103 protein-coding genes, 7 tRNA genes and 1 pseudogene (1 of these 111 running past the window's edge) are annotated in these 115,343 nt (G+C 56.4%); 76 read left to right on the top strand and 35 right to left on the bottom strand.

Going from position 1 to position 115,343, the window contains the following annotated elements; all coding sequences use genetic code 11:
* From kdpD to potE, 5 genes are all read left to right on the top strand, one after another.
* Window positions 1–1,483 carry the 3' portion of a two-component system sensor histidine kinase KdpD gene (gene kdpD, locus ROR01S_RS17815; protein WP_064359738.1) on the top strand. Its footprint begins 1,205 nt before the window's first position, so 1,483 of the gene's 2,688 nt are visible here — the last part of the coding sequence; its start codon lies beyond the left edge, outside the window; the stop codon is at window positions 1,481–1,483.
* A gap of 116 nt (window positions 1,484–1,599) precedes the next feature.
* On the top strand, window positions 1,600–2,277 hold the full coding sequence (gene kdpE, locus ROR01S_RS17810) for a two-component system response regulator KdpE (protein ID WP_004859617.1): 678 nt from the start codon (window positions 1,600–1,602) through the stop codon (window positions 2,275–2,277).
* Between the two features lie 277 nt (window positions 2,278–2,554).
* Window positions 2,555–2,659 carry a leader peptide SpeFL gene (gene speFL / locus ROR01S_RS27120; protein ID WP_113991227.1) on the top strand — a complete coding sequence of 35 codons (105 nt, stop codon included), beginning with the start codon at window positions 2,555–2,557 and terminating at the stop codon, window positions 2,657–2,659.
* Window positions 2,660–2,911: 252 nt separating this feature from the next.
* Complete coding sequence (gene speF, locus ROR01S_RS17805) at window positions 2,912–5,110, top strand: ornithine decarboxylase SpeF (RefSeq protein WP_064359737.1); 2,199 nt, start codon at window positions 2,912–2,914, stop codon at window positions 5,108–5,110.
* Window positions 5,107–6,426 carry a putrescine-ornithine antiporter gene (gene potE, locus ROR01S_RS17800; RefSeq protein ID WP_064359736.1) on the top strand — a complete coding sequence of 440 codons (1,320 nt, stop codon included), beginning with the start codon at window positions 5,107–5,109 and terminating at the stop codon, window positions 6,424–6,426. The genes speF and potE overlap by 4 nt, the downstream gene beginning before the upstream one ends.
* Before the next feature lie 115 nt (window positions 6,427–6,541).
* Here potE and pgm read toward each other — a convergent pair whose 3' ends face one another.
* On the bottom strand, window positions 6,542–8,182 hold the full coding sequence (pgm, locus tag ROR01S_RS17795; RefSeq protein WP_004859615.1) for a phosphoglucomutase (alpha-D-glucose-1,6-bisphosphate-dependent): 1,641 nt from the start codon (window positions 8,180–8,182) through the stop codon (window positions 6,542–6,544).
* A gap of 32 nt (window positions 8,183–8,214) precedes the next feature.
* Window positions 8,215–8,763 (bottom strand): replication initiation negative regulator SeqA, encoded by a 549-nt coding sequence (gene seqA / locus ROR01S_RS17790; protein ID WP_015584879.1) that lies wholly within the window; start codon window positions 8,761–8,763, stop codon window positions 8,215–8,217.
* 183 nt (window positions 8,764–8,946) lie between these two features.
* Here seqA and ybfF point away from each other — a divergent pair, with 183 nt between their 5' ends.
* The 4 genes from ybfF (at window position 8,947) to fur (ending at window position 11,572) form a co-directional block, all read left to right on the top strand.
* Window positions 8,947–9,720, top strand: coding sequence for an esterase (ybfF, locus tag ROR01S_RS17785; protein WP_004859610.1), 774 nt, complete (start codon window positions 8,947–8,949; stop codon window positions 9,718–9,720).
* Window positions 9,721–9,853: 133 nt separating this feature from the next.
* Window positions 9,854–10,147, top strand: coding sequence for a LexA regulated protein (gene ybfE, locus ROR01S_RS17780; protein ID WP_004859608.1), 294 nt, complete (start codon window positions 9,854–9,856; stop codon window positions 10,145–10,147).
* Window positions 10,148–10,296: 149 nt separating this feature from the next.
* A complete protein-coding gene (gene fldA / locus ROR01S_RS17775) occupies window positions 10,297–10,827 on the top strand; it encodes a flavodoxin FldA (protein WP_004859605.1) in 531 nt (176 codons plus the stop codon).
* A gap of 292 nt (window positions 10,828–11,119) precedes the next feature.
* A complete protein-coding gene (fur, locus tag ROR01S_RS17770; RefSeq protein ID WP_015584881.1) occupies window positions 11,120–11,572 on the top strand; it encodes a ferric iron uptake transcriptional regulator in 453 nt (150 codons plus the stop codon).
* A gap of 62 nt (window positions 11,573–11,634) precedes the next feature.
* Here fur and ROR01S_RS27115 read toward each other — a convergent pair whose 3' ends face one another.
* The 5 genes from ROR01S_RS27115 to nagE all read right to left on the bottom strand — a co-directional run bounded on the left by ROR01S_RS27115 (window position 11,635) and on the right by nagE (window position 18,011).
* Window positions 11,635–11,805 carry a hypothetical protein gene (locus tag ROR01S_RS27115; protein ID WP_174539225.1) on the bottom strand — a complete coding sequence of 57 codons (171 nt, stop codon included), beginning with the start codon at window positions 11,803–11,805 and terminating at the stop codon, window positions 11,635–11,637.
* Window positions 11,806–11,904: 99 nt separating this feature from the next.
* Complete coding sequence (locus tag ROR01S_RS17765) at window positions 11,905–12,237, bottom strand: ChiQ/YbfN family lipoprotein (protein ID WP_015584883.1); 333 nt, start codon at window positions 12,235–12,237, stop codon at window positions 11,905–11,907.
* Between the two features lie 47 nt (window positions 12,238–12,284).
* Entirely contained in the window at window positions 12,285–13,688 is a 1,404-nt protein-coding gene (gene chiP, locus ROR01S_RS17760; RefSeq protein WP_004859598.1) for a chitoporin ChiP, read from the bottom strand.
* A gap of 455 nt (window positions 13,689–14,143) precedes the next feature.
* The gene (gene glnS, locus ROR01S_RS17755; RefSeq protein WP_015584884.1) at window positions 14,144–15,811 is read right to left on the bottom strand and encodes a glutamine--tRNA ligase; all 1,668 of its coding nucleotides are present in this window, start codon (window positions 15,809–15,811) and stop codon (window positions 14,144–14,146) included.
* 178 nt (window positions 15,812–15,989) lie between these two features.
* On the bottom strand, window positions 15,990–18,011 hold the full coding sequence (nagE, locus tag ROR01S_RS17750; protein ID WP_015584885.1) for an N-acetylglucosamine-specific PTS transporter subunit IIBC: 2,022 nt from the start codon (window positions 18,009–18,011) through the stop codon (window positions 15,990–15,992).
* A gap of 313 nt (window positions 18,012–18,324) precedes the next feature.
* On the opposite strand from nagE, the gene nagB reads away from it, so the two are divergent.
* The 12 genes from nagB (at window position 18,325) to ROR01S_RS17685 (ending at window position 27,251) form a co-directional block, all read left to right on the top strand.
* Window positions 18,325–19,125 (top strand): glucosamine-6-phosphate deaminase, encoded by an 801-nt coding sequence (nagB, locus tag ROR01S_RS17745; RefSeq protein WP_004859594.1) that lies wholly within the window; start codon window positions 18,325–18,327, stop codon window positions 19,123–19,125.
* A 127-nt stretch (window positions 19,126–19,252) separates the two neighbouring features.
* Window positions 19,253–20,401 carry an N-acetylglucosamine-6-phosphate deacetylase gene (nagA, locus tag ROR01S_RS17740; RefSeq protein WP_064359735.1) on the top strand — a complete coding sequence of 383 codons (1,149 nt, stop codon included), beginning with the start codon at window positions 19,253–19,255 and terminating at the stop codon, window positions 20,399–20,401.
* A gap of 7 nt (window positions 20,402–20,408) precedes the next feature.
* On the top strand, window positions 20,409–21,629 hold the full coding sequence (gene nagC, locus ROR01S_RS17735) for a DNA-binding transcriptional regulator NagC (protein WP_032716894.1): 1,221 nt from the start codon (window positions 20,409–20,411) through the stop codon (window positions 21,627–21,629).
* A 1,904-nt stretch (window positions 21,630–23,533) separates the two neighbouring features.
* Window positions 23,534–24,286: an HAD-IIA family hydrolase gene (locus ROR01S_RS17725; protein WP_015584887.1), complete on the top strand. Its 753-nt coding sequence runs from the start codon at window positions 23,534–23,536 to the stop codon at window positions 24,284–24,286.
* Between the two features lie 279 nt (window positions 24,287–24,565).
* Window positions 24,566–26,230, top strand: a complete 1,665-nt coding sequence (gene asnB, locus ROR01S_RS17720; protein ID WP_004859583.1) for an asparagine synthase B — start codon at window positions 24,566–24,568, stop codon at window positions 26,228–26,230.
* Between the two features lie 226 nt (window positions 26,231–26,456).
* Window positions 26,457–26,533 (top strand) — tRNA-Met (locus ROR01S_RS17715).
* Between the two features lie 9 nt (window positions 26,534–26,542).
* A tRNA-Leu gene (locus ROR01S_RS17710) sits at window positions 26,543–26,627 on the top strand.
* A 109-nt stretch (window positions 26,628–26,736) separates the two neighbouring features.
* A tRNA-Gln gene (locus ROR01S_RS17705) sits at window positions 26,737–26,811 on the top strand.
* A gap of 36 nt (window positions 26,812–26,847) precedes the next feature.
* Window positions 26,848–26,922: transfer RNA gene (locus ROR01S_RS17700), tRNA-Gln, on the top strand.
* 20 nt (window positions 26,923–26,942) lie between these two features.
* A tRNA-Met gene (locus ROR01S_RS17695) sits at window positions 26,943–27,019 on the top strand.
* Between the two features lie 46 nt (window positions 27,020–27,065).
* A tRNA-Gln gene (locus ROR01S_RS17690) sits at window positions 27,066–27,140 on the top strand.
* A 36-nt stretch (window positions 27,141–27,176) separates the two neighbouring features.
* A tRNA-Gln gene (locus ROR01S_RS17685) sits at window positions 27,177–27,251 on the top strand.
* Between the two features lie 151 nt (window positions 27,252–27,402).
* On the opposite strand, the gene ubiF is transcribed toward ROR01S_RS17685, so the two are convergent.
* Window positions 27,403–28,578 carry a 3-demethoxyubiquinol 3-hydroxylase gene (gene ubiF, locus ROR01S_RS17680; protein WP_064359733.1) on the bottom strand — a complete coding sequence of 392 codons (1,176 nt, stop codon included), beginning with the start codon at window positions 28,576–28,578 and terminating at the stop codon, window positions 27,403–27,405.
* A gap of 208 nt (window positions 28,579–28,786) precedes the next feature.
* Here ubiF and miaB point away from each other — a divergent pair, with 208 nt between their 5' ends.
* The 9 genes from miaB to ROR01S_RS17635 all read left to right on the top strand — a co-directional run bounded on the left by miaB (window position 28,787) and on the right by ROR01S_RS17635 (window position 38,045).
* On the top strand, window positions 28,787–30,211 hold the full coding sequence (gene miaB / locus ROR01S_RS17675) for a tRNA (N6-isopentenyl adenosine(37)-C2)-methylthiotransferase MiaB (RefSeq protein ID WP_004859577.1): 1,425 nt from the start codon (window positions 28,787–28,789) through the stop codon (window positions 30,209–30,211).
* A gap of 152 nt (window positions 30,212–30,363) precedes the next feature.
* Complete coding sequence (locus tag ROR01S_RS17670) at window positions 30,364–31,410, top strand: PhoH family protein (protein ID WP_004859576.1); 1,047 nt, start codon at window positions 30,364–30,366, stop codon at window positions 31,408–31,410.
* The gene (ybeY, locus tag ROR01S_RS17665) at window positions 31,407–31,874 is read left to right on the top strand and encodes an rRNA maturation RNase YbeY (RefSeq protein WP_004859574.1); all 468 of its coding nucleotides are present in this window, start codon (window positions 31,407–31,409) and stop codon (window positions 31,872–31,874) included. The genes ROR01S_RS17670 and ybeY overlap by 4 nt, the downstream gene beginning before the upstream one ends.
* 101 nt (window positions 31,875–31,975) lie before the next feature.
* Window positions 31,976–32,854 carry a CNNM family magnesium/cobalt transport protein CorC gene (gene corC, locus ROR01S_RS17660; protein ID WP_004859572.1) on the top strand — a complete coding sequence of 293 codons (879 nt, stop codon included), beginning with the start codon at window positions 31,976–31,978 and terminating at the stop codon, window positions 32,852–32,854.
* Between the two features lie 22 nt (window positions 32,855–32,876).
* Entirely contained in the window at window positions 32,877–34,415 is a 1,539-nt protein-coding gene (lnt, locus tag ROR01S_RS17655) for an apolipoprotein N-acyltransferase (RefSeq protein ID WP_032716890.1), read from the top strand.
* Between the two features lie 415 nt (window positions 34,416–34,830).
* Window positions 34,831–35,739 (top strand): amino acid ABC transporter substrate-binding protein, encoded by a 909-nt coding sequence (locus ROR01S_RS17650; protein ID WP_015584889.1) that lies wholly within the window; start codon window positions 34,831–34,833, stop codon window positions 35,737–35,739.
* A 163-nt stretch (window positions 35,740–35,902) separates the two neighbouring features.
* Complete coding sequence (locus ROR01S_RS17645) at window positions 35,903–36,643, top strand: amino acid ABC transporter permease (protein WP_004859566.1); 741 nt, start codon at window positions 35,903–35,905, stop codon at window positions 36,641–36,643.
* 2 nt (window positions 36,644–36,645) lie between these two features.
* Window positions 36,646–37,320, top strand: a complete 675-nt coding sequence (gene gltK, locus ROR01S_RS17640) for a glutamate/aspartate ABC transporter permease GltK (RefSeq protein WP_004859564.1) — start codon at window positions 36,646–36,648, stop codon at window positions 37,318–37,320.
* Window positions 37,320–38,045 (top strand): amino acid ABC transporter ATP-binding protein, encoded by a 726-nt coding sequence (locus ROR01S_RS17635; RefSeq protein WP_004859562.1) that lies wholly within the window; start codon window positions 37,320–37,322, stop codon window positions 38,043–38,045. Before gltK ends, ROR01S_RS17635 begins: the two co-directional genes overlap by 1 nt.
* A gap of 69 nt (window positions 38,046–38,114) precedes the next feature.
* Here ROR01S_RS17635 and ROR01S_RS17630 read toward each other — a convergent pair whose 3' ends face one another.
* Entirely contained in the window at window positions 38,115–38,597 is a 483-nt protein-coding gene (locus tag ROR01S_RS17630) for a zinc ribbon-containing protein (RefSeq protein WP_064359763.1), read from the bottom strand.
* A 224-nt stretch (window positions 38,598–38,821) separates the two neighbouring features.
* Between ROR01S_RS17630 and leuS the strand changes: the two genes are divergently transcribed.
* The 15 genes from leuS to lipA all read left to right on the top strand — a co-directional run bounded on the left by leuS (window position 38,822) and on the right by lipA (window position 54,297).
* Window positions 38,822–41,404 (top strand): leucine--tRNA ligase, encoded by a 2,583-nt coding sequence (leuS, locus tag ROR01S_RS17625; protein ID WP_004859558.1) that lies wholly within the window; start codon window positions 38,822–38,824, stop codon window positions 41,402–41,404.
* Between the two features lie 14 nt (window positions 41,405–41,418).
* The gene (gene lptE / locus ROR01S_RS17620; RefSeq protein ID WP_004859556.1) at window positions 41,419–42,000 is read left to right on the top strand and encodes an LPS assembly lipoprotein LptE; all 582 of its coding nucleotides are present in this window, start codon (window positions 41,419–41,421) and stop codon (window positions 41,998–42,000) included.
* On the top strand, window positions 42,000–43,031 hold the full coding sequence (holA, locus tag ROR01S_RS17615; RefSeq protein ID WP_004859554.1) for a DNA polymerase III subunit delta: 1,032 nt from the start codon (window positions 42,000–42,002) through the stop codon (window positions 43,029–43,031). Before lptE ends, holA begins: the two co-directional genes overlap by 1 nt.
* Window positions 43,024–43,674: a nicotinate-nucleotide adenylyltransferase gene (nadD, locus tag ROR01S_RS17610; protein ID WP_004859552.1), complete on the top strand. Its 651-nt coding sequence runs from the start codon at window positions 43,024–43,026 to the stop codon at window positions 43,672–43,674. The genes holA and nadD overlap by 8 nt, the downstream gene beginning before the upstream one ends.
* Window positions 43,675–43,776: 102 nt before the next feature.
* On the top strand, window positions 43,777–44,406 hold the full coding sequence (locus ROR01S_RS17605) for an adenosylcobalamin/alpha-ribazole phosphatase (RefSeq protein ID WP_015584894.1): 630 nt from the start codon (window positions 43,777–43,779) through the stop codon (window positions 44,404–44,406).
* Window positions 44,407–44,627: 221 nt separating this feature from the next.
* Window positions 44,628–44,945 carry a ribosome silencing factor gene (gene rsfS / locus ROR01S_RS17600; RefSeq protein ID WP_004859547.1) on the top strand — a complete coding sequence of 106 codons (318 nt, stop codon included), beginning with the start codon at window positions 44,628–44,630 and terminating at the stop codon, window positions 44,943–44,945.
* Between the two features lie 3 nt (window positions 44,946–44,948).
* Window positions 44,949–45,416, top strand: coding sequence for a 23S rRNA (pseudouridine(1915)-N(3))-methyltransferase RlmH (gene rlmH, locus ROR01S_RS17595; protein WP_015584895.1), 468 nt, complete (start codon window positions 44,949–44,951; stop codon window positions 45,414–45,416).
* A gap of 27 nt (window positions 45,417–45,443) precedes the next feature.
* Window positions 45,444–47,345 (top strand): peptidoglycan DD-transpeptidase MrdA, encoded by a 1,902-nt coding sequence (gene mrdA, locus ROR01S_RS17590; RefSeq protein WP_004859539.1) that lies wholly within the window; start codon window positions 45,444–45,446, stop codon window positions 47,343–47,345.
* Window positions 47,345–48,457: a peptidoglycan glycosyltransferase MrdB gene (gene mrdB / locus ROR01S_RS17585; protein ID WP_004859537.1), complete on the top strand. Its 1,113-nt coding sequence runs from the start codon at window positions 47,345–47,347 to the stop codon at window positions 48,455–48,457. The genes mrdA and mrdB overlap by 1 nt, the downstream gene beginning before the upstream one ends.
* 10 nt (window positions 48,458–48,467) lie before the next feature.
* Window positions 48,468–49,586 (top strand): endolytic peptidoglycan transglycosylase RlpA, encoded by a 1,119-nt coding sequence (gene rlpA, locus ROR01S_RS17580; protein WP_004859534.1) that lies wholly within the window; start codon window positions 48,468–48,470, stop codon window positions 49,584–49,586.
* Between the two features lie 143 nt (window positions 49,587–49,729).
* Window positions 49,730–50,929 carry a D-alanyl-D-alanine carboxypeptidase DacA gene (gene dacA / locus ROR01S_RS17575; protein WP_015584896.1) on the top strand — a complete coding sequence of 400 codons (1,200 nt, stop codon included), beginning with the start codon at window positions 49,730–49,732 and terminating at the stop codon, window positions 50,927–50,929.
* Window positions 50,930–51,043: 114 nt separating this feature from the next.
* On the top strand, window positions 51,044–51,307 hold the full coding sequence (ybeD, locus tag ROR01S_RS17570) for a DUF493 family protein YbeD (protein ID WP_004859527.1): 264 nt from the start codon (window positions 51,044–51,046) through the stop codon (window positions 51,305–51,307).
* Between the two features lie 98 nt (window positions 51,308–51,405).
* Window positions 51,406–52,050: a lipoyl(octanoyl) transferase LipB gene (gene lipB / locus ROR01S_RS17565; protein WP_015584897.1), complete on the top strand. Its 645-nt coding sequence runs from the start codon at window positions 51,406–51,408 to the stop codon at window positions 52,048–52,050.
* A gap of 142 nt (window positions 52,051–52,192) precedes the next feature.
* Window positions 52,193–53,152 carry a YbeF family transcriptional regulator gene (locus ROR01S_RS17560; protein ID WP_064359732.1) on the top strand — a complete coding sequence of 320 codons (960 nt, stop codon included), beginning with the start codon at window positions 52,193–52,195 and terminating at the stop codon, window positions 53,150–53,152.
* A gap of 179 nt (window positions 53,153–53,331) precedes the next feature.
* Window positions 53,332–54,297 carry a lipoyl synthase gene (lipA, locus tag ROR01S_RS17555; protein WP_004859521.1) on the top strand — a complete coding sequence of 322 codons (966 nt, stop codon included), beginning with the start codon at window positions 53,332–53,334 and terminating at the stop codon, window positions 54,295–54,297.
* Between the two features lie 227 nt (window positions 54,298–54,524).
* Here the strand turns inward: lipA and tatE are convergent, their stop codons facing one another.
* On the bottom strand, window positions 54,525–54,731 hold the full coding sequence (gene tatE / locus ROR01S_RS17550) for a twin-arginine translocase subunit TatE (RefSeq protein WP_004859519.1): 207 nt from the start codon (window positions 54,729–54,731) through the stop codon (window positions 54,525–54,527).
* 127 nt (window positions 54,732–54,858) lie between these two features.
* A complete protein-coding gene (locus tag ROR01S_RS17545) occupies window positions 54,859–55,647 on the bottom strand; it encodes a deaminated glutathione amidase (RefSeq protein WP_064359731.1) in 789 nt (262 codons plus the stop codon).
* Between the two features lie 90 nt (window positions 55,648–55,737).
* Here ROR01S_RS17545 and crcB point away from each other — a divergent pair, with 90 nt between their 5' ends.
* On the top strand, window positions 55,738–56,121 hold the full coding sequence (gene crcB, locus ROR01S_RS17540; protein ID WP_004859513.1) for a fluoride efflux transporter CrcB: 384 nt from the start codon (window positions 55,738–55,740) through the stop codon (window positions 56,119–56,121).
* A gap of 57 nt (window positions 56,122–56,178) precedes the next feature.
* Here crcB and cspE read toward each other — a convergent pair whose 3' ends face one another.
* On the bottom strand, window positions 56,179–56,388 hold the full coding sequence (cspE, locus tag ROR01S_RS17535; RefSeq protein WP_004859511.1) for a transcription antiterminator/RNA stability regulator CspE: 210 nt from the start codon (window positions 56,386–56,388) through the stop codon (window positions 56,179–56,181).
* 195 nt (window positions 56,389–56,583) lie between these two features.
* A complete protein-coding gene (gene pagP / locus ROR01S_RS17530) occupies window positions 56,584–57,159 on the bottom strand; it encodes a lipid IV(A) palmitoyltransferase PagP (protein ID WP_032716882.1) in 576 nt (191 codons plus the stop codon).
* A 291-nt stretch (window positions 57,160–57,450) separates the two neighbouring features.
* On the opposite strand from pagP, the gene dcuC reads away from it, so the two are divergent.
* Together dcuC and rna are read left to right on the top strand one after the other, a co-directional pair.
* Complete coding sequence (gene dcuC / locus ROR01S_RS17525) at window positions 57,451–58,821, top strand: anaerobic C4-dicarboxylate transporter DcuC (RefSeq protein ID WP_004859503.1); 1,371 nt, start codon at window positions 57,451–57,453, stop codon at window positions 58,819–58,821.
* Between the two features lie 85 nt (window positions 58,822–58,906).
* Window positions 58,907–59,704, top strand: a complete 798-nt coding sequence (gene rna / locus ROR01S_RS17520; RefSeq protein ID WP_015584900.1) for a ribonuclease I — start codon at window positions 58,907–58,909, stop codon at window positions 59,702–59,704.
* Window positions 59,705–59,732: 28 nt separating this feature from the next.
* Here rna and ROR01S_RS17515 read toward each other — a convergent pair whose 3' ends face one another.
* Window positions 59,733–60,563, bottom strand: a complete 831-nt coding sequence (locus ROR01S_RS17515) for an alpha/beta fold hydrolase (protein ID WP_004859498.1) — start codon at window positions 60,561–60,563, stop codon at window positions 59,733–59,735.
* A 240-nt stretch (window positions 60,564–60,803) separates the two neighbouring features.
* Between ROR01S_RS17515 and rnk the strand changes: the two genes are divergently transcribed.
* Window positions 60,804–61,214: a nucleoside diphosphate kinase regulator gene (gene rnk / locus ROR01S_RS17510; RefSeq protein ID WP_004859496.1), complete on the top strand. Its 411-nt coding sequence runs from the start codon at window positions 60,804–60,806 to the stop codon at window positions 61,212–61,214.
* A gap of 198 nt (window positions 61,215–61,412) precedes the next feature.
* Window positions 61,413–61,841 carry a universal stress protein UspG gene (uspG, locus tag ROR01S_RS17505; RefSeq protein WP_004859493.1) on the top strand — a complete coding sequence of 143 codons (429 nt, stop codon included), beginning with the start codon at window positions 61,413–61,415 and terminating at the stop codon, window positions 61,839–61,841.
* A 68-nt stretch (window positions 61,842–61,909) separates the two neighbouring features.
* On the opposite strand, the gene ahpF is transcribed toward uspG, so the two are convergent.
* On the bottom strand, window positions 61,910–63,475 hold the full coding sequence (gene ahpF, locus ROR01S_RS17500) for an alkyl hydroperoxide reductase subunit F (protein ID WP_032716880.1): 1,566 nt from the start codon (window positions 63,473–63,475) through the stop codon (window positions 61,910–61,912).
* Window positions 63,476–63,714: 239 nt separating this feature from the next.
* Entirely contained in the window at window positions 63,715–64,278 is a 564-nt protein-coding gene (gene ahpC, locus ROR01S_RS17495; protein ID WP_004859485.1) for an alkyl hydroperoxide reductase subunit C, read from the bottom strand.
* Between the two features lie 408 nt (window positions 64,279–64,686).
* On the opposite strand from ahpC, the gene dsbG reads away from it, so the two are divergent.
* The 4 genes from dsbG (at window position 64,687) to ROR01S_RS17475 (ending at window position 68,497) form a co-directional block, all read left to right on the top strand.
* Window positions 64,687–65,433, top strand: a complete 747-nt coding sequence (dsbG, locus tag ROR01S_RS17490) for a thiol:disulfide interchange protein DsbG (protein ID WP_004859480.1) — start codon at window positions 64,687–64,689, stop codon at window positions 65,431–65,433.
* 190 nt (window positions 65,434–65,623) lie between these two features.
* A complete protein-coding gene (gene citR, locus ROR01S_RS17485) occupies window positions 65,624–66,550 on the top strand; it encodes a DNA-binding transcriptional repressor CitR (protein WP_004859477.1) in 927 nt (308 codons plus the stop codon).
* Window positions 66,551–66,662: 112 nt separating this feature from the next.
* Window positions 66,663–67,886, top strand: a complete 1,224-nt coding sequence (locus ROR01S_RS17480; RefSeq protein ID WP_004859472.1) for a phosphoadenosine phosphosulfate reductase — start codon at window positions 66,663–66,665, stop codon at window positions 67,884–67,886.
* The gene (locus ROR01S_RS17475) at window positions 67,871–68,497 is read left to right on the top strand and encodes an IbrB-like domain-containing protein (protein WP_044023555.1); all 627 of its coding nucleotides are present in this window, start codon (window positions 67,871–67,873) and stop codon (window positions 68,495–68,497) included. Before ROR01S_RS17480 ends, ROR01S_RS17475 begins: the two co-directional genes overlap by 16 nt.
* On the opposite strand, the gene ROR01S_RS17470 is transcribed toward ROR01S_RS17475, so the two are convergent.
* Window positions 68,498–69,643 carry a pyridoxal phosphate-dependent aminotransferase gene (locus ROR01S_RS17470; RefSeq protein ID WP_160873236.1) on the bottom strand — a complete coding sequence of 382 codons (1,146 nt, stop codon included), beginning with the start codon at window positions 69,641–69,643 and terminating at the stop codon, window positions 68,498–68,500.
* Window positions 69,644–69,811: 168 nt separating this feature from the next.
* On the opposite strand from ROR01S_RS17470, the gene mtnC reads away from it, so the two are divergent.
* Window positions 69,812–70,501, top strand: a complete 690-nt coding sequence (gene mtnC, locus ROR01S_RS17465) for an acireductone synthase (protein WP_004859463.1) — start codon at window positions 69,812–69,814, stop codon at window positions 70,499–70,501.
* A complete protein-coding gene (locus ROR01S_RS17460; protein ID WP_015584906.1) occupies window positions 70,498–71,040 on the top strand; it encodes a 1,2-dihydroxy-3-keto-5-methylthiopentene dioxygenase in 543 nt (180 codons plus the stop codon). The genes mtnC and ROR01S_RS17460 overlap by 4 nt, the downstream gene beginning before the upstream one ends.
* 109 nt (window positions 71,041–71,149) lie before the next feature.
* On the opposite strand, the gene ROR01S_RS17455 is transcribed toward ROR01S_RS17460, so the two are convergent.
* Window positions 71,150–73,459, bottom strand: coding sequence for a molybdopterin-dependent oxidoreductase (locus ROR01S_RS17455; protein WP_064359730.1), 2,310 nt, complete (start codon window positions 73,457–73,459; stop codon window positions 71,150–71,152).
* 416 nt (window positions 73,460–73,875) lie between these two features.
* Between ROR01S_RS17455 and ROR01S_RS17450 the strand changes: the two genes are divergently transcribed.
* The 5 genes and pseudogenes from ROR01S_RS17450 (at window position 73,876) to ROR01S_RS17430 (ending at window position 79,342) form a co-directional block, all read left to right on the top strand.
* Window positions 73,876–74,856 carry a sugar ABC transporter substrate-binding protein gene (locus ROR01S_RS17450; RefSeq protein WP_004859454.1) on the top strand — a complete coding sequence of 327 codons (981 nt, stop codon included), beginning with the start codon at window positions 73,876–73,878 and terminating at the stop codon, window positions 74,854–74,856.
* 44 nt (window positions 74,857–74,900) lie between these two features.
* A pseudogene (locus ROR01S_RS17445) lies at window positions 74,901–76,405 on the top strand (sugar ABC transporter ATP-binding protein).
* A complete protein-coding gene (locus ROR01S_RS17440; protein WP_004859449.1) occupies window positions 76,402–77,388 on the top strand; it encodes an ABC transporter permease in 987 nt (328 codons plus the stop codon). The pseudogene ROR01S_RS17445 and the gene ROR01S_RS17440 overlap by 4 nt, the downstream one beginning before the upstream one ends.
* Window positions 77,388–78,386 carry an ABC transporter permease gene (locus tag ROR01S_RS17435; RefSeq protein ID WP_004859447.1) on the top strand — a complete coding sequence of 333 codons (999 nt, stop codon included), beginning with the start codon at window positions 77,388–77,390 and terminating at the stop codon, window positions 78,384–78,386. Before ROR01S_RS17440 ends, ROR01S_RS17435 begins: the two co-directional genes overlap by 1 nt.
* A gap of 11 nt (window positions 78,387–78,397) precedes the next feature.
* A complete protein-coding gene (locus tag ROR01S_RS17430) occupies window positions 78,398–79,342 on the top strand; it encodes a carbohydrate kinase family protein (protein ID WP_064359729.1) in 945 nt (314 codons plus the stop codon).
* A gap of 15 nt (window positions 79,343–79,357) precedes the next feature.
* On the opposite strand, the gene ROR01S_RS17425 is transcribed toward ROR01S_RS17430, so the two are convergent.
* From ROR01S_RS17425 to ROR01S_RS17415, 3 genes are read right to left on the bottom strand one after another with little or no spacing between them, the layout of a single operon-like run.
* On the bottom strand, window positions 79,358–80,386 hold the full coding sequence (locus ROR01S_RS17425; RefSeq protein WP_064359728.1) for a 2-hydroxyacid dehydrogenase: 1,029 nt from the start codon (window positions 80,384–80,386) through the stop codon (window positions 79,358–79,360).
* The gene (locus tag ROR01S_RS17420; protein ID WP_064357268.1) at window positions 80,383–81,879 is read right to left on the bottom strand and encodes an FGGY-family carbohydrate kinase; all 1,497 of its coding nucleotides are present in this window, start codon (window positions 81,877–81,879) and stop codon (window positions 80,383–80,385) included. The genes ROR01S_RS17425 and ROR01S_RS17420 overlap by 4 nt, the downstream gene beginning before the upstream one ends.
* A gap of 25 nt (window positions 81,880–81,904) precedes the next feature.
* Window positions 81,905–82,516, bottom strand: coding sequence for a methylthioribulose 1-phosphate dehydratase (locus ROR01S_RS17415; RefSeq protein WP_004859435.1), 612 nt, complete (start codon window positions 82,514–82,516; stop codon window positions 81,905–81,907).
* Window positions 82,517–82,730: 214 nt separating this feature from the next.
* Here ROR01S_RS17415 and ROR01S_RS27110 point away from each other — a divergent pair, with 214 nt between their 5' ends.
* From ROR01S_RS27110 to ROR01S_RS17380, 8 genes are all read left to right on the top strand, one after another.
* On the top strand, window positions 82,731–83,012 hold the full coding sequence (locus ROR01S_RS27110) for a hypothetical protein (RefSeq protein WP_123629085.1): 282 nt from the start codon (window positions 82,731–82,733) through the stop codon (window positions 83,010–83,012).
* A gap of 286 nt (window positions 83,013–83,298) precedes the next feature.
* A complete protein-coding gene (codB, locus tag ROR01S_RS17410) occupies window positions 83,299–84,567 on the top strand; it encodes a cytosine permease (protein ID WP_004859431.1) in 1,269 nt (422 codons plus the stop codon).
* On the top strand, window positions 84,564–85,799 hold the full coding sequence (locus tag ROR01S_RS17405) for a PucR family transcriptional regulator (RefSeq protein ID WP_015584912.1): 1,236 nt from the start codon (window positions 84,564–84,566) through the stop codon (window positions 85,797–85,799). The genes codB and ROR01S_RS17405 overlap by 4 nt, the downstream gene beginning before the upstream one ends.
* Window positions 85,796–87,034: a cytosine deaminase gene (codA, locus tag ROR01S_RS17400; protein WP_064359727.1), complete on the top strand. Its 1,239-nt coding sequence runs from the start codon at window positions 85,796–85,798 to the stop codon at window positions 87,032–87,034. The genes ROR01S_RS17405 and codA overlap by 4 nt, the downstream gene beginning before the upstream one ends.
* A gap of 144 nt (window positions 87,035–87,178) precedes the next feature.
* Window positions 87,179–88,168, top strand: coding sequence for a LacI family DNA-binding transcriptional regulator (locus ROR01S_RS17395; protein WP_064359726.1), 990 nt, complete (start codon window positions 87,179–87,181; stop codon window positions 88,166–88,168).
* A gap of 121 nt (window positions 88,169–88,289) precedes the next feature.
* Window positions 88,290–89,099 carry an inositol monophosphatase family protein gene (locus ROR01S_RS17390; protein WP_004859418.1) on the top strand — a complete coding sequence of 270 codons (810 nt, stop codon included), beginning with the start codon at window positions 88,290–88,292 and terminating at the stop codon, window positions 89,097–89,099.
* Window positions 89,100–89,435: 336 nt separating this feature from the next.
* Window positions 89,436–90,797, top strand: coding sequence for an MFS transporter (locus ROR01S_RS17385; protein ID WP_015584915.1), 1,362 nt, complete (start codon window positions 89,436–89,438; stop codon window positions 90,795–90,797).
* Between the two features lie 25 nt (window positions 90,798–90,822).
* Window positions 90,823–92,091: a histidine-type phosphatase gene (locus ROR01S_RS17380; protein ID WP_015584916.1), complete on the top strand. Its 1,269-nt coding sequence runs from the start codon at window positions 90,823–90,825 to the stop codon at window positions 92,089–92,091.
* Between the two features lie 177 nt (window positions 92,092–92,268).
* Here the strand turns inward: ROR01S_RS17380 and mtnA are convergent, their stop codons facing one another.
* Window positions 92,269–93,297 (bottom strand): S-methyl-5-thioribose-1-phosphate isomerase, encoded by a 1,029-nt coding sequence (gene mtnA / locus ROR01S_RS17375; RefSeq protein ID WP_015584917.1) that lies wholly within the window; start codon window positions 93,295–93,297, stop codon window positions 92,269–92,271.
* A gap of 103 nt (window positions 93,298–93,400) precedes the next feature.
* On the opposite strand from mtnA, the gene mtnK reads away from it, so the two are divergent.
* Window positions 93,401–94,600, top strand: a complete 1,200-nt coding sequence (gene mtnK / locus ROR01S_RS17370) for an S-methyl-5-thioribose kinase (protein ID WP_004859402.1) — start codon at window positions 93,401–93,403, stop codon at window positions 94,598–94,600.
* A 146-nt stretch (window positions 94,601–94,746) separates the two neighbouring features.
* On the opposite strand, the gene ROR01S_RS17365 is transcribed toward mtnK, so the two are convergent.
* The 4 genes from ROR01S_RS17365 to ROR01S_RS17350 form a co-directional block, all read right to left on the bottom strand.
* On the bottom strand, window positions 94,747–95,952 hold the full coding sequence (locus ROR01S_RS17365) for an LVIVD repeat-containing protein (protein WP_044349695.1): 1,206 nt from the start codon (window positions 95,950–95,952) through the stop codon (window positions 94,747–94,749).
* Between the two features lie 125 nt (window positions 95,953–96,077).
* Entirely contained in the window at window positions 96,078–97,142 is a 1,065-nt protein-coding gene (locus tag ROR01S_RS17360; protein WP_004859396.1) for a sugar ABC transporter substrate-binding protein, read from the bottom strand.
* 20 nt (window positions 97,143–97,162) lie between these two features.
* Window positions 97,163–98,161 carry an ABC transporter permease gene (locus ROR01S_RS17355; RefSeq protein WP_004859391.1) on the bottom strand — a complete coding sequence of 333 codons (999 nt, stop codon included), beginning with the start codon at window positions 98,159–98,161 and terminating at the stop codon, window positions 97,163–97,165.
* On the bottom strand, window positions 98,158–99,660 hold the full coding sequence (locus ROR01S_RS17350) for a sugar ABC transporter ATP-binding protein (RefSeq protein ID WP_004859389.1): 1,503 nt from the start codon (window positions 99,658–99,660) through the stop codon (window positions 98,158–98,160). Before ROR01S_RS17350 ends, ROR01S_RS17355 begins: the two co-directional genes overlap by 4 nt.
* 161 nt (window positions 99,661–99,821) lie before the next feature.
* On the opposite strand from ROR01S_RS17350, the gene ROR01S_RS17345 reads away from it, so the two are divergent.
* Window positions 99,822–100,919, top strand: a complete 1,098-nt coding sequence (locus ROR01S_RS17345) for an oxidoreductase (protein WP_064359725.1) — start codon at window positions 99,822–99,824, stop codon at window positions 100,917–100,919.
* Between the two features lie 60 nt (window positions 100,920–100,979).
* Window positions 100,980–101,723, top strand: a complete 744-nt coding sequence (locus ROR01S_RS17340; RefSeq protein ID WP_004859381.1) for an SDR family NAD(P)-dependent oxidoreductase — start codon at window positions 100,980–100,982, stop codon at window positions 101,721–101,723.
* Between the two features lie 159 nt (window positions 101,724–101,882).
* Here the strand turns inward: ROR01S_RS17340 and ROR01S_RS17335 are convergent, their stop codons facing one another.
* The 7 genes from ROR01S_RS17335 to entC all read right to left on the bottom strand — a co-directional run bounded on the left by ROR01S_RS17335 (window position 101,883) and on the right by entC (window position 109,509).
* On the bottom strand, window positions 101,883–102,080 hold the full coding sequence (locus tag ROR01S_RS17335) for a YbdD/YjiX family protein (protein ID WP_004859378.1): 198 nt from the start codon (window positions 102,078–102,080) through the stop codon (window positions 101,883–101,885).
* Window positions 102,081–102,128: 48 nt separating this feature from the next.
* On the bottom strand, window positions 102,129–104,234 hold the full coding sequence (gene cstA / locus ROR01S_RS17330; RefSeq protein ID WP_004859376.1) for a pyruvate/proton symporter CstA: 2,106 nt from the start codon (window positions 104,232–104,234) through the stop codon (window positions 102,129–102,131).
* Between the two features lie 448 nt (window positions 104,235–104,682).
* The gene (gene entH, locus ROR01S_RS17320; protein ID WP_004859373.1) at window positions 104,683–105,096 is read right to left on the bottom strand and encodes a proofreading thioesterase EntH; all 414 of its coding nucleotides are present in this window, start codon (window positions 105,094–105,096) and stop codon (window positions 104,683–104,685) included.
* Window positions 105,097–105,852, bottom strand: a complete 756-nt coding sequence (gene entA, locus ROR01S_RS17315) for a 2,3-dihydro-2,3-dihydroxybenzoate dehydrogenase EntA (protein ID WP_004859369.1) — start codon at window positions 105,850–105,852, stop codon at window positions 105,097–105,099. It abuts the gene before it with no gap.
* Entirely contained in the window at window positions 105,852–106,703 is an 852-nt protein-coding gene (locus ROR01S_RS17310) for an isochorismatase (RefSeq protein ID WP_004859366.1), read from the bottom strand. Before ROR01S_RS17310 ends, entA begins: the two co-directional genes overlap by 1 nt.
* Window positions 106,704–106,716: 13 nt before the next feature.
* Window positions 106,717–108,324: a (2,3-dihydroxybenzoyl)adenylate synthase EntE gene (entE, locus tag ROR01S_RS17305; protein WP_004859363.1), complete on the bottom strand. Its 1,608-nt coding sequence runs from the start codon at window positions 108,322–108,324 to the stop codon at window positions 106,717–106,719.
* Between the two features lie 9 nt (window positions 108,325–108,333).
* On the bottom strand, window positions 108,334–109,509 hold the full coding sequence (entC, locus tag ROR01S_RS17300; RefSeq protein WP_015584922.1) for an isochorismate synthase EntC: 1,176 nt from the start codon (window positions 109,507–109,509) through the stop codon (window positions 108,334–108,336).
* 187 nt (window positions 109,510–109,696) lie between these two features.
* Between entC and fepB the strand changes: the two genes are divergently transcribed.
* A complete protein-coding gene (gene fepB, locus ROR01S_RS17295) occupies window positions 109,697–110,656 on the top strand; it encodes a Fe2+-enterobactin ABC transporter substrate-binding protein (protein ID WP_004859357.1) in 960 nt (319 codons plus the stop codon).
* 49 nt (window positions 110,657–110,705) lie between these two features.
* Here fepB and entS read toward each other — a convergent pair whose 3' ends face one another.
* Window positions 110,706–111,947 carry an enterobactin transporter EntS gene (gene entS, locus ROR01S_RS17290; protein ID WP_004859354.1) on the bottom strand — a complete coding sequence of 414 codons (1,242 nt, stop codon included), beginning with the start codon at window positions 111,945–111,947 and terminating at the stop codon, window positions 110,706–110,708.
* A 237-nt stretch (window positions 111,948–112,184) separates the two neighbouring features.
* Here entS and fepD point away from each other — a divergent pair, with 237 nt between their 5' ends.
* Genes fepD through fepC form a run of 3 tightly spaced genes read left to right on the top strand, consistent with a single transcriptional unit; the run spans window position 112,185 to window position 114,972 of the window.
* Window positions 112,185–113,192 carry a Fe(3+)-siderophore ABC transporter permease gene (fepD, locus tag ROR01S_RS17285; protein WP_064359724.1) on the top strand — a complete coding sequence of 336 codons (1,008 nt, stop codon included), beginning with the start codon at window positions 112,185–112,187 and terminating at the stop codon, window positions 113,190–113,192.
* Window positions 113,189–114,181 (top strand): iron-enterobactin ABC transporter permease, encoded by a 993-nt coding sequence (gene fepG, locus ROR01S_RS17280; protein ID WP_015584925.1) that lies wholly within the window; start codon window positions 113,189–113,191, stop codon window positions 114,179–114,181. The genes fepD and fepG overlap by 4 nt, the downstream gene beginning before the upstream one ends.
* Complete coding sequence (gene fepC / locus ROR01S_RS17275) at window positions 114,178–114,972, top strand: iron-enterobactin ABC transporter ATP-binding protein (RefSeq protein ID WP_064359723.1); 795 nt, start codon at window positions 114,178–114,180, stop codon at window positions 114,970–114,972. Before fepG ends, fepC begins: the two co-directional genes overlap by 4 nt.
* 95 nt (window positions 114,973–115,067) lie before the next feature.
* Here the strand turns inward: fepC and ROR01S_RS17270 are convergent, their stop codons facing one another.
* A complete protein-coding gene (locus ROR01S_RS17270) occupies window positions 115,068–115,283 on the bottom strand; it encodes a hypothetical protein (protein WP_015584927.1) in 216 nt (71 codons plus the stop codon).
* Between the last annotated feature and the right edge of the window lie 60 nt (window positions 115,284–115,343).

Genomic DNA, 115,343 nt, shown 5'->3' with positions numbered 1-115,343 from the left:
CTTCGTGGCGCTGGCGCTCTGCGCGATCATTACGCTGGTGGCGATGCAGTGGCTGGTGGCCTTTGAAGCGGCCAACCTGGTCATGCTCTATCTGCTTGGCGTGGTGATTATTGCGCTGCTATACGGCCGCTGGCCGTCGGTGCTGGCGACGGTTATCAACGTGGTCAGCTTCGACCTGTTCTTTGTGTCGCCGCGCGGTACGCTGGCGGTTTCCGACGTACAATACCTGCTGACCTTTGGCGTCATGCTGACCGTCGGTCTGCTGATCGGGAATCTTACTGCCGGCGTCCGCTATCAGGCCCGCGTGGCGCGTTATCGTGAGCAGCGCACCCGCCATCTGTATGAGATGTCAAAAGCGCTGGCGGTCGGACGCAGCGAGGATGACATTGCCGCGACCAGCGAGCGCTTTATCGCCTCCACCTTCCAGGCCCGCGGGCAGCTGCTGCTCCCCGACAGTAGCGGCAAACTGCACCCGCTCACCCACCAGCCGGGGCTGACCTCATGGGACGATGCCATCGCCCGCTGGAGCTTCGATAAGGGCCAGCCCGCCGGCGCCGGCACCGATACGCTGCCCGGCGTTCCCTATCAAATCTTACCGCTGAAAAGCGCCGCCCGGACCTGGGGACTGCTGGTGGTGGAACCCGAAAACCTGCGTCAGCTGATGATTCCTGAACAGCAGCGCCTGCTGGAAACCTTTACGCTACTGGTCGCCAGCGCGCTGGAACGGCTGACCCTCACCGCCAGCGAAGAGCAGGCCCGATTTAACAGTGAGCGGGAAAGCCTGCGCAACTCGCTGCTGGCGGCACTCTCCCATGATTTGCGTACGCCGTTGACCGTTCTCTTCGGACAGGCGGAAATTCTGACGCTCGACCTCGCCAGCGAAGGCTCGAAACATGCTCCGCAGGCAAATGAGATTCGTCAACACGTGCTGAATACGACCCGGCTGGTCAATAATCTGCTGGATATGGCGCGCATTCAGTCCGGCGGATTTAACTTACATAAAGAGTGGCTGACGCTCGAAGAGGTGATCGGCAGCGCCCTGCGGATGCTGGAACCGGGGCTCGGCGGGCAGCATATTCAGCTGGCGCTACCCGATCCGCTGCTGCTGGTTCACGTCGACGGCCCGCTGTTTGAACGAGTGCTGATTAATCTGCTGGAGAATGCGCTGAAATATGCCGGCTCGAAAGCGCAGATCGGCATTGCGGCGCAGGCTGATGAGCAGCAGCTGCGCTTAGATGTGTGGGATAATGGCCCCGGGATCCCAACGGGCCAGGAACAGGCTATCTTTGATAAGTTCGCCCGCGGACATAAAGAGTCGGCGATCCCTGGCGTCGGGCTGGGTCTGGCCATCTGTCGGGCGATCGTTGAAGTACACGGCGGTACGATCGGCGCCTATACGCGGCCAGAGGGCGGTGCCTGCTTCCGTGTTACACTCCCCAGGGAAACGGCCCCGGGGCTGGATGAATGGAGCGGAGCGGCGTAACGCTGCCCCGGCCAGATGCCCGCTGTGCGCCTGCCCGGGCTACCGGTCTTGCGCGCGAGTAGCCCGGGAGGCGTTTCTGAAGGAGAGGGTCCTATCTGTCTGAACGGGAAGAACGGGTGATAAACGTACTGATTATTGAAGATGAACATGCAATCCGTCGCTTTCTGCGCACCGCGCTGGAAGCCGACGGTATGCGCGTATTTGAAGCCGATACCCTGCAGCGGGGTCTTATTGAAGCTGCAACCCGCAAACCTGATTTAGTCATCCTCGATCTTGGGCTACCCGACGGCGACGGTAATGAATTTATTCGCGACGTGCGCCAGTGGAGTCAGATGCCAATTATCGTGCTGTCGGCTCGCACCGAGGAGCACGATAAAATTGCCGCGCTTGACGCCGGCGCCGATGACTATCTTAGTAAGCCCTTTGGCATTGGCGAACTGCAGGCGAGATTGAGAGTTGCGATGCGCCGACATGCCGGCGCGCAAGCCGACGAGCCGCTGGTGCGCTTCGCCGATATTGAAGTCGATATTCCCGCCCGCCGCATCGTCCGCGGTGACGAAGAGCTCCACCTGACGCCGATTGAATTCCGTCTGCTGGCGGTGCTGTTAAATAATCCCGGCAAGGTCCTCACCCAGCGCCAGCTGCTCAATCAGGTGTGGGGGCCAAATGCGGTGGAACACAGCCATTATTTACGCATTTATATGGGGCATCTGCGGCAAAAGCTGGAAGTTGACCCGGCGCGCCCGCAGCATTTACTGACCGAAACGGGGATCGGCTATCGGTTTATGCCGTGAATTGTTATTCTCTTATTTTGAATTTATTTTTAATTCCCTTACATCACTAACTTTATGGCCAGAAAATATATTTTCTGGCCATTTTGTCATTTCAATCATGAAAACAAACATTGTATTAACATAATCCAAACAACAAAGAGAATAATCACATAAAAGCAACAAAAATAAGCAAAAAATATCGCCATTGATCTATTTAATTGATCAACTTCACGGAAACTACCAGTTTTATGAATAAAATGACGTTACTTTCAACAAACAACTGAAAGGAACGCTAAAAATGGAAAATAATAACCGAACCATGCCACACATAAGGCGAACAACACATATTATGATGTTCTCCCACCGTAACAGTTTCGACTTTCATTTCTTTAATGCCCGATAGTCCTTCGACTACGGGCACTTCCGCATACAGGTCTTCCTGACCCCTGCATTACAGGCAACTGCCTGTATTCCTTGGTGCTCGCCTGACTAAACCCTGAGTTTACCGTAACCGGACTGGTTAGGGTTTAGCCTGTTCATCCAAAAAAACAATTTACAGATTCCTTTATCAGTAAATATGTTTTTTTCCCGGAGATATCAATTTCTCATTTGAGAAGTTGAGGGCCTGTTATTACCAAAAAAAAGGTAAATGTAAATGTCAGAATTAAAAATAGCCGTAAGCAACACGTGCCAGAATTACTTCTCCACTCAACGAAAAATAATTAACATTGATGAAACTACATTTATTGACATTGCCGCCGCAGTGATTTCCATCAATGATATTGAAGAAGGAAAACTCGATAAAATTGAAGCAACGGGATACGGAATTCCTGTCTTTGTCGCAGTGCATGACGAAGAACGAGTACCTTCAGACTATCTATCGCGAATTTCGGGGGTCTTCGAATACGGATCCGAGCGGTGTGCATTCTATGGCCGCCAGTTGGAAACCGCCGCTAGTCACTATGAAACCCAACTGCGGCCGCCTTTCTTTCGTGCGCTGGTCGACTACGTTAATCAGGGTAACAGCGCTTTTGATTGCCCTGGGCACCAGGGCGGCGATTTTTTCCGTCGTCATCCGGCTGGCAATCAATTTGTTGAATACTTTGGCGAAACGCTTTTCCGTTCCGATCTGTGCAACGCCGATGTTGCCATGGGCGATCTGCTTATCCATGAAGGCGCACCCTGTATCGCGCAACAACATGCAGCAAAAGTGTTTAATGCAGACAAAACCTATTTTGTCCTCAACGGCACATCATCATCCAATAAAGTCGTACTTAATGCCCTGTTAACGCCAGGCGATCTGGTGCTGTTTGATCGTAATAATCATAAGTCCAACCATCACGGTGCGTTACTTCAGGCAGGCGCGACACCTGTATATCTAGAAACCGCTCGCAATCCGTACGGCTTTATTGGTGGAATAGACGCCCATTGCTTTGAGGAAAGCTATCTGCGCGAACGGATTAGCGAAGTGGCGCCACAGCGTGCCAGAGACGCACGTCCTTTCCGCCTGGCGGTGATTCAACTCGGTACTTATGACGGTACCATTTACAACGCCCGCCAGGTGGTGGATACGATTGGACACCTGTGCGATTACATCCTGTTTGACTCCGCATGGGTCGGCTATGAGCAATTCATCCCAATGATGGCCGATTGCTCTCCATTGCTACTAGATCTGAATGAAAACGATCCGGGTATCTTAGTAACTCAGTCGGTACACAAGCAGCAGGCCGGCTTCTCCCAGACATCTCAAATCCATAAAAAAGACCGCCATATTAAAGGTCAGCCTCGCTATGTTCCGCATAAGCGTATGAACAACGCGTTTATGATGCATGCTTCCACCAGTCCGTTCTACCCACTATTCGCGGCGCTGGATGTTAACGCCAAAATGCATGACGGCTTGAGCGGGCGCAATATGTGGATGGATTGCGTGATGAACGGTATTGATGCGCGTAAGTTGATCCTTGAGAACTGCCATCACATTCGCCCGTTTGTACCAGACAGCGTCGATGGTCAGCCATGGGAATCGTACGCAACCAGCCAAATCGCCAACGATCTGCGCTTTTTCCATTTTGTCCCCGGCGAAAGCTGGCATGCATTCGACGGCTATGCCGAAAATCAGTATTTCGTTGACCCGTGTAAACTTCTGCTCACTACACCGGGTATCAAGGCCCGTACCGGCGAATATGATACCTTCGGGGTCCCCGCGACCATCCTCGCCAACTTCTTGCGCGAAAACGGTGTTGTCCCAGAAAAATGCGACCTTAACTCCATTTTGTTCCTGCTCACCCCAGCAGAAGATATGGCGAAATTACAGCAACTGGTCGCACTGCTGGCTCGTTTCGAAAAACTACTGGATTGCGACGCTCCTCTGGCAGAGGTTCTACCGTCAGTGTACAAACAGCATGAAGCACGTTATGCCGGATACACCCTACGTCAGCTATGCCAGGAAATGCACGATCTCTACACCCGCCACAATGTTAAACAGCTGCAGAAAGAGATGTTCCGTCAATCGCATTTCCCTCGTATCAGTATGAATCCTCAAGAGGCAAACTACGCCTATTTACGAGGTGAGGTTGAGCTGGTTAGCCTGGCGAATGCTGAAGGACGCATCGCAGCAGAAGGGGCTCTTCCTTACCCACCGGGAGTACTTTGCGTAGTACCAGGTGAGATCTGGGGTGGCTCCGTACTGCATTATTTCAGCGCACTGGAAGAAGGAATCAATCTGTTACCAGGCTTTGCACCTGAATTACAAGGCGTCTATATCGAAGAACACGATGGACGCAAGCAGGTGTGGTGCTACGTCATTAAACTGCGCGAGCCACAGCGATCTCTGTTGAAAGGGGAATCGCTATGAGCAAGTCTAAGTCCAATAAAATGGGCGTTGTCCAGCTCACTATCCTGACGATTGTTAACATGATGGGGTCCGGGATTATTATGCTGCCAACCAAGTTGGCGGAGGTCGGAACCATTTCTATCATCTCGTGGCTGGTTACCGCCGTCGGTTCGATGGCGCTGGCATGGGCGTTCGCCAAGTGCGGAATGTTCAGCCGCAAAGCTGGAGGTATGGGCGGTTATGCGGAGTATGCGTTCGGAAAATCCGGTAACTTTATGGCGAATTACACGTATGGCGTCTCGCTACTCATTGCGAACGTCGCTATCGCCATTTCTGCCGTCGGGTACGGTACCGAACTGCTGGGCGTCACGCTAAGTCCTTTGCATATTGGTGTCGCAACTATCGGAGTCCTGTGGCTCTGTACCGTCGCTAACTTTGGTGGGGCGCGTATTACCGGTCAGATCAGTAGTATTACCGTCTGGGGCGTGATTATTCCGGTCGTTGGACTGTGTATCATCGGCTGGTTCTGGTTCAGCCCGACGCTCTATGCCAACTCGTGGAACCCGCACCACGTTCCGTTTTTCAGCGCCGTAGGATCATCCATTGCCATGACCTTATGGGCCTTCCTGGGGCTGGAATCTGCCTGTGCGAATACCGATGTGGTAGAAAATCCGGAGCGCAACGTACCCATTGCGGTTCTCGGGGGCACGCTAGGAGCGGCGGTGATTTATATTGTCTCAACTAACGTCATCGCCGGGATTGTACCCAATATGGATCTGGCAAACTCCACCGCGCCATTTGGCCTCGCATTTGCCCAAATGTTCACGCCGGAGGTTGGTAAGGTCATCATGGCATTGATGGTAATGTCCTGCTGCGGTTCACTGCTGGGGTGGCAGTTTACCATCGCTCAGGTCTTTAAATCATCGGCAGATGAAGGCTATTTCCCCAAAATTTTCTCCCGCGTATCTAAAGTTGATGCGCCGGTGCAGGGAATGCTGGCTATTGTGATTATACAAAGCGGTTTATCACTGATGACCATCAGCCCGTCGTTGAATAATCAGTTCAACGTGCTGGTTAATCTGGCGGTGGTGACGAATATCATTCCATACATTCTGTCGATGGCCGCGTTGGTCATTATCCAGAAAATGGCGAACGTCGCTCCGGAAAAGGCCAGAATGGCGAATATCGTGGCGTTCATCGGGGCGATGTATAGCTTCTACGCACTTTACTCCTCCGGAGAAGAAGCGATGCTATACGGCTCTATCGTGACCTTCCTCGGCTGGACATTGTATGGGCTGGTCTCACCGCGTTTTGAGCTGAAGAACAAACACGGCTAAGTCTGGAAGTCTGCCGCTTGCGATCTGACTGAGCCGTTATAATGAACGCAGAGAGAATAAGCGGATGCAAAAAAGGAGCCTTGCGGCTCCTTTCATCATGTCACATTGTTCAGCATTACGCGTTTTTCAGCACTTCGCTGACGATTTCCACCGCTTCTTTCTCGATCTGCTTACGATGTTCTTCACCCAGGAAGCTCTCGCAGTAGATCTTGTAAGCATCTTCCGTACCTGACGGACGCGCGGCGAACCAGCCGTTGTCGGTCATCACTTTCAGGCCACCAATCGATGCGCCGTTGCCCGGCGCGGCGGTCAGACGTGCGGTGATCGGATCGCCGGCCAACTGGCTGGCGCTGACCATTTCCGGCGACAGCTTAGACAGCGCCGCTTTCTGTGCGGATGTAGCCGAAGCCTGCAGACGGTTATAGCTCGGCGCGCCGAAGCGGGCAGCCAGTTCGTCGTAGTGCTCCTGCGGGTTTTTACCGGTGACGGCGGTGATTTCCGCCGCCAGCAGGCACATGATGATACCGTCTTTGTCGGTCGACCACGGGGTTCCGTCAAAACGCAGGAACGATGCGCCCGCGCTCTCTTCGCCGCCAAAACCGAAGCTGCCATCGAACAGACCGTCAACAAACCATTTAAAGCCCACCGGCACTTCCACCAGCTTGCGGCCCAGGTCGTTAACCACGCGATCGATCATCGCGGAGGAGACCAGCGTCTTACCAACGGCGACATCCTGGCCCCACTGCGGACGATGCTGGAACAGGTAGTTAATCGCCACCGCCAGATAGTGGTTCGGGTTCATCAGACCCGCCGGCGTGACGATGCCGTGACGGTCATAATCCGGATCGTTAGCAAAAGCCAGATCGAACTTATCGCGCAGCGCCAGCAGCCCTGCCATCGCACACTCAGAAGAGCAGTCCATGCGAATGGCGCCGTCTTTATCGAGGTGCATAAAGCGGAAGGTTTGATCGACGTGATCGTTGACGATAGTCAGGTCGAGTTTGTAGTACTCGGCAATACGTTTCCAGTATTCGATACCGGAACCACCCAACGGATCGACCCCGAGCTTCAGACCGGCTTTCTGAATCGCCGCCATGTCGACGATATCCGCCAGCCCTTCGATAAACGGTTGCACCAGATCCTGCTCTTTAACATGACCGGATGCCAGTGCCGCATCGAGGGAGATGCGCTTGACGCCCTGCAGACCCGAGGCCAGCAGTTCGTTAGCGCGATTCTCTACCACTTTGGTGACGTTGGTATCAGCCGGGCCGCCGTTCGGCGGGTTGTACTTAATACCGCCATCTTCCGGCGGGTTATGAGACGGCGTAATCACGATGCCGTCCGCCAGCGGACCACCTTTTTTGTTGTGCACCAGGATGGCATTGGAAATGGCCGGCGTCGGGGTGAAACCGTTGTTTTCCTGCACGATAACATCAACGCCGTTGGCCGCCAGCACTTCCAGTACGGAAATAAAGGCCGGTTCGGAGAGCGCGTGGGTATCTTTACCCACGTAGCAGGGACCGGTAATCCCGTTCTTCGCGCGGTCTTCCGCAATCGCCTGAGCGATCGCCAGAATATGCTGCTCATTGAAGTTATGGCGCCCTGCACTGCCACGATGGCCAGAGGTGCCAAACTTCACCGCATGCTCCGCGTTGCCCGCTTCCGGCTTCAGTACGTAGTACTGCGCGGTCAGCTGAGCGACGTTAATCAAATCACTCTGTTGTGCAGGCTGACCCGCACGCTTATCGATTGCCATTGCCTGATCCTTCTGATGCAAGGTGAATAAAACTAGATCGTGCCGCAGACCTTCTCAATTAATTCCGCTGGGAACTGCATCGACTGCATGATGTGTTCGATCATGCTGCACTTACGACCGGTATTGGTATTGGTGATAACCCACCACGGAGTACCAGGAACCTGTTTCGGTTTAGTCTGGTTACCGCTTTTTAGCAGGATCCGCGAATCTTCGGCAAAGTACACGCGGGTGCGCCCGTGCAGAGACTCGGTGGCCTCAGCAAACGCTTTGTTATCTAAGGAGTACAGCGTGGTCAGGACCAGCATGAAGCGGTTTACCGCGCGTTTTTGTTCGGCGTATTCATCAGATAACAGCAGCTCGCGCATCGCGCGCACTTTATCTTTCGCCGGATTCACGGGCTTCGCTTCGACGGCAGGCGTCGCAGCCGGCGCCGGCGCAGCTTTTACGACCGGTGCGGCAGTCTGGGAAACGGCGGAAAATTTCAGCATGCGCCGTAAAATGTCGGATGCACTCTCGCCAATATGCTGGGTGTGGCTGGCAATATAGCGATAGAGATCATCATCAACTTCAATTGTTTTCATCTTAATCCAGTGCGATATCTTATTCTGAATACAAGTTGTCAGGATTATAAGGACAAATCCTGACCGCGGATAGCGTCAAACCAGGATGGCGGTAAAACTCAGATAGCTCTGGGTCTTGCAGCCGGATGGCAGAATGTCCAACATAATACCCTAACCCGACGAAGCGAAAAAAAGAACTTTGCCATGAAATTAAATAGCCGCACGCAATCTGCACAAAATCCGCACAATAATTCCCCTGTTGTCCTGGTTCACGGTCTGTTTGGTAGTCTCGACAACCTGGGCATCCTCGCCCGCGACCTGGTGAACGACTACGATATTTTGCAGGTTGATATGCGCAACCACGGTCTTTCCCCCCGTTCGCCGGAGATGACCTACGCGGCGATGGCGCAGGATCTGATCGATACTCTTGACGATCGGCAGATAGAGAAAGCCACCTTTATTGGTCATTCGATGGGGGGGAAAGCGGTCATGGCGCTTACCGCACTGGCGCCGGAGCGCATCGCTGGCCTGGTCGCCATTGATATTGCCCCGGTGGACTACCACGTGCGCCGTCATGATGAAATTTTCAACGCCATCAATGCCGTCACCGACGCCGGCGCCGCGTCCCGTCAGCAGGCGGCCACGGTGATGCGCCAACATCTGCAGGAAGAAGGCGTGATTCAGTTTCTGCTGAAATCCTTCGTTGATGGCCAGTGGCGCTTCAACGTACCGGTATTATGGGATCAATATCCGCACATCGTGGGCTGGCAAACGGTTCCTGCCTGGCCTCATCCGACCCTGTTCATCCCGGGAGGCAACTCGCCGTACGTCACCGATGAGTATCGCGATACCCTGCTCGCCCAGTTCCCACAGGCGCGAGCGCACGTCATCGCCGGCGCCGGCCACTGGGTGCATGCGGAGAAACCGGAAGCCGTCCTGCGCGCCATTCGTCGCTATCTGACCGCTTTGCAGGCTTAACTGGCTAAAAACTGCCCGACCGCGCTGCAGAATGCCCGCGGTCGTTGGCGCAACGGTTCGCCTGATGTATTATGGCGCGCTATCTGTGTCGGCTATAGCCCGGCAACTTGTTTCCCCGAAGTCACTCTGAATCATGGCAAAAGAACAAACGGACCGTACGACATTAGATTTGTTCGCAACCGAGCGTCGCCCGGGTAGACCAAAGACCAATCCGCTTTCGCGCGATGAACAACTGCGCATAAATAAACGCAATCAGCTCAAACGCGACAAAGTTCGCGGCCTGAAGCGTGTGGAGTTAAAACTCAACGCTGAAGCGGTTGATGCGCTCAACGAGCTGGCGGAAGCTCGCAATATGAACCGCAGCGATTTGATCGAAGAGATGCTGATGAACCAGCTGGCAACCCTGCACAGCCGGGATAAAGCCTGAAAATCCTCAAAAAAACACTTTCATGTAGCAGAGTGTGCAGTCGGGCGTGATTGCTGTTTCCGCGCCCTCCCCTGTTCTGCTATGATTGCCGTTATCTGCGGGCATTACGCCACTACCACATCATTAAGTTTCAAGAGGTTATTTTACTCATGGCAATCATCGGCATCTTTTTTGGCAGCGACACGGGCAACACCGAGAATATTGCAAAAATGATTCAGAAGCAGCTTGGTAAAGATGTTGCTGATGTTCACGACATTGCCAAGAGCAGCAAAGAAGATCTGGAAGCCTACGACATCCTGCTGCTCGGCATTCCGACCTGGTACTACGGTGAAGCTCAGTGCGACTGGGATGACTTTTTCCCGACGCTGGAAGAGGTCGACTTTAACGGTAAACTGGTTGCGCTGTTTGGCTGCGGCGATCAGGAAGACTACGCGGAATACTTCTGTGACGCGCTGGGCACCATCCGCGACATCATAGAACCGCGCGGCGCCACCATCGTTGGCCACTGGCCGACCGCGGGCTATCATTTTGAGGCCTCTAAAGGCCTGGCGGATGACGATCACTTCGTCGGCCTGGCTATCGATGAAGACCGCCAGCCGGAACTGACCAACGAACGCGTGACTCAGTGGGTTAAGCAGGTCTCTGAAGAGCTGCACCTCGAAGAAATCAAAAACGCCTGATGATTGTGCGGCGTTACCGTTAAGTTTCGCCGCATTAATAGATAGAAGCAATCAAACTAATAGCTACAAGTTTTTAACTTTTAATCACATATCTGTACAATGTCCTCTGATTTAACGAGGTCAGGTGACGTAGTTTGTAGCTGGGACCTCGTTTTTGACAGCATACAAGGCCCGATACTTGCAGTTTTCATTTAACGATGGCAGTTCTATAATGAGACGCATTGCATCGGGTGATTCTCTGTATTACTTCCGCTGATGGAAGTAGATCGTTTAGCAACAGGACAGATTCCGCATGACTGACAACAATACCGCATTAAAGAAGGCTGGCCTGAAAGTCACACTTCCACGATTAAAAATCCTGGAAGTCCTGCAGGAACCGGATAACCATCACGTCAGTGCGGAAGATTTATACAAGCGCCTGATCGACATGGGTGAAGAGATTGGTCTCGCTACTGTTTATCGCGTGCTGAACCAGTTTGATGATGCTGGCATTGTGACTCGCCACAACTTCGAAGGCGGTAAATCTGTTTTCGAACTGACCCAGCAACACCATCACGATCATCTTATTTGCCTCGATTGTGGCAAAGTGATCGAATTCAGCGATGAGTCTATCGAAGCGCGTCAGCGTGAAATCGCCCACCGCCACGGCATCCGTCTGACCAACCACAGTCTGTACCTTTACGGTCACTGCGCGGAAGGCGACTGCCGCGAAGATGAACATGCACACGACGCGCTGGAAAAGTAATTTCCCACCGCGTGGACCACAAAAAGCCAACCTGACGGTTGGCTTTTTTTATGTGCAAACGCCTACCCTTTTCTGCGCGCGGTATGCTCGTCGAGAGCACGGATAAACGGTTCCTCATCCCAGCGGTTTGCCAGCGCTTCTCGTACCAGAGCCTGTTGGGTTTTCGGTACCATTCCACCTAATGGTGGGTCGGTATCAAGATTGGTGGGGAATGCGTAGCCCCGGGCAGCCACGGCAATCAGTGCCTGAACATCGCCACAGGATTGCGCGCCATGAAAAACGCCTGATGGTTAACATCAGGCGTTTTTACTGACAGGATCTGGCGCCCGCGATCAGGGCCTGGTGTTGTTGCTGCGAATCTCTTTCCAGATACGATCGCAACGCGCTTTCACCGCCTGGTCATTGCCGGTACGAGTCGCCTGAATACACTGTTGGTAATCCAGAACGCGCACGCTTTCCTGGTTGGCAAACGCCTGATGCTGTTTATCTTCTTTCAGCACGTCGAGAACGCTCTGGCAGGCCTGAACCTTATCCGGATTCCCTTCCGCCGTATTGATACAGGCGCTGTAAGCATCTTTTAGTTTCGTATCTTCTTTTGGCGCGGGGGACTGCGTACAGGCTACCAGGCCCGATGCCATAACCGCGATGAGCAATAGCTTCTTCATAATTGACCTCTCAGGTTTGCGGCAGGTTTACGCCTGCCGCCGCGGCATCAGAAAATAGTGAACGGAGCAATAACCATGAACTTCACGTCACGCTCATCCTGGAAGATATTGCCATAGCCACCGCTCCAGCTCGGGATGTCGGAGTGGTTGTCGTATTGGGTAAAGTGCAGTTTAAACAGCGTTCCTTTTGCCCGGCCGTCCTGTACGGTGTACATGGCATCGAGGCTATACGCGGACTCTTCCAGCCGTTTGTCCGGATTGTAATAGGCGTCCGGCGTGGACATTCTGCCCGGTTTGGCATCCCATGCGTAGACGTAAGAGGCGCCAAACGCCCAGCCCGGCATATTCCAGTTTTTCATGTCATACATCGCGCCGAAGAACACCGCTTTCTCACCGTTGGCGTTGAAGTCAGAACGGTTATCCCACCATACATCAAGACGACCGTTGGAAGAGGCATAGGTCGGGGTCATACGCTGCAGGAAGTAGCCCTGCTGGCCTTCAGCTTTCACCCAGGTGCCTTCCAGACGCAGGTCGAGGACATCAGCAACCTTGTAGCCAAAGGTCAGCGCCTGCAGCCAGGCAGTCCCGTCGTAGATATCGTTCGTGCCGCCGTTACTGACTTTGTCGCGCGTGCCATAGAACTGGTAGCTGGTGTTTAACGGCGTACCCGCGATATCAAATTTGTAGCTGGCCTTGGCAAAATACTGGTCGATATAGCCTTCAGCCTGGCCAAACGCCGCTTCCAGCACGAGGTCATTTTTAAAATCGTATTTGGCGCCCAGGGAGTGCAGATAATCGACTTTGGTTTTCTTGTCGTTCTGGTAGAAATTATCCATCTCGATGTGCCATGGCGCTTTGTATTCGTTCGTCCACATATAGGAGAAACTCAGCGCGCCGGCATCACCGTAATCAAAGTTGGCGCCGGCTTCAGCCCCCTGGTAAGTACCCGGCATAAAGCTCCAGTGCGGAGCCAGCAGCGTTTGCCCGGTTGGCTGGATATAACCGCCGCGAGCCCACACCGGGCCATATTTAAATTTCGCCGCAGCTTTATACAGGCTGATTCCGCTCTTATCGCCAGAGTAATCTTCGTCGTAGGCTTTATTCTTTGAGGAGAAGGCAATTTCGTTCGGGTGACCGCTTTCGCTGCTTTCCGCCATTTCAATTGCGGTGAAGGCAGCCACGTCAATACCAAACATATCAGCGGCATAGCCGGACTGGAAATCCAGATTGGCGTTCCAGGTCGAATGGGAAAGGTTGGTTTTGTATTTATCGCCGTCGGTCACATCTTTCCGGTCGCGCTCACGCTGCCAGTAGTAGATGCCGCCGGTTAAGGTGGAATCATCAATAAAACCTGCTGCGCTGGCCTGCGGAACAACGATCCAGCCCGACATCGCGGTGACGGCGGCAATAGCCAGCGCCAGCGTACTACGTTTGCCACTAAACGTACGCATGTGCATATCCTCTTTGACGTTTTAAAAACGCGGAGCCAAAGGCAAGCCGCGAAAAAATAAATAAGACTGCTAAAAAGGTGGAGCGGTAAAAGCCGCGTAACCACTGTTGATAGACTATTTTTCGTGACGCGAATTATCAATCTCTTTCGCCGATCAAAGCTTAAGATTATGACAAAGCGCACATATTCTATTTCTTTTTGTAACAATATCAGGCCTCATCCTTTTTTATGCGTAAGTAATTACTAAATAGAAAGAAAATACAGAATGAAAGCGCTTACAGCCGTTTTGTGTACCGGTGGGAGGAGTGGCAGAGCTGACAGATATGACAAACAGTAAACAAGATTAATTCGCATCGCGAAAATAACGAACTTAATTCACTGATTCCAAAATAAAAAAAAACGCCGCTAAATGCGGCGTTTTGACACAGAGACGACGGCCGGGCCGCGACGAAAAATTTACTCGCCGACTTTAGCCCAGGTATCACGCAGACCCACGGTGCGGTTAAACACCAGATGCGTTGCGGTTGCATAGCGGCTATCGAGACAGAAATAACCTTCACGCTCAAACTGATAGGCTTTGCTGGCTTCCGCAGTGGCCAGGCTCGGTTCAGCGAAGCCCTGCTTGATCACCAACGATTCAGGGTTCATCACCGTCAGGAAGTCTTCTTCCGCGCCCGGATTCGGCACGCTGAACAGACGATCGTACAGACGAATCTCCACCGGCAGCGCGTGTGCCGCGCTGACCCAATGGATAACGCCCTTGACCTTACGACCATCGGCAGGATCTTTGCTCAGCGTATCGGCGTCATAGGTACAGAAGATCGTGGTGATCGTACCCTCTTCGTCCTTCTCTACACGCTCGGCCTTGATCACGTAGGCATTACGCAGGCGAACTTCTTTACCCAGCACCAGGCGCTTGTACTGCTTATTCGCCTCTTCACGGAAGTCGGCGCGGTCAATCCAGATCTCCGCGCTAAACGGTACTTCACGGCTGCCCATCTCCGGTTTGTTCGGATGATTCGGCATCGTCACCATTTCGCTTGCACCCTGCGGGTAGTTTTCAATGACCAGCTTAACCGGGTCGATAACGGCCATGGCGCGCGGCGCGTTTTCATTGAGATCTTCGCGGATGCAGGATTCCAGTGACGCCATCTCAATGGTGTTGTCCTGCTTGGTCACGCCAATGCGCTTGCAGAATTCACGAATAGAACTGGCGGTATAGCCGCGACGACGCAGACCGGAAATGGTCGGCATACGCGGGTCATCCCAGCCTTCTACGTGCTTCTCGGTAACCAGCTGGTTCAGCTTACGCTTGGACATCACGGTATATTCGAGATTCAGACGGGAGAATTCATACTGACGCGGGTGAACCGGGATGCTGATGTTGTCCAGCACCCAATCATACAGGCGACGGTTGTCCTGGAACTCGAGGGTACACAGGGAGTGCGTAATGCCTTCCAGCGCATCGCTAATGCAGTGCGTGAAGTCGTACATCGGATAGATGCACCACTTGCTGCCGGTCTGATGATGATCGGCAAATTTAATGCGGTACAGCACCGGATCGCGCATGACGATAAACGGCGAGGCCATATCGATTTTTGCACGCAGGCAGGCTTTCCCCTCTTCAAAACCACCGGCACGCATTTTTTCAAACAGCGCCAGGTTCTCTTCCACGCTGCGATCGCGATACGGGCTGTTTTTACCCGGCGCTTTCAGCGAACCGCGGTATTCGCGAATTTCATCCGCCGACAGTTCGTCAACATAGGCCAGGCCTTTGTTGATCAGCTCAATGGCATACTGGTGCAGCTGGTCAAAGTAATCAGACGAGTAGCAAACATCCCCGGACCAGTGGAAACCTAACCACTGCACGTCGTTTTTAATCGACTCCACGTATTCGATATCTTCTTTCACCGGGTTGGTGTCATCGAAACGCAGGTTGCATTGGCCCTGATAATCCTGAGCAATACCAAAGTTCAGGCAAATAGACTTCGCATGGCCAATGTGCAGATAACCGTTCGGTTCCGGCGGGAAACGAGTATGAACGGTGGTGTGCTTACCAGTAGCCAGATCTTCATCAATGATCTGACGAATAAAGTTAGTCGGGCGGGCTTCTGCCTCACTCATCGTGGGTTCCTCAAAGCGTAAACAACGTATAACGGCACATGATCTTACAAGCGGGGCGTAGAGACAACTATTAGTTACTGAAAATACGTATCTGAAGAAGATTATGGGGTCAGATGGGCTAAAAAAAAGCGGCGGAGGTTTCCCCCCGCCGCTCAGGCATAAACGCTACTCAGGAGCCTTACTTGCCTTTAATCTCATACAGCGGCGTCTGACCTGCCACCACCTTACCGGTTGCCAGAATCACCAGCGCACTGTAATCGTCGCTGTTGCTGCACACGACGGGGCTGATCATTGAACGGGCATTGGCATTCAGGTAGTCCAGATCCATTTCCAGAATCGGCTGGCCAGCCTGCACTTCCGCACCTTCTTCAACCAGACGTTTGAAGCCCTGGCCGTTCAGCGCCACGGTATCAATGCCCATATGGACGACGATTTCCGCGCCATTTTCCGTTTCCAGGCAGAACGCATGGTTGGTGTTGAAGATCTTCACGACGGTACCGGCAGCCGGAGCTACGACGGTTTTGTCGGTCGGTTTCACCGCCACGCCATCGCCGACCGCTTTGCTGGCGAAGGCTTCATCAGGCACCTGCTCCAGCGCAACGATATCACCGGTAATCGGCGATACCAGCGCCGCGATGGTTTTGGCGTTAGCCACGGCCTGCGGTTTTGCAGTCGGAGCGGCGGCGGCAGGTGCAGCGTTGCCTTCTGCTGCGGCTACTGGTCCCGTCGTTTTCATCGCATTAGCGATTTTTTCCGCCACGAAGCCGACAATGATCTGTACGCTCGTTTTGTTCAGGCGAATAACGCCTGACGCGCCCAGACGTTTCGCCAGCGCTTCGTTCACCAGAGAAGAGTCTTTAACGTTCAGACGCAAACGGGTGATGCAGGCATCGATACCGGTCAGGTTGTCAGAACCGCCGACTGCAGCGATGTACTGACGTGCCAGACCTGCAACATCCTGCTCTTTGCCGCTGCTGACATTCACATCCTGACCATCCGCTTCGCTACCGGCAACGGCCAGTTCGCGACCCGGGGTCATCAGGTTGAATTTGGTGATGGTGAAGCGGAAGACCACGTAGTAAATAACGAAGAAGACCAGACCCTGCGGGATCAGCATCCACCAGTGGACCGCCAGCGGGTTACGGGACGACAGCACCATATCCACCAGACCGGCGCTGAAGCCGAAACCGGCAATCCAGTGCATGCTGGCAGCGATGAACACGGAGATACCGGTCAACACGGCGTGAATGACATACAGCACCGGCGCCACGAACATGAAGGAGAACTCCAGCGGTTCAGTGATCCCGGTAAAGAAGGCGGCAAAGGCGCCCGCCATCATAATACCCAGCACTTTTGCCTTGTTCTCAGGACGCGCGCAGTGGTAGATAGCCAGCGCCGCACCCGGTAAACCGAACATCATAATCGGGAAGAAGCCCGCCTGATAACGACCGGTGATCCCCACAACCGCTTTACCTGCTTCGATAGACTGAGCGCCACCGAGGAAGTTAGGAATATCGTTAATACCAGCAACGTCAAACCAGAACACGGAGTTCAGCGCGTGGTGCAGACCGACCGGAATGAGCAGGCGGTTGAAGAACGCATACACGCCCGCACCGACGGAACCCAGTTTCTGGATATGCTCACCGAAGTTTACCAGACCGTCGAAGATAACCGGCCAGATATACATCATGATGAACGCAACGGCGATCATCACAAAAGAGGTGAGAATCGGCACCAGACGGCGGCCGCTAAAGAAGGAGAGCGCTTTCGGCAGTTCAACGCTGCTGAAGCGGTTATACAGCTCCGCGGAAATGATCCCCACGAGGATACCCACGAACTGGTTGCTGATCTTACCGAATGCTGCAGGAACCTGATCCGCCGGAATCTTCTGGATCATGGAAACCGCAGCCGGAGAGCAGAGCGTGGTCAACACGAGGAAGCCCACAAAGCCGGTTAACGCCGCAGCGCCATCTTTATCTTTCGACATACCATAAGCCACACCAATGGCGAATAGTACGGACATATTGTCGATGATCGCGGAACCGGATTTAATGAAGAACGCGGCCAGCGCGTTGCTTCCACCCCAGCCTACCGGGTCAATCCAGTAACCGACACCCATTAATATCGCTGCCGCCGGCAGCGTGGCGACCGGCACCATAAGCGCGCGGCCAACCTTTTGTAGATAACCTAGAATACTCACTTTATTCCCCCTATGAGACCCCGATAAGGCTCATTCAAAGCCACTTTTTTATTGTGTAACCAGGTTGGTTTTTTAACTTACTTGCAAAGTGTGTGGAAAATTAATTCGTATCGCAAATTAAATGCGTATTTTTTGTGACTATAATCACCAAATATCGTATTAACCCCTCCCTGTGACTGGCTAACATCGAAAACTTATTTTATCATTCAAAAAATCAACACGGATTGACCCCGCTCGTCGTAGTGACTGTAATACTCTTAATAGTATGCCGGCGCCAATCCGCCAGGTTCTAATTTAACTATAGAGGTGAAGAATGAGACTGATCCCCCTGGTAACTGCTGAACAAGTCGGCAAATGGGCCGCTCGCCACATCGTTAACCGCATTAACGCGTTCAAACCGACGGCGGACCGTCCGTTTGTCCTGGGTCTGCCTACCGGTGGTACGCCTCTGACCGCTTACAAAGCGCTGGTTGAAATGCACAAATCAGGCCAGGTTAGCTTTAAACATGTTGTGACCTTCAACATGGACGAATATGTCGGTCTGCCGAAAGAGCATCCGGAAAGCTATCATAGCTTCATGCATCGTAATTTCTTTGATCACGTTGATATTCCGGCGGAAAACATTAACCTGCTGAACGGCAATGCGCCAGATATCGATGCAGAATGCCGCCGCTATGAAGAAAAAATCCGCTCCTACGGTAAAATCAACCTGTTTATGGGCGGCGTTGGCAACGACGGGCATATCGCGTTCAACGAACCCGCCTCTTCACTGGCCTCTCGTACCCGTATTAAAACCCTGACCCATGAAACCCGCGTAGCGAACTCCCGTTTCTTCGACGGCGATGTGGATCTGGTGCCGAAATATGCGCTGACTGTGGGCGTGGGCACCCTGCTGGATGCGGAAGAAGTGATGATTCTGGTACTGGGTCACCAGAAAGCGCTGGCGCTGCAGGCGGCGGTTGAAGGCAACGTTAACCATATGTGGACCATTACCTGTCTGCAGCTGCACCCGAAAGCGGTGATCGTCTGCGACGAGCCGTCCACCATGGAGCTGAAAGTGAAGACGTTGAAATACTTCAATGAATTAGAAGCCGAAAACGTCAAAGGGCTGTAAGGTAGTCTCGTCCTGCGGCTTGTCCGCGGGACATTTCATTTTTTTGCTACACCAGCTCCGCCAGGCGGCATCAGACCAACCCTTAGAAGCCAGCCTGCCGCGGAGCGTGTGTGAACCGGGGGTCGTAATGTATGCATTAACCCAAGGCCGGATTTATACCGGTCATGAAATTCTGGATGACCATGCGATTATCATCGCTGATGGCCTTATCGAACGTATCTGTTCACTGGCTGATTTGCCGTCTGAGATTGAGCAACGCTCGGTCAATGGCGCCATTCTTGCCCCCGGTTTTATCGACGTACAGCTGAACGGCTGTGGCGGCGTGCAGTTTAACGACAGCCATGACGCCGTCACCGTCGAAACGCTGGAAATTATGCAGAAGGCCAACGAACGTTCCGGCTGCACCAGCTATCTGCCGACGCTGATTACCTCCAGCGATGAATTGATGAAACAGGGCGTGCGCGTCATGCGCGAGTACCTGCAAAAACATCCGAACCAGGCGCTGGGTCTGCACCTTGAAGGCCCGTGGCTGAACATCGTGAAAAAAGGCACCCACAACCCGGACTACGTGCGTAAGCCGGACGCTGCGCTGGTCGATTTTCTGTGTGAAAACGCCGATGTGATCACCAAAGTGACTCTCGCGCCTGAGCGCGTCAGTACCGAGGTGATTCGTAAACTGGTGGCTGCCGGGATCGTTGTTTCCGCAGGCCACTCCAATGCCACGCTGAAAGAGGCGAAAATCGGTTTTCGCGCGGGCATCACCTTCGCGACCCATCTGTACAACGCCATGCCGTACATCACCGGGCGCGAACCGGGCCTGGCAGGCGCGATTTTCGACGAACCGGACGTTTACTGCGGTATTATCGTCGACGGTATGCATGTGGATTATGCTAACGTGCGGAATGCAAAACGCCTGAAAGGCGACAAGCTGTGCCTCGTCACTGACGCAACCGCCCCCGCCGGCGCGCATATTGACCAGTTCATTTTTGCTGGTAAAACAATATACTACCGTAACGGGCTGTGCGTGGATGAAAATGGTACCCTCAGCGGTTCTTCGCTGACCATGATTGAAGGTGTCCGCAATCTCGTCGAGCATTGCGGTATCGCACTGGACGAAGTGTTGCGTATGGCAACCCTCTATCCCGCACGCGCCATTGGCGTAGAGAAACAGCTTGGCAGCATCGCACCGGGAATGGTCGCTAACCTGACCGCCTTTACCCGCGATTATAAAATCATCAAGACCATCGTTAATGGTAACGAGGTCGTCACTGAGTAAGTAAAGAATGACAGCAGGCGGACATGCTCAAATTGGTAACGTTGATCTCGTAAAACAGCTGAACAGCGCGGCCGTGTATCGGCTCATTGACCAGCACGGCCCCATTTCGCGCATTCAGATCGCGGAACAAAGCCAGCTTGCCCCTGCCAGCGTGACCAAAATCACGCGCCAACTGATTGAACGCGGGCTGATCAAAGAAGTCGATCAGCAGGCCTCCACCGGGGGCCGCCGCGCCATCTCTATTATTGCGGAAACCCGCAACTTCCATGCTATCGGCGTACGCCTTGGTCGCTACGACGCGACGCTGACCCTGTATGATTTAAGCAGTAAGACGCTGGAAGAAGAACATTTTCCGCTGCCTGAACGCACCCAGGAGACGCTGGAACATGCGCTGCTGAACATCATTGCGGCCTTTACTGAACGCTGCCAGCGCAAGATCCGCGAACTCATCGCCATCTCCGTGATCTTACCCGGACTCGTTGACCCGGAAAGCGGCGTGATTCGCTATATGCCGCATATTCAGGTTGAGAACTGGGGGCTGGTTGAAGCGCTGGAAAAACGCTTTAAAGTCACCTGTTTTGTTGGTCACGATATTCGCAGCCTTGCGCTGGCAGAGCACTATTTTGGTGCAAGTCAGGATTGCGAAGACTCTATTCTGGTGCGCGTCCATCGCGGTACCGGCGCGGGAATCATCTCCAACGGACGCATTTTTATTGGTCGTAACGGCAACGTCGGCGAGATAGGCCATATTCAGGTCGACCCGCTGGGCGAACGCTGTCACTGCGGGAATTTTGGCTGCCTGGAGACCGTCGCGGCGAACGCCGCCATCGAACAACGCGTGCGTCACCTTCTTGAGCAGGGCTACCAGAGTAAACTGACTGCGGATGAGTGCACGATCAAAGCTATCTGCAAAGCGGCCAACAAAGGCGACGCCCTGGCCTGCGAGGTCATCGAATATGTGGGGCGTCACCTGGGCAAAACCATTGCTATCGCCATTAACCTGTTTAATCCGCAAAAAGTGGTGATCGCCGGCGAAATTGTCGAAGCAGAAAAGGTACTGTTACCCGCGATTGAAGGCTGCATTAACGCTCAGGCACTGAAGGCGTTTCGCAAGAACCTGCCGGTCGTTCGCTCGACGTTAGATCACCGCTCCGCAATCGGCGCTTTTGCGCTGGTGAAGCGCGCCATGCTCAACGGTATACTGCTCCAGCGTTTGCTGGAAGGTTAATAACTCTATTACAAGGCTAAATTATAGTGGTTCTATATTTTCATCGATTGAATTTATATGAGCCACTAGTTTATCCAGAGTCAGTGTCCCATTCATTTTCATAAGCATACATAACTGTTCTTTTGCGTGCTCATAAGAACGCAGTTTTGTATACAACTTTTTAGCTAAGCGCCAGGCGTTTTTATGAATATCCCCTTGAGCACTATACGCCCTGTCGCGTCTTCCTTCATAAAGTACATATATACATTTGCCCAGTATGATTATATAAAAAACAAAATGGAATTTTGACTTTATCACAAGAGTATAGCGAATAAAAAAAACAACCAACCTAATTAAAGAGCCACATGAATAACAAAGATGATTAAACAAGTAATCACTGCAACTCTCTAACTTCTTTCCTGAACATAACCCAAAAATATATTCACAACATCAATCTACTTTGCAATAATATTCTTTCTGTTACCTCCGCCAATCACCTTAACTCGGAATGTGACCGTCATCATATATTTAAAATATAACACCCAATATTTATTGACTTAATCTCACTCATACCTAGTAATAACATTGTATTTATTCTCATCACAAGCCGATTTAGCTATCCATTGAGCCCCGATGCTCGGGTCATTATCTTAATAAAGTGAGGCTTATGATGATTCAATGAGGAAAAATAATTTATTGAATCCAATATCAATTGTCAGTCAAACTCATAGTAGCGAGCAGCTCATTTTCACGTTGAATAACTTGAAAGATAATTGACATGTAACATTCACACAATTAATGCGAGGGCTGTAATGATAACCATGGATGATATATATATTGAGGCTCTTACTCTTTTATCTGGTAGAAGCGCCTACTCTACCGCTTCGTGGCTCATTAGAGTAAACATAATAATCAATCATGACGGTTATACCTCGAAACTACAGTCTGATAAAGCTAATCGCAATCATAAGTTAGTATCTCGAGAGTTATCAAAAAAACCATTAAGTGTAAAATTCAAGTTCTACATGCATAGAGCAAGAATTCAAAAATGTACCATTTTAAACTGCAGGAATATTTTCTCGGCACTTCAATTTCTGAAGTTCATATCTAATCCTACTATCAATATGGTCTACTCTATTGAGTTAATAGTTTCCATCCTTGTATTCTCCATTAGATACAGGAACTATGACTTCATCTGTGATTTGCAACGTATAATCACACCTCAGATAATGACACTAGATATTTTATACATGCTATCTATTGCAAGGATAGATCGTAAGGACTCACTACAGGATATACTCTACTTTCTCAATGAGCATAGGGCTACCGCGACTAACCATCCACTATCTTATTTGCAATTGGAACTAAAAAAAATAGATGCTCTCATTTTATTTTGCGCATCCAACATAAAAACAACACAAGGAGTAATTAACATGTTTACAATAAACAATGAATGGGAAAAACTTCCGACTAAAGAGGAATATCTAAAGAAAAATAACCTCAGTTTATTTAAATGCATATATTGCGACTCTACAACCGTGCTCGACATAGGATTAAGCAATATGATTGACCATCGTCGAAAAATAATTTGTGCAAAGTGCAAAGCTATTCTATATCGTGAGAATGATTAGTTCAAAGCCCCTTTCTTATTTATGGCGTCCTGTTTATTTGGATACTCGTCATCCATAGCCACGCGTTCTGGCGTGGTTACCCTCATTATTTACCTGTAGCATATATAGATGTAGGGATTTTTATCCCCGGTATCATTTCAGGAAAAATAACAAGGTCTCATATTCAAATTATAAGCAAGGCCTGTCCAATCTACCTGTGATGTTTTCTGCGCAGGATCATCCCCCCACCTATCGACACCTTTGCGATGGATAACGTGTATAATTACGCCTTTCTTCAAAAATGTCGGACTGTCCATGACCATTCAAAACGTAATCTGTGATATTGACGGCGTGCTGATGCACGACAATGTGGCCGTGCCGGGCGCTGCCGAATTTATCAAACGCATTCTTGAGAAAGATATGCCGTTGGTGATGTTGACCAACTACCCTTCCCAGACCGGGCAGGACCTGGCAAACCGCTTTGCGACCGCCGGCATCGACGTGCCGGATAGCGCCTTTTATACCTCCGCGATGGCCACCGCTGATTTCCTGCGCCGCCAGGAAGGCAAGAAAGCCTACGTGGTCGGTGAAGGCGCACTGATTCACGAGCTTTATAAAGCCGGCTTTACCATTACCGACGTCAATCCGGATTTTGTTATCGTCGGTGAAACCCGCTCCTTTAACTGGGAGATGATGCATAAAGCGGCCTTCTTTGTCGCCAACGGCGCACGCTTCATTGCCACCAACCCGGATACTCACGGCCGCGGCTTCTACCCGGCCTGCGGCGCTCTCTGTGCCGGAATTGAGAAAATCTCCGGCCGCAAGCCGTTCTACGTGGGAAAACCCAGTCCGTGGATCATCCGCTCTGCGCTGAATAAGATGCAGGCGCACTCCGAGCAGACGGTTATCGTCGGCGACAACCTGCGTACCGATATCCTGGCCGGTTTCCAGGCTGGTCTGGAAACTATTTTGGTTCTCTCCGGCGTCTCGACGCTCGACGATATCGACAGCCTGCCGTTCCGACCGTCGTGGATCTATCCGTCCGTTGCCGAAATTGATATTTTCTGAATAAAACCACGTCCCAGGACGTGGTTTTTCATTTATCGCACCTGAAAAAAGAACCTCATCTAATAGAAATGGCTTATCACTGCACATTCATCAATAAAGACGCTCAAAACATGTTCTTTTTTTAATATTCAGCAATCGTCATTGCGTTTTTTCTTTTACTGACCGTAAATCTCTTGCGCCTCCCTCTCCTTTGCGGCATTTTCTTAGACATGCACTGAGACCTCGCGATAAGACGACGTCTGCACAACATCACAACACGACAGGGTAATGGAGAAGGTTATGTGTTCAATTTTCGGCGTACTGGATATTAAAACTGACGCGGTCGAGCTGCGTAAAAAGGCACTGGAACTTTCCCGCCTGATGCGCCACCGCGGTCCGGACTGGTCCGGCGTTTACGCCAGCGATAAAGCCATTTTGGTCCATGAGCGTCTGTCTATCGTCGACGTGAACGCCGGGGCCCAGCCGTTGTACAACGCGCAAAAAACCCACGCGCTGGCGGTAAACGGCGAAATTTACAACCATCAGGCGCTGCGTGCGGAATATGGCGACCGCTATACCTTCCAGACCGGCTCCGACTGCGAAGTCATCCTTGCCCTGTACCAGGAAAAAGGCCCGGCATTCCTCGACGATCTGCAGGGAATGTTCGCCTTCGCGCTGTACGATAGCGAGCAGGACGCCTATCTGATTGGTCGCGACCATATCGGCATCATTCCGCTGTATATGGGCCACGACGAGCACGGCAACTTCTACGTCGCCTCAGAAATGAAAGCGCTGGTACCGGTCTGCCGGACAATCAAAGAGTTCCCGGCAGGTAGCTACCTGTGGAGCAAAGATGGCGAAATCCGCCAGTACTACCAGCGCGACTGGTTCGACTATGATGCGGTTAAAGACAACGTCACGGATAAAAACGAACTGCGTCAGGCGCTGGAAGAGTCCGTCAAAAGCCATCTGATGTCTGATGTGCCGTATGGCGTGCTGCTGTCCGGTGGCCTCGATTCGTCGGTTATCTCCGCCATCACCAAAAAATTCGCCGCTCGCCGGGTTGAAGATCAGGAACGTAGCGAAGCCTGGTGGCCGCAGCTGCACTCTTTCGCCGTCGGCCTGCAGGGCTCGCCGGATCTGAAAGCCGCGCAGGAAGTGGCAAACCATCTGGGTACCGTCCACCACGAGATCCACTTCACCGTGCAGGAAGGCCTTGATGCCATTCGCGACGTTATCTATCACATCGAAACCTATGATGTGACCACCATCCGCGCCTCGACGCCGATGTATTTAATGTCGCGTAAAATCAAAGCGATGGGCATCAAAATGGTGTTATCAGGCGAAGGTTCTGATGAAGTGTTCGGCGGCTATCTCTATTTCCATAAAGCGCCAAACGCTAAAGAGCTGCATGAAGAGACCGTGCGTAAGCTGCAGGCTCTGCATATGTTTGACTGTGCCCGGGCAAACAAAGCCATGTCAGCCTGGGGCGTGGAGGCGCGCGTCCCGTTCCTCGACAAGCAGTTCCTTGACGTTGCCATGCGGATTAACCCGCAGGACAAAATGTGTGGTAACGGCAAAATGGAAAAACATATCCTGCGTGAATGTTTTGAATCCTATCTGCCGGCCAGCGTCGCATGGCGCCAGAAAGAGCAGTTCTCTGACGGCGTAGGCTACAGCTGGATCGATACGTTAAAAGAGGTTGCGGCGAAACAGGTCTCCGATCAGCAGCTGGAAACCGCCAGCTTCCGTTTCCCGTACAACACGCCGTCTTCCAAAGAAGCGTACCTGTATCGTGAAATCTTCGAGGAGCTGTTCCCGGTTCCTAGCGCTGCCGAATGCGTACCTGGCGGCCCGTCAGTAGCCTGTTCATCGGCTAAGGCGATTGAGTGGGACGAAGCGTTCAAAACCATGAACGATCCATCAGGACGCGCCGTTGGCGTTCACCAGTCAGCTTATAAATAACCAATTTGTACGATCGGCGGACCCCTCGGGGTCCGTTTTTTTATTGCTTTTTTTACCGCAGAAAAACGATAAATAACCAATAATTGCCGATTATTCCATCACGCTGTTCGCAACCTAACCAAACAGTCACATTCCGGCGATTTTCATTGAAAAAGGGGTTGACGCTCGCAGGCCCAATACGCATAATGCGCCCCGCAACGCCGATAAGGTAACGCGAAAAAAAGATGGCTACGTAGCTCAGCTGGTTAGAGCACATCACTCATAATGATGGGGTCACAGGTTCGAATCCCGTCGTAGCCACCATCTTTTTTTGCGGGAGTGGCGAAATTGGTAGACGCACCAGATTTAGGTTCTGGCGCCGCAAGGTGTGCGAGTTCAAGTCTCGCCTCCCGCACCATTCACCCAAAGCGTTGCACGGATGGGGTATATCCAGGCTGTAAGATGGCCATAAAGGCTGCCGTAATAAGTTTGTAGATAACCTCTTCTGGAAGTAAAAGATTTTTTGTTGGGGTATCGCCAAGCGGTAAGGCACCGGTTTTTGATACCGGCATTCCCTGGTTCGAATCCAGGTACCCCAGCCATTTTCTTCGATGTTTGCGGTTCACCGCGACGGTTATTGGGGTATCGCCAAGCGGTAAGGCACCGGTTTTTGATACCGGCATTCCCTGGTTCGAATCCAGGTACCCCAGCCATCGAAGAATATGATAAAATTGGCTACGTAGCTCAGCTGGTTAGAGCACATCACTCATAATGATGGGGTCACAGGTTCGAATCCCGTCGTAGCCACCATATAAAGGAATTATTGATTCATTTCGATAAATCCAGAAAGAATTGTTGGGGTATCGCCAAGCGGTAAGGCACCGGATTCTGATTCCGGCATTCCGAGGTTCGAATCCTCGTACCCCAGCCAATTTTAAAAAGTCGTTCACACTGTGGACGCACCCGTTGGGGTATCGCCAAGCGGTAAGGCTCTGGTTTCTGATACCAGCATTCCGAGGTTCGAATCCTCGTACCCCAGCCACTTAATAACAAAAAAGCTCGCTTCGGCGAGCTTTTTTGTTTTCTGCATTCGGTTCAATCCGGATCGCGACGTTAACGCTATACTCAGGCGACGACGGACAACGCTTAGCGCTAATATCCCGGCTAAGCGACGCGCCAGCCGGGAACTGCGCTTACAATCCCAGGGCGTACTTCAGCGCCTGACGCTTTAAAACGCCCGCATGTGCCGCAGCCATTAAGCCGATATTGCGCAGCACGCGCACCGGCGCCAGATCGTTGGTGAAGCCGGCATAAAACAGATCCATACCCGACTGCATAATAAAATTATCCGCCCTGCGTCGCGCCTGGTAGCGTTTCAGCACCGGAAGACTGGCCCATGCTTCACCCTGGCTTTTCGCCTCGCTCAAAATATCCAGCAGCGCGTCAACATCGCGATAGCCCAGATTCACCCCCTGCCCCGCCAGCGGATGAATGGTATGCGCAGCATCTCCCACCAGCGCCAGCCCCGGCTGTACATACTGCAGCGCATGGCGACGGGTTAGTGGAAACGCTCCCGCACTCAGCGGCGTGACCTGCCCCAGTCGGGACGGGAAGTGGCGCCCAATCTCCTGCTGTAGCTGCGGCATACTCATCCCCTGCAGCTGGCGAATACGCGCGGGCGTGTCATACCACACCAGCGATGCCCAATTGTCGAACAACGGCAGAAATGCGCGCGGGCCCGATGGCGTAAACTGCTGCCAGGTGCTGTTGCCAGGCTCCTCTGCGCACTGCACGCTAATCAACATGCAGGATTGCTGATACTGCCATGCGTGAACGCCAATTCCGGCCAACTGGCGCACCTGCGAGTTGGCGCCATCGGCGCCGATAACCAGGCTGGCTGCGCACTCGCCACCGTCGCTCAGACGCAATGTCGTACAGGTCTCCTCTCGCTGCATCTCCTGTAACGATGCGCCAACCTCGAGCGTGATGCGCTCATGCGCCATCAGCGCCTGCCATAGGGCGAGCTGCAGAACATTGTTCTCCACCATATAACCCAGCTCAGGCAGCTTCAGCTCGGCGGCATCAAAGGTCACATGCGCATCCTCCCATTCCCAGGTCTCCAGCCGGCGATAGGGATGCGCACGCATGCCGCGCACCGCATCCCAGACGCCGAGGCTTTTTAGTAACCCGACAGAAGCGGCGCTAATTGCCGAAATACGCACATCCGGCGGCGCTGAAGGCGCAAATGCCGGCGGTGCCGATGTCTCGATAACCGTTACCGTAAAACCGTGCTGCGCCAGCCCCAGCGCCAGGGCTCCGCCAACCATTCCGCCACCCACAATGGCGACATCTATTGCATGAATTGTCATGGCAATTATCCTTAAACCTGAATCCGTTAAGTTTACCGGATTTTTTCCCACCTCGTGGTGATAACGCTCGCACTGGTCAGGGCGCGACCAAAGCATTACAATACGCGCCCTGCAATCCTGGCTTTATACCCGCTATCCTTCACATTGCAGAGTCATTCCCGGTGAAGAAAATAGCTTTGGGTATATATACTTAAGCATGAGCAAGTCGATGACAAAAAAACTCCATATTAAAACCTGGGGCTGTCAGATGAACGAATATGATTCATCAAAGATGGCCGATCTGCTGGATGCCACGCACGGGTATCAACTGACCGAAGTGGCGGAAGAAGCGGATGTGCTGCTGCTCAATACCTGCTCAATCCGTGAGAAGGCTCAGGAAAAAGTCTTCCATCAGTTAGGCCGTTGGAAGCTACTGAAAGAGAAGAATCCCGACCTGATTATTGGCGTCGGCGGTTGTGTCGCCTCTCAGGAAGGTCACCATATTCGCCAACGCGCCCACTACGTCGATATTATTTTCGGGCCGCAGACGCTCCATCGCTTGCCGGAGATGATCAACTCCGTTCGCGGCAACCGCAGTCCGGTTGTAGACGTCAGTTTCCCCGAAATCGAAAAATTCGACCGCCTGCCGGAACCGCGCGCCGAAGGCCCAACGGCATTCGTCTCCATCATGGAAGGCTGCAATAAATACTGTACTTACTGCGTGGTGCCTTACACCCGCGGTGAAGAAGTCAGCCGCCCCTGCGACGATATTCTGTTTGAAATCGCTCAGCTGGCCGCTCAGGGGGTCCGTGAAGTCAACCTGCTGGGTCAAAACGTCAATGCATGGCGTGGCGAGAACTACGACGGAACGACCGGCAGTTTTGCCGATCTGCTGCGTCTGGTGGCGGCGATCGACGGTATCGACCGCATTCGCTTTACCACCAGCCACCCGATCGAGTTTACCGATGACATCATCGATGTTTATCGCGATACGCCGGAGCTGGTGAGCTTCCTGCACTTGCCGGTGCAGAGCGGTTCCGATCGGGTGCTGAACCTGATGGGACGTACCCACACGGCGCTGGAATACAAAGCGATTATCCGCAAGCTGTACGAAGCGCGCCCGAATATCCAGATTAGCTCCGACTTTATCGTTGGCTTCCCTGGCGAAACCAATGAAGATTTCGAGAAAACCATGAAGCTGATTGCCGATGTCAATCATGATATGAGCTACAGCTTTATCTTCTCTGCCCGTCCGGGCACTCCGGCGGCGGATATGGTCGACGACGTCCCGGAAAAGGACAAGAAGCAGCGCCTGTATATTCTGCAGGAGCGCATCAACCAGCAGGCGATGGCGTGGAGCCGCCGCATGCTTGGCACCACCCAGCGCATTCTGGTTGAAGGCACCTCCCGTAAAAGCATCATGGAGCTCTCAGGACGCACCGAGAACAACCGGGTAGTCAACTTCGAAGGCACCCCGGATATGGTCGGTAAGTTCGTCGATGTCGAAATCGTTGACGTCTACACCAACTCGCTGCGCGGTAAAATTGTGCGTACCGAAGAGGAAATGGGGCTGCGTATCGCGGAATCTCCGGAATCCGTTATCGCCCGCACCCGCAAAGAAAACGACCTCGGCGTCGGAACCTATCAGCCGTGATCCGTTCAGGCCTGCCGCCCCGGCAGGCCTTGTATTTCCTCTCCCCGACCCAATATTCATCGCAATGCTTGCGCCATATTCCCATGACGTGAATAATTTCCTTACTGGCCGGAGACGTTCGCTGTCCGGCAAAACGCGTAAAGAGGAACAGCTTGAACATAGAAACCCGTGAAATTACCCTGGAGCCAGCGGATAACGCACGCCTGCTGGGGCTGTGTGGCCCGTTTGACGACAACATCAAACAGCTGGAACGCCGATTAGGCATCGAAATTAATCGCCGTGACAATCACTTTAAACTGACCGGGCGCATGATATGCGTAAACGCGGCAGCCGATATCCTGCGCAGCCTGTACGTCGATACTGCGCCGATGCGCGGACAGATTCAGGATATTGAACCGGAACAGATTCATCTGGCCATCAAAGAGGCACGGGTGCTGGAACAAAGCGCCGAAAGCGTGCCGGAGTACGGTAAGGCCGTCAATATCAAGACCCGGCGTGGCGTGATTAAGCCGCGTACGCCAAACCAGGCGCAGTACATCGCCAACATTCTCGATCATGATATTACCTTCGGCGTCGGCCCTGCCGGGACCGGGAAAACCTATCTTGCGGTAGCCGCAGCGGTCGACGCGCTCGAACGCCAGGACGTACGCCGTATTCTGCTGACCCGCCCTGCCGTCGAAGCCGGGGAAAAGCTCGGCTTCCTGCCCGGCGACCTGAGCCAGAAAGTCGATCCGTACCTGCGCCCGCTGTACGATGCGTTGTTCGAAATGCTCGGCTTTGAGAAGGTCGAGAAGCTGATTGAGCGCAACGTGATCGAAGTCGCGCCGCTGGCCTATATGCGCGGCCGTACGCTGAACGATGCGTTTATTATTCTCGATGAAAGCCAGAACACCACCATCGAACAGATGAAGATGTTCCTGACCCGTATCGGTTTTAACTCAAAAGCGGTGATCACCGGCGACGTCACTCAGATAGACCTGCCGCGCAGCACCAAATCCGGTCTGCGCCACGCCATTGAAGTGCTGGCGGAAGTCGATGAAATCAGCTTCAATTTCTTCCATAGCGAAGATGTGGTACGCCACCCGGTGGTAGCCCGCATCGTGAATGCGTATGAAGCGTGGGAAGAAGCTGACCAAAAACGTAAAGCAGAGCTGGCCGCCGAGCGCAAACGCGAAGCCCAGGAACAGGAGCAGAAATGAGTCAGGTTATTCTCGATTTACAGCTGGCTTGCGAAGATAGCGCCGGGTTACCGGATGAAGCCCAGTTTCAACGCTGGGTCGATGCCGTCATTCCTCAGTTCCAGGAGGAGTCAGAAGTGACCGTGCGGCTGGTAGACGAAGCCGAAAGCCATGAGCTGAATCTGACCTATCGCGGCAAGGATAAGCCGACCAACGTGCTGTCGTTCCCGTTTGAAGCTCCGCCGGGTATCGAACTGCCGCTGCTTGGCGACCTGATCATCTGCCGTCAGGTCGTTGAACAGGAAGCCAAAGAGCAAGACAAACCGCTGGAGGCGCACTGGGCGCATATGGTGATTCACGGCAGTCTGCACCTGCTGGGCTATGACCATATCATTGATGAAGAAGCGGAAGAGATGGAAGGCCTCGAAACAGAGATAATGCTTGCTCTGGGCTATGAGGATCCGTACATTGCCGAGAAGGAATAGCCTGCCGCCGGTTTAACCGGCGAGCGGCCCCCATGCCGTCCGGCGCTGAACACACGCGCGACGAGCGACAAATTAACTGACATGAGAACCCACACGACGCCATGAGCGACGACAATTCACACAGTAGTGACACAGTAAACAGCAAAAAGGGATTCTTCTCCCTGTTACTCAGCCAGCTTTTTCACGGGGAACCGAAAAACCGTGATGAACTGCTGGAGCTGATCCGTGATTCCGGGCAAAACGACCTTATCGACGAAGATACGCGCGATATGCTCGAAGGGGTAATGGACATCGCCGACCAGCGCGTCCGCGATATCATGATCCCCCGCTCGCAGATGATTACCCTGAAACGCAATCAGACCCTGGACGAATGCCTCGATGTGATCATCGAGTCCGCCCACTCGCGTTTCCCGGTCATCAGCGAAGATAAAGATCACATTGAAGGGATTCTGATGGCCAAGGACCTGCTGCCGTTTATGCGCAGCGATTCCGAAGCATTCAGCATGGAAAAAGTGTTACGCCCGGCGGTTGTCGTGCCTGAAAGTAAGCGGGTTGACCGCATGCTGAAAGAGTTCCGCTCCCAGCGTTACCATATGGCTATCGTGATCGATGAGTTCGGCGGTGTCTCCGGTCTGGTGACCATTGAAGACATTCTCGAGCTTATCGTCGGCGAGATCGAAGACGAATACGATGAAGAAGAAGATATCGATTTTCGTCAGCTGAGCCGCCACACCTGGACGGTGCGCGCCCTGGCCTCCATTGAAGACTTCAACGAAGCCTATGGCACTCACTTCAGCGATGAAGAGGTGGATACCATTGGCGGGCTGGTGATGCAGGCCTTCGGCCATCTGCCGGCGCGCGGTGAGTCTATTGACATCGATGGTTACCAATTCAAAGTCGCCATGGCCGATAGCCGACGTATCATCCAGGTACATGTCAAACTTCCTGATGACGCGCCACAGCCGAAGCTGGAAGATTAATTACACGGGACGATTAACCTAAATGGTATTTGCCTCTCTCATCGAACGCCAGCGCGTACGTCTGCTGCTGGCGCTATTATTCGGAGCCAGCGGAACGCTGGCTTTTTCTCCTTATGACATCTGGCCTGCGGCGATTGTTTCGTTAATCGGCCTGCAGGGGTTAACCCTCAACCGACGTCCGCTGCAAAGCGCCTGGATCGGCTTTTTCTGGGGCCTGGGACTGTTCGGTTCCGGCATCAACTGGGTCTATGTCAGCATTGCCCAGTTCGGTGGCATGCCCGGCCCGGTCAACGTATTCCTCGTGGTACTGCTGGCGGCTTATATGTCGCTGTATACCGGACTGTTCGCCGGTCTGCTGTCGCGCCTGTGGCCCAAAACAAACTGGATACGCGTCGCCGTCGCTGCCCCGGTTGTCTGGCAAATCACCGAATTCCTGCGCGGCTGGGTGCTGACCGGCTTCCCGTGGCTGCAGTTTGGCTACAGCCAGATTGACGGCCCATTGAAAGGGCTAGCGCCGGTAATGGGCGTTGAAGCCATTAACTTCCTGTTGATGGTGGTCAGCGGCCTGCTGGTCCTTGCGCTCATTCACCGCAGCTGGAAACCGTTGGTTGCCGCTATCGTGCTGTTCGCGTTGCCCTTCCCGCTGCGCTACGTCCAGTGGTATCAACTGCTGCCGGAACGGGCTACCCAGGTATCTTTGGTACAGGGTGATATTCCCCAGGCGCTGAAATGGGATGAAAATCAGCTGGTGAATACGCTGAAAATCTATCTGGATTTGACGCAGCCGCATATGGGTTCATCCCAGCTAATCATCTGGCCCGAGTCGGCGATCCCGGATCTGGAAATCAACCAGCAGAATTTCCTGAGTATGATGGACGACCTGCTGCGGGCGAAAGACAGCTCGTTGATTACCGGTATTGTCGACGCCCGGCTTAACAAGCAGAACCGTTACAATACCTACAACACCATCATTACGCTGGGCAAAGATAACCCCTACAGTTACGACTCCAAAGATCGCTACAACAAGAATCATCTGGTGCCGTTCGGTGAATTCGTGCCGCTGGAGTCCATTCTACGCCCGCTGGCTCCGTTCTTCGATTTACCGATGTCATCTTTCAGCCGCGGTCCGTACGTGCAGCCGCAGCTGGTGGCGCATAACATGAAGCTGACGGCGGCTATCTGCTACGAGATTATTCTCGGCGAGCAGGTGCGGGATAACTTCCGCCCGGATACCGACTACCTGCTGACCATCTCCAACGATGCCTGGTTTGGCAAGTCCATCGGTCCGTGGCAGCATTTCCAGATGGCGCGGATGCGCGCCCTGGAGCTGGCGCGTCCGCTGCTGCGCAGCACCAATAACGGTATTACCGCCGTCATCGGCCCGCGTGGGGAAATTCAGGACATGATCCCGCAGTTCACCCGCGCAGTGCTGACCACGAAAGTCACTCCGACTTCCGGCCTGACCCCGTACGCCCGTACCGGTAACTGGCCGCTGTGGGCGCTGACCGCGCTGTTGGGTTTTGGCGCGCTGATCATGAGCCTGCGCCAGCGTCGTCGCTAATCGTTATAGCCTGCGGATCTTATTGTCGATCCGCATAGCCCCGGCCGGCAGCCGTCGCCGGGGCCGCCCTTCTCTCCATTCTGACCATTCTGACCTCTCTCTACTCGCCAACCTGGCACGAGCATTGCTTAATATTCTCAGGTCGCGGCGACATTTATTGTTGGTATAACCCGGTTGCACCAGCATCGCTCACCTCAGGCACTAACATGGTGCAATGGACGATTTTTGCCTTTAAATGGTGCGGAGCACTTCGCAAAAATAAACAATAAAGCAGCAAAATCTTTACATTAAGCCAAACTAAATGCTAACAAACACATACAAATGCTGCGTGTCAGTGTCGCAGCCATAATAACGCACACACACATTCACAATGGGTATCAAAAGCGTCAATGACGCTGAGGATAAGGAGTTGGATATGCAATTACGTAAACTGGCCACAGCGATGCTGGTCATGGGTATGACCGCCGGTCTGGCGCATGCGGAAGATGCCGCCCCGGCAGCAGGCAGCACGCTGGACAAAATCGCTAAAAACGGCGTCATCGTCGTCGGCCACCGTGAATCCTCCGTTCCGTTCTCTTACTACGACAATCAACAAAAAGTGGTCGGTTACTCTCAGGACTACTCCAACGCTATCGTTGACGCCATCAAGAAACAGCTGAATAAGCCTGACCTGCAGGTAAAACTGGTTCCGGTGACCTCGCAAAACCGTATTCCGCTGCTGCAGAACGGTACTTACGACTTCGAGTGTGGATCCACGACCAATAACCTTGAACGTCAGAAACAAGCCGCCTTCTCCGATACCATTTTCGTCGTGGGTACCCGCCTGCTGGTGAAAAAAGGCGGTGCAATTAAAGATTTCCCGGACCTGAAAGACAAAGCGGTTGTCGTCACGTCCGGTACCACTTCCGAAGTTCTGCTGCATAAGTTGAATGACGAGAAGAAAATGAACATGCGCATTATCAGCGCCAAAGACCACGGCGACTCCTTCCGTACTCTGGAAAGCGGTCGCGCGGTGGCCTTTATGATGGACGATGCGCTGCTGGCCGGCGAACGTGCGAAAGCGAAGAAGCCGGATAACTGGGAAATCGTCGGCACGGCCCAGTCGAAAGAAGCCTACGGCTGTATGCTGCGCAAAGACGATCCGCAGTTTAAAAAGCTGATTGATGACACCGTCGCCACGGCCCAGACCTCCGGCGAAGCGGAAAAATGGTTTGATAAGTGGTTTAAAAACCCCATCCCGCCGAAAAATCTGAATATGAACTTCGAACTCTCCGACGACATGAAGGCGCTGTTCAAGACCCCTAACGACAAAGCTCTGAACTAATTAAAAAAACAAGGGGCAGGACATCCTGCCCTCCCGATTGTTGTGACAGCACGGACAGACTATACGGTGGCTGGTCGTTCCCCAGCCGCCGCGAATACCGAAACAGGCTGCACAATGATCTTCGAGGGTAGCGATGCTACCCTTTTTTTTCCAGGAGTCATTTATGTCAATAGACTGGAACTGGGGAATCTTCCTGCAACAGGCCCCGTTCGGCAATACCACCTATCTGGGTTGGCTCTGGAGCGGCTTTCAGGTCACCATCGCACTGTCGATTAGCGCCTGGATTATCGCTTTTTTCGTCGGCTCGCTGTTCGGCATTTTACGCACTGCCCCCAACCGCTGGTTATCCAGCATCGGCACCTGCTACGTTGAACTGTTCCGTAATGTCCCGCTGATCGTTCAGTTCTTCACCTGGTACCTGGTGGTGCCGGAGCTCCTGCCGGAAAACATCGGCATGTGGTTTAAATCCGAGCTCGATCCGAATATTCAGTTCTTCCTCTCTTCGATGATGTGTCTGGGGCTGTTTACCGCCGCTCGCGTATGCGAACAGGTGCGCGCCGCCATTCAGTCACTGCCGCGCGGACAGAAAAACGCCGGGCTGGCCATGGGCCTGACGCTGCCGCAGACCTATCGTTACGTACTGCTGCCCAACGCCTATCGGGTCATTGTGCCGCCGATGACCTCGGAGATGATGAACCTGGTGAAAAACTCGGCCATCGCTTCAACCATCGGGCTGGCGGATATGGCGGCACAGGCAGGCAAGCTGCTGGATTACTCAGCCCACGCCTGGGAATCCTTTACCGCGATTACCCTCGCCTATGTGTTTATTAATGCGGTGATTATGCTGGTGATGTATGTGGTTGAACGCAAGGTCCGCCTGCCGGGCAATATGGGAGGCAAATAATCATGTACGATTTTGACTGGAGTTCTATCGTCCCATCAATGCCATACCTGCTGGCCGGGCTGGTTATCACCCTGAAAATCACCGTGACCGCCATCATTTTTGGTATCGTCTGGGGCACCCTGCTGGCGGTTATGCGTCTGTCCAGCTTCCTGCCGCTGGCGTGGTTTGCGAAGACCTACGTCAACGTGTTCCGCTCGATCCCGCTGGTGATGGTCCTGCTGTGGTTTTATCTGATTGTTCCCGGTTTCCTGCAGAACGTCCTGGGCCTGTCGCCGAAAAGCGATATCCGCTTGATCTCCGCGATGGTGGCCTTCTCGATGTTTGAAGCGGCGTACTATTCGGAAATTATCCGCGCGGGTATCCAGAGTATCTCTCGCGGCCAGTCGAGCGCCGCGCTGGCGCTGGGGATGACCCAGTGGCAATCCATGAAGCTGATTATTCTGCCGCAGGCGTTTCGCGCCATGGTGCCGCTGCTGCTCACCCAGGGGATCGTACTGTTTCAGGATACCTCTCTGGTTTACGTTCTCAGCCTGGCCGACTTCTTCCGTACCGCCTCTACCATCGGCGAGCGCGACGGAACCCAGGTGGAGATGATCCTGTTCGCAGGCGCCGTTTATTTTGTCATTAGTCTCAGCGCATCGCTGTTGGTCAGCTGGTTGAAGAAAAGGACTGTGTAATGATTACCCTGAAAAACGTTTCAAAATGGTATGGTCACTTTCAGGTGCTGACCGATTGCTCCACGGAAGTGAAAAAAGGTGAAGTAGTGGTGGTATGCGGGCCTTCCGGCTCGGGCAAATCAACGTTGATTAAAACCGTCAACGGCCTGGAGCCTATTCAACAGGGTGAGATCACCGTGGATGGTACCCGGGTCAACGATAAAAAAACCAACCTTGCCAGGCTGCGTTCCCGCGTCGGGATGGTGTTCCAGCACTTTGAACTGTTTCCGCATCTGTCGATTATCGATAACCTGACGCTGGCGCAGGTCAAAGTGCTTAACCGCGATAAAGCCGCTTCCCGGGCAAAAGGCCTGAAGCTGCTGGAACGCGTGGGGCTCTCCGCCCATGCCGATAAATATCCGGCCCAGCTCTCCGGCGGCCAGCAGCAGCGCGTGGCTATCGCCCGTGCGCTCTGTATGGATCCCATTGCTATGCTGTTTGACGAACCGACTTCCGCACTGGATCCGGAAATGATCAACGAAGTGCTGGATGTCATGGTTGAACTGGCCAACGAAGGCATGACGATGATGGTGGTGACGCACGAAATGGGCTTTGCCCGTAAGGTCGCCAACCGGGTGATCTTTATGGATGAAGGGAAAATTGTCGAAGACTCTGACAAAGAAGCATTTTTCGCCAATCCGCAATCCGATCGCGCAAAAGACTTCCTCGCCAAAATTCTGCATTAACGGGTCACTTTACAGGCGCGCATCGGCAGGTGCGCGCCTGATTTCATTCAGCCACCTCAGCGCGGCGTATCAAGGTTCAAAGGGACGACGCTGGAACTGGTCATGGCCGCATTTCGGGCAACGCGGCAGAATATCCGGGGTATAGACCGCCAGGTGATAATGGCAGTGTTCGCACACCAGGTTTCCCAGCCCCACCACTTCGCCACTATGGTAAACCCCGTGGTGGTTGAGATCCTGGAACACTTCGCGCCATTCCAGCTGGGTTTTATCGGTAATATCCGCCAGCTCCTGCCACAGGCTCTCTTTTATCACCCGCATAAACACGCTGTCCGTCAGTTCGTCCTGGCTCTCTTCATAGCTGCGGGCAAACTCCTCCAGATCGCGCCTGACCGCTTTGGTCAGCGTCTCAACTTCGCGATGCGTTAACTCACCAGAGTGGCTAATTTTCATCCGCGCCTGTTCCACCAGCGCGTCAATATCACGTTCTCCATTGCGCAGCCGTTCACTGAGCGTCGACACCAGTTCACGGTAGAATTGAGCAACCTTGTTCATCATTTCGCCTCCGGTGTGGTTAACTTCTTCTAATAATAGACCTTATTTGCCATCTGCTTTGCCAGTTAGCCCACAGAGTCACGAAATAGTCTCCGCCGCTTTTGCCGATGTTAATGTGCGAAAGGCTGTTTTGACGTGGGCGTTTGGGCTATGCTATGCCGATCTGATAACACATCCATTGGCTACATTTTGTAGCTGTATTGAAAACAGGACCACTGGCTGCCATGCAAGAGCAATACCGCCCGGAAGAGATAGAATCGAAAGTCCAGCTTCACTGGGACGATCATCGTACATTTGAAGTAACTGAAGACGAGAGCAAAGAGAAGTATTACTGCCTGTCGATGCTTCCTTATCCTTCTGGTCGACTACACATGGGTCACGTGCGTAACTACACCATCGGCGACGTGATTGCCCGCTACCAGCGTATGCTCGGCAAAAACGTTCTGCAGCCGATCGGCTGGGATGCGTTTGGTCTGCCGGCGGAAGGCGCCGCGGTAAAAAACAACACCGCGCCGGCCCCGTGGACCTACGACAATATTGCCTACATGAAAAACCAGCTGAAAAAGCTGGGCTTTGGCTATGACTGGAGCCGTGAAGTGGCGACCTGCACCCCGGAATACTACCGCTGGGAGCAAAAATTCTTCACCGAGCTGTATAAAAAAGGCCTGGTGTACAAAAAAACGTCTGCGGTGAACTGGTGTCCGAACGACCAGACCGTTCTTGCCAACGAACAGGTTATCGACGGCTGCTGCTGGCGCTGCGATACCAAAGTTGAGCGTAAAGAGATCCCGCAGTGGTTTATCAAAATCACCGCCTACGCCGACGAACTGCTGAACGATCTGGATAAACTGGATCACTGGCCTGATACCGTTAAGACCATGCAGCGCAACTGGATCGGCCGCTCCGAAGGGGTAGAAATCTCCTTCAACGTTAACGAGTATGCCGACAAGCTGACCGTCTACACCACCCGTCCGGACACCTTCATGGGCTGTACCTACCTGGCCGTAGCCGCGGGTCATCCGCTGGCACAGCAGGCGGCAGCGAACAACCCTGAGCTGGCTGCATTTATCGACGAATGCCGCAACACCAAAGTCGCCGAAGCAGAAATGGCGACGATGGAGAAAAAAGGTGTCGATACCGGCTACAAAGCGATTCACCCGCTGACCGGCGAAGAAATTCCGGTCTGGGCGGCAAACTTCGTGCTGATGGAATACGGCACCGGCGCCGTCATGGCCGTTCCGGGTCACGATCAGCGCGACTACGAATTTGCCAGCAAATATGGCCTGAACATTAAGCCGGTTATTCTGGCGGCAGACGGCTCAGAACCGGATCTCTCCGGGCAGGCGCTGACTGAAAAAGGCACCCTCTTCAACTCCGGCGAGTTCGATGGCCTGAGCTACGAAGCGGGCTTTAACGCTATCGCCGACAAACTGGCGGCGATGGGCGTTGGCGAGCGCAAAATTAACTATCGCCTTCGCGACTGGGGCGTTTCCCGTCAGCGTTACTGGGGCGCGCCGATTCCAATGGTCACCCTGGAAGACGGTACCGTAATGCCGACCCCGGAAGATCAGCTGCCGGTCATTCTGCCGGAAGATGTGGTCATGGACGGCATCACCAGCCCAATCAAGGCCGATCCGGAGTGGGCAAAAACCACCGTTAACGGTCAGCCTGCGCTGCGTGAAACCGACACCTTCGATACCTTTATGGAATCCTCCTGGTACTACGCGCGCTATACCTGCCCGCAGTACAATGACGGAATGCTGGATCCAAACGCCGCCAACTACTGGCTGCCGGTCGATATTTACATCGGCGGGATCGAACATGCGATTATGCACCTGCTGTACTTCCGCTTCTTCCATAAGCTGATGCGCGACGCGGGTATGGTTAACTCTGACGAGCCGGCGAAACAGCTGCTGTGCCAGGGGATGGTTCTGGCTGACGCCTTCTATTACGTTGGCGAAAACGGCGAGCGCAACTGGGTTTCTCCGGTTGATGCCACCGTGGAGCGCGATGAAAAAGGCCGTATCGTAAAAGCCTACGATCCGCAGGGGCGCGAGCTGGTGTATACCGGCATGAGCAAAATGTCCAAGTCGAAGAACAACGGCATCGACCCGCAGGTGATGGTTGAACGCTACGGCGCGGATACCGTACGTCTGTTTATGATGTTCGCCTCTCCGGCAGATATGACTCTGGAATGGCAGGAATCCGGCGTTGAAGGGGCAAACCGCTTCCTGAAACGTGTCTGGAAACTGGTTTATGAACACACGACTCAGGGCCCGGTTGCCGCGCTGGACGTTGCCAGCCTGAGCGAAGATCAGCAGGCGCTGCGTCGTGATGTCCACAAAACGATCGCCAAAGTGACCGATGATATCGGCCGTCGTCAGACCTTCAACACCGCGATCGCCGCGATCATGGAGCTGATGAACAAACTGGCGAAAGCGCCGCAGGAAAACGAACAGGATCGCGCGCTGATGCGTGAGGCTCTGCTGGCGGTTGTGCGCATGCTTAATCCGTTCACCCCGCACGCCTGCTTCACGCTGTGGCAGGAGCTGGGCGGTGAAGGCGATATCGACAACGCGCCGTGGCCGGTCGCCGATGAAAGCGCTATGGTTGAAAATACCACCCTGGTTGTTGTTCAGGTTAATGGTAAAGTCCGTGGTAAAATTACCGTTCCTGTCGATGCAACCGAAGAACAGGTTCGTGCACGTGCGGGCCAGGAACATCTGGTTGCGAAGTATCTCGACGGTGTAACCGTACGTAAAGTGATTTACGTCCCGGGTAAACTGCTCAACCTGGTCGTTGGCTAAGCGCAGGAGGAAGCGTGCGATATCTGGCAACATTGTTGTTATCTCTGGCGGTGCTCATCACCGCCGGATGCGGTTGGCATCTGCGGAGTACCACTCAGGTCCCCACCGCGATGAAAACCATGATCTTTCAGTCGAGCGATCCGAATGGTCCGTTAAGTCGTTCGGTACGTAATCAGCTGCGTCTGAATGGCGTCGAGATCGTCGACGGCAGCACGCTGCGCAAGGATATTCCGTCCCTGCGTCTGGATGCGTCATCCATTCAGAAAGATACGGCTTCCATTTTCCAGGATGGTCGTACCGCTGAATATCAGATGGTGCTGACGGTGCAGGCAAGCGTGCTAATCCCGGGTCATGATATCTATCCGATCTCGACGAAAGTCTACCGCTCGTTCTTCGATAACCCGCAGGCGGCGTTAGCGAAAGACGCTGAGCAGGATATGATCGTCCAGGAGATGTACGACAAAGCTGCTGAACAGCTGATTCGTAAGCTGCCAAGCGTCCACGTTGCTGATGTCGAAGCCACGAAAGGGGAAGAGAAGCCGGTTAACGCCACTTCCACCTCCGGCAACCGCGTCTCCACCACGCTGGGTAACTGATGATTCGGCTGTACCCAGAGCAACTCCGCGCGCAGCTCACCGAAGGGCTGCGCGCGGCCTATTTATTACTCGGTAGCGATCCGTTGCTGTTGCAGGAAAGTCAGGACGCGATTCGCGAAGCCGCTGCTACCCAGGGCTTTACCGAACACCATACCGCGACCATCGACGCCAGCACCGACTGGCCCGCCCTCTTCTCACTCAGCCAGGCCATGAGCCTGTTCGCCAGCCGTCAGACGCTGCTTCTGGTCCTGCCGGAAAACGGCCCTAACGCGGCGATTAACGAACAGCTTGCCACCCTGGTCAGCATGCTCCATGACGACCTGCTGTTAATCGTTCGCGGTAATAAGCTCAGCAAAGCGCAGGAAAATGCCGCCTGGGTTGCCGCGCTGGCCAGCCGCGCGGTTCAGGTGAGCTGTCAGACGCCGGAATATGCGCAGCTGCCACGATGGCTGGCGGCGCGGGCAAAACAGCACCACTTGCATCTTGATGATGCCGCCAGTCAGCTGCTGTGCTACTGCTACGAAGGCAACCTGCTGGCGCTGGCGCAGGCGCTGGAACGTCTCTCTCTGCTGTGGCCGGATGGCAAGCTCACGCTGCCGCGCGTCGAGCAGGCGGTCAACGATGCCGCCCACTTCACGCCCTATCACTGGGTGGATGCGCTGCTGGCTGGCAAAAGCAAACGGGTGCTGCATATCCTGCAGCAGTTACGGCTGGAAGGCAGCGAACCGGCTATTCTGCTGCGCACGCTTCAACGCGAGCTGCTGCTGCTGGTTAACCTGAAACGCCAGTCGGCCCATACGCCGCTGCGTACGCTGTTCGATAAACATCGGGTATGGCAGAACCGTCGACAGCTGTTAAGCGATGCGCTCGCGCGCCTCAGCACCGACCAGTTACGCCAGGCCGTGACTCTGCTGACCCGAGCGGAGCTCACCTTCAAGCAGGATTACGGCAGCGCCATCTGGCCGGAATTAGAGAGCCTTTCTTTGTTGCTCTGCCATAAAGCGCTGGCAGACGTGTTTATTGATGGTTGATATGACTCAGTTGCAGGCAATGTACGGCGGCACCTTCGATCCGGTGCACTATGGTCACCTCAAACCGGTCGAGGTTCTGGCGAATCAGATCGGTCTTGGCAAAGTCATTATCGTCCCAAACAATGTTCCGCCACACCGCCCGCAGCCTGAAGCCACCAGCGCCCAGCGTAAACAGATGCTGGCGCTGGCCATTGCCGATAAACCGTTGTTCGTGCTCGATGAACGCGAGCTTCGGCGTCAGACGCCGTCCTGGTCGGCACAAACGCTCGAAGAGTGGCGACAGGAACAAGGGCCGGACCAGCCGCTGGCGTTCATTATTGGTCAGGACTCGCTGCTCACCTTCCCGACCTGGCACAATTACACCTCGATTCTGGATAATGTCCATCTGATCGTTTGCCGTCGTCCGGGCTACCCGCTGGTGATGAAACGGGAAGAGGATCAGCGGTGGCTGGACAAACATTTAACCCACGACGCAGAACAGCTGCACAGCCGTCCCGCCGGGGTCATCTATCTGGCGGAAACCCCGTGGTTTGATATTTCGGCAACGATTATCCGCCAGCGCCTTGAACGCGGAGAATCCTGCGCTGACATGCTGCCGGCCGCGGTACTGGCGTATATCCATCAGCAAAAACTCTACTGTTAACCGGCCGTTGCCCCAGCGTTGGTGACGCCGGATACAATAGCAGCGCGCCGATTCGCATATACTCTCCCTCATCCCTTGATGATGTCAGAAGGCGTATATTCAGTGAAATTATGGTTAGTTCGACATGGTGAAACTGAGGCCAATGTTGCCGGCCTTTACAGCGGACACGCCCCGACTCCGCTAACCGAACGCGGCATGATGCAGGCGAGAACGCTCGGCCAGCTGCTGCAGGCGGTAACGTTCGATCGCGTGCTCTGCAGCGAACTGGAACGCACCCACATCACCGCCGACCTGCTGCTCGGCACACGGCATATCCCCCGGCAGATTGTCCCCGAACTCAACGAGATGTTTTTTGGCGACTGGGAAATGCGCCATCATCGGGACTTACAGCTCGAAGACGCGGAAAACTATGCCGCCTGGTGCGCGGACTGGCAGCATGCGGCGCCGACCAACGGCGAAAGTTTTCAGCATTTCGCCCACCGCGTCCGCACGTTTGCCGAGAAGCTGACGCACGATCCGCAGCCAGATCATCTGCTGATCGTGGGCCATAAAGGTGGGCTGAGTCTGCTTATCGCGCTGTTGCTGAAGCTGCCGGCGGAGGCCATGTGGCATTTTCCTGTCGCCCATGGCACATGGAGCGAACTCGAACTGCACGCTGATTTTGCCACGCTGCGGGTATTAAATAGCCAGGCGCGCTGGCAGAAGGAAGAAGAATTCCGTGCAGACCATTGACAGGTCAGAGCAGGCTGTTATTCTCCGCAGCCTGGACGTATCGGCTAAACGATGTTTCCAGAAATTGTTTTACAAAAATGGCGATGCAATCACGGGCGATGGATGGGATGATAGCCGCCGCCATCGCTTGCTGACCGACATTTATCCCGACTTTTCGACGAGTTCAGGTATACTGTCAGGCTGTTTATTATTATCAATCTTCACTCACCCAGGGGGAACTCTTGCAGGGTAAAGCACTCCAGGATTTTGTTATCGACAAAATTGATGACCTGAAAGGTCAGGACATCGTTGCCATTGACGTTCATGGCAAATCCAGCATTACAGATTGCATGATTATTTGCACCGGCACCTCTACGCGCCATGTAATGTCCATCGCCGACCACGTAGTACAAGAGTCTCGCGCCGCAGGAATGCTGCCGCTTGGCGTTGAAGGTGAAAGCGCCGCTGACTGGATTGTTGTCGACCTTGGCGACGTCATGGTTCACGTTATGCAGGAAGAGAGCCGTCGTCTGTACGAGCTGGAAAAACTCTGGAGTTAATGCGTGAAGCTGCAGCTGGTGGCCGTTGGCACCAAGATGCCGGACTGGGTTCAGACCGGCTTTAGTGAATATTTGCGCCGTTTTCCAAAAGATATGCCGTTCGAGCTGCTGGAAATCCCTGCCGGTAAACGCGGTAAAAATGCCGACATCAAGCGAATCCTCGACAAAGAAGGGGAGATGATGCTGGCAGCCGCAGGCAAAAATCGCATCGTGACCCTGGATATTCCGGGAAAACCGTGGGATACGCCGCAGCTGGCACGAGAGCTGGAGCGCTGGAAACAGGATGGCCGCGACGTCAGCCTGCTTATCGGCGGTCCCGAGGGGCTCTCTCCGGCTTGTAAAGCAGCAGCGGAACAGAGTTGGTCACTCTCCACCCTCACGTTGCCTCACCCGCTGGTACGCGTACTGGTCGCTGAGAGCCTGTATCGTGCGTGGAGCATTACCACCAACCACCCTTACCACCGTGAATAATGATGACCAGGGTAGACTAAGCAGCGAATGAAATTACAGAATTCTTTCCGCGACTATACGGCTGAATCCTCGCTGTTCGTGCGCCGGGCGCTGGTCGCTTTTTTGGGGATTTTGCTGCTTACCGGCATACTGGTTGCCAATCTTTATAACGTGCAGATTGTTCGCTACACCGACTATCAAACGCGTTCCAACGAAAACCGTATTAAGCTGGTCCCCATTCCGCCCAGTCGCGGCATTATCTATGACCGCAACGGTACGCCGCTGGCGCTGAACCGCACCATCTACCAGCTGGAGATGATGCCGGAGAAAGTCGATAACGTGCAGCAGACGCTGGATGCGTTACGCGACGTCATCGATCTGACCGATGATGATATTGCAAACTTCAAGAAAGAACGCTCGCGTTCCCATCGCTTCACCTCGATTCCCGTCAAGGTCAACCTGAGCGAAGTCCAGGTAGCCCGTTTTGCGGTTAACCAGTACCGCTTTCCCGGCGTCGAAGTAAAAGGCTATAAACGCCGCTACTACCCCTATAATTCCGCGCTGACCCACGTTATCGGCTACGTCTCAAAAATTAACGATAAAGACGTCGATCGCCTGGATAAAGAGGGCAAGCTGGCCAACTATGCCTCCACGCATGATATTGGCAAGCTGGGAATCGAGCGCTATTACGAAGACGTACTGCACGGTCAGACCGGCTATGAAGAGGTTGAGGTCAACAACCGCGGCCGCGTCATTCGCCAGCTCAAAGAGGTGCCGCCGCAGGCCGGGCGCGATATCTATTTGACCCTCGATCTCAAGCTTCAGCAGTACATTGAGACCCTGCTCGCCGGCAGCCGCGCTGCCGTGGTCGTCACCGACCCGCGTACCGGCAGCATCCTCGCGCTGGTCTCCACGCCGAGCTACGACCCGAACCTGTTTGTGGACGGCATCTCCAGTAAAGACTACTCCGCCCTGCTGAACGATCCGAATACTCCGCTGGTCAACCGCGCGACTCAGGGGGTCTACCCGCCGGCGTCGACGGTGAAGCCTTATGTCGCCGTATCGGCCCTCAGCGCGAACGTCATCACCCGCAATACCAGCCTGTTCGACCCAGGCTGGTGGCAGCTGCCGGGCTCTGACAAGCGCTACCGCGACTGGAAAAAATGGGGTCACGGGCATCTGAATGTGACCAAAGCGCTCGAGGAGTCTGCGGATACCTACTTCTATCAGGTCGCTTATGATATGGGTATCGACCGCCTCTCTGAGTGGATGAGCAAATTCGGTTACGGCCACTATACCGGTATCGATCTGTCGGAAGAGCGTTCCGGGAATATGCCGACCCGCGAATGGAAGCTGAAACGCTTTAAGAAGCCCTGGTATCAGGGTGACACCATCCCGGTCGGAATCGGCCAGGGCTACTGGACCGCCACGCCGATTCAGATGAACAAAGCGCTGATGATCCTGATAAACGACGGTCTGGTGAAAGTGCCGCATCTGCTGCAAAGCACCGTCGAAGACGGCAAACAGGTTCCCTGGGTTCAACCGCACGAGCCGCCGGTCGGCGACATTCATTCCGGCTTCTGGGAAATCGCCAAGGACGGGATGTTCGGCGTCGCTAACCGTGGCAACGGGACCGCGCATAAATACTTCGCCAGCGCGCCCTATAAAATTGCGGCGAAATCCGGTACAGCCCAGGTATTTGGCCTGAAAGCCAATGAAACCTATAACGCGCACCGAATCGCGGAACGTCTGCGTGACCATAAACTCATGACGGCGTTTGCCCCTTATAACAATCCCCAGGTTGCTGTTGCCATCATTCTTGAGAACGGCGGTGCTGGCCCGGCGGTCGGCACGATTATGCGCCAGATTCTCGACCACATTATGCTGGGTGATAACAACACAAACCTGCCGAGTGAAAACCCGGCGGTCACGGCGGGTGAGGATCAATAATGACCGATAATCCGAACAAAAAATCACTATGGGATAAAATCCATCTCGATCCGACCATGGTGCTGATTCTGCTGGCGCTGCTGACCTACAGCGCGCTGGTCATCTGGAGCGCCAGCGGCCAGGACATCGGGATGATGGAGCGCAAAATAGGCCAGATCGCCATGGGCGTGGTGATCATGATCGTGATGGCGCAAATCCCGCCGCGCGTGTATGAAGGCTGGGCGCCCTATCTCTATATCTTCTGTATCATTTTGCTGGTGGCGGTTGACGCTTTCGGCGCGATTTCCAAAGGCGCCCAGCGCTGGCTGGATCTGGGGGTTGTGCGCTTTCAGCCGTCGGAAATTGCTAAAATCGCCGTCCCGCTGATGGTCGCGCGCTTTATCAACCGCGACGTTTGCCCACCCTCGCTGAAGAATACCGCCATTGCGCTGGTGCTGATTTTTCTGCCAACCCTGCTGGTTGCCGCCCAGCCTGACCTCGGAACATCGATTCTGATTGCGTTGTCTGGCCTGTTCGTGCTGTTCCTTTCCGGGCTGAGCTGGCGCCTGATCGGCGTGGCGGTGGTGCTGGTTGCGGCGTTTATTCCGATTTTATGGTTCTTCCTGATGCATGATTATCAGCGTCAGCGCGTCATGATGTTGCTCGACCCGGAAACCGATCCGCTGGGTGCCGGCTATCATATTATCCAGTCGAAAATCGCCATTGGCTCCGGTGGATTACGCGGCAAAGGCTGGCTGCACGGCACCCAGTCGCAGCTTGAATTCCTGCCGGAGCGCCATACCGACTTTATCTTTGCGGTCCTGGCCGAAGAGCTCGGCCTGATTGGCGTGCTGATTCTACTGGCGCTCTATATTTTGCTCATCATGCGCGGGCTGTGGATCGCCGCCCAGGCGCAGACCACCTTCGGTCGCGTCATGGCCGGTGGTTTAATGTTGATTTTATTCGTTTATGTCTTCGTAAATATTGGTATGGTGAGTGGTATTTTACCAGTGGTGGGGGTACCGTTGCCGCTGGTCAGCTACGGGGGCTCAGCCCTGATCGTATTGATGGCCGGGTTTGGTATCGTGATGTCGATCCACACCCACAGAAAAATGTTGTCGAAAAGCGTTTAAGGGGTTTGCGATGCGTAAGCAATGGCTGGGGATTTGCATAGCAGCGGGGCTGCTGGCGGCATGTTCGGGTGAAGACGTTCAACAGAAGACGGTCAGCACTCCACAGCCGGCCGTTTGTAATGGCCCAAGCGTGGAAATCAGCGGCGCCGATCCGCATTATGAGACGCCAAATGCGACGGCGAATCAGGATTACGAGCGCGAGGGTAAAAGTTATAAAATCGTCCAGGATCCGTCTAACTTTACCCAGACCGGTCTGGCCGCCATTTATGATGCGGAGCCCAACAGCAACCTGACGGCATCCGGCGAAGCCTTCGACCCGACGCAGCTGACCGCAGCACACCCGACGCTGCCGATCCCGAGCTACGTGCGCGTGACGAACGTGGCAAATGGCCGCATGATCGTCGTGCGCATTAACGATCGCGGCCCGTACGGCACCGATCGCGTGATTTCGCTTTCTCGCGCCTCCGCCGATCGCCTGAACACCTCCAACAACACCAAAGTGCGTATCGATCCGATCATCGTCGCACCGGACGGTTCGCTTTCCGGCCCGGGCATGGCCTGTACTACCGTCGCCAAACAGACCTATGCGCTGCCTGCTCGTCCCGATCTTGACGGCGGCGCAGGTGTTTCCAGCGAACCGACGGCGCCAACCGACGTTCGCCCGATCAGCAATGCCACGCTGAAGCCGGAAGACAACGTTGGCGCTCCGGTGAACAGCAGCGGCTTCCTCGGCGCGCCGACGCCCCTGAATAGCGGCGTACTGGAAAGCAGCGAGCCTGCGGTTCAGACTGCCACCCAAAGCGCGCCGGTTACCGCCCCTGGTTCTGTGCAAGGCAGCGTCACGCCAGCAGCGCCGGCTGCGGCGGCAACCACGGCTGTCGCCGCCTCTTCGGCCAGCGCCAGCGGCGATTTTGTCGTCCAGGTCGGCGCCGTCAGCGATCGGGCCCGCGCGCAGCAATATCAGCAGCGTCTGAGCCAGCAGTTTTCCGTGCCTGGCCGCGTCGTGCAGAACGGCGCAGTGTGGCGCATTCAACTAGGGCCATTCGCCAGTAAATCGCAGGCCAGCACGGTACAACAGCGCCTGCAAAGCGAAGCTCAGCTGCAATCATTTATTACTCACGCCAACTAAACAGGTAGGGTCGTTGTCCGTACTGTGATGCGCATGAAAAAGTCATTAACAAAGTCATGCGCAATGTCGGATGCCGGTCCACAGAGCATTTGTTATAGTAAGGCACTTTTTTTAACTCCATCACGGATGCCGTTGTTCTGACCATGAAGACCTCTTTCACCGCACGTTTACTCGTTACGGCCCTCTCCGTTGCAGCGCTCTCCTCCGCTGCCCACGCCGATGACCTGAATCTCAAAACCATGATCCCAGGCGCGCCGCAGATTGACGCCGAATCCTGGATTCTTATTGATTACAATTCGGGCAAAGTGCTGGCGGAGAATAACGCCGATTCCCGCCGCGACCCGGCGAGTCTGACCAAAATGATGACCAGCTACGTCATCGGTCAGGCCATGAAAGCGGGTAAGTTTAAAGAAACCGACCTGGTTACGGTGGGTAACGATGCGTGGGCAACCGGTAACCCGGTGTTTAAAGGCTCTTCACTGATGTTCCTGAAGCCGGGTATGCAGGTTCCGGTTTCTCAGCTGATCCGCGGCATCAATCTGCAGTCAGGTAACGATGCCTGCGTCGCCATGGCCGACTATGTTGCCGGCAGCCAGGATGCCTTCGTCAGCCTGATGAACAGCTACGTCAATGCGCTGGGCCTGAAAAACAGCCACTTCCAGACCGTTCACGGCCTCGATGCCGACGGTCAGTACAGCTCCGCGCGCGATATGGCGCTGATTGGCCAGGCGCTGATCCGCGATGTACCGAACGAATACACCATCTATAAAGAAAAAGAGTTCACCTTTAACGGCATTCGTCAGCTGAACCGTAACGGTCTGCTGTGGGATAACAGCCTGAACGTCGACGGGATTAAAACCGGGCATACCGATAAAGCGGGCTATAACCTCGTGGCCTCGGCGACCGAAGGCCAGATGCGTCTGATCTCCGCCGTCATGGGCGGCCGCACCTACAAAGGCCGCGAATCCGAAAGCAAAAAGCTGCTGACCTGGGGCTTCCGCTTCTTCGAAACCGTTAATCCGCTGAAAGCCGGGAAAGAGTTCTCTTCCGAACCAGCCTGGTTTGGCGACAGCGATCGCGCTTCGCTGGGTGTCGATAAAGACGTTTATCTGACTATCCCTCGTGGCCGCATGAAAGATCTGAAAGCCAGCTATGTGCTGAACAATACCGAACTGCACGCCCCGCTGCAGAAAAATCAGGTTGTCGGCACCATTAACTTCCAGCTGGACGGTAAAACGATCGATCAGCGCCCGCTGGTCGTCCTGCAAGAAATTCCTGAAGGCAATTTCTTCGGAAAAATGATTGATTACATCAAGTTAATGTTCCACCACTGGTTTGGTTAAAAATCGAACACTTGAAAGTGTGATTTACATCCCCATATACTAATCATCAAAGTAACCTGATAACTCCCACACTTCGTGGGAGTTATTATTTTTTGTCGTAACACCGGAGCTGACATGAAAACCAAACTTAACGAACTGCTTGAATTCCCTACTCCATTTACTTACAAAGTAATGGGGCAGGCGTTGCCTGAGCTGGTTGATCAGGTGGTGGAAGTGGTACAGCGCCATGCGCCTGGTGATTACTCTCCACAGGTAAAACCGAGCAGCAAGGGGAACTACCACTCGGTCTCTATCACCATCAACGCAACCCATATCGAGCAGGTCGAAACCCTGTACGAAGAGCTGGGCAATATCGATATCGTCCGGATGGTGCTGTAACCCATTCCCAGACCCGGTCCTGCGCCGGGTCATCTCTCCCCGCTATGCTGTGATATACTCCCCCCTCAAGTCACTTCTCTCTCTGCGGAGACGTTGTTTTGCAGCATAACAAAATCCTTATTCGTCAACTTGGCCTGCAACCTTACGAACCGGTCTCGCAGGCGATGCATGAATTTACCGATACCCGCGACGACAGCACGCTGGACGAAATCTGGCTGGTAGAGCACCCTGCGGTCTTTACTCAAGGCCAGGCGGGAAAAGCCGAACACGTGCTGGTTCCGGGGGACATTCCGGTCATTCAAAGCGATCGCGGCGGCCAGGTGACCTACCACGGGCCAGGGCAGCAGGTGATGTATGTTCTGTTGAACCTCAAGCGCCGGAAACTGGGCGTGCGCGAACTGGTTACTCTGCTGGAACAGACCGTGGTCAATACGCTGGCGGAATACGCGATTGAATCACATCCACGCGCCGATGCGCCCGGCGTCTACGTCGGCGAGCAAAAAATCTGTTCGCTGGGTTTACGCATCCGGAAAGGTTGTTCGTTTCACGGGCTTGCGCTGAATATTGCGATGGACCTGTCGCCGTTTCTGCGGATTAACCCCTGCGGCTATGCCGGGATGGAGATGACCCAAATGCGCCAGTGGCAGCCGGATATTCAACCGCAGATGGTGGCGCCACATCTGGTTGCCAACCTGCTGGCCCTGCTCGGCAACCCGCCCCACGAGATGATTGCTGCCGCTTAGCTCCCGCCCGCTCGCGCCCCTGTCACCGGGCGCGACATTCGCATTATCGATAGTTAAGCCATTATATTTGCAATTAAACGTCACGCACGACGCTGCCGCCGGCCGCTATACTTGCGCTATTTCCGATAACAGGAAGCGCTGAGTGGAAAATAACACGCCGTCATCAGAGTCGCCCGCACCGCAGGAACCGCACCACGACCGCCAGGTGTTGCGTATTCTACGCAATGTGGATCTGAACCTGCTGACCATTTTTGAAGCGGTGTATGTCCACAAGGGCATCGTAAATGCCGCTAAAGTGCTGAACATTACACCATCGGCGATCAGCCAGTCGCTTAACAAACTGCGTGCGGTATTCCCCGACCCACTGTTTATTCGTAAAGGCCAGGGGGTGAGGCCTACGGCCTACGCAACCCATCTTCACCAGTACATCAGCCAGGGAATGGAATCCTTCCTCAGCGCCCTTGACCTGGCCTGCGGGGCGGCTCAGCCACGCGCCCTCACCATCGCGACCTCCCCTCTCATCGGGGCGCTGGTCATCCCCACGATTGCGCACGCGCTCAAACCGCGTTTCCCCCAGATCCGGTTACACAACATCGCCATTACCGATGCCAGCAGTCAGCTTAACCAACGCCAGGTCGATTTAGTGATCGACAACGATACCTACAGTAGCCAGACCATCGCGTATCACCTGCTGTTTGAAGAGCGGCTGGTGATGTATTGCCGCGAAGGACATCCGGCGCTGCAAAGGCCGTTAACCGAAGAGAATCTCCGCCAGTATGAGTTTGCGCTGAAGCTATCGCCGGGCCAACGCTATCCGGCAATATACCGGCAGCGGCAGGAACGCCAGGGAGAACGCCGCTGTGGCTTCAGCAGCGACAACCTGTTTGCCCAGGCTGCGCTGATTAGCCAAAGCGATATGCTCGGGCTGATGCCGGAGCGAATGTTTTCTCTGCTGGCGCAAACGTGGTCGCTGGCAAGGCTCGACTACGCTCAATTACCCGAAGAGCGCATTGAGATTGCACTGCATTACAACCGGCAGAGCGCGCAGGAACCGTTGCTGAATCAGGTCATCGAGGTCGTTTGCCAGTCGTTTAAACAATAAAGCACGTGAGGATAAGCATAAAACAACAACTATTTTACAATTTGCCGAACAGGTAGGCTGCTTTCTGTCCCATATCAATGGTATACTGCCTGTCCTTAATTCAAAAATAGTTGATAAATACAACATTTCCTTGAATTGATTCGCTTTCCTTCGTGACTCGCAACTGGAACACGCACGCTATGAGTAAACCCATTGTGATGGAACGCGGTGTTAAGTACCGCGACGCCGATAAAATGGCCCTTATCCCGGTGAAAAACGTGGCAACTGAGCGTGAAGCTCTGCTCAGAAAACCGGAATGGATGAAAATCAAACTTCCGGCTGACTCGTCCCGTATCCAGGGAATCAAAGCAGCGATGCGTAAGAACGGTCTGCACTCCGTGTGCGAAGAAGCTTCTTGCCCAAACCTTGCGGAATGCTTCAACCACGGAACGGCCACCTTTATGATCCTCGGCGCGATTTGTACCCGCCGCTGCCCGTTCTGTGACGTTGCGCACGGTCGTCCGGTGACCCCGGATGCCAACGAACCGCAGAAACTCGCGCAAACTATCGCCGATATGGGTCTGCGTTACGTCGTCGTGACCTCCGTTGACCGCGACGATCTTCGCGACGGCGGCGCGCAGCACTTTGCCGATTGCATCAGCGCTATTCGTGAGAAAAACCCGACGATTAAGATTGAGACCCTGGTCCCTGACTTCCGTGGCCGTATGGATCGAGCGCTGGATATCCTCACGGTGACGCCGCCGGATGTGTTTAACCACAACCTGGAAAACGTGCCGCGTCTGTATCGTCAGGTTCGCCCAGGCGCCGACTACAACTGGTCGCTGAAGCTGCTGGAGCGCTTTAAAGAAGCGCATCCGGAGATCCCGACGAAATCAGGTTTGATGGTCGGTCTCGGCGAGACCAACGAAGAGATCATCGAAGTTATGCGCGACCTGCGTCGCCATGGCGTGACTATGCTCACCCTGGGCCAGTATCTGCAGCCAAGCCGTCATCACCTGCCGGTTCAGCGCTACGTTAGCCCGGATGAGTTTGAAGAGATGAAAGCCGAAGCGATGGCGATGGGCTTCACCCATGCCGCCTGCGGTCCGTTCGTTCGTTCGTCTTATCATGCCGACTTGCAAGCCAAAGGGATGGAAGTGAAGTAAATCTCACTGCCCGCCAATCGCCGCGTGAACGCTTTCGCGCGGCGATCTGTTTTTATCCCGCCCGTCTGATGTTTCCCTGCCCGCTGGTAACAACTGGTTGCATTTTTTCCGTATTTTCGCGAGCAGGCAACAAAAAGAGGCCGCAACGCTTATCGCTGCAGCCTCTTCAACGTCCAGACTCTCGCCTGTCGGTTACGCCCTCCCGCTGTCGGGGAAAGCGCCTTTAATTACTCTTTATGAGAGAGCTTTTGTGCCGGAGCGTCTTCTTCCGCACTGGTTTTCTTCGCGCTATCGTCATCGTCGTTCATGGCTTTCTTGAAGCCTTTGATAGCGGACCCCAGGTCTCCACCCAGCGTACGTAATTTTTTGGTACCAAACACTAAAATAATCAGTGCTGCGACAACCAGCAGTTTGGTAATACTAATCTCACCCATAGCTAACCTTCTTCTCTAAAACAAGCTGCGAATACGCCATCATACACGCGAACAATTAACGGCTATTTGACGCGCGGACACAATAGCAATCTGTAACAAGGTGAATCAAGCCTTGTTTAAAAAAACATCACAATAATTGCGGTGGCGCAAAGCGGCGGTTCTTCAACACCGGCAAACGCTCGCGAATCTGACGCAGCGACGCTGTCGAAATGTCGGCAGTAATCATCTGCGGCTCGTCCCCTGCCCCCGCCATTATCGTTCCCATCGGGTCGATAATGCGGCTCTGACCAATATTACGGGTGCCGCATTCGCCTGCCGCAACGATATAGCAGGTCGTATCCAGAGCCCTGGCCGCCAGTAGCGTGGCCCAATGATACTCCTTCATCGGCCCTTTTACCCACGCGGTGGGTAAAACCAATACTTCAGCACCGTTAAGCGCCAGCGTTAACGCCAGTTCAGGAAAGCGTAAATCGTAACAGGTCATTAGGCCAACGCGTACCCCGTCGATATCAATCAGCGGCGGAATCTGTTGCCCGGCATCGACAAGTCGCGACTCCTGCATCGCAAACGCGTCATACAAATGGAGCTTCTGGTATTGGGCAATCACTTCGCCCTGGCGTATCGCCACCAGCGTATTCGTCGCTCGCCCCTCACCCGAAGGTACATGCAGCGTCAGCACCGTGGTTAAACCATAATTCCGGCTTTCATCACGCAACAGCTGCAGAAAACCGCCATCAATCTCCTGCGCCGACTTTACCGAGAGATCCGGATCGCTGTCGTCACGCGCCAGCAATGCTTCCGGTAATACCAGCAATGATACTCCCTGCCCGGCCGCCTGGTTCATCAACGCTACGCAGGTACGCGCATTGACTAGCCAGTCCGCCGTAACGGCAAATTGTCCCGCAGCAATCCGCATTCTCTTCTCCCGTCAGGTATTTCGTAGCCAATGACGCATTTTGCGCGCTACACTCAAACCCCTGTATTAACCAAATAGCAGGGAATGAGAGTGTCACAACTACTTTTAGCCGTTTTTGTTGGCGGCGGTACCGGCAGCGTATTGCGCTGGTGGCTTGGTATGAAGTTCAATCCAATGCATCACGCTATTCCCATCGGCACACTCGCGGCAAACTTGCTGGGCGCATTTATCATTGGTGCCGGGCTGGCATGGTTTAATCGCCTGACAAACATTGACCCAATGTGGAAATTGCTGATCACTACCGGATTTTGCGGCGGGCTGACGACGTTCTCAACCTTCTCATCGGAGGTCGTTTTCCTGCTGCAACAGGGCCGTTTCAGCTGGGCGCTGCTGAACATTCTGGTCAATCTGTTAGGTTCATTCGCCATGACGGCAACGGCATTCTGGCTCTTTTCCCACGCTGCCAGCCGCTAACGGCAGACAAAAAAAAACCCGCGTTGAGCGGGTTTTTATATTCTACTGACGCAATGCTTAGATAGCGTTTACGTTTGCAGCAGAAGGGCCTTTGGCACCGTTAGTGATTTCGAACTCTACGCGCTGACCTTCAGCCAGAGTTTTGAAACCGTTGGACTGGATTGCAGAGAAATGTACGAATACATCTTTGCTGCCATCTTCCGGAGTAATGAAACCGAATCCTTTGGATTCATTAAACCACTTAACGTTACCTTTAATCTTAGACATCAAAATTACCTTTATATGAAAAAACGACACTGATACTGTGTCGGACACCAGTACATCAATTGTGATGCCTTTTGTCCAGTCCAACTTTGTTAAAAAGTGACAAATATCGCTATCTTTTTTAGGAGGTCACGCCTTAGTTGTTGTTTTTTCACAGGACAAACGACTTAGCTCTTTTATTGCTAAGTTATGCCAGTTCTAAAACTGGAAACGGGCCCAGGCAAAGTAGACGTTACCGTTATTGTAGGTCCCGGGGATATAGGTCATCTGGAAAGTTGCCGGTCCATAACCAATGGATGCCAGTGGCAAAATGACCGGAATGGGAATGTAATTCCAGTTATCCCGCGCCGTCACGCCCAGCGTGTACCCCAGACCAAGATGAAAGTTGTCATCTGCTAACGGACGCCAGGTTTTCTCCCAGCCATAGCCGCCAATCGGTTCCCATTTGTTAAACGAGTCCTTAAAAGCCATCAGATACAGGCCGTGCCAGTTGCCTTTATCATCCCAGCGCGAAACCCCGAATCCTGCTCCCCACGGACGCTCGTTATATTCATCGGTCTTTTCTTTGTCATAGGCAAAGCGGGCATGCCAGGTAATCGCGGGAACATACAGATCGTAGTGTTCAGGTTCCTGCCAGGTTTGCACGACGTTATCACTTAAGGTGTTATACCCATCGCGAATCGTCGACGTAAACGACGCGTTAGCCGCGCCACAAGAGAGCATTACCCCTAAAAAACCAAGAAAAAACAATACGAACTGACGTTGTCTCAACACTTATCTCTTACCAATATCGATTTTAAAGCGCAATAATTTAACAAGTATAATCTTAATATTACCTTAACGAAATTAGGTAAGTTTCTGATTTATGATCGGAAAAACAGCCCCCTTTTCACCTCGTCGTTTTGTGATAGCGGCCGCCCCTCCACTGATGATTGCAGGGTTCTCATCAGTTTATTGATTTGCATCAGCATGTTTCGCCCATTAATTAGGCACATTCGCTCACTTAATTTTATCTTCACTTTATTTATTAGCAGATTCTTTGGGTAAAAGGCTTAGGGGTAAAAGATGCTTACGCTAGTTGAGATCCTGATTGGGATTGTGGTCATTGTGGGTGTTGCCCGCTATATCATAAAGGGGTATTCCGCCACCGGCGTGCTGTTCGTCGGCGGTTTGACGTTACTCATCGTCAGCGCGTTGATGGGGCACAAAATTTTACCCGGCGATACAAAAAGCACGGGGTACTCCGCGACCGATATTATCGAATACGTTAAAATTCTCCTGATGAGCCGCGGCGGCGATTTGGGCATGATGATCATGATGCTCTGCGGATTCGCCACCTATATGACCCACATTGGCGCCAACGATATGGTGGTAAAGCTGGCTTCAAAGCCGCTGCGCTATATTAACTCTCCCTATCTGCTGATGATCGCCGCCTATTTTGTCGCCTGTCTGATGTCGCTGGCCGTCTCTTCGGCAACCGGCCTGGGCGTTCTGCTGATGGCCACGCTGTTCCCGGTGATGGTGAACGTCGGTATCAGTCGCGGCGCCGCGGCGGCCATTTGCGCCTCGCCGGCCGCCATTATCCTCTCTCCGACCTCCGGCGACGTGGTGCTGGCCGCCAAAGCCGCAGAAATGCCGCTCATCGACTTCGCGTTTAAAACCACGCTGCCAATCTCCATCGTCGCAATTATCAGCATGGCCATTGCCCACTACTTCTGGCAGCGCTATCTGGATAAAAAAGAGAATGTCGTTCACGAAATGCTTGATGTGAATGAGATCACCACAACCGCTCCCTCCTTTTACGCCCTTCTGCCCTTTACGCCGATTATCGGCGTCCTGATTTTCGACGGGAAATGGGGCCCGGAGCTGCATATTATTGCTATCCTCGTGCTCTGCATGCTGCTGGCGGCCGTGCTGGAGTTTGTGCGCGGCTTTAATACGAAAAATGTTTTCGCCGGACTGGAAGTCGCCTACCGCGGCATGGCCGATGCCTTCGCCGGCGTCGTCATGCTGTTAGTGGCCGCCGGCGTCTTTGCTCAGGGCCTGAGCACCATTGGCTTTATCAATAGCCTGATCTCAATCGCCACATCATTTGGCTCGGCGAGCATTATTTTAATGCTGGTGCTGGTGATTCTGACCATGCTGGCGGCAATGACCACCGGTTCTGGTAACGCGCCGTTTTACGCCTTCGTAGAGATGATCCCGAAATTAGCCCACTCTTCAGGCATCAACCCGGCCTACCTGTCCATTCCTATGCTACAGGCTTCAAACCTGGGTCGGACTATTTCGCCGGTCTCAGGCGTGGTGGTCGCCGTTGCCGGGATGGCCAAAATCTCCCCCTTTGAAGTGGTGAAACGGACCTCTGTTCCGGTTATCGTCGGTCTGCTGGTGGTGATTATCGCCACCGAAGTTCTGGTACCCGGTAGCGCGCTTTAATAAACGCGAAAAGGCGCCAGCTGGCGCCTTTTTTATGCTTTAATCATTTCCTGTAAATCATTGTCACCCACTATCAGGATTAAAAATGTTCAGGAAGGATTTCGTCGCCATTGCCCTTTTGTTGACGGCAACCCAGGCCGGCGCTGAACCACTCACCGCAACGCAATATGGCGATTTCGACCGTTATGTACTGGCTTTGTCATGGCAAACGGGGTTCTGCCAGAGCATGCATGACAGAAACCGGAGTGAGCCGGAAGAGTGTCGCTTGCAGCAGGAATTACCGAATAAAGCGGATTTCCTGACGGTACATGGCCTCTGGCCTGGCCTGCCAAAATCCATTGCTGCCCGGGGCGTCGACGATCGGCGCTGGATGCGTTTTGGCTGCGCCACCCGCCCTGTCCCCAACATGCCTGAAGTGAAAGCCGGGCGTAAATGCCAGGCCGCTGAAACCGGGCTGTCGCTCGAGATGGCGAATAAACTCAATAGCGTGATGCCGGGAGCCGGCGGCAATTCATGTCTCGAGCGTTATGAGTATGCGAAACACGGCGTCTGTTTTGGCTTCGATCCCGATAGCTACTTTGGCACGATGGTACGTCTTGATAGTGAAGTGAAGCAGAGCCCGCTGGGCCTCTTTCTGGCGAAGCACTACGGGCAGAGCGTCAGCCGCGATGAGTTCGATGCCGCGGTCGCGCAGGCATATGGTAAGCAGAGCGTGAAAGCATTTAAGCTGACCTGTAACGGCAATCCGGCTTATTTAACCGAAATGCAAATCGCCATCAAAGCGGAGGCCATCAATCAGCCGCTTTCAGCTAATAGCCTCTTGCCCCAGCCTCATCCGGGGAATTGCGGCAAACAATTTGTGATTGATAAAGCCGGCAACTGATGATTCGGCGGCGTAAGCCGCCGGTAGATTACGCGCGAATAAAATCGAGCAGATCCTGGTTAATCTGGTGTTTATGGGTCGTACAGATCCCGTGAGACCCGCCCTGGTAGACCTTTAATTCGCCGTCAGGCAGCAGCTGCGCCGCCACTTTCCCGCAGGTTTCAAACGGGACAATCTGGTCATCATCACCATGAATCACCAGCGTCGGGATCGTCATCTTACGCAGGTCTTCACGGAGGTCGGTTTCAGAAAACGCTTCAATACAGTCATAAAGCGCTTTGATTGACCCCTGCAACCCCTGCTCGACAAACCCTTCACGTACCGCTTTTGACTCTTTGGCCCCGTCCCGATTGTAGCCGTAGAATGCTGCCGTCAGCTCATAGAAGAACGCTCCGCGATCCTCAATAACCCCCTCCCTGATGCTGTCGAAGACCGCCCTGGGAACGCCGTTCGGGTTAAAGTCCGTCTGAATCATAATCGGCGTCACGGCGCCAATCAGCACCGCTTTCGCCACACGGTCAGTTCCGTGCCGGCCGATATAACGCGCGACTTCCCCGCCGCCGGTTGAGTGTCCGACATGAACGGCATCACGTAAGTTCAGATGGGCCGTGAGCTGAGCCAGATCGTCGGCATACTGATCCATATTGTGGCCATCCCAGGGCTGCGCCGAGCGACCATGCCCCCGGCGATCGTGAGCAATCACGCGGAATCCATGCGATCCGAGAAACAACATTTGATCTTCAAAAGCATCAGCCGTCAACGGCCAGCCGTGGCTGAATACCACCGGTTGCCCGCTACCCCAGTCTTTAAAATACAGATAACTACCGTCGTTAAGAGTAAGTTTGTCAAAACCGCTCATTTAAGTCTCCTGTATTGGAAGGGTACTACCTGATACAGCTTAAAAAGGATAAGACAGATTTTTCGGTTGTGACGGCATTATCATAAATTTCATATGTCCCTTTCGGCGATCATCACTTAATGTGCGTTTAATCACTTCAAACCGCCGACAAGTCTCAGTATGATGGGACGACATTAACCCTTGCCTTTTCGGTGAGGGTTTTCTTTTACGGACAGGTTCCTGGATAACACGGAGTATGCGATGACCAGACCCGCAATCATCATTAATGAGCTCGATGCAGAACGCATCGACAGGCTGCTCGAACAGCCGGCTTTCGCTAATTCCCCGGTGGCAGATGCGCTGAACGACGAACTGGATCGTGCACAAATGCTGGCGCCCGAAGCGATGCCGCATGATGTTGTCAGCATGAACAGTAAAGTCAGATTTCGCGATTTGAGCAGCGGTGAAGAACGCGTGCGGACACTGGTGTTTCCCTCGCAGGTAACGGACAGCGCCACCCAGCTTTCCGTGCTCGCTCCCGTTGGCGCCGCGCTGCTCGGTCTGAAAGTCGGCAGTGCGATCCACTGGGAATTACCGGGCGGGGCATCGGCTCATCTCGAAGTCCTGGAGCTACTTTACCAGCCGGAAGCTGCAGGTGAGTTTCATCGTTAATTCTCCCGCTGCCTGAGGCGTTTCACGCTTTATTCAGAGGATGTCTTCGCATCCTCTTTCTGCCCTCTTCCCTCTCTCATTTGTTCTGACAAAATTTTACCTCTCTCTTCGTCTGAGCTGACAGTTTTGCGAGCTGAATGACACTATATTTTCCTATAATGTGTTGATATAGAAACAGTCGAACAAGGAGGAATGCATATGTATAAAACTATCATTATGCCCGTTGATGTTTTTGAGATGGAGTTGAGCGACAAGGCCGTCCGCCACGCGGAGTTTTTGGCCCAGCAGGATGGGATTATTCACCTGCTCCACGTCTTACCCGGATCGTCCAGCTTCACGATGAGCCGCTTTACCGCCGATCTGCGTCGTTTTGAAGAGCATCTACAGCACGAAGCGGAAACGCGCCTGAAAACAATGGCAGGTCATTTCAGCATCGACCCTTCGCGGATTAAAATGCACGTCCGCTTTGGTAATGTGCGGGACATGGTCAATGAACTGGCGAACGAAATTAAAGCCGATGTGGTGGTGATTGGTTCGCGCAACCCTTCTATCAGCACCCACTTGCTTGGCTCTAATGCCTCAAGCGTCATCCGCCATGCCCATATTCCGGTAATGGTCGTTCGGTAACCCCGAAGGCTAAAAAAAGAGGCTACCCTGGGGTAGCCTCTTTTATATGCAGGTGTGGTCTTACTTTATTATGCGCTTTTGGTACGAATCAGATAATCGAACGAACTCAGGGAAGCTTTCGCGCCCTCGCCCGCGGCGATAATAATCTGTTTGTACGGTACGGTTGTGCAGTCGCCGGCGGCAAACACGCCCTTGACGTTAGTTTCACATTTCGCGTCGATGATAATCTCGCCCATCCGGTTACGCTCGATGGTGCCTTCCAGCCAGTTGGTGTTCGGCAGCAGCCCAATTTGCACGAAAATCCCCGCCAGCTCGATATGGTGTTCATCACCGCTGACCCGGTCACGATACTGCAGGCCGGTCACTTTGCTGCCATCGCCCGTCACTTCAGTGGTCTGCGCATTGAGAATGATATCGACGTTTTTCAGGCTGCGGACTTTATCCTGCAGGACCTGGTCGGCTTTCATTTCCGGCGCGAACTCCAGCAGGGTCACGTGTTCTACCAGACCTGCCAGATCGATGGCCGCCTCAACGCCGGAGTTACCGCCGCCGATGACCGCCACGCGTTTACCTTTAAACAGCGGGCCGTCGCAGTGCGGGCAATAGGTCACCCCTTTAGTGCGATACTGATCCTCACCCGGCACGTTCATGTTGCGCCATTTTGCCCCGGTGGCAATGATCACGCTGCGCGCTTTCAGCACCGCGCCGGAGGCCGTTTCAATTTGGTGCAGGCCGCCTTCTACCGAAGCCGGAATCAGTTTCGATGCGCTCTGAGAGTCGATCACATCCACCGCATAGTCGCTGACGTGCGCTTTTAACGCCCCGGCCAGTTTCTGCCCTTCGGTTTTCGGTACAGAGATGTAGTTTTCGATATCCACGGTATCCAGCACCTGACCACCGAAACGTTCACCCATCAGACCGGTACGAATACCTTTACGCGCAGAATAGACCGCCGCCGCGGCACCAGACGGGCCGGAACCAACAATCAGCACATCATAAGCATCGCGCTTATTCAGCTCTTCCGCCGCCCGTTTTTCGGCGCCGGTATCAACTTTAGCGACAATTTCCGCCAGCGTCATACGACCCTGACCGAACTCCTGGCCATTCATAAAGACAGCCGGAACGCCCATCACGTTGCGATCGGTAATCTCATTCTGGAAAGTCCCACCGTCAATCGCCGTATGTTTAATACGCGGATTCAGTACCGCCATCAGGTTCAGCGCCTGCACGACATCCGGGCAGTTATGACAAGAAAGCGAATAATAGGTTTCAAACTCAAAATCACCGTCCAGATCGCGGATCTGCTCGAGCAGTGACTGGGTCTCTTTGGAAGGATGGCCGCCGGTCCACAGCAGCGCCAGCACCAAAGAGGTAAATTCATGTCCCAGCGGAGAACCGGCAAAACGCGGCCCCTGGAGGGATCCGGGATTGGCAATCAGGAAAGAAGGCTTGCGGACAGGCAAGCTGTTATCTTCTCTGAAGGTCACTTTTTCCGACAGTTCGGCGATTTCAGCCAGCAGTTCCTTGATTTCTGCCGATTTTGCGCTGTCATCCAGCGTGGCAACCAGCTCAACAGGTTTGGTCAGTTTCTCAAGGTAGGCCTTGAGCTGGGTTTTCATGTTGGTGTCGAGCATTTTTAATCTCCTGCTTAAAAAACATCATCATGCAAGCAGCCTTGCGGGCGGCCTGAATGCGGCTTGCATCATGGTGCTGGAATAAAACGGGCGCAGATGCACCCGCTTGAGGATAAATTCGCAAGCATTTCGTGTTACAGGAAGGCGGCAGGCTTATGAATCCCCGGAGCTTACATAAGTAAGTGACCGGGGGATGAAGCGTAGCCAACGCACCTGTAGCGCGAAAGGTGTAGTGAATTTTAGATTTTGCCGACCAGGTCCAGGGAAGGCGCCAGAGTCGCTTCACCTTCTTTCCATTTCGCCGGGCAAACTTCACCTGGGTGAGAAGCAACGTACTGAGCAGCTTTGATTTTACGCAGCAGGTCAGATGCGTCGCGGCCGATACCTTCAGCGGTAACTTCGATAGCCTGGATGATACCCTGCGGGTCAACAACGAAGGTTGCGCGGTCTGCCAGGCCTTCGTCTTCACGCATGTTGTCGAAGTTACGGGTCAGGGCGCCAGTCGGGTCGCCGATCATCGCATACTTGATTTTCGCGATGGTGTCAGAGCTGCTGTGCCATGCTTTGTGGGTGAAGTGGGTATCGGTAGAAACGGAGTACACGTCTACGCCCAGTTTCTGCAGCTCTTCGTAATGGTCTGCAACGTCGCCCAGTTCAGTCGGGCATACGAAGGTGAAGTCAGCCGGATAGAAGAAGAATACGCTCCAACGGCCTTCGGTGTCTTTTTCGGTAACTTCGATGAATTCACCGTTTTTGAATGCCTGGTTTTTAAAAGGTTTGATTTTAGTGTTAATCAAGGACATCTATACTTCCTCCGTGTTTTCGTTGAGGTCTAAGTTAACGAACTTTTCCTGATTCGACCAATGCGTTTGCATTATCAAATCAATAAGCGATATCTAACAACCGGAACAAGACAGCTTTGTGAACCCGGCGCGACGATCGCCGCTTTTCGTTACTTTTGCATCCCGTGGCACTGAAAGTAAAAAGGCCACCCTATTCAGGCGGCCCCGTTACCTGAAATACCCGCAGGTAGGTTCAGTGCCAGACAAGCTGGCTATGTGTTGCGCTCTACATTACCTTAATGTAACAGCAAGGCCGATTACACCATCCGCAGTATTAAAGGGCAATCCGCCCGCGAGCAGGTCTTACCTATAGCTGTGATAGGCTTCGTCATCTTTTCACCTTACACATTGATTTAACAAGGAATTATCATGTTAAAGCGTCTGTTTTTTCTCAGTTTTTTACCCTTTTTCTGCCAGGCTGAAGATCTTCCGGCTCCCGTAAAAGCGATAGAAAAACAGGGAATTACCATTATTAAGCCCTTTGAAGCACCGGGTGGGGTGAAGGGATGGCTGGGGAAATATCAGGATATGGGGGTCGCTATCTATCTGACCCCCGACGGCAAGCACGCTATTTCCGGCTATATGTACGATGAAAATGGCAATAACCTGAGCGAGCAGCTGTTCCAGAAAGAGCTCTATACGCCGGCAGGCCAGGCGATGTGGAAGAAAATGGAGGCCGCCAGCTGGCTACAGGAAGGGAAAAAGGAGGCGCCGGTCACTCTGTATGTCTTTGCCGATCCCTTCTGCCCGTACTGCCTGCAATTCTGGCAACAGGCCCGTCCGTGGGTAGAGTCAGGCAAAGTACAGATTCGCACGCTGTTGGTTGGCGTTATCAAACCCGAAAGCCCGGCGACGGCCGCCGCAATTCTCGCTACCGAGGATCCGGCGAAAACCTGGCGTGATTACCAACAATCCGCCGGAAAAATGCTTATTAAGATCCCGACTAATCTCTCCCCGGAAAAAATGAAGATCGTCAGCGAGAACCAGCAGTTAATGGATGAACTCGGCGCGAACGCAACGCCGGCCATTTACTACATGAACAAAGATAATATGCTGCAGCAGGTGGTCGGGCTGCCTGAAGCCGACAAGCTGCAGGTCATGATGGGAGAAAAGTAGCCCGCTCAGCTCCTCTTCCTGGCCAGGTTCCTGAGAAAAAAGAACCTGGCTTACGCCTCTCCAGTCATATACATTCAGTATTGGCGAAAAATAAACGCTATTATAAATTCACCAACTCAATTATTACAAAAAAATAAAATACAAAATACTAATAACTTTTATCACCACGACGTAATCCGGATAATTAGCCATGGCGAACCTTTACGGCCTGAAAAAATTCGATCTTAACCTGCTGGTTATTTTTGAATGCATCTATCAACATCTGAGCATCAGTCGGGCGGCGGAAACATTATTTATTACGCCCTCCGCCGTAAGCCAGTCACTGCAACGCCTGCGCACTCAGCTTAACGATCCGCTGTTTATTCGTTCGGGGAAAGGCATTACCCCCACCCAAATGAGCGTCAACCTGCATTATCTTCTCGAAAAAAACTTAAGCCAGCTGGAGAAAACGATTTCTATAGCCAACCCGGACAATTTAAAAAAACGGTTTGTCATTTATAGCCCACAGTTATTTATTACCCCCGACTCTTCACAACTCATCCGTGCCCTCTACCACAGCCGGAATATGCAGATTGAGCATCATGACCTTCAGCTCACCAGCGAATCAGTGGAGAATTTGCTCTCACAGCGCAAGGCGGATCTGATACTCAGTTTGTCCCCCGGTAAAAACGCGGAGACGCTCTGCCAGCCCTTCCACGAGGCTGAAATGGTACTGGTCTGTGGCGAACACCATCCGCGGGCCGATGAACTCAACGACCGGCAGGCCATTATGCGAGAAAGCTTTGCCGCTTATCTTTCCAGTGAAGTCGGGATAAAGAGTTTTTATGCGCAAATGAAAAAAAGCTTTCCTGACCGCAGGATTGCCTTTCGCAGCGATTCTCTGATAGCGATCATCAATATGATTAACCACACCGACCTTATCGGCTTTGTTCCTAAAGCGATATTGACTCCCCCGCTTTTTAATCTGAAATTAAGAGTGCTGCCCGTTCCGCTACCCTCTATTATGATCTACATGATTTATCACCAGACGCAGATAAATACCCCCCTGTTCTCTTCGCTGATCGACAAGATAATCCATCCGCAACCTCAGACAAAAATTCACGCCATGAATGATTAAGTCTAAATTAATAATCCACGCAAATGTAAAAGCATAAAAAATGACGGTGGTTATTTTCTGTCGTAGCATGGTATGCAATCAAACCGTCAACTGCAGTTAAGGAACAGAGATCGTGGCATTAATAAAACTTCCATTACCCGAGTCCGTTCTGCAGGCCGCGCAGAAACGTATTGAATGGGTGATGGATAATTTCTCCCGAATCTGTGTCTCTTTTTCCGGAGGCAAGGATTCCACTCTGATGTTACATCTGACCGCGCTTCACGCACGACGTACAGGCCGCAAAATTAGCGTGCTGTTTATCGACTGGGAGGCGCAGTTTTCCTGCACCATTACCCATTGTGAAGCGCTGCGGGAAACATATCAGGATGTCATCGAACAATTTTTCTGGGTTGCTCTGCCGCTAACCACGCAGAACTCACTCAGTCAGTTCGCGCCGGAATGGCAATGCTGGGAACCTGACACCCCATGGGTGCGCCAGCCTCCGCCGCATGCCATTACCGACCCCGGCTATTTTTCTTTTTACGCCCCGGGGATGAGCTTCGAAAGCTTTGTGCGCGAATTCGCCGACTGGTTTTCCGCTAACCGTCCCGCGGCGATCTTAGTCGGCATCCGCGCGGATGAATCCCTTAACCGATTTATCACCATCTCATCGCGTCGCAAACAGCGTTTTGCCGATGATAAGCCCTGGACCACCTCAGCGCCGGGGGGCCACGCGTGGTACGCCTACCCTATTTATGACTGGAAAACCGCTGATATCTGGACCTGGTTTGCCAAAAGCGGACTCGCCTGTAACCCACTCTATGACCTGATGTATCAGGCCGGCGTACCGCTGCGCTACATGCGTATCTGTGAACCTTTCGGTCCGGAACAACGCCAGGGGCTTTGGCTTTATCACGTACTGGAACCTGCGCGCTGGGCCGCTATGTGCCAGCGGGTGAGCGGCGCAGGCTGCGGCGGGATCTACGCCGGCCAGGATAACCAGTTCTACGGACATCGCAAGCTGGAGAAACCCGGACATCATACCTGGAAGAGCTACGCCCTGTTTTTACTCGACAGCATGCCGGAAAAAACGGCCGAACATTACCGGAATAAAATTGCCGTCTATCTGCACTGGTATCAAAAGCAAGGAATGGTGGATATACCTGACCTCCAGACGGCCGATACCGGCGTGAAGGATATTCCCTCCTGGCGACGCATCTGCAAAGTGCTACTGAATAACGATTACTGGTGCCGCATGCTCTCTTTCAGTCCGACCAAAGCCAGCCAATACCGACGCTACCGCGAACGAATGCGTCAAAAACGCCAGCAGTGGGGAATCTTATGCAACAACAAATAATGCAGGATCTTGAGCGCTATCTGAACACTCTCCAGGATGCAGAACGCGTGGAGGCGCTGAACGCTTTTCGCCAGCTTTTGCACAATTACAGTCCGTTCAAATCACATCCCGTTGACTGTGTGCTGTGGGTCAAGCAGGAGAGCGTTTCGCCAAATGACTACAACCCCAACAACCTCGCCCCGCCGGAAAAACGTCTGCTGCTCACTTCGCTGGAGACGGATGGTTTTACGCAACCCATTGTGGTGCTCAGACAAGATGAGGCGCGCTACACCATCGTTGACGGATTCCATCGCCACGAGCTCGCCAGAAACAAAGCGCCGTTAAAAAAGCAGTTGAACGGCTATCTCCCGGTTACCTGCCTGGAAAACCCTTCTCCCGGTCGCGATACGCTGATGGCCGCCACCATTCGCCATAACCGCGCGCGGGGCCGCCATCAGATCCCCGCCATGTCCGCGATCGTCCATGAGCTGGCAAACCTGGGCTGGTCAGACGCGAAAATCAGTCAGGAGCTGGGTATGGACGCTGACGAGGTGTTACGCCTGAAACAAATTAACGGTCTTGCCGAACTGTTTGGCGACCGGCAATTTTCTCAGGCGTGGACCGTAAAATAGCTACAGCTGGCAGAGACGTTCCGCTGCGGCCAGCAGAGTTGCCGGCTGTTTTGCAAAGCACAGGCGGATGAGCTGGTGCGGGAACGGATCGGCGCAGAACACCGAGAGCGGGATCGCCGCGACGCCCACTTCGGTCGTCAGCCAACGGCAGAAGCTCACATCGTCGAGATCGGAAATCGCGCTGTAGTCAGCCAGCAGGAAGTAGGTGCCCTCGCAAGGAAGAATCTCCAGACGGCTGCTGCGCAGGGCATCGACAAACAGATCTCGCCGCTCGCGGTAGAATTCCGGCAGCTGGCGATAGTGCTCCGGCTCATGGCGCAGCATATCGGCGATTGCCAGCTGGGCAGGCGTATTCACTGCGAAAGTCAGATACTGATGAACCTTGCGCAGCTCGGCGCTTATCGCCGCCGGCGCCACGCAGTACCCCACTTTCCAGCCGGTCATGTGGAAGGTTTTACCAAAAGAAGAGACCGCCACCGCCCGTTCGCGCAGCTGAGGGTGTGCCAGTACGCTGGCGTGCCCGTGCGTCGCAAAGCAAATATGCTCATAGACCTCATCGCTGATCACATAAATTTGATGGTCAGCAATCGCCTGCCACAACGCGGCAAAATCCTCGCGCTGCCAGACCGTCGCCGACGGATTATGCGGCGTGTTCAGGATAACCAGCCGGGTGCGCTCGCTAAGCGCTGCGGCAAATTCTTGCCAGTCAACGCGAAAATGGGGCGGCTGCAGAGCGATACGTTTCAATACGCCGCCAGATAACTCCACGGCCGGCGCGTAGCTATCGTAGCTTGGGTCAAAACAGATGACCTCATCGCCGGCGCGTACCAGCGCGGTAATCGCCGCATAGAGCGCTTCGGTTGCCCCCGCCGTAACGGTAATATCGCTGTTGGCATCCGGGCGATAGCCGTACAGTTCGGCGGTTTTGTCGGCAATCGCTTCACGCAAAGCCGGGACACCGGTCATCGGCGCGTACTGGTTAGCCCCCTGAGCGACATGATACGCCAGGCGCTCCTGCAGGTAGCGCGGCCCGTCAAAGTCCGGGAACCCCTGCGACAGATTGATCGCCCGGTGTTCCTGCGCCAGCGCGCTCATTTGTGTAAATATGGTGGTGCCAAGAGAAGGAAGTTTACTTTCAGGAATCAGTGGCTTATTGCTCATTTTATAATTACCGATTGTAATGCTGTTGTTGAAGCCACTATAACACGATGTTAATATTTGGCAATCAAGACGCTTAGACGTCTAAATGATAATGTTATGCCGGTTCTCGCCTGAAGCAGCCCATCACGGCGCACCGCCCACTCTGGAGAAACCATGATCCGCGCTATCGTGACCGATATTGAAGGCACCACCAGCGACATTTCTTTTGTCCACAACGTTCTGTTTCCGTACGCCCGCGAGCGGCTAGCGGCCTTTGTCACCGCGCAACAGTACGCCGAGCCGGTGAAGACGATCCTTGATAATCTGCGAGCGGAAATCGATAACCCCGCCGCCAGCACCGCCGAACTGATTGATACCCTGCTGGCCTTTATGGACGAAGACCGCAAGTCAACGGCGCTCAAGGCGCTGCAGGGTATTATCTGGCGCGAAGGCTACGTTAATGGCGACTTTACCGGCCATCTCTATCCGGACGTTCTGCCCGCGCTGGAAAAATGGAAGTCCCAGGGAATTGATTTATATATATATTCCTCTGGCTCCGTCGCGGCGCAGAAATTGTTATTTGGCTACAGCGACGAAGGTGATATTACTCATCTGTTCAGTGGCTATTTCGACACCTTGACGGGAGCCAAGCGAGAAACGCAGTCCTATCGCAATATTGCCGAACAGCTGGGGCATCATCCGGCGACGATTCTGTTCCTCTCCGATATTCATCAGGAGCTGGATGCGGCAGAAGCCGCCGGTTTTCGTACGATTCAGCTGGTGCGCGGCGACCGCGATCCTGCCAGCCATCACCCGCAAGTTCAGCGTTTTGACGACATTCATCCGGAGCAGATCCCAGCATGAGCGCATTAACGATTTATTCAGAAAAAGACGCCGGTACCCCTCTGTGGCATAGCACCGACGGCGATGAAATTCAGCAGCAGCTCAACGCCAAAGGCGTGCGCTTCGAACGCTGGCAGGCCGACCGTGATTTAGGCCCCTCTCCGACATCCGAGGCGGTGCTTGAAGCCTATCAGCACGCAATCGCGAAGCTGGTGGCGGAAAAGGGCTACCAGAGCTGGGACGTGATCAGCCTGCGCGCGGATAATCCGCAGAAAGAGGCGCTACGCGCGAAGTTCCTCAACGAACACACCCACGGGGAAGACGAAGTCCGCTTTTTTGTTGAAGGCGCCGGGCTGTTCTGCCTGCATATCGGCAACGAAGTGTTTCAGGTGCTGTGCGAGAAGAACGATCTGATTTCGGTACCGGCCAACACGCCGCACTGGTTTGATATGGGCCCGGAGCCTGACTTCACCGCTATCCGTATTTTCGACAACCCGGAAGGCTGGGTAGCGAAATTTACCGGCAACGATATCGCCGACGCCTACCCGCGGCTGGCCTAACGCCGCAATTCAATAGCGCCGGGTGGCGGCTTCGCCTGACCCGGCCTACAGCATTCGCTCCTTCCCGTCGGTCCGCGTAAGCGAAGCGCCGCCGGGCAATTCCCCGTTCCTACTCCCGAATAAACCTCGGCGGATCGAAGGCGGTAATCGGCGGTAGCGGTTCACGCCATGGTTCGATCTCCACCCGGCAGGTCTGGGCGCTACAGCCCTGTCCCAGGCGCGAACTGCCGCGATCTTCGGTCAAGACGTTCGGATTGCCATGCTTGTCCAGCGAACCTTTGACCTTCGGATCCAGCGGATCGTACCAGGCTCCCGTTGACATCTGCACCACCCCTTCGAGGATCTGCTCGCTAAGATGCACCCCGGCGAGAATCGCCCCGCGGGCGTTATACACCTTCACCACGCTACCCTCGACGATGCCCCGCGCCTGCGCATCCTGCGGATGCATCCACAGCGGCTCCCGGCCCTGAATTTTCGTCGCCCGGCTGACGCTGCCGTGATCGTACTGGCTGTGCAGACGGGTGCGCGGCTGACTGGAGAGCAGATGCAGGGGCCAGCGCTCGGCCTCCGTCTGCTGCCGGGCCGCCTCTTCTGCATCCCACCACGGATGGCCCGGGCATTCGCGATAGCCAAAAGCGGCAATCGTTTCCGAGTAGAGTTCAATCTTGCCTGAAGGAGTGGAGAGCGGATAGCGCTGCGGGTCGGCGCGGAACTCCGCCAGAAAGACCTGCGGTTTTTCCGGGGCACGGTATTCCAGCACGCCCTGCTGCCAGAACGCATCGAACGAAGGCAGCTCAATCCCCTCTTCCTGTGCCCGCGGCCGGGAGTCTTCGTAAATCTGTCGCAGCCACTGACCGGCATCCCGCCCTTCACTAAACCGCTCGCCAATGCCCAGCCGTGCCGCGAGATCGCAGAAAATCGCGTAATCGTCGCGCGCCTCGCCCACCGGCGGGATCTGGGCGCTCATGGCGATCATAAAGCCGTCGTGCCCACCGCTGCCGATATCTTCACGCTCCAGCGAGGTGGTTACCGGCAACACGATATCGGAGAATTTAGCCTGCGCGGTCCAGTACTGCTCGTGGACCACCACCGTTTCCGGCCGCCGCCACGCTTCACACAGCTGGTTGAGATCCTGGTGGTGATGGAACGCGTTCCCCCCCGCCCAGTACACCAGGCGGATATCAGGGTAGCGCAGATGCTGGCCGTCAAACTCGTACTCCTCGCCGGGATGCAGCAGCATATCCGCCAGTCGCGCCACCGGGATCACGCTGCTGACCGCATTTTCCCCGGCCGGTAAGCGCGGGCCGGAGAACGCTTTACGCGCGGCTCCCGCCAGGTTGGTGCAGGCGTAGCCAAAGCCCAGCCCGCCGCCCGGAGTGCCAATTTGCCCCAGCAGCGCGGTCAGCGCTACCGTAGCCCAGTAGGCCTGTTCCCCCTGGCGCGCGCGTTGAATGGACCACGAGATATTCACCATCGTGCGCTGGCTGGCCATCATCCGCGCCAGAGAGACGATCTGTTGTTCCGCGATACCGGTAATCGCCGCCGCCCAGCGCGGCGTTTTCGCTATCCCGTCGCTCTCCCCGAGCAGATAGGCACGATACGGTTCAAAACCTACCGTATGGCTGGCGACAAACTGCGCATCGTACAGTGATTCGGCTATCAGCACGTGGCACAGCGCCAGCAGCAGCGCCGTATCGGTGCCCGGACGAATCGCCAGCCACTGCGCGCTCTCCACGGCGCTGAGATCGTTACGCACCGGGCTGATGTTAACAAAGCGCGTTCCCCCCTCCTGCATTTTATCCAGCCAGTGCTTCAGCATATGGTCATTGGCGCCGCCGCCGTTGACCTGCGCATTACGCAGCGGTAAACCGCCGATGGCGACAAACAGCTGGCACTCGCGCGCCAGCTCAGAGAAATGAGTGTGCTGGCGGTGCAGCGGACTGAGCGGCCCGAGCACATGCGGTAAAATGCGTTCCCCGGCGGCGCTGCTGTAGGTATTAGTGCTGGCGGTGTAACCGCCGAAGGTTTTCAGGAAACGATGCAGCTGGCTCTGGGCGTGGTGAAAACGTCCGGCGCTGGCCCAACCGTAGGAGCCGCCAAAAATCGCCTCGTTGCCGCAGCGCGTCTTCACCAACGTCAGCTCGCGGGCCAGCAGATCAAGCGCCACCTCCCAGCTCACCTCCACGAAAGGTTCTGTGCCACGCCCCTCGCGGGAAGCCGGGCCATTCTTCAGATAGCCTTCTCGCACCGCCGGACGGCGAATGCGCGCATTGCCGGTGACCGCATCGGGGAGCGATTGACCGATACGTGAAGGAGACTTATCCCAGGGAACCGGCGTGACCGCAGCGATATGGCCATCGCGGGCCTGAACCTGCCAGGTTCCCCAGTGCATCACGGTCAGATTATGCTGTTTTCTCATAGTGCCTGTTTTCTTCTCACCCGCTAAAGAGCGCTATAATAGAGCGCGATGCTCGGCAAGATAAAACGCCACCCGCCATATAATATGCTGGATATATAGCAATTAACCCCTCACACTTCCCGGCCCGACAGGTTATTTACCAGATTTCACATCAGCTAAACCATAATAATTAAGCAGCAACGATTATTTGCACTGAAAATAACGCACCAGCTTTAATATCCACAATATAAAAGAGGGTTAAATTATCCATCATGAAATATTTTCAGCTTGCCGATGATAAAATTAAGTTTTCCTCGGCTAATCCTGCGATATAACATTACTGGAATAACTTAGACGTATTTCGTATTTGAGGTTGCGTGCTCGTTATTGTCATGCTACGAGTCCGCAGCTACCTTCATCACAGGATCATAATAAGAATGTCGCAGAGAAAAAAATTATTACCCGCCGCGCTGGGTCTGCTCTCGCTCGTCTCCGTTAGCGCGTCAGCCGCAGAAGCCCTTTCGCTCCAGGGGAAGACCATTGGCGTCGCCGTGGTTGGCACCCAGCACTTCTGGGATCGTGAAGCCTATAAAGGCGCCACCGAACAGGTAGAGAAACTGGGTGGTAAAGTGATCGGCGTCGATGGCGGCCGCGATAATCAGGTCCATGCCAACAACCATGATATTTTACTGTCACGTAAAGTCGATGCGGTAATTAGTATTCTCGGCGACAGCGCTGTCGAACCTAAATTCAAAGCGCTGCGCGACGCTGGCATTCCGGTATTTACCGTCGATCATGTGTCAAAATACTCGGTCAATAACACGACTTCCGACAACTACACCCTCGGCTCAACCATTGGCCGCTATATGGCGGACGAATTAGGCGGTAAAGGCAACGTTGCCGTATTCAATGCGTTCTCCAGCTCCCTGCGTATTTGCGGGATTCGTTACGATCAGTGGAAATATGTCCTTAAGGATTATCCGGACATTCATATTATCCAGCCGGAGCTGGCCGAACAGTTTGCCAATTCCCCGGAAGACGCGCGGAAGAAAACCCTCGAATTACTCAGCCAGTATCCTAAAGGCAAACTCGATGCCATTCATGTCGCCTGCTGGGATCAGCCGGCCATCGGTATCGTTCAGGCGCTGGAAGAGACCGGCCGCGATAAAGATGTGAAGGTTACCGCTATCGATGCCGGTCCGGAAACGCTGGAGATCATGGCCGAGCCAAATAGCCCGTTCGTCGCCAACGTGGCTCAGCAGCCGCATCTGATTGGCCAGACCTCCGCCGATAACGTCGCGCGCTACTTCGCCAAAGAGAAACTGCCGCTGCAGACCTTTATTCCGGTGGTCCCGGTCAAAGGGCCGCAGGAGGCGAAAGCAGTCTATAAACAGCTGGGATATGGCGAACTGCAGTGATCACTCAATCCTCCGGCGGGACCCACCCCGCCGCTGGTCTGGCGATGAACCAGATCAGCAAAAGCTTTGCCAACGTGACTGCATTAAATGCGGTCACGCTGCTTCTGAATCCCGGCGAAATTCACGGTCTGATCGGCGAGAACGGCGCCGGAAAATCGACGCTGATCAAAATCCTCGCGGGCGTTTACCAGGCCGATAGCGGCAACGCCACCCTCGACGGCGCGCCGCTGCCGCTGGGTAATCCGGCGGCGATTGAAGCGCTGGGCATCCGCGTCATTCACCAGGAGCTCAATCTGATCCCCCACTTTACGGTGGCGGAATCGGTATTCCTCGGCCAGGAGTACCGTACCCGCTGGGGGCGCTGGACCGGCGGCGAATGAATGCCGCCACCGCGGCGTTTTTCCGCGACAGCTGGCAGCTGGAAATCAATCCTCGTCGCCTGATCCGCGACCTCAGCCTCGCTGAACGCAAGCTGGTGCAGATAGCCCGCGCGCTGATCGACGGCGCGGCAAAGCTGGTGGTATTCGATGAGCCTACCGCACCGCTGGAAGCGCAGGAAGCCAGCCTGGTCTCCTCGGCGATTCTGCGCCTGCGGCAGCAGGGGATCGCGATTCTCTATATTTCTCACTATCTCAATGAAATCGCCGCCCTGTGCGATCGCGGCACGGTACTGCGTAACGGCGAGGTCGTCGGCTACCCCGATCGGGCGCTCCTGCAGAACACCGACGCGCTGATTAAAATGATGGTCGGGCGCGATATCGAACAGCTCTATACCCCGCGTCAGAGCAGCGCTCATCAGGTCGATACCGCCGTGCCGGTCCTGTCGGTACGCCAGCTCAGCGACGGCGCGCAATTAAACGCGATTACCTTTGATATTCAGCCGGGAGAGATCGTCGGCGTCGCCGGTCTGCTGGGCGCCGGCCGCGACGTGCTGGTCGATCTGCTTTACGGGCTGCGCCGCGCCCGCAGCGGCACGATTAGCATCGACGGCCAGCCGAAGCGGCTGCGTACGCCGTATCAGGCCACCCGCGCCGGCATGGCGCTGGTGCCGCGCGACCGTCGCCATCAGGGGCTGATTCTTCCCTTCTCCACCGCCGACAATATTAATCTCGCCTCCCTGCCGCAGACCGCCACCTTCGGCTGGGAGCATCGCGGCCGGGCGCTGGAAAAAGCGCGCAGCTGGATCGACCGGCTCTCGATCCGCCCCGGTCGTCCGGAACTGCCGGTGCGTTTTATGAGCGGCGGCAACCAGCAAAAAGCCATTCTGGCCCGCTGGCTGGGTACCGACGCACGGCTCTTTATTCTCGATGAACCCACTCTTGGGGTCGATATCGGCGCCCGCAGCGATATTTATCAGCGCACCCGCGAGCTGGCGGATCGCGGACGCGCGGTACTGGTCTCCTCCAGCGATGCGCCGGAGCTGCTGGGCCTTTGCGACCGCATCCTGGTGATGTGGCGCGGCGAGCTGGTGGCTAATCTTCCGACCCGGGGGCTGACGCTCGACGCGCTGCTGACGACGATTAACGGTGGACAGGAACAACAGGTATGAGTGCAGGTATCCAGCGCCGCCCGCTTCCGGGCATAACGACGCTTATCGAAAAATTCCCGCTGATTCTCTTTTTTGCACTGCTGGTCTGGCTCAGCCTCCAGTCGCCTTTCTTTTTAAGCTGGCAGAATATCAGCATGATGCTGGTGCAGAGCGTGCCGCTGGCGATCCTCTGCTTCGGCCTGGTGTGCGTGATTGCCGTCGGCGGCGATGACGTGGTCTCCGGCGGTATCGACCTCTCGCTTCCCGCTATCGCCGTGCTCGGCGTCGCCCTGCTGAGCCTCGGGATGGTCGAATGGAACACTCCGTATCTGCTGCTGTTACTGCTGCTGATCGCGGTCTCCCTCGCCTGCGGAGCGGTGAACGCGATACTGGTGCTCGCCGCCGGCCTGCCGCCGCTGCTGGCGACGCTGTCGACTTCCGTCGCCTTTACCGGCCTGACGGATCTGCTGACCGGTCAGCGGCGCATCGCGGTCAACGACCCGCTCATGGTCGCTTTTCGCGACAACGCGGTGCTCGGGGTTCCCTGGCCGCTGATCTACCTGCTGGCGGTATTCGTGCTGTTTCAGTTTTTGCTCCATCACTCTCGTTTCGGCCAGCACTTACAGGCGGTAGGCGGCAACCGCGATATGGCGCAGATGAGCGGCCTCAACGTCCGTCGTCTGACGATTATGGTCTGGCTACTGGCCGGGATCGCCGCCGGGCTGGCGATTTTGCCGCTGCTCAGCCAGGGCTCCGGTAGCTCCAGCGGCACGGCAACGCCGTTACTGCTGGAAACTGTCCTCGCCACCTTTATCGGCGCGGCGTTCTCGCGGCGTCGCGTGGTCACCATCTGGGGGGCGCTGCTCGGGGCGGTACTGGTCAACGCGCTCTCCAACGGCCTTGGCCTGCTGGGGGTGAATATCTTCTGGATGGGCGCCATCAAGGGTGGCCTGATCCTCATCGTCCTGGCGGCCTCGGCGGTCAGGCATCAAGGAGGCCGCTGATGAGTCAGCTGACGCTCAAATCCTCAGCCAACCGGTCGGGCAGCAGCCCGCTGGCGTGGCTGTCGCGGGCCGGGTTCGGCATTATTACCCTGCTGGCGGTCGCCCTGTTTGGCTGGGCCAACCCGGTCTTTCTGACCCTCGATAACTGGGCGAATTTACTCCAGGGAAGCGCCATTCTGCTGATTGTGGCGATGGCGATGACCTTAATCGTCAGCGCCGGCGCCATCGACCTGTCGGTAGGCGTGGCGCTCGATTTCGGTGCCGCCTTTGCGCTGGTCGCCTTAAAAACCTGGCACCTGCCGTGGCAGGCGGCGGTGGGCTGCGCCCTGCTTGGCGGGGTGATGATTGGCCTGCTGAATGCCTTCCTGATCCTTATCTGCCAGATTCGTCCCTTCCTCGCCACCCTCGGCACCTGGTTTATCGCCAGCAGCGCCGAACGCATCTATACCGACGGCGGCGGCTCTATCTCCTACCGCAGAATGGCTCCTGAGTATCATGACCTGGCGGTCGGCAATATCGCCGGCATTCCGACGCCGGTGGTGATTGTCCTCGCGCTGGGGCTGGCGGCCTGGCTGATAACCGAACGCACGCTGTTTGGCAAATATGTCCGCGCCATCGGCCAGAACGGCGAAGCGGCGCGCATCGCCGGGATCCGCGATCGCCTGACTCTGCTGTGGGTACTGGTGGCGGCCTCGGCGCTGTGCGCCGTCGGCGGCGTTATTCTTTCCGCCAACCTACGCCAGTTTACGCCGCTGGCCGGTCAGGCCTATTTGATGGACGCTATCGCCGCGGTATTTATCGGCACCGCCTTTAACCGACTGGGTCGGGTCAGCATCGCCGGTACCCTCGGCGGCGTGCTGTTCCTCGCCATTATTGATAACGGCCTGAACCTGATGGGGCTCAACTACCTGGTGAAAGATGCGCTGGTTGGCGTGATTCTGGTGGTGGCGCTGGCCCTCTCCTTCTGGCAGGCGCGTCTGCGCCAAACCCATCGTTAAGTGGAGCATTTATGGCAGCCTTTGACGCCGTCTTTGTCGGCCTGACTATTCTTGATATCGCCGGTCGCCCGGTGATGGACATCCCGCCGCGCGGCGGGGTGGCCTTTATCGAACAAATTCGCCTTAACCCTGCCGGTACCGCCGCCGGAGCCAATATTAACGCCGCAAAGCTGGGCATTCGTACCGCAGCGGTCGCCTGCCTTGGCGAAGATGAAAAAGCCGATTTTATCCTTGCCAGCTATGCGCGGCTGGGGATCGACTGCTCGCTGATCCAGCGCACGGCGCAGCAGGAAACGTCGGCGACGATCCTGCCGATCCGTCCCAACGGCGAGCGCCCGGCGCTGCACTGCCGGGGCGCTTCCGATGCCCTTTTCGTCGGCGAAGAACAATTTGACGCGATTCTCAACTGCCGCTTCCTGCACCACGGCGGCAGCGGCCTGCTGGCGGCGATGGATCGCGGGCAAAGCGCCCTGCTGCTGCAAGAGGCAAAGGCCCGCGGCGTCACCACCAGCTTTGATTTGATCGCCCCCAACGAGCAGACTCTGGATCTGTTGCGCCCGCTGCTGCCGTCGGTGGACTATTTTATGCCTTCGCTGGAAGAGGCAAGCGACCTCAGCGGGCGCACCGACCCCGCCCACATCGCCCGTTTCTTCTTCGATCTGGGCGTCGGGACCTGCATTCTGAAGGATGGCGAAAACGGCTCGTGGCTGCTGAGCGGCGACGGTGGCGTCGAACATATCGCACCGTACCGGGTCGATGCCGTTGATACTACCGGCTGCGGCGACAGCTACTGCGGCGGCTTTATTGCCGCGCTGGCCCGCGGGATGAGCGTGAAAGAGGCCTGTGAAGTCGCCTCCGCGGTCGCCGCGCTGGTGGCGACCGGGTTAGGCTCAGACGCCGGAGTGGTCGACTGGGATCATACCCTGGCGTTTATGGCGGCCAACCGGGCCGGATAATCTCCGGCCCGCGGCTTAGCGCCACTGATAGAGCAGCGGCTCGCCAGCGACATAGCGCTGGAGGTCGGCGGCAATCATCGCCGTATGCTTAGCGATGCTCTCCCGCGTCGCCCCGGCAATATGCGGCGTGATGATCACGTTAGCAAACTCAGTGATAAACGGATGGTCGCGCCACAGCGGTTCACGGTGATAGACATCCAGCGCCGCGCCGCCGAGCGGGCCATGACGCAGCGCGTGAATCAACGCCTCTTCATCCACCACCGCCGCCCGCGAGGTGTTAATCAACAACGCGCCGGGCTTCATGCTATTCAACAACGCCGCGTTCACCAGACCATCGCTGTGCGGGCCGCTGCTCAGATGTAAGCTCACGATATCCGCCGCGCGGAACAGTCCCTCAAGCGTTGTTTTCTGTAGACCCGGCTCGTTGATCTCTTCGGCGGCGACAAACGGATCCACTACCAGCACCGCCATGCCAAACGCCCGCGCAATACGCGCCACCCGGCGACCGATATTGCCATAGCCAATCAACCCCAGGGTTTTGTTGCGCAGCTCGCTGCCTTTAAATACTTCATAGGGACTCTCCGGGCTCACGTCCCACACTACATCGCGGCGCAGTCCGCTCTGCGTGGCCTGCGTGGCGTTCTCGGCGCGGGTAAACTCACCGCGTTTCAGCGCCGCATGGGACTGCGGAATATGCCGCGCCAGGCTCAACATCAGCCCAATGGTCAGCTCCGCCGCGGCGTCCGCATTGCGCCCCGGCGTATAGAGCACGCGGATACCACGGGCCTGAGCGGCTTTGATATCAATGTTCACCGGATTGGCGCGGGTGCAGGCGATGACCTGCAGTCGCGGGCAGGCGGCAATCACCTTTTCCGTCACATCGTCATAGCTGGTGATCAGAACCTCGGCATCATGGGCCAGCTCAATCAGCTGGCCCGCGCTCAGTTTCGGTTTGCCCAACGCCCAGCCTTCCACCAGCAGCTCGCCGAGTTGCTGAAAGGCTGCGAGATCGCCGGAATGTTCGGCGGTAAAAACGATTTTCATGAATGTTGTTCCTGAGAAAGACGGTGAAGAGCATCCTGTCGGGCCTGCCAGACCGGCAGCATCTGCTCGCGCAGCAGCCGGTAAACCGGGTACAGGGCAGCGTAGCGGGCGTAGGCCTGCGGATCGGGCTGATAGCGGGTCTGCTCCAGCCGGGGATAGTGCGCCAGCGCGCCGACGCTGCGGGCGGCCAGAATCGCCGCCCCGCGCGCGCTGAGTTCATTAAAGGTACTGGAGACCACCGTGCGCCCGGTACAGTCGGCAATGATTTGCAGCCAGGTTGCCGAGGCCGCGCCGCCGCCGGTCAGGTACAGTTCGCCCCCCTGCGGATAGCCCTGCAGCGAGTCGACGATGGCGTAAGCCAGGCCTTCAAACACCGCCCGCTGCAGTTCCGCGCGGGTGGTATGCTGGCTGATGCCAAAATAGCCGGCCCGCGCATCGGGGCTGAAAAACGGCGCGCGTTCGCCGTTGAGGTAGGGCTGCCAGAAGACGCCGCCGCTGCCCGGTTCGACATCGGCGATAGACTGCTCCAGCAGCTGGAGGTCCGCCGTCAGGGAAATATGCTGTTGCAGCCAGTCAATATTCGGCGTACCGGCCTGCATCGGGAAGAGATTGATAAAGCTCCCCGACTCGGTGTGGGTGACATAGCGAGTCCCCTCATTCACCGCCTGACGACCGTGGCAGACAATCCCGGTACAGCAGGTGGTGCCGAGAATGGTGTAGATATCGCCATCGTTGACCGCTCCGCAGCCCAGCGCGGCGCTGCAAACGTCGAGCGCGCCGGCGGCCACCGGCGTGGCGGCGGGGAGTCCGGTGAGGGCGGCGACCTCATCGCGCAGCGTGCCGGCCGGCGCATCGGGGGCCAGCCGCGGCGGGAACAGATGCTGCAGATCGGCCAGCCCCATTTCATTAAGCACAACCGCCGACAGTTCGCCGCTGTGCTGATTGAGCAGCGAAGTGCTGGCGTCGGTAACATCCAGCGCCGCCACCCCGGTTAAGCGAAAACGCACCCAGTCTTTGGCGAAAAACAGATAGTGCGCCTGCGCCAGCCGCTCCGGTTGATAATGCCGGAGCCAGCTCAACTGCATGCTGGTATTGCACGGCTGCAGGTGAGTGCCGGTGTCAGAGAAAAAGCGCCGGTCGAAACCCGGACGGCGTAACAGCTCGCTCATCAGCTCGCGGCTGCGGGTGTCGCTCCACAGGATCCCCGGGCCCACCGGTTCGCCCTCGGCATCGCTCAGCCAGACGCCTTCGCCCTGCCCGGCAAGGCCGATCGCCCGCAGACGTCCGGCCTTCAGTTCCGGCTGTCGGGCAATCTGTTGCAAAATGGTCAACACCGACTGCCACAGCTGCGCCATATCCTGCTCGGCATGACCGTTCGCCGACAGGCGCGGGCCGGTATTCTCCGCCGCGCTGGCCCGTGCCTGAAAATGCTCATCAAACAGCACCGCTTTAACGCGCGAGGTGCCGATGTCGATTCCGAGATAAAAATCCATGCCTGACCCGTTAGTGGAGTGAAATTTAGTCGCGCTCGTAGCGGCGACGCATCAGCTCGCACTCGAACAGAAACTCCAGTCCTTCCAGCTGACGGCGGGCCTCATTAATATCTTTGCCCCAGCAGGTCAGGCCGTGGCCGCGCAGCAGGAAGCCATAGCGCAGCGGATTGGTCTGCGCATAATCTTCAATGCGCGCCGCCAGGGCGTCGATATCCTGGTCGTTATCGAAAATCGCCACCGGGACGGTATCGAGATGACTGTGCTGACCGGTCAGGGTTTTCTGCATTTCATAGCCCTGCAGCGCCAGCGTCCCGCTCTTCTCGATGCGCGACAGCACCGTCGCGTTGACGGTATGGACGTGCAGCACGACGTTAGCCTCAGGGAACAGGCGATACACCAGGGTATGCAGACCGGTTTCAGCAGAAGGTTTACGCCCGGAAGGCGCTTTATTGCTGGCGATCTCGACCTGGAGGAAATCCTCCGTCGTCAGGCTGCCTTTATCGCGTCCCGACTCGCTAAGCCAGCACCAGGTCTCATCCTGACGCACCGACATATTGCCGCCGGTCGCCGGCGCCCAGCCTTTCGCGCCGATCCAATGACAGGTGGTGACCAGTTGCGCGAGTCTTTCTTGCCACATAGCAGTTCCTTAGTTTAGCGATGTTAATTTGAGAACCTTTACGGCAGGTGTTGCAGGCAGTCTCGACACCGACAGCGCGGCACACCCGGAACGTACACCGGGTACGTGAGAGGGTGAGCCTGCCCAGGTCCAAAATGGCCAATAAAATAGCCTGGAGAAAGGTTCTTTAGCCGTCTAAATGGCTATTTACCCGATACTAACACCGCCAGCTTAAGTGAACAATATTTCAGGAAAGGCTTACATTGATAATGGTTATATCAGAAATGCATATGAAATTACTGCTTTTAACAATGATATAACCGAACGTTTTCATGAAGCCCCTATTACCAACTACCGGTGGTCAAAAAGACGGGGGATCGTTCTGCAGGAAAGAAGTGCGATGGGTCCGCAAAAATCGGGCGCAAAATGTGTAGAGACGGTGATGCCCGACAAGATCGTCAGGTGCGGGATTGCCGGCATAACAACCCAGCGCCGCCGCTCCCTGTCCGATCGTTGATCGCGTCCGCGTCGCGGAAACTGCCCGGTAACGCCAGCCCCCAGCCAACAGAAATGCGAGCACAATCGCTAAATCTCAGCGCCAGCCTGGGTAATCCGCCGGCCGCTGCCCCATCGCGGGGCAAAACTTTGCACCGTGCACACTATTCTGGCAAACATCGGCTGATAAACGACTTTTTATGTGCACACTGCCCATCGCATTGTGTCACCCATGCCTTGATTTTGTTGGCATATCTCTTGCTACCTCTCTGCCATCGCCATTCGGATAGCCACTCAGAGGTTCCACAATGTCAAACAGCAATGATTTTCCGCTCGTCGAAGCGCCCGCCTCCGGGCGTAAGGGCCTGTTTTCGATCTCCATGGTTCTGTTCAGCTTTACCTTTTTTACCGGCACGATGTTCGCCGGCGGCAAACTTGGCGTCTCTTTTTCGATCGTCAATCTCCTGTGGATTGCGGCGATCGGTAACTTTCTGCTGGCTCTGTATGCCGCTTCCCTCGGCTGGATTGCCGCACGCAGCGGGCTGAATACCGTACTGATGGGCCGTTTTTGTTTCGGGGAAATCGGCAGCAAGCTCGCCGATTTTATTCTCGGCTTCGCCGAACTGGGCTGGTACGCCTGGGGTACCGCGACGGTCGCCATCTCGCTGGTCAAAATCCTCGCCCTGCCCGCCGCCATGACCATCCCGCTGATGATCCTGTTCGGTATCCTGTTCTGCGTCACCGCGCTGGTGGGCTACAAAGGGCTGGATGCGCTGTCGCGCGTGTCGGTGCCGCTGATGTTCATTCTGCTGGTGGTCTCGATGTACCTGGCCGCCCACCACGCTGGCGGCTGGCAGGCAATGACCAAAATCGCCCCGGGCGAGACCATGACCTGGTCGGCGGCGATCACCATGGTCTTCGGCACCTTCGCCAGCGGCGCCACCCAGGCGACCAACTGGACGCGGCTGGCCAACTCCAGCCGCACCGCTATCCTCGCCAGTATGAGCAGTTTCCTGATCGGTAACGGGCTGATGATTGTGGCCGGCGCCTGGTGCGCCATCGTCTACCAGCAGGCCGATATTGTGGAAGTGCTGATTTTGCAGGGGCTGTCGGTCGCCGCGGTGGTGATGCTGTGCCTCAACCTACTGACCATTCAGGGGCCGACGATTTATAACGTCTCGGCGGCCGCCTGCCACCTGCTGCGCAGCGAGCGCCGCCGCACCCTGACCGTGGTCGCCGCCGGCGTTGGCATTCTGCTGGCCATTGGCGGGATGTATGAAATGCTGATTCCTTTCCTGGTGCTGCTGGGCAGCATCATTCCGCCCATCGGTGGCGTTATCCTCGCCGACTACTGGTTTTATCGCGGCGGCCGCTATCCGCGGCTGCACACCGCCCGCTTACCGCGTTTTAACTGGCTGGGGCTGAGCGCCTACGCCGTGGGCGCGGTGGTGGCTTACCTGTCGCCGTGGATCGCCCCGCTGGTTGGCATTACCGTTTCCGCGCTGGTCTATATCGCGCTGACTCGTCTGAGCAAACGTCAGCCCGCCGCTGATTCGGTCGCGGAGCAGGAGTCATGAGCCTGACGGTCAGCGAAATCCTCGCTCTCGAGGGACTCTCGGCGATGCGGCTGCGCGCGGGGCAGCAGGGGCTCCAGCTGGCGGTGCGCTGGTACTACGTCGCGGAAAATGAAAATATCGCCGAATGGATCATGGGCGGGGAGCTGGTGTTTATCACCGGGATCAACCATCCCCGCGATGAAGACAACCTGATCCATCTGCTGATGGAGGGCAAGCAGCGCGGGATCGCCGGCATGGTGATCCTCACCGGGGACCAATATATTCAGACGATCCCGCCGCGATTGATCGCGCTGGCGGACGAGCTGGGCATTCCGCTGATCGAACAGCCCTATCTGCTCAAAATGGTGATCGTCACCGAACGCATCGGTACCGCGCTGGTGCGCAGCGAAAACGCGCTGCAGTCGCAGCGCGATATTCTGCTGCAGCTGTTAACCGGCGACTATCCCGATCTGCAAATCCTGCATCAACGCGCGCTCCACCAGCAGCTGGATTTTACCCGCCCGCTGCGAGTGGCGGCCCTGCGCCTGGAAGGGATCCCGCGCCTGTTTCGCCAGCTTCCGCCGGAGCAGGCCGAAGCCTGGCTCCAGCAGGCCCGCCGCACCGTGCGCCAGCGCCTGCAGCAACAGCTCAATCAGCAGGGCAACCCCTTTCCCCTGGTCGAACGCAGCAATATGTTTCTTTTCCTGCTCCCGGATGAAGAAGGCGAGTTTTATCAGCACAAAAAGTGGCTCCAGGCGTGGCTGCATGCGCTGGCGGAAGGCGACGACGGGCTGTCGCTGCTGTGCGGTCTTTCGGCGCCGGTGCAGCAGCTGCAGGGCTATCAGCGCGCGCTGTCGCAGGCGCGTCAGGCGCTGGACCTCAGCGATAGCCTGCGTCCGGCCCAGCGTATCAGCGATTACCAGCAGCTGGGCTTTATCAAGCTGCTCTCCGCCGTCAGCGACCCCACCCTGCTGAGCGATTTTATGCACGACACCCTCGGCTGCCTGATCGAGCCCGATCGCAAAAGTCCGTGGCTGCTGATGGAGACGCTGGAAACGCTGCTTCAGGAGAGCGGTAACGTGGTCAGGGCCGCCGAACGACTGGGCATTCACCGCAACACGCTGCATCAGCGTATTCAACGTATTGAAAAGCTGACCCGCAATCCGGTCAGCCATCCGCAATTTCATCTCAACGCTTCGGTCGCCCTGGCGATCTGGCGTATGTCGCAAAACCATTTACGGGAACAACCATGAAAATCATCAACGCGCGTCTGCGCCATCAAGAAGCGCTCTATACCCTTGAATTACAGGACGGTCTGATTAACAGCATCACTCCGCAGGCCGCCGCGCAGGCGGCTGAAACCAGCGATATCGACGCGCAGCAAAAGCTGGTTATCCCGCCGTTCGTCGAGCCGCATATCCACCTGGATGCTACCCTGACGGCGGGCGAGCCGGAGTGGAATATGAGCGGTACGCTGTTCGAGGGTATCGCCCGCTGGAGCCAGCGTAAAGAGAGCGTCACGGTAGAAGATACGCGCCAGCGGGCGCTGAAAACGATCGGTATGCTGCGCGATAACGGCGTACAGCACGTGCGCACCCACATCGATGTCACCGACCCCTCCCTGACCGCGCTTGAAGCGATGCTGGAGGTGAAAAAAGAGGCCGCCCATCTTATCGACCTGCAGATCGTCGCCTTTCCGCAGGAGGGCATTGAGTCCTTCCCCGGCGGGCGCGAGCTGATGACCCGCGCCATCGAAATGGGCGCCGACGTAGTGGGCGGCATTCCGCACTACGAAAACACCCGCGATAAGGGCGTCAGCTCCCTGAGCTTTTTAATGGACCTGGCCCAGCGCCACGGCTGCCTGGTGGACGTACACTGCGATGAAACCGACGACCCGCAGTCGCGTTTCCTCGAAGTGCTGGCGGAAGAGGCCCGGGTGCGCGGCATGGGCGCGCAGGTCACCGCCAGCCATACCTGCGCGATGGGTTCCTACGATAACGCCTACTGTTCGAAACTGTTCCGTCTGCTCAAGGCCTCGGGCATCAACTTTATCTCCTGCCCGACCGAAAGCATTCACCTGCAGGGGCGCTTCGACAGCTGGCCGAAACGCCGCGGCGTGACGCGGGTGGCGGAGCTGGACCGCGCCGGGATTAACGTCTGCTTTGCTCAGGACTCCATTCAGGATCCGTGGTACCCGCTGGGCAATGGCAACATCATGCGCATTCTCGACGCCGGGCTGCATATCTGCCATATGCTGGGCTATGAAGATTTGCAGCGCTGTCTCGATCTCATTACCGACAACAGCGCCCGTACGCTGTGCCTCGGCGACAACTACGGTATCGCCGAAGGCCGCCCGGCAAACCTGCTGATCCTTGATGCGCATAACGACTATGACGCGGTGCGCCGTCAGGCCAAAGTGCTGACCTCCATTCGTCACGGCAAGATCATTATGCAGCGCCAGGCGGAACAGATTCACTACTCGGCCTAAGCGCAACGTTGACGCGGTACGCATCCCGCGTCAACCCGCTGCTCGCGCAGGGATTTATGTGATACCTTCTTACTACTTTTTTGTGCCGACCATGGGCTCCCGCGTCGGCATGGGCTTACTAAGAACAACCCGTACCCTGACACTATGAGCGAAAAAAAATGGATTAAGGCTGAGGATGTTGCCCGGCTCGCCGGGGTCTCCCGTTCCGCGGTATCCCGCACCTTTACGCCCGGCGCATCGGTGGCGGAAAAAACCCGGCAGAAGGTCCTCGCCGCGGCGGAAACGCTGGGCTATCAGGTCAATATCATCGCCCGCGCGATGAATACCGGCAGCAGCAACTTTATCGGCATCGTCACCGCCGGGTTTGATAACCCGTTCCGCAGCAAGCTGCTGTCGCCGCTGGTCCACCAGCTGGCGCTCAACGGGTTTATGCCGCTGCTGATGAACGCCGACGATCCGCAGCAGCTCGCCCCGTCGCTCAAGCAGCTGCTGAGCTATCACGTCGCGGGCGTCATTATCACCTCCGGAGCGCCGCCGCTGTCGCTGGCGGAGGAGTATCTGGAGCGAAAAATCCCGGTGACGCTGATCAACCGCCACGCCGATCTGGCCGGCTGCGATCGCGTATGCAGCGACAACGCGCAGGGGGCGAAGCTGGTGGCCGACCTGTTTGTTCAGCGCCAGTGGCGACAGGCCGGGTTTATCGGTGAAAGTCTGGATAACTTCAGCACCCGGCAGCGCTACGACGCGTTCATTGCCCATGCGCAAGGCATCGACGTTGCCGCGCACTTCTGCGAAAGAAGCGGCTATCAGGCGGGCTTTAGCGCCGCCAGGCAGCTGCTCGCCGCGCATCCGCAGCTGCAGGCGCTGTTCTGCGCCACCGATATGCTGGCGCTCGGCGCGCTGGACGGTCTGCGGGCGGACAATCCTGCCGCCTCGCTACCTGCCATTATCGGATTCGATGATATCCCGCAGGCGGACTGGCAGCCCTACCAGCTGACCACCGTGCAGCAGAATACCGCTCTGCTCGCCCACCATGCGGTGGATCTCCTGGTCACGAGGATCGCTAAATTCAACCTGCCGTCACGTCATCGCGAAGTGCCAGTGAAACTAATTGTTCGTCAGAGCGCGAAATGAAAAATTCATTTTATGCCAGCACGATCACAGAATATTATTTTTAATCCATCCACACTCACTTCGCCCTTCGGGGCTGTTTTTTTCACACACAATGCACACGTGTGCAAAATGGAGAATAAGCATGAAATCCCTGGAATCAGATGCGCTGCAGGCCCGCTATCGCCTGGCCTGCGAGCTGGCGCAAGCCGGTGCTGAACTGGCATTCGAATACTATCAGCAGCGCGACCGGCTGGCGGTGGATCATAAAGGCGACGACCTGCAGGACGTGGTCAGCGTCGCCGATAAGCGGGTCGAGGCGTTTGTTAAGCAGCGCATTATCAGCGCCTTTCCGCAGGATGGTTTTCTCGGCGAGGAGAGCGGAACGCAGATGCCTGACGCCCGCGTGCTGTGGGTTGTCGACCCTATCGACGGCACCAGCTGTTTTCTTAACGGCCTGCACACCTGGTGCCTGTCGATGGCCATCGTCGCCGATGGCGAACCGGTTATCGGCGTGGTGTACGACCCCAACCATCGCGAGCTGTTCCACGCCCTGAAAGGCCAGGGCGCATGGCTCAACGATGCGCCCATCGCTCCGCATCCGGCGACGACGGTCAAAGAGGGGGTGATGGGCGTCGGGACTTCGCACCGCGTGACGCCAGCGGTTTTTCTGCCCTTTCTCAATGCGCTGCTTAGCGACGGCGGCATGTTTATCCGCAACGGCTCCGGAGCGCTGATGAGTGCCTGGGCGGCGGCTGGCCGGCTCATCGGTTACTACGAACCGCACATGAACCCGTGGGACGGGCTGCCGGGGCTGGTGCTGATGCGCGAAGCCGGCGGCCTGAGCAATGACTATCTGGCGGAGGATGGGATTCGTCATGGCAACCCGCTGCTGCTGGCCAGCAAGACGCTCTATCCACAATTAAAAAACATGCTTTATCACCCATTACCTTAACCCGTATCGGGTCAGGCTTTATCTGATTATGTACTCTACACAAAGACAATATGCCCTCAATAATTCGAGTTGCAGGACAAGGCACTTTTGCCGTGAACAGCGCTTGCGCTGGCCCCGAAGGGGCGAGGCCGGGTAACGCGGCAAGTGAGCGGGGTGAACGACAAATCTGTCTGGAACAGATTTGAACGCCGTGTAGCGGCTGCCCGTAAGGGCGAGGCCCATGAATGGGTCGAGTAGACCGCAGCCAACGCACATGCAACTTGAAGTATGACGGGGATAAACCTCACGGACGAACCACGCTAATCAGTCAGGCCTCCGACCTTCGGAGATACCATTATGTCTGGAAGAATTATCGCATTTTTTCGCGCTTCACCGCCCAAAGCAGGCGCGCAGTTCGATGAACAACGCTTTCGCCGCGTACGCTGGCAAACATTTTTAGCCATGACCGTCGCCTACGTGACCTTTTACGTCTGCCGGCTGTCATTTACCGTCGCCAAAAGCGCGCTCGTCGAGCTGGGTATTTCTCCTACCGAGCTGGGCATGATCGGCTCGGCGCTGTTTTTCAGCTACGCCATCGGCAAACTGGTTAATGGCTTCGTTGCCGATCATGCCAATGTGGTTCGCTATATGAGTCTCGGCCTGCTGCTGAGCGCCGGGATGAACCTGATGATGGGGATGACCAGCAATGCCCTGCTGCTGGCGGTTTTCTGGGGGATCAACGGCTGGGCGCAATCGATGGGGGTCGGTCCCTGTGCGGTATCGCTGGCCCGCTGGTACGGTTATAAAGAGCGCGGCACCTTTTATGGTATCTGGTCAACCGCCCACAACATCGGCGAAGCGCTGACCTACATGGTGATCGCCGCCGTCATTGCGGGTTTTGGCTGGCAAATGGGCTATTTGTCCACGGCAGCGCTCGGCGCCGTCGGGGTGGCGCTGTTGCTGCTGTTTATGCGCGACTCACCGCAAAGCTGCGGCTTCCCGTCAATCAACGTGATTCGCGACGAACCGCAGGAAGAGGCGGAAGTCCGCGGCTCGGTGTTTAAAAACCAGCTGCTGGCGCTGCGCAATCCGGCCCTGTGGACGCTGGCAATGGCCTCGGCGTTTATGTATATCGATCGCTACGCGGTGAACTCGTGGGGGATCTTCTTTCTCGAGCAGGATAAAGCCTACTCTACCCTTGAAGCCTCCGGAATTATCGGGGTTAACGCCATCGCGGGTATTGCCGGCACCATTATCGCCGGCGTGCTCTCCGACCGCCTCTTCCCGCGTAACCGCAGCGTGATGGCCGGGTTTATCAGCCTGCTCAACACCGGAGGCTTTGCGCTGATGCTCTGGTCGCCGCACGGCTACTACACCGACATTCTGGCGATGATTATCTTCGGCGCCACCATTGGCGCATTGACCTGCTTCCTTGGCGGACTGATTGCGGTCGATATTTCGTCGCGCAAAGCCGCGGGGGCAGCGCTCGGCACCATCGGTATCGCCAGCTACGCGGGTGCGGGACTCGGCGAGTTTCTCACCGGCATCATCATCGATAAAACATCGATTATCGAAAATGGCAAAACGCTGTACGACTTCAGTACGCTGTCGCTGTTTTGGGTAGGCGCCGGCCTGATGTCCGCGCTATTCTGTTTTACCACCGCGGCGATTGTCGCCAGACGACACGCGATAGAACGCCAGACCTCATTCTCGTCGTAACCATTTAATCTATAAGGAATATTTTATGATGCCTGTACGACATCAGGTTTTACTACGCTTGTTGTTTGCCTGCGCCCTGCCGCTGCTGATCGCACCGGGGCATGCCGCCGCGCAGTTTGAGCTGGAAAAAGTGGTTGAACTCAGCCGCCACGGCATTCGCCCGCCGACGCCGGGCAACCGGGAAGCCATCGATGCCGCGACCCAGCGTTCGTGGCCCCAGTGGACCACCCACGACGGCGAGCTGACCGGCCATGGCTATGCCGCGGTGGTCAATAAAGGGCGCGAAGAGGGCGTGCGCTTTCGCCAGCTGGGCCTGCTGACGGCGGGCTGCCCGGCGAACGGCGAAATTTACGTTCGCGCCAGCCCCCTGCAGCGCACGCGGGCCACCGCCCAGGCGCTGGTGGACGGCGCCTTTCCCGGCTGCGGCGTAGCCATTCATTACGTCAGCGGCGACGCCGATCCGCTGTTTCAGACCGATAAGTTTGCCGCCACGCAAACCGATCCCGCCCGCCAACTGGCGGCAGTGAAAGAAAAAGCCGGCGATCTGGCACAGCGTCGGCAGGCGCTGGCTCCGGTGATTCAGCTGCTGAAAAATGCGGTCTGCGTGCCGGACAAACCTTGTCCGGCGTTCGACCAGCCGTGGCAGGTCGAGCAGAGCAAAAGCGGCAAAACGTCGATTAGTGGACTGAGCGTGATGGCCAATATGGTTGAGACGCTACGCCTGGGCTGGAGCGAAAATCTGCCTCTCAGCCAGCTGGCGTGGGGTAACATCACCCGCTCCAGCCAGATCACCGCCCTGCTGCCGCTGCTGACGGAGAACTACGATCTGAGCAACGATGTGTTTTATACCGCGCAAAAACGCGGTTCGATTCTGCTCAACGCCATGCTGGAGGGGGTCAAAGAAGGCGCCACGCCGGACGTGCGCTGGCTGCTGCTGGTGGCGCACGACACCAATATCGCCATGGTGCGTACGTTAATGGATTTTAGCTGGCAGTTGCCGGGGTACAGCCGGGGCAATATCCCGCCGGGCAGCAGCCTGGTTCTGGAACGCTGGCGCGATACCCATAGCGGTAAACGCTATCTGCGCGTCTACTTCCAGGCGCAAAGTCTGGACGATTTACGTCGTCTGCAAATCCCGGACAGCCAGCATCCGCTGCTGCGCCAGGAGTGGCGTCAAGCGGGCTGCCAGACGACCGAAGTCGGAACCCTGTGCCCTTACCAGGCGGCGCTGACAACGCTCGGCCGGCATATCGATCCGCACGCGGCTCCGGCGGTCGATATGGTTCAGCCGTGATTGGGCGATCGTGCCCGCACGCTTGTCAGGCGGCGGCTGACGCCTTTCCTGACCGACAAAAGCCGATCTGATCCCGCCCCGTAAGCCCGGTAAGGCGTCAGCCGCCGCCGGGCATTTTAAAGAGGCGCGTTACCCATATAGCCTGACAGGAAGCGATGGGAATCACTGCGCTTTAACTCAGGCTTTTTCCGCTGCAAACGCCCCGGCCGCCACCTGTTCCGGGGTGACCACGCCGCTATCCAGCACCCAGCCGCTAATTAATGCCGCGGGGGTGACGTCAAATGCCGGATTGTAAACGGCGGCATCTTTCGGCGCCCACTGCACCGCGCCAAAGCTGCCGGCGACGCCGGTCACTTCCGCTGGCGCCCGCTGCTCAATCGGAATCGCCTCGCCGTTCGGACAGTGGCGATCGAGGGTGGTTTGCGGTGCCGCCACGTAGAACGGGATACCGTGATACTTCGCCAGTACCGCCAGGGAATAGGTGCCGATCTTATTCGCCACATCGCCGTTAGCGGCGATCCGGTCAGCCCCGACCCATACGGCGTCAACCTCTCCTTTGGCCATCAGGCTGGCGGCCATCGAATCGGTAATCAGCCGGTAAGGCACCCCCAGTTCACCCAGCTCCCAGGCGGTCAGCCGACCGCCCTGCAGCAGCGGTCGCGTCTCGTCGACCCAGACATTTTCCACCAGCCCGCGCTGATGGGCCAGCGCAATCACCCCCAGCGCCGTCCCTACGCCCGCCGTTGCCAGACCGCCGGTATTACAATGCGTCAGCAGGCGGCTGCCCGGCGTCACCAGTGCGCTGCCCGCCTCGGCGATGCTGGCGCATAGCTGTTTATCTTCTGCGATCAGATGCAGCGCTTCCTCTTCCAGTGCCTGGGCATGATTCTCTTCCGCCAGCGCCAGCTTCATGCGATCGAGATTATTCATCAGGTTTACCGCCGTCGGGCGCGCGGCCCGCAGCGTTTCCAGTGCCTGGGCCAGTTCATCCCGGCTGAGGCCGCGCCGGGCCAGAAGCGCCAGCAGCAGGCTGGCCGACAGGCCGATTAGCGGCGCCCCGCGTACCCGCAGGGCGTGAATATGGTCCACCAGCAACGAAACGTTATCCGCCGCCAGCCAGCGTTTTTCCTGCGGCAATGCCTGCTGATCAAGAATAAAAAGCTGATTTTCGCTTACCCGCAGGCTGGTGGTCTGTAGTGTCTGCATATCGTTAAATCCCTGTTGCGTTGTTGTATCACATTGTGTCAGGATGAAATCCAGAAGTATAGACGTCTGAACGGCTTAATCAGAACTTTTGAGGATCGAGGCAATGTCGCAATACCATACCTTCACCCCCGGCGATGCCGTGGCATACGCACAACAATTTGGCGGCATCGATGACCCGTCGGAGCTGGTGTCCGCGCAGGAAGTGGGGGACGGTAACCTCAACCTGGTCTTTAAGATTTATGATACCCACGGCGTGAGCCGCGTTGTCGTGAAGCAGGCCCTACCCTACGTTCGCTGCGTCGGTGAATCCTGGCCGCTGACCCTCGACCGCGCTCGTCTCGAGGCGCAAACCCTGGTGGCACACTACCAGCACGCCCCGCAGCACACGGTGAAAATCCACCACTTCGACCCCGAACTGGCGGTGATGGTGATGGAAGATCTCTCCGATCATCGTATCTGGCGCGGCGAGCTGATTAACAATGTTTACTATCCGCAGGCCGCCAGCCAGCTGGGGGAATATCTGGCCCAGGCGCTGTTTCATACCAGTGATTTCTACCTCCATCCGCATGAGAAAAAGGCTCAGGTCGCCCGGTTTATCAATCCGGAGATGTGCGAAATCACCGAAGACCTGTTTTTCAACGACCCGTACCAGGTTCACGAACGCAATAACTACCCGGCCGAACTGGAAGCTGAAGTGGCCGCCCTGCGTGACGACGCGTCGCTCAGGCTGGCAGTCGCGTCGCTGAAACATCGCTTCTTCTCGCATACCGAAGCATTGCTACACGGCGATATTCACAGCGGCTCCATTTTTGTTGCCGAGGACAGTTTTAAAGCCATCGATGCGGAGTTCGGCTATTTCGGCCCGATAGGTTTTGATATCGGTACCGCCATCGGCAACCTGCTGCTGAACTACTGCGGCCTGCCGGGGCATCTGGGCATTCGCGATGCCGCCGCGGCTCGCGAACAGCGTCTACACGATATTCAGACGCTGTGGAATACTTTTGCCGAACGCTTCCACTCTCTGGCAGCGGAGAAAACGCGCGATGCGGCGCTGGCCTGGCCCGGCTATGCCTCCGCGTTCCTGAAAAAAGTATGGAACGACGCGATTGGCTTCTGCGGCACCGAGCTGATTCGCCGCAGCGTCGGCCTGTCCCACGTCGCCGATATAGAGACGATTCAGGATGAGGCCATGCGCCACGAGTGCCTGCGCCACGCAATCACCCTGGGTAAAGCGCTGATTGTGATTGCCGACCGTATCGACAGCGTCGAAGAGCTGGTGGCACGGGTGCGCCAGTACAGCTAAGCGCAGTCTGTATGCCGGGTGGCGGCTGACGCCTTACCCGGCCTACGGCCCTTTGACATCTTCCCGGCCTACGCGCCTGACGCCTTATCCGGCATCTCGTCCGGGGTTTTGTAGGCCGGGTAAGCGCAGCGCCACCCGGCAAAAAACTACCCGAGATACTCAATCACCGACAACCCGCCGTTGTAATCCGTGCTGTAGATAATTCCCTGCGCATCAACAAACACATCGCAGGACTGAATGACCTGCGGGCGACCCGGACGGGTATCCATCATTTTCGCCGGTGCGGCCGGTACCAGCGCCCCGGTCTCCACCGGACGATAAGGGTTGGAGATATCGTAAGCGCGAACGCCCGCATTCTGGTAAGTGGCAAAAATCAGCGTTGAGCTAATGAAACTACCGGGGCGATTCTCATGCAGATTATGCGGACCAAAGTGCGCCCCTTTTGCCACGTAGTCGGCTTCATCCGGCGGCGGGAACGTGGCGATACTCACCGGGTTTGTCGGTTCGCGGATATCAAACAGCCAGATCAGCTTCTCCCCATCCTGCTGGTTATCAAGCACCGCTTCATCCAGCACCACCAGCAGATCCCTGTCCGGCAGCGGCAGCGCCGTATGGGTTCCGCCGCCAAACGGCGGGCTCCAGTTGCGATGGCTAATCAGCGTCGGCTGTGTTCTGTCCTTCACGTCGAGCAGCGTCAGGCCACCGTCGCGCCAGCTACCGTAGGCGGTATCCCCGGCGATAATGGCGTGATGCAACGCGTAGCGCTTGCCCTGTGGCCAGTCCGCCGTCTCCCCTGCCGCCAGGTTCATCCCCGGCAACCACCAGCGTCCGGCCACTTCCGGTTTGCGCGGATCCGCCAGATCGATGGTCAGGAAGATATAATCGCTAAAACCGTCGATCAGCGCAGAAACGTAGGCCCAACGACCGCCAACGTACCAGATTCGATGAATGCCGATACCGCTGAGCGACAAAAAACCTATCTCGCGCGGATGCTCCGGATGCGAAATATCGAACACTCGCAGCCCGGCGCTCCAGCCCTTATCCTGCACATCGCTGACCGTCTCGCCCACCGAACGGGTGTAGTAAACTTTCTCGTCGGCAAAGCGAGCGTCGGCAAACAGATCGCGGGCATTGATGACCAGCAGCAGATCATCATGCGCCTGCAAATGCACGTTCCAGGTCCCCGGCGGCGCGGCAATGTAGTTTACCGCTTTCGGACGCGCCGGATCGCGAACGTCGACCACCGAAAAGCCCTGCGATACCATATGACCGATATACGCAAAGCCACGGTGCACCATGAGCTGGACGCCGTCCGGGCGTCCTCCCTGATCGCTATGCCCAATCAGCCGCATATTGCGGCTGTAGTCGGGGCGCGGTAATTCAGTCTCAGTCACCTTGAGCTCCTTTTGCCGGATAGCGGCAGCGCCTTATCGGGCCGACGAAACCGCAGACCCGGTAAGCGCAGCGCCAGCGGGCGTTACTTGTTTTTTGCTTCCAGCGTGGCAAACCACGGGGCGATAAAGTCTTCCGTCTGGCCCCAGCCCGGAATGATTTTACCCAGCGAGGCAACGTTCACCGCCCCCGGCTGCGCCGCCAGCAGCGCCTGCGGAATAGCCGCCGCTTTGAAGTCATAGGTTGCAGGAGTCGGCTCCCCGGCAATCTTATTGGCGATCAGGCGCACGTTAGTGGCGCCGATAAGCTTCGGATCCACCGCCACGCTCACTTTCCACGGGCTGCCGGATTCACGCATCAGCTGCAAATCCTGGTTAGAAATATCAATGCTGTAGAGTTTGATTTCGCTGCGGCCGTTCTCCTTTAGCGCTTTATAAGCCCCCTGGCTGAACGCATCCCAGGTTCCCCAAATCGCATCGATCTTGCCTTTCGGATATTTCGCCAGAATCGCCCCAACTTTATTGGCGGTATCGCCCTGCACGTCGGAAGAGACGGCGCCAATCGACTCCAGCTCTTTAATCCCCGGGTTTTGCTTAAGCAGCGTCTGGTAAGCGGCCTGGCGGCGTTCCATCGGCGGGAAGCCGGCGACCCACAGTTTGACGATGTTGGCTTTACCGTTGAAATCTTTCACCAGTTGGCCAAAGGAGAGCTCGGTCAGCGAAGCATCATCCTGCTGGGTGACGGTGACACCCGGGATCTCGCCGTTAACCGCAGTATCGAACACGGCAACTTTAATCCCGGCGTCCACCGCTTTTTTCACCAGCGCGGTCGAGTACGGATCGCGTCCCTGGGAGAGAATAATGCCGTCGTATTTCTGGCTAATCGCCTGGTTAACGAAGTCCTGGAATTTGGCGTCATCGCCGTTGCTCAGGAAGGTGCTGATTTTGAAACCGAGCTTTTTACCCTCCTGGATGGCCCCGGAGACAAACTGGGTGGTGTTATCGTCGGAACCAAGATTACGGATCACCGCGATACGAATCGGGCCGCTATGTTCGGCAATCGCCGCCGGAATCGGCGTCGGAGTTTCAGCAAAGGCCGCCGCAGAGTTGAACAACCCCAATGCGATGAGTGAAAGCGTTATCTTTTTCATGGTGTTTACCCTGTAAAATTTTATGTGCGGCGCTGAAAGTAGGTCAGTGCGAGCGCGCCAGCCAGCACCAGCCCTTTAATAATGTCCATGGCGTAGTACGGCACCGACAGCATCACCAGGCCGTTGGAGAGCACGCCAAGAATCACCGCCCCCACCAGCGTGCCCAGCGCGTTCGGTTTACCTGAACCCGCCAGTGAAAAGCCTATCCACGCCGCCGCCACCGCATCCATCAGGTAGCCGCTGCCGGCATTAACCTGCGAGGAACCGATGCGCGAGGCCAGTAAAATGCCGCCCAGCCCGGCCAGCAGCGAGGCGATAACATAGGCCGCCACTTTATAACGGGTGATGCGCAGCCCGGAGAGCCGTGCGGCCTCTGGGTTTCCGCCGATGGCGTACATTCTCCGCCCGTGCGTGGTGAACGAGAGCGCCAGCTGAGCCACCACGGTCACCACCAGCATCACGATCACAATCGTAGGCACCTGTCCCAGCGCACCGAAGGCGGCCGGAATCACCCCTTCCGCCATGTCGCCACTCGGCAATACCATGTTCTCGGTAATCGAGCCGCCGTAGCTGTAGGTCATTGCCACGCCCTGAATCACAAACAGGCTGGCGAGGGTAGCCAGCATGTCGGGAATGCGCAGGACGACAATCAAAAAAGCGTTGAACAGCCCCACCAGCGTACAGAGCGCCAGGGTGATAAGGATCGCCTCGGTGGTGCCGAAGCCGTGCCAGACAAACAGCGAAATCACCAGCGCGTTTGCCAGCGAAGCCGTTGACCCCACCGACAGGTCAAAGCCGCCAATGGTTAACGACACAGAGACGCCGATCGCAATCACCGTCACGATGGCGATGGAGCGCAAAATGTTGATGATGTTGAACGGGTCGAGGAAGTTGTCCGAGGCGAGGCCAAAAACGGCAATCAGCGCCACCACGGTCAGCAACATGCCCCATTTATAAAGAAAATCAAAAAATCGCTGACGACCCGATGCCGTCGCGTTAACTGTCAGGGCCTTGCTCACGCTGCTGCTCCTCCGGTGGAGTAATAAAGTAGTGTCTCTTCCCGGGCCTCAGCGCCCGGAATTTCTGCGACGATACGGCCATCCCACAACACGCAAATGCGGTCGCACAATCCCACCAGTTCAGAGAATTCGCCCGAGGCATAGATAATCCCCTTCCCGTCGCGCGCCAGCCCGTCGATCAGGGTGAACAGGTCGGTTTTTGCTTTCACATCGACACCCTTGGTCGGCTCGTCGAATATCAAGACGTTGGCGTTACCGCGCAGCCATTTGCCGATCGCCACTTTCTGCTGATTGCCGCCGGAAAGCCGGCGCAGGGTCTGAGCCGGACCGGTGGTACGAATCCCGATCCGGGCGATCACCTCTTCCGCCCAGCGCCACGCCTGGCGATGGCCGAACAGGCTCCAGCGCGAAAAGCTGTTATCGGCGCTGACCGCCAGGTTCATGCCGATCGGTTCTTCGATAAAAATGCCCTCTTTGCGTCGCTCTTCCGGTACCAGCGCCAGCCCGCGCAGCACAGAATCTGCCGGGTCGCGGGGCCGCCACGGCTGGCTGTTCAACTCCCCGCGCGTCAGGCGGCTTTTGCTGGCGCCAAACAGCGCTTTGCACAGTTCGGTTTTTCCCGCGCCGGCCAGACCGGCGATACCGAGAATTTCGCCTTTGCGCAGCCGCAGCGAAATATCCTGCAACAGCCCCTCGTCATGCAGACCGTCAACCTGTAACAGAACCTCTTCGCCGTGGGGCGGGCGTTTCGGCGGGAAGATATCGCTCAGCTCGTGGCCGAGCATCTTCTCGACGATCTGCTCGCCGCTCAGATCGTGCATCGGGCTGCTTTCAATCAGCTTTCCGTCGCGCAATACCGTCAGGGTGTCGCAGATAGCCTTCAGCTCATGAATACGGTGGGAGATGAACACCACGCCGATCCCCTGCTGCTGCAGACGGCGTACCACTGTAAACAGGCGCTCACTTTCATGTTGATCCAACGGCGCGGTGGGTTCATCCAGAATTAAAAACCGGCAATGGTGCGACAGCGCGCGGGCCAGCAGAATTTGCTGCTTCTCGGCCAGGGTACAGCTGTCGATGGGGCGACGCACATCGAGCGTAATATCCAGCTGGGCCAGAGCCTCGCGCGCCTGCTCACGCACTGCGCGCCAGCTGAAGCCCAGCCCCGGCTCCGCCAGACGATCCAGCATAATGTTTTCCGCAATGGACAGGCCGGGCACCAGCGCCACATCGACCTCCTGCTGCACCAGATGAATGCCCAGCAGTTTCGCATCCCGCGGCGAGCGAACGCTCACCGGCTGATTATTGATGACGATCTCGCCCTCATAATGGGCGTGCGTTCCGCACAGCACCGCCATCAGCGTCGATTTCCCCGCCCCGTTAGCACCGGTCAGCGCGTGTACCGACCCTCCCCGCAGGGTGAACGCCACATTGCTCAGCGCCCTGAAACCGGAAAAGGCCAGATTAATGTTGTTCATCTCAAGACGATTCACTGTCATCCGCCGGGACCTTTACGATTAATATTCTGATTTAACGAATTTTTCACAGCCGACCTTGACTGACAACTGCGTAAAAGGCATAAGATAAAACGAAATAATATTAGCCATCCGGATGTCCAGACATAACATCAGGTTAGCGAAACGAAATAAGGACAGCGTTCATGAGCAACAGCGATATCCGCGTGGTACCCGGCCCGGCTAACTATTTTTCCCATAACGGCAGCCTTGCCCACCTGCACGATTTTTACAGCGACGAGCAGCTTGCCCGCGCCATCTGGATCTACGGCGAGCGCGCCATCGCCGGTGCGCAGCCCTTCCTGCCGGGGGCGTTTCACGCCGTCGGCGCCAAAAAAGTGCTGTTTAGTGGGCACTGCAGCGAAAGCGACGTCGCGCAGCTGGTCGCGGAAGCCGGGGATGACCGGGCCGTGGTGATTGGCGTCGGCGGCGGCGCGCTGCTGGATACCGCCAAGGCCGTGGCCCGGCGGCTGGGTCTGCCGGTGGTGGCCATCCCGACCATCGCCGCCACCTGCGCCGCGTGGACCCCGCTATCGGTGTGGTACAACGACGCCGGCCAGGCGCTGCATTTTGAAATTTTTGATGACGCCAACTTCCTCGTGCTGGTGGAACCGCAAATCATCCTCAACGCTCCGGCGGAATATCTGCTGGCGGGAATCGGCGATACGCTGGCGAAATGGTATGAAGCGGTGGTACTGGCGCCGCAGCCGGAAACGCTGCCGCTGACCGTGCGCCTGGGGATTAACGACGCGCTGGCCATTCGCGACGTTCTGCTGCAAAGCAGCGAAACCGCGTTGGCGGATCAGCAGCGCGGCGAACTGTCGCAGGCGTTCCGCGACGTGACGGATGCCATTATCGCCGGCGGCGGGATGGTCGGCGGCTTAGGCGAGCGCTATACCCGCGTCGCCGCCGCCCATGCGGTGCATAACGGCCTGACGATCCTGCCGCAGACTGATAAATTCCTTCATGGCACCAAGGTTGCCTACGGTATTCTGGTGCAAAGCGCCCTGCTGGGTCAGGACGACGTGCTGGCCCAGTTGATTAACGCCTGGCAGCGTTTCAACCTGCCCACGACCCTGGCGGAACTCGACGTGGATATCCACAATCGGGACGAACTGGAGCGGGTCATTGCCCATACCCTGCGTCCGGTGGAGTCGATCCACTTCCTGCCGGTGGAACTGACGCCGCAAAGCCTGGCCGCCGCTTTTGAGAAAGTGGAAAACTTCCGCAGGCAGGTGCATTGACGGACAGCAATCTCGCTCTATACCTAATGATGCATCTCCCACTCACAGTACGAGGTCATCATGCAGATCGAGTTAACGGGTAAAAAAGCGTTGGTTACCGGCGCCAGTCGCGGAATTGGCCGCGCCATTGCGCTGTCGCTGGCGCAGGCGGGCGCCGATGTGGTTATCACTTATGAAAAATCCGCCGATAAAGCGCAGGCGGTGGTCGACGAGATTGTGGCTCTCGGCCGCCGCGGCGCGGCGATTCAGGCCGACAGCGCAAACGCCCAGGCGATTCAGCAGGCCGTCACACGCACGGTAGAGACCCTCGGCGGGCTGGATATTCTGGTCAATAACGCCGGGATCGCCCGCGGCGGCCCGCTGGAGTCGCTGTCGCTGGAAGATATCGATGCGCTGATCAACGTCAATATCCGTGGCGTGGTGATCGCCATCCAGGCAGCGCTGCCGCATCTGCCCGCGGGAGGGCGCATTATCAATATCGGCAGTTGCCTCGCCAACCGCGTCGCCTCACCGGGCATCGCGGTCTACGCCATGACCAAATCTGCGCTCAACTCGCTGACCCGCGGCCTCGCCCGCGATCTCGGGCCGCGCGGCATTACCGTAAACCTGGTGCATCCGGGCCCTACCGACAGCGATATGAACCCTGCGAACGGGGAGCAGGCCGACTCGCAGCGTCAGCTTATTGCCGTCGGACATTACGGTCAGCCGGATGACGTCGCCGCCGCGGTGACCTTTCTGGCCAGCCCGGCGGCCGGACAAATCTCCGGCACCGGTCTGGATGTTGATGGGGGACTTAATGCCTGACGCCTGAGAAGGCGACTAAAAGCCTATCCCCGTAGGCGTGTTGCCGCCAGTCTGGCCGCGGACAGCGCGGAATCACCGGAGCGTACACGCAGTAGGTGAGGATGGTGAGCACCGCCCTGGGTCAAAATGGCAAATAAAATAGCCTAATGGAATAGGCTCTTAGCAGCACTTCGCCCCCCCTTTTCCGCCGTAGCGTGCATCCTGTCGCTCGCGAAAGAACTCTTCATAGGTCATCGGCGTTTGCTCAGGATGCGTCAGGCGAATATGCTCGACATAATTATCGTAATCGGGCACGCCAATCATCATTTTCGCCGCCTGACCCAGATACTTCCCGGCTTTCGAAAGGGTATCAAACATAGTGCTCTCTCATGGTCCCCCTTTCCGCACGTGGAAAGGGGGTAGGGTTTAATGTGCGCGCTTCGCCTGCGCCGCCATCGGCTCTGCAGCGGCAGGTAACGCCTCATAAGGCGTCTCTTTCGCCGTCGGTTTATCCTCTTTCAACGCCGCCAACGCGGTTTTGATGGAGAAGAACGCCAGCACCACCACAACCACCATAAAGAAGATGGTTAATCCCGCATCCAGACGGTTGTTAAAGACCAGCTGCGCCAGCTGAGATTCGGTGTACTGAGGCGGAATCGTGCCGCTGTCGATCATCGCCTGGAACTTATTGGCAATCGCCAGGAAGCCGACTTTGGTGTCCGGACTGAACGACTTTTGCCAGCCGGCGGTCAGGGTGCAAATCAACAGCCAGGACGTCGGCAGCAGCGCAACCCAGGCATAGCGTTCGCGCTTCATTTTAAACAGTACCACCGCACACAGCATCAATGCCATCCCCGCCAGCATCTGGTTAGCGATACCAAACAGCGGCCACAGCGTATTGATGCCGCCGAGCGGGTCAACAACCCCTTGATGCAGGAAGTATCCCCACGCCAGCACGCAAAGCCCGGTCGCCAGCAGGTTGGCCGGCAGCGAGTTGGTTTTCTTCAGGCCCGGGCTGAGCACGCCCAGTAAATCCTGCAGCATAAAGCGCGCTGCGCGGGTGCCCGCATCCACTGCCGTCAGGATGAACAGTGCTTCAAACAGAATGGCGAAGTGGTACCAGAAGGCAACATCCATCAGACCGCCCAGCGAGCCGTGCAGGATGTAGGCCATCCCCACCGCCAGCGTCGGTGCGCCGCCGGCCCGCGAGATGATCGACTGCTCGCCCACTTCGCTGGCTATCTGGCGCAGCGTGTCCGGCGTAATGCTAAAGCCCCAGCTGCTGACCACCTGTGCGGCAGAGGCTACCACATCGGTGGTGCCAGCCGGCGCCAGTACCGCCATCGGGCTGTTCATCGCAAAGTAGACGCCCGGATCGATAACACAGGCCGCCACCAGCGCCATGATGGCGACAAAGGACTCCATCAACATACCGCCGTAGCCGATAAAGCAGGCCTGGCCCTCATTCGCCAGCATCTTAGGCGTGGTTCCGGATGAAATCAGCGCATGGAAGCCGGAGACCGCGCCGCAGGCGATGGTGATAAACAGGAACGGGAACATGCTGCCAGACCAGACCGGGCCGGTGCCGTCAATAAATTTGGTCAGCGCCGGCATGGTCAGCGTCGGACGCATAATCAGAATCCCAATCGCCAGCCCGACGATGGTGCCGATTTTCAGAAAGGTCGACAGGTAATCACGCGGCGCCAGCAGCAGCCACACCGGAAGAACGGCGGCAATAAAACCATAGCCCACCAGAATCCAGGTCAGCTGTACGCCGGTATAATCAAACCACGGCGCCCAGGTCGGGCTTTCCGCCACCCATCCGCCGGAGACAATCGCGAATACCAGCATCACCAGACCAATCACCGACACTTCGCCGATGCGTCCCGGACGCAGGTAGCGAATGTAGATCCCCATAAAGATCGCCAGCGGAATAGTGAAGGCCACGGTATAGGTGCCCCACGGGCTGTGGGTCAACGCTTTCACCACGATCATCGCCAGTACGGCGAGGATAATCACCATAATCATAAAGCAGGCCACCAGCGCCAGCACTCCGGCGGTTGGCCCCATCTCTTCTTTCACCAGCTCGCCGAGAGAACGTCCGTCGCGGCGCGTAGACACAAACAGCACCATAAAGTCCTGCACCGCGCCGGCCAGCACTACCCCGGCGAGGATCCAGATCATCCCCGGCAGATAGCCCATTTGCGCCGCCAGCACCGGTCCTACCAGCGGCCCCGCACCGGCAATCGCCGCAAAATGATGACCGAACAGCACTTTTTTATCGGTCGGGACATAATCAAGGCCGTCGTTATGCCGAACGGCGGGGGTCATGCGCGTCGGGTCAACCGCCAGCACATTTTTGGCGATGTAGAGACCGTAGAAACGATAGGCGATCAGATAAATGCAGACTGCCGCGACGACAATCCATAACGCATTAATCTGTTCACCTCGGTTTAAGGCGATATAGCCGAGGGCAAAGGCTCCGACAACCGAGAGCAATGTCCAGATGAGGTATTTCCCTGAATGATTCATCGTTGCGTTCCACCGGTAAGGTAATCAGGATGTTACATTTTGTTTCTAGAACACAACGCCGGGTTTAACAACATTGAAACCGTACAGATGTCGTACAAAGACAGGGATTTATCTCACATTGCTAGCGAGATCACTTCTGGGGGGAAAATGGAATGTATCGCCAGCAAGAAAGCGCTACATGATACGTCGTCAGACGACACCCCGGCTCGCGGCGTAAACGCCTGAACCAGGCAACCTTAGCGCACCGGTCCGTCGCCCGACTAAGCGTAGCGCCAGCCGGGAAAACAGAGAGGTTAGCCCGGGCCGTAAGTCAGCCGCAGAGTATGGCAACACCAAGGACATTTCCGGAGATGGCACATTGCGCTTTGTCCGGGCGACAAAATCACCGGCGGTTGTGGGCCCGTCGCCCGGCTTAAGAGTTCACCCCGCGCGCCGGGAGCAGACCTCCTCAGCCCAGTACCGCGGTGCCGAGGCGGCAGGTGCAGCAGCGACGGCCCCGCTCGTCGAACACCGCAATCTCCCAGCTCTGGTTCTGACGTCCCAGGTGCAGAGGGCGACACTCGCCGCGCACACGACCGCTCGAGACCGCCCGATGGTGGGTTGCATTCAGCTCGGTCCCCACCACGCACTGGCCCTCTTCGGTCATCAGCCAGCCGGCCATCGACCCCAGCGTCTCCGCCAGCGCCGCGGAGGCGCCGCCGTGCAGCAGGCCAAACGGTTGATGCGTACGCGCATCAACCGGCATACTCGCCTCCAGCAGCCCCTCTTCCAGCCGGGTGTAGACAATCCCCAGGTGAGCGACCATCGTATTGTCGCTGGTGGCATTAAGCGCCTCCAGCGTCAGCTGACGTTTCCAGGCCATTTATGCCCCCAGCGTCGAGCCGCCGTCCACCACGATATCCTGCAGCGTGATATGGCTGGCGTGATCGGAAGCGAGGAACAGAATCGTGCTGGCAATCTCCTGCGGACGCGCAATTTTACCCAGCGGGATCCCGAGCTTAAACTGCTCGCCGAAACCGCGGATACGGCGCTGCTCGGCATCCTCACTTACCCACAGCGTGCGCTGCATATCGGTGTCGGTGGAGCCCGGAGAGACCAGGTTGCAGCGTACGCCGCTGCCCGCCAGCTCCAGGCCCACGGTCAGCGCCAGACTTTTCAGCGCCGCCTTTGAGGCGCCGTAGGCGCTCATGCCGATGCGCGGCGTATGCGCGGCATCGGAGGCGACGGTGACGATTGCCCCGCCCTGCTGGCGACGGAACTGGCCCATCGTCTGCTGGAACAGGTTAAACGCCCCGCCGACGTTGACGGCGAAAGTCTGCTGCCATGCGTCCAGACTCAGCTCATCGGTCGCGCCCATGCGCAGAATCCCCGCGGCGTTAACCAGCACATCCAGCCGATCGATGCCTTTCAGCAGATGCCCGCATACCTCGGCCACCTGCTGCGCATTGGCAACATCCAGCGTGTGGGTGGCAAACGGATAGTCATCCCCCTCGAAAGCGAGATCGAAACCGCTCACCCGAGCGCCGGCCTCAACAAACGCCAGCGCCGTTGCGTATCCAATCCCCTTACCGGCGCCGGTGACCCAAACGGTTTGCCCCTGAAAATCCAGCGCGGCCATTATTTCACCTCACGGGATAGCAGCGCCCACCAGGCGTCAATGGTCGGGTTTTTCGCCAGCATCACGAAATCAATATCGCCGTGCACTTTGCGCCAGCGGGCGGCCAGCGCCATCATGCGTACGGAGTCCAGACCATAGTCGATCAGGTTTTCGTCATCCATGGGCTCGTCGGATTCATCGAGCAGCGGCAGTACCAGCGCACGCAGCGCCGTTTTTGATGCCGGCAGCGGCAGCAGCTCTTCGGTCATCACGACGCGGCCACAACGACCGGCAACATATTTCAGCGACATCAGATGCTCTTCGCGGCTAAAGTCAGCCAGCGCATCGGCGACGAAGAATGGTTTAATGTCGCGCATAAAGGCGTCGGTCGCGGTGGTCATACAGCCGATATGGGCATAGACGCCGGTGATAATCAGCTGATCGCGGCCGCTCTCTTTGAGCATCTCTTCCAGCGGCGAGCGGTGAAACGCGCTGTAGCGCCACTTCACCAGGACGGTGTCGTGTTCATCCGGCGCCAGCGCGGCAATCACCCGCTGCTGCTCCGGCGAACGGGTCAGGCCCGGTCCCCACATATCATTCAGCAGGGCGCGATCTTCATCGCTTTGCTCTTTCGGCTGCGCGGTGTAAAACACCGGAATATTATGCTGTTTGCAGAAATCACGCAGCGCGGCAATATTGGCAACGACTTTCGCCATCATGGCGCTGTCTTCACCCCAGAAGTTGAGGAAATATTCCTGCATATCGTGGATCAGCAGCGCGGCGCGGGATGGCTCAAAAGCCCAGTTCACTTTGTTCGCCGGGATGTCGCTGGCTTCCGGCAGCGTGTAAGCCTGTAATTCAGGGATGGCCATTCTCTTTTCTCCTTCAGCCCGGCTCGCGTGAAGCCAGCCACTGGCGTAGTTGTTTTTTATCGACTTTGCCCACCGGCGTCAGCGGCAGTGCATCCAGGCACTCCACACGGTCCGGCAGTTTAAATTCTGCGACGCCCTGTTCGCGCAGGAAGCGACGTACCGCTACCGCGCGCAGCGGCTCTTTCACCACCAGATACGCGCAGCTTTTCTCGCCCAGCAGGCTATCTTCCATGCTGACCAGCGCGGCATGGATCACCGCCGGATGGCGCAGCAGCAGGTTTTCAACTTCCTCCGCCGCGATCTTCTCGCCGCCGCGGTTGATCTGATCTTTTTCACGCCCCTGCACGGTGATATAGCCGTCCTCGTCGATCGAAATAAGATCGCCGGAGCAGTAAAAACCGTCGGCATCAAACGCTTCGGCGTTATGCTGCGGACTTTTGTAGTAGCCGCGGAAGGTGTATGGACCCCGGGTCATCAGACGCCCCACCTCACCACGGGGTAGCGGGTTGCCGTCGGCATCCGCCACCCAGACCTCATCGTCCGGACACATCGGGCAGCCCTGGGTATTGATGATGCGTTCCGGGCTGTCGTTGAGGCGGGTGTAGTTCACCAGCCCTTCCGCCATGCCGAAGACCTGCTGAAGCTGGCAGCCAATCTCCGCCGGAATCCGCGCCGCCAGCGTTGCCGACAGACGCGCGCCGCCAACCTGCAGCAGCCTCAGCGAACGCAGCTGCGCGTTCCCGGCCCCCTCGCGGATCGCCTGTAGCCACAGGCTGACCGCCGGCGGCACCAGCGAAGCGACGTTAATCTGATGTTGTTCAATCAGCGGGAAGCAGAGCGTGGCGCTCGGATCGGCGGCCAGAATCACCCGACCACCGGCCAGAAACACGCCGAGGGAACCCGGCGAGCTCATCGCGTAGTTATGGGCGGCGGGCAGCGCGTTGAGGTAGCGGGTTTCCGCGCTGATGCCGCAAATTTCGTTACTGCGACGGATGCTGTAGTCGTAGTCGTTATGGGTGCGAGGTATCAGCTTCGGCGTACCGGTACTGCCGCCGGAGAGCTGGAAAAAGGCCACTTCATCGGCAGGCGTCGGATTAGCGATAAAGTTCTCCGCCGGCCGCGCGATCGCCGCCGCCAGATCGTATTCACCGCAATCGTTGCGCAGCAGCACAACCCGTACTGACGCATGCTGCTCAACAAAGCCATTCAGGAAATGATCATCGGCAAACAGCGCATGCTCACGATCGGCAATCAGCAGCGCGGGTTCAATTTGCGTCGCGTAGGCATTCAGCTCGCTGCGCTGATGGCTGAATAACGCATTCACCGGCGCCACTCCGATACGCAACAGCGCAAACAGGGTGATGTAGAATTCGGCGACGTTGCCCAGTTGCACCAGCGCGGTTTCACCGCGCTTCAGCCCCAGACGCTGGAGCGACGAGGCCAGGTTATCCACCTGCTGATTGAACTGACGATAGCTGTGCTGCTTATCACCGTCGATAATGGCGATGGCGTCGCTGTCGGCGTGACGGGTAATCAGGTTGGTTAATGGCAAATCCTGCCAGTAGCCCTTTTCGCGGTAGCGGGCGGCAAAACTTTCCGGCCAGCGGTTAAATGCAATCATCATTGCCTCTTAATTCAAGCCAAACACATTCAGCATGGTCGTCAGTTTGACGCCGGTTTCACGCCACTCACCCAGCGGAGAGGAGGCCGGAACAATCCCCGCGCCGGCAAACAGACGCAGCGTACGCTGATGCAGGCGAGCGCAGCGAATCGTCACCACCCATTCGCCGTTACCTTCGTCATCGCACCAGCCAACAATGCCGCCGAACAGCTGGCGATCGAACGGTTCAAGCTCGGCAATCAGTCGTTTCGCCACCTGATGCGGGAAACCGCTCAGCGCCGGGGTCGGATGCAGCAGGCAGGCCAGCGACATCGCGTTCTCCTGCGCCAGCGCGGTACCTTCAATCGGCGTCGCCAGGTGCCACAGCGTCGGCGTGGTGACCAGCTGCGGGGAATCCGGCAGCGACAGTTCGCGGCAGCGCGGAGTCAGCACCGTCTTCATTGCCTGGGTCACCAGTTCGTGCTCGTGGCGATCTTTTCCGGAAGCCAGCAGCTTGTTACCCGCCTCGCGATCCAGTACGTCATCCGGCTGGCGACGGGCCGAACCGGCCAGCGGCAGGGAGCTGAAATGATCGCCCTCTTTACGCAGCAGCAGCTCCGGGCTGGCGCCCAGCAGCACGCCGCCGTCGGAGAGCGGCACGTGGAAGTTAAAGCTGGCCGGATTCTGCGCGATCAGGCGCTCGAGCAGCGCGCCGCTGTCCACGCGTTCGCGGGTGGTAATGTCGATCAGGCGCGACAGGACAACCTTGTCCACTTCCGGCGTCGCGGTCAGCTCGGCGGCCCGCTCCACCATCGCCATAAAGGCATCCTGTTGAGGAATCTCCTGACGATCCACGACATCCATTGGCGTCTGGGCGCTGAAGTAGCGCGCCGACTGCTGTTTACCGGTGCGGGAGAAATTCTCCCAGCTCTCTGGAATAAACAGCTCGGAAGGCTGGTTGGTATCAAACGGGATAGCGCCGACCATCACCGGCTTACGGATCCCGGCAGCCTTCGCGTCGGAGAACGCGGCCGCCATACTCCGCTGAAACTCCCCATCGAGCAGCGCGCCATCGGCGGCCGAGTGGGAAAAACGGCTAAAACAGCCCGCGGTACGAAAACTGCGGTACGGCGACATAAAGAAGAAGCTTTCCGGCAACAGGGTCATTTTTTGTTCCTGTACATCCTCGGCCAGTGACGTTTCCATATCATCCTCCAAAAACGATAAAGATATTACGAATAATTATCATTTATATTTTGGTTGGCTAACCTAAAAGGTATTGCCTGCCATGTCAACCGTACAAACGGCATGTTGTGCGACTTAGGCTTGCATCCACGCACGACAAAGCTGAAAATGAGACGCATTTATCCCAACTGAATCAGGATGCGAATTCGTGAATTTGTCCACATTATGCCGCCGTACCCTGCTGGCCTGCGGGCTGGTGCTTTTAGGAATTACCTCAGCTCTGGCGGCCGACTGGCCTCGTCAGGTGACCGATAGCCGCGGCGCACATACGCTGGAAAGCAAACCACTGCGCATCGTCTCCACCAGCGTCACCCTCACCGGATCCTTACTGGCGATTGACGCGCCGGTCGTCGCCAGCGGTGCAACCACGCCGAACAACCGCGTAGCCGACGATCGGGGATTTCTGCGTCAGTGGAGCGCCGTCGCGAAAGAACGTAAGCTCGCGCGCCTGTACATCGGCGAACCCAGCGCCGAGGCCGTCGCCGCGCAAATGCCGGATCTGATTCTGATCAGCGCTACCGGCGGCGACTCCGCCCTCGCGCTGTATGACCAGCTCTCCACCATCGCGCCGACGCTTATCATTAATTACGATGACAAAAGCTGGCAGGCGCTGTTGACCGAACTGGGGCACATCACCGGCCACGAAAAGCAGGCGACGGCGCGTATTGCTGAGTTTGATAAGCAGCTCGCCACCCTGAAGCACCAGATGAAACTCCCGCCGCAGCCGATCAGCGCGCTGGTCTATACCGCCGCCGCCCACAGCGCCAATCTGTGGACGCCGGAATCCGCTCAAGGTCAGATGCTTGAACAGCTGGGCTTTAAACTGGCGACCTTACCCGCCGGTCTGCATGCCAGCCAAAGCCAGGGGAAACGCCATGACATTATCCAGCTGGGCGGCGAGAATTTAGCCGCAGGCCTCAATGGCAACAGCCTGTTCCTGTTTGCCGGTGACGGAAAAGATGCCGATGCGATTTACGCCAACCCGCTGCTGGCGCACCTCCCGGCGGTAGAGAACAAGCGCGTCTATCCGCTCGGTACAGAAACATTCCGTCTCGATTACTACAGCGCCATGCTGGTACTGCAGCGTCTCGCCACGCTCTTCAGCTAACCCATCATGCCCGGCAGGCGCTGCGCCTGACCGGGATGCCCCTGCGCGTTTAACTTTCGCTGACCGCCTCAGGACGCTGGAAACGACGCAGCTCTCCCAGCAGCCCAATCAGTATTACGCCGACAATCACCAGCACCCAACCGCTGGTGCTTGCCGACGCGACCGGCGTCATCATCGCCCCCAGTCCGCCGAGCAACGCGGCGCCAATCGCATCGCCAGTGACGTTCTGCGCGGTCCACAGACCGTTAATACGCCCGAGCATCGCTTCCGGCGTCTGGGTCTGAATCAGGGTGTACTGCAACAGCGAGCTGATCGCGCTCAGCCAGCCAAATAGCGCCAGACACAGCGCGCCCAATGCCCAGACCGGCATCAGGCTGAACAGCGCAATGGCCACAAATGAGCCGACCGTCGTCATCAGCATCAGAGCGCCCGGTTTCGCCGTTTGCGCCAGCTGACCGCTGGTCAACGCCCCAAGCGCTGCCCCCAGCGGAATAGCGGCATAAAGCAAACCAATCTGCGAGGCCGACATCTGCCAGCCGTCGGCCAGCGCCGGATAAAGCACCCGAACCGCGCTCGCCATTGTCAGCAGACCGCCCAGCAGAGCAATCCCGCCAATCAGCGGGCTATTGAAGAGGAACTTCAGCCCCGCCAGCAGCGACTTCAGCGGGTGTTCCCGCGGCTGAGGAGGCGGCGGTAGCAGCGGCAACCGCAGCAGGGTCAGGGTGGTGATAAACGTCCCCGCCGCCGCCAGGCCATAGTTCCAGGCCACCCCGCCGGTGGCCAGCAGCAGACCGCCGATCATCGGCGAAATCACCGAGCCCAGACGCACCGTCAGCATGGTGATCGCGCCGGCCTGCATCAGGTTTTCACGCCCGACCAGCGCCGGCGTCGCCGCCAGCAGCGCCGTCACGCCCAGCGAAGCAAAAAAACCATCCCAGATACCCAGCAGATAGATAGCGATGAGCGACGGCTCAGGCAGCAGCGCGTTGAGGCACAGACCGACAAACCCCACGCCGCAGGTCCCACGCGCCAGCAGAATCAAACGTTTCCGCTCATAGCGATCCGCCAGCACGCCGCCGACCATCAGGCCAACAAACATTGAGCAGCCGGTCAAAGTGACCGAGAGCCCCACCTGCCAGGTAGAGTGGGTCATCATCTGGATTTGGACCGGAATCGCCACGCCCAGCAGGCCGAGCGACAGGATCGAGATAAAACGGGCGATAAAGACGGCGCGAAACGCCGGATGGGTTTGCAGCAGACTGAGATTCAGCAGCCGGGATTGTCGGTTCATTACAGCGCCTTGTTATTATTTTCCATCAACGCGCGATCGTTCAGGCAGCGTGCTTATTGGCTGTACTTCCTTAGCCCGGTCATACGGTTAGCGATACTTCCAGGCAAGCGTGCGTTTGCCGCCGCGATGCATTCTGAATGATTTTGCGTATACCATTCTTGTGGGCCGCCATGCTAACATAACTGAACAGAATCGATAACGATAATTACTATCATTATCATGTCAGGGATGTGAATTATGTCGTTTTCTACGACCACGGTGCGCGCCGTTGCCGTACCGGGTCTGTTACTCGTTTTAGCCTTTGCTATCGCTCTCAGCCTGCTGATTGGCGCCAAACCTCTTCCAGTGAGCGTCGTCGTGGATGCTTTTTCCGCTACCTGTCAGAGTGCCGACTGCACGATCGTGCTGGACGCCCGGCTGCCGCGAACCCTGGCGGGACTGCTGGCCGGCGCCGCGCTGGGCCTGGCAGGATCGCTGATGCAGACTCTGACGCGTAATCCCCTTGCCGACCCCGGCATTCTCGGCGTGAACTCCGGCGCCAGCTTCGCAATTGTGCTGGGTGCCGCGCTGTTTGGCATCCACTCCCCGCAGGAACAGCTGCTGATGTCGTTTTGCGGCGCGTTTGGCGCCTCGCTGCTGGTGGCCTTTACCGGCAGTCAGGGCGGCGGTCAGCTCAGCCCGGTACGTCTGACGCTAGCCGGCGTGGCGCTGGCGGCCGTGCTGGAAGGGCTCTCCAACGGGATTGCGCTCCTCAATCCTGATGTCTATGACCAGCTACGTTTCTGGCAGGCCGGCTCGCTGGATATTCGCACTCTGCAGACGCTGAAAATCGTCCTCCTGCCGGTGGTGATTGCCGCCGTCGTGACGCTGCTGTTAAGCCGGGCGTTGAACAGTCTGAGTCTCGGCAACGATACCGCCACCGCGCTCGGCAGCCGGGTGGCCCGCACTCAGTTCATCGGCCTGCTGGCGATTACCGTGCTTTGCGGTAGCGCCACGGCGGTCGTTGGCCCCATCGCTTTTATCGGCCTGATGATGCCGCATATGTCGCGCTGGCTGGTGGGCGCTGACCATCGCTGGTCGTTGCCGGTCACCTTACTGGCAACCCCTGCCCTGCTGCTGTTTGCCGATGTATTGGGCCGCCTGTTGGTCCCCGGTGAACTGCGAGTCTCGGTAGTCAGCGCCTTTATCGGCGCGCCGGTACTGATTTGGCTGGTGCGCCGTCAGCCGCGCGGAGGTGCAATATGATCGCCCCTTCCCGCCGGCTGCTGCTCAGCTGTCTGCTTCTGCTGGCCGCCAGCCTGCTGGTCTCCCTCTGGGGTCTCGGCAGCGGGCTGGTGCCGTTAAGCGTCGAGCAGGTGCTTTCCGCTCTGCTGGGCGATGCGCCGCGTAACATCACTATGGTGGTCACCGAATGGCGACTGCCGCGGGTGCTGATGGCCCTGCTGATCGGTGCGGGGCTTGGCGTCAGCGGCGCCATTTTTCAGTCGCTGATGCGTAACCCGCTGGGCAGCCCGGACGTGATGGGCTTCAACACCGGCGCCTGGAGCGGCGTGCTGGTAGCGATGGTGATGTTCGGCCAGAACCTGGCGGCGATTGCGCTGGCGGCGATGGCCGGCGGCGTGTTGACCGCGCTGGTGGTGTGGCTGCTGGCCTGGCGCAACGGCATCGAAACTTTCCGCCTGATTATTATCGGCATCGGCGTTCGCGCCATGCTGGTGGCCTTCAATACCTGGCTGCTGCTGCGCGCCTCGCTGGAGACCGCTCTCTCTGCCGGACTATGGAATGCCGGCTCGCTCAATGGCCTGACCTGGAGCAAAACCTGGCCCTCGGCGCCGCTGATTGTGCTGATGCTGGTCGCGGCGGCGCTGCTGGCGCGGCGCATGCGCCTGCTGGAGATGGGCGACGATACCGCCTGCGCGCTCGGCGTGCGGGTAGAACGTTCGCGCCTGCTGATGATGCTGGTGGGCGTGGTGCTGACCGCCGCTGCCACCGCGTTAGCCGGACCGATCTCGTTTATCGCCCTGGTCGCGCCGCATATCGCCCGTCGCCTGAGCGGCACCGCGCGCTGGGGGCTAACCCAATCGGCGCTCTGCGGCGCGCTGCTGCTGGCGCTGGCTGACTACAGCGCCCAGCGCCTGTTTATGCCCTATCAATTACCGGTGGGAGTGGTGACCGTCAGCCTCGGCGGTATCTATCTCATCGCGCTGTTAATTCAGGAGTCCCGCAAAAAATGACCGCCGAAACGACCCGTTTGCGCGGCGACCAGCTAACCCTGGCGTACGGCAAAAAGACCATCGCCGAATCGCTGAATGTGACCATTCCTGACGGCCATTTCACCGCGATCATTGGCCCTAACGGCTGCGGGAAATCGACGCTGCTGCGTACCCTGAGTCGCCTGATGACGCCGGCCAGCGGCCATGTTTATCTCGACGGTGAGCAGATCCAGCGCTATGCCAGCAAAGAGGTGGCGAAGCGCATCGGTCTGCTGGCGCAAAATGCCACTACGCCGGGGGATATTACCGTTCAGGAGCTGGTGGCGCGCGGCCGCTATCCGCATCAGCCGCTGTTTACCCGCTGGCGTAAAGAGGATGATGACGCGGTCAACAGCGCCATGAGGGCGACCGGAATAACCGACCTGGCACGACAAAGCGTCGATACGCTCTCCGGCGGCCAACGGCAGCGGGCCTGGATTGCGATGGTGCTGGCGCAGGAAACGGCCATTATGCTGCTCGACGAACCCACCACCTGGCTGGATATCAGCCATCAAATCGATCTGCTGGAGCTGCTGAGCGAGCTCAACCGCGAAAAGGGGTATACCCTCGCGGCGGTACTGCACGACCTCAACCAGGCCTGCCGCTACGCAACGCATCTGATTGCCTTGCGCGAGGGTAAAATCATTGCCGAGGGGGCGCCGAAAGAGATTGTCACCGCCGAATTGATCGAGCAGATTTACGGCCTGCGCTGCATGATCATTAACGATCCGGTCGCCCATACGCCGCTGGTCGTGCCGCTGGGGCGCCGGTAACGCCTCCCGCTTGAAGATCCGCCCGGTGGCGCTGCGCTTACCGGGCCTACCGTCCTGCATCCTTGCGCGGGTGCTGCACCGCTCCGTAGGCCGGGTCAGGCGGCAGCCGCCCGGCAATACCCTCCGGGCTCACCCAGAATCTCCCGCACGACCGGAGCATCGAGGCTTCGCCCGGTGGCGCTGCGCTTACCGGGCCTGCCGTCTGCATCCTTGCGCGGGTGCTGCACCGCTCCGTAGGCCGGGTCAGGCGGCAGCCGCCGCCCGGCAATATCCTCCGGGCTACCCGAGAATCTCCCGTACGACCGGAGCATCGAGGCTTCGCCCGGTGGCGCTGCGCTTACCGGGCCTACCGTCCTGCATCCTTGCGCAGG

It is taken from the genome of Klebsiella ornithinolytica NBRC 105727 = ATCC 31898 (assembly GCF_001598295.1).
GTDB lineage: Bacteria > Pseudomonadota > Gammaproteobacteria > Enterobacterales > Enterobacteriaceae > Klebsiella > Klebsiella ornithinolytica.
Note: the sequence above shows the minus strand (reverse complement) of the source record. Positions and strands in the feature narration are given on the sequence as shown.

Excerpts from the sequence above, each read along its gene's own strand:
- speFL (WP_113991227.1), top strand. The coding sequence starts at position 2,555 with ATGGAAAATAATAACCGAACCATGCCACACATAAGGCGAACAACACAT.
- speF (WP_064359737.1), top strand. The coding sequence starts at position 2,912 with ATGTCAGAATTAAAAATAGCCGTAAGCAACACGTGCCAGAATTACTTC.
- potE (WP_064359736.1), top strand. The coding sequence starts at position 5,107 with ATGAGCAAGTCTAAGTCCAATAAAATGGGCGTTGTCCAGCTCACTATC.
- pgm (WP_004859615.1), bottom strand. The coding sequence starts at position 8,182 with ATGGCAATCGATAAGCGTGCGGGTCAGCCTGCACAACAGAGTGATTTG.
- seqA (WP_015584879.1), bottom strand. The coding sequence starts at position 8,763 with ATGAAAACAATTGAAGTTGATGATGATCTCTATCGCTATATTGCCAGC.
- ybfF (WP_004859610.1), top strand. The coding sequence starts at position 8,947 with ATGAAATTAAATAGCCGCACGCAATCTGCACAAAATCCGCACAATAAT.
- ybfE (WP_004859608.1), top strand. The coding sequence starts at position 9,854 with ATGGCAAAAGAACAAACGGACCGTACGACATTAGATTTGTTCGCAACC.
- fldA (WP_004859605.1), top strand. The coding sequence starts at position 10,297 with ATGGCAATCATCGGCATCTTTTTTGGCAGCGACACGGGCAACACCGAG.
- fur (WP_015584881.1), top strand. The coding sequence starts at position 11,120 with ATGACTGACAACAATACCGCATTAAAGAAGGCTGGCCTGAAAGTCACA.
- ROR01S_RS17765 (WP_015584883.1), bottom strand. The coding sequence starts at position 12,237 with ATGAAGAAGCTATTGCTCATCGCGGTTATGGCATCGGGCCTGGTAGCC.
- chiP (WP_004859598.1), bottom strand. The coding sequence starts at position 13,688 with ATGCGTACGTTTAGTGGCAAACGTAGTACGCTGGCGCTGGCTATTGCC.
- glnS (WP_015584884.1), bottom strand. The coding sequence starts at position 15,811 with ATGAGTGAGGCAGAAGCCCGCCCGACTAACTTTATTCGTCAGATCATT.
- nagB (WP_004859594.1), top strand. The coding sequence starts at position 18,325 with ATGAGACTGATCCCCCTGGTAACTGCTGAACAAGTCGGCAAATGGGCC.
- nagA (WP_064359735.1), top strand. The coding sequence starts at position 19,253 with ATGTATGCATTAACCCAAGGCCGGATTTATACCGGTCATGAAATTCTG.
- nagC (WP_032716894.1), top strand. The coding sequence starts at position 20,409 with ATGACAGCAGGCGGACATGCTCAAATTGGTAACGTTGATCTCGTAAAA.
- ROR01S_RS17725 (WP_015584887.1), top strand. The coding sequence starts at position 23,534 with ATGACCATTCAAAACGTAATCTGTGATATTGACGGCGTGCTGATGCAC.
- asnB (WP_004859583.1), top strand. The coding sequence starts at position 24,566 with ATGTGTTCAATTTTCGGCGTACTGGATATTAAAACTGACGCGGTCGAG.
- ubiF (WP_064359733.1), bottom strand. The coding sequence starts at position 28,578 with ATGACAATTCATGCAATAGATGTCGCCATTGTGGGTGGCGGAATGGTT.
- miaB (WP_004859577.1), top strand. The coding sequence starts at position 28,787 with ATGACAAAAAAACTCCATATTAAAACCTGGGGCTGTCAGATGAACGAA.
- ybeY (WP_004859574.1), top strand. The coding sequence starts at position 31,407 with ATGAGTCAGGTTATTCTCGATTTACAGCTGGCTTGCGAAGATAGCGCC.
- corC (WP_004859572.1), top strand. The coding sequence starts at position 31,976 with ATGAGCGACGACAATTCACACAGTAGTGACACAGTAAACAGCAAAAAG.
- lnt (WP_032716890.1), top strand. The coding sequence starts at position 32,877 with ATGGTATTTGCCTCTCTCATCGAACGCCAGCGCGTACGTCTGCTGCTG.
- ROR01S_RS17650 (WP_015584889.1), top strand. The coding sequence starts at position 34,831 with ATGCAATTACGTAAACTGGCCACAGCGATGCTGGTCATGGGTATGACC.
- ROR01S_RS17645 (WP_004859566.1), top strand. The coding sequence starts at position 35,903 with ATGTCAATAGACTGGAACTGGGGAATCTTCCTGCAACAGGCCCCGTTC.
- gltK (WP_004859564.1), top strand. The coding sequence starts at position 36,646 with ATGTACGATTTTGACTGGAGTTCTATCGTCCCATCAATGCCATACCTG.
- ROR01S_RS17635 (WP_004859562.1), top strand. The coding sequence starts at position 37,320 with ATGATTACCCTGAAAAACGTTTCAAAATGGTATGGTCACTTTCAGGTG.
- ROR01S_RS17630 (WP_064359763.1), bottom strand. The coding sequence starts at position 38,597 with ATGAACAAGGTTGCTCAATTCTACCGTGAACTGGTGTCGACGCTCAGT.
- leuS (WP_004859558.1), top strand. The coding sequence starts at position 38,822 with ATGCAAGAGCAATACCGCCCGGAAGAGATAGAATCGAAAGTCCAGCTT.
- holA (WP_004859554.1), top strand. The coding sequence starts at position 42,000 with ATGATTCGGCTGTACCCAGAGCAACTCCGCGCGCAGCTCACCGAAGGG.
- nadD (WP_004859552.1), top strand. The coding sequence starts at position 43,024 with ATGGTTGATATGACTCAGTTGCAGGCAATGTACGGCGGCACCTTCGAT.
- mrdA (WP_004859539.1), top strand. The coding sequence starts at position 45,444 with ATGAAATTACAGAATTCTTTCCGCGACTATACGGCTGAATCCTCGCTG.
- mrdB (WP_004859537.1), top strand. The coding sequence starts at position 47,345 with ATGACCGATAATCCGAACAAAAAATCACTATGGGATAAAATCCATCTC.
- rlpA (WP_004859534.1), top strand. The coding sequence starts at position 48,468 with ATGCGTAAGCAATGGCTGGGGATTTGCATAGCAGCGGGGCTGCTGGCG.
- dacA (WP_015584896.1), top strand. The coding sequence starts at position 49,730 with ATGAAGACCTCTTTCACCGCACGTTTACTCGTTACGGCCCTCTCCGTT.
- ybeD (WP_004859527.1), top strand. The coding sequence starts at position 51,044 with ATGAAAACCAAACTTAACGAACTGCTTGAATTCCCTACTCCATTTACT.
- lipA (WP_004859521.1), top strand. The coding sequence starts at position 53,332 with ATGAGTAAACCCATTGTGATGGAACGCGGTGTTAAGTACCGCGACGCC.
- tatE (WP_004859519.1), bottom strand. The coding sequence starts at position 54,731 with ATGGGTGAGATTAGTATTACCAAACTGCTGGTTGTCGCAGCACTGATT.
- ROR01S_RS17545 (WP_064359731.1), bottom strand. The coding sequence starts at position 55,647 with ATGCGGATTGCTGCGGGACAATTTGCCGTTACGGCGGACTGGCTAGTC.
- cspE (WP_004859511.1), bottom strand. The coding sequence starts at position 56,388 with ATGTCTAAGATTAAAGGTAACGTTAAGTGGTTTAATGAATCCAAAGGA.
- dcuC (WP_004859503.1), top strand. The coding sequence starts at position 57,451 with ATGCTTACGCTAGTTGAGATCCTGATTGGGATTGTGGTCATTGTGGGT.
- rna (WP_015584900.1), top strand. The coding sequence starts at position 58,907 with ATGTTCAGGAAGGATTTCGTCGCCATTGCCCTTTTGTTGACGGCAACC.
- ROR01S_RS17515 (WP_004859498.1), bottom strand. The coding sequence starts at position 60,563 with ATGAGCGGTTTTGACAAACTTACTCTTAACGACGGTAGTTATCTGTAT.
- rnk (WP_004859496.1), top strand. The coding sequence starts at position 60,804 with ATGACCAGACCCGCAATCATCATTAATGAGCTCGATGCAGAACGCATC.
- uspG (WP_004859493.1), top strand. The coding sequence starts at position 61,413 with ATGTATAAAACTATCATTATGCCCGTTGATGTTTTTGAGATGGAGTTG.
- ahpF (WP_032716880.1), bottom strand. The coding sequence starts at position 63,475 with ATGCTCGACACCAACATGAAAACCCAGCTCAAGGCCTACCTTGAGAAA.
- ahpC (WP_004859485.1), bottom strand. The coding sequence starts at position 64,278 with ATGTCCTTGATTAACACTAAAATCAAACCTTTTAAAAACCAGGCATTC.
- dsbG (WP_004859480.1), top strand. The coding sequence starts at position 64,687 with ATGTTAAAGCGTCTGTTTTTTCTCAGTTTTTTACCCTTTTTCTGCCAG.
- citR (WP_004859477.1), top strand. The coding sequence starts at position 65,624 with ATGGCGAACCTTTACGGCCTGAAAAAATTCGATCTTAACCTGCTGGTT.
- ROR01S_RS17475 (WP_044023555.1), top strand. The coding sequence starts at position 67,871 with ATGCAACAACAAATAATGCAGGATCTTGAGCGCTATCTGAACACTCTC.
- mtnC (WP_004859463.1), top strand. The coding sequence starts at position 69,812 with ATGATCCGCGCTATCGTGACCGATATTGAAGGCACCACCAGCGACATT.
- ROR01S_RS17460 (WP_015584906.1), top strand. The coding sequence starts at position 70,498 with ATGAGCGCATTAACGATTTATTCAGAAAAAGACGCCGGTACCCCTCTG.
- ROR01S_RS17455 (WP_064359730.1), bottom strand. The coding sequence starts at position 73,459 with ATGAGAAAACAGCATAATCTGACCGTGATGCACTGGGGAACCTGGCAG.
- ROR01S_RS17450 (WP_004859454.1), top strand. The coding sequence starts at position 73,876 with ATGTCGCAGAGAAAAAAATTATTACCCGCCGCGCTGGGTCTGCTCTCG.
- ROR01S_RS17440 (WP_004859449.1), top strand. The coding sequence starts at position 76,402 with ATGAGTGCAGGTATCCAGCGCCGCCCGCTTCCGGGCATAACGACGCTT.
- ROR01S_RS17435 (WP_004859447.1), top strand. The coding sequence starts at position 77,388 with ATGAGTCAGCTGACGCTCAAATCCTCAGCCAACCGGTCGGGCAGCAGC.
- ROR01S_RS17430 (WP_064359729.1), top strand. The coding sequence starts at position 78,398 with ATGGCAGCCTTTGACGCCGTCTTTGTCGGCCTGACTATTCTTGATATC.
- ROR01S_RS17425 (WP_064359728.1), bottom strand. The coding sequence starts at position 80,386 with ATGAAAATCGTTTTTACCGCCGAACATTCCGGCGATCTCGCAGCCTTT.
- ROR01S_RS17420 (WP_064357268.1), bottom strand. The coding sequence starts at position 81,879 with ATGGATTTTTATCTCGGAATCGACATCGGCACCTCGCGCGTTAAAGCG.
- ROR01S_RS17415 (WP_004859435.1), bottom strand. The coding sequence starts at position 82,516 with ATGTGGCAAGAAAGACTCGCGCAACTGGTCACCACCTGTCATTGGATC.
- codB (WP_004859431.1), top strand. The coding sequence starts at position 83,299 with ATGTCAAACAGCAATGATTTTCCGCTCGTCGAAGCGCCCGCCTCCGGG.
- ROR01S_RS17405 (WP_015584912.1), top strand. The coding sequence starts at position 84,564 with ATGAGCCTGACGGTCAGCGAAATCCTCGCTCTCGAGGGACTCTCGGCG.
- codA (WP_064359727.1), top strand. The coding sequence starts at position 85,796 with ATGAAAATCATCAACGCGCGTCTGCGCCATCAAGAAGCGCTCTATACC.
- ROR01S_RS17395 (WP_064359726.1), top strand. The coding sequence starts at position 87,179 with ATGAGCGAAAAAAAATGGATTAAGGCTGAGGATGTTGCCCGGCTCGCC.
- ROR01S_RS17390 (WP_004859418.1), top strand. The coding sequence starts at position 88,290 with ATGAAATCCCTGGAATCAGATGCGCTGCAGGCCCGCTATCGCCTGGCC.
- ROR01S_RS17385 (WP_015584915.1), top strand. The coding sequence starts at position 89,436 with ATGTCTGGAAGAATTATCGCATTTTTTCGCGCTTCACCGCCCAAAGCA.
- ROR01S_RS17380 (WP_015584916.1), top strand. The coding sequence starts at position 90,823 with ATGATGCCTGTACGACATCAGGTTTTACTACGCTTGTTGTTTGCCTGC.
- mtnA (WP_015584917.1), bottom strand. The coding sequence starts at position 93,297 with ATGCAGACACTACAGACCACCAGCCTGCGGGTAAGCGAAAATCAGCTT.
- mtnK (WP_004859402.1), top strand. The coding sequence starts at position 93,401 with ATGTCGCAATACCATACCTTCACCCCCGGCGATGCCGTGGCATACGCA.
- ROR01S_RS17365 (WP_044349695.1), bottom strand. The coding sequence starts at position 95,952 with ATGCGGCTGATTGGGCATAGCGATCAGGGAGGACGCCCGGACGGCGTC.
- ROR01S_RS17360 (WP_004859396.1), bottom strand. The coding sequence starts at position 97,142 with ATGAAAAAGATAACGCTTTCACTCATCGCATTGGGGTTGTTCAACTCT.
- ROR01S_RS17350 (WP_004859389.1), bottom strand. The coding sequence starts at position 99,660 with ATGACAGTGAATCGTCTTGAGATGAACAACATTAATCTGGCCTTTTCC.
- ROR01S_RS17345 (WP_064359725.1), top strand. The coding sequence starts at position 99,822 with ATGAGCAACAGCGATATCCGCGTGGTACCCGGCCCGGCTAACTATTTT.
- ROR01S_RS17340 (WP_004859381.1), top strand. The coding sequence starts at position 100,980 with ATGCAGATCGAGTTAACGGGTAAAAAAGCGTTGGTTACCGGCGCCAGT.
- ROR01S_RS17335 (WP_004859378.1), bottom strand. The coding sequence starts at position 102,080 with ATGTTTGATACCCTTTCGAAAGCCGGGAAGTATCTGGGTCAGGCGGCG.
- cstA (WP_004859376.1), bottom strand. The coding sequence starts at position 104,234 with ATGAATCATTCAGGGAAATACCTCATCTGGACATTGCTCTCGGTTGTC.
- entH (WP_004859373.1), bottom strand. The coding sequence starts at position 105,096 with ATGGCCTGGAAACGTCAGCTGACGCTGGAGGCGCTTAATGCCACCAGC.
- entA (WP_004859369.1), bottom strand. The coding sequence starts at position 105,852 with ATGGCCGCGCTGGATTTTCAGGGGCAAACCGTTTGGGTCACCGGCGCC.
- ROR01S_RS17310 (WP_004859366.1), bottom strand. The coding sequence starts at position 106,703 with ATGGCCATCCCTGAATTACAGGCTTACACGCTGCCGGAAGCCAGCGAC.
- entE (WP_004859363.1), bottom strand. The coding sequence starts at position 108,324 with ATGATTGCATTTAACCGCTGGCCGGAAAGTTTTGCCGCCCGCTACCGC.
- entC (WP_015584922.1), bottom strand. The coding sequence starts at position 109,509 with ATGGAAACGTCACTGGCCGAGGATGTACAGGAACAAAAAATGACCCTG.
- entS (WP_004859354.1), bottom strand. The coding sequence starts at position 111,947 with ATGAACCGACAATCCCGGCTGCTGAATCTCAGTCTGCTGCAAACCCAT.
- fepD (WP_064359724.1), top strand. The coding sequence starts at position 112,185 with ATGTCGTTTTCTACGACCACGGTGCGCGCCGTTGCCGTACCGGGTCTG.
- fepG (WP_015584925.1), top strand. The coding sequence starts at position 113,189 with ATGATCGCCCCTTCCCGCCGGCTGCTGCTCAGCTGTCTGCTTCTGCTG.
- fepC (WP_064359723.1), top strand. The coding sequence starts at position 114,178 with ATGACCGCCGAAACGACCCGTTTGCGCGGCGACCAGCTAACCCTGGCG.
- ROR01S_RS17270 (WP_015584927.1), bottom strand. The coding sequence starts at position 115,283 with ATGCTCCGGTCGTACGGGAGATTCTCGGGTAGCCCGGAGGATATTGCC.